Raw genomic sequence first — 111,936 nt, 5'->3', positions numbered from 1 at the left:
GCGGGCACCCGGCTGCTGCTCCAGCGCGGCGCCGAGGAGTTCCTGGACCGGCTGGTGGAGAAGATCGCGGGTCTGCGCGTCGGTCCGGGTCTCACGGATCCGGACATCGGCCCCCTGGTCGCCGCCCGGCAGCGCGACCGGGTCCTCGGATACCTGGAACTGGCCCGGCAGGAAGGCGCCGTGGTGCGAGCCGGGGGAGGCGTACCGTCCGACCCGGCCCTGGCCGACGGGTACTACATCGAGCCGACCGTCCTCACCGGCCTGACCAACCAGGCCCGTTGCGCCCGCGAGGAGATCTTCGGCCCCGTCGTCACCGTCATCGACTTCGACGACTCCGACGACGCCCTCGAGATCGCCAACGACAGCCCGTACGGCCTGTCCTCCTACGTCTGGACCCGCGACATCGACAAGGCCATGCGCCTGGCCGAAGGCATCCGGGCCGGCCAGGTCTACGTCAACGCCACCGGGGTCGGCGCCGGCGTCGAGCTGCCTTTCGGCGGCTACAAGCACAGCGGCTGGGGCCGCGAGAAGGGCCTCGAAGCGCTGGCTAGCTACACGCAGACCAAGAACGTCTGCATCGGATTCGGGAGCCGGTCATGAGCGCCATGAGAGGAGCCCGGTCATGAGGTATCGCACGCTGGGCGAACGCGGCCCCGCCGTCTCCGTCGTGGGCGTCGGCGGCAACAACTTCGGCTCCCGCCTCGACGAGGAGGGCACCAAGGCGGTGGTCCACGCGGCCCTCGACGCGGGGATCACCCTGTTCGACACCGCCGACATGTACGGCGGCTTCGGCGAACAGGGCGGCACGCGCGGCGACGGCGAACGCCTCCTCGGCGCCGCCCTCAAGGGCCGCCGTGACGACGTCGTCCTCGCCACCAAGTTCGGCATGGAGATGGGCCCCGAGGCCGACCGGTACGGCCGGCGCGGCGCCCGCCCCTACATCCGGTACGCCGTCGAGTCCTCTCTGCGCCGGCTCGGCACCGACCGGATCGACCTGTACCAGTACCACGAGCCGGACGGTGTCACCCCGCTGGAGGAAACGGTCGCCGCCCTGCGGGAACTCGTGGACGAGGGCAAGATCGCGTACATCGGCTGCTCCAACCTCCCGGCCGAGCAGCTCACCGACGCCTTCGTCAGCACCCAGGCCCGCTACCACCTGCTCGACCGCAGCGTGGAGAACGACCTGATCCCGGCCTGCCTGCGCCACGGCCTGGGCCTCCTGCCGTACTACCCGCTGGCCAACGGCCTGCTCAGCGGCAAGTACCGGCGCGGTCAGGAGCCCCCGCCCGGCAGCCGGCTGTCCTGGCGTGAGGGCTGGCTCACCGACGCGGCCCTCGACCGCGTCGAGGCACTCACCGCGTACGCCGCCGAGCGTGGCCTGACCCTCCTGCAGGTCGCCGTGGGCGGACTGGCCGCACTGCCCGCGGTCGGCTCGGTCATCTGCGGCGCCATGACCCCCGCACAGGTCACCGCCAACGCGGCGGCGGCCGACTGGATCCCCGACGCGGCCGACCTGGCCGCCCTCGACGCGATCGTCACGCCCGGCGAACGCGTCGTCTGAAGCCACCGCATCCCCTTCGAAATCCGTGAATTGAGGCTAGCCACCATGCGAGAGATCGTCACCTTCGACGCCTACGGCACCCTGGTCGACTTCCAGCTCGGCCCGACCACCCTGAAGGTCCTGTCCGACCGGCTGGACTTGGACAACCTGGACGTCGACGAGTTCCTCGACGACTTCCGCGTCATGCGCTTCCAGGCCGTCCTGGAGGCCTACCGCCCCTACCACGAGATCCTGCACTCCAGCCTGCGCAACGCCATGCGCCTGCACGGCCTGGAGTTCCGGGAGTCCGACGGCGACGCCCTGGTCGACGCCGTCCCCACCTTCGGCCCGTTCCCGGAGGTTCCGGACGCCCTGCGCGCCCTGAAGAGCAGGTACGAGATCGCCATCATCTCCAACACCGACGACGACCTGATCGCGCGCAACATCGAGAACATCGGCGTGGAGTTCGACCACGTCATCACCGCCCAGCAGGCCGGCGCCTACAAGCCGGACCGGCAGACCTTCGAGCACGCCTTCAAGGCCATGGGCGTCGAGCCGTCCCAGGTCATCCACACCGCCCAGGGCTGGGAGTACGACCACATCCCGACCCGCGACCTCGGCCTCAAGCGCCGGGTGTGGATCAACCGCTACGGCCGCCCGGGCAGCGCCGACTACCAGCCGTACGACGAACTGCCCGACCTGTCGGGCCTGCCGAAGCTCCTCGGCTGCTGACCGACGGCCCGACGGCGACCCAGGACCGACAAGACACGAGGACGCACGCCATGAAGCAGATCCCCTACTGGCTCGACACCGCCCCCGCCCTGCCCGACCGTTCCGGAAAGGACCTGCCCGACGAGGCGGACGTGGTGGTGATCGGCGGCGGCCTCACCGGCCTGTCCACCGCCTACCACGCCGCCCGCAAGGGCGCCCGGGTCGTCCTCGTCGAGAAGGACAAGGTCGGCTCGGGCGCCTCCGGGCGCAACGGCAGTATGTGCACCCAGGGCCTCACCATCAGCCCCGCCGAGGCCCGCAAACGCTACGGGCAGGAGCGGGCGCGCGAGTTGTACGACGCGTTCCGCGAAGCGGTCGACGTGGTCGAGGAGATCACGCGCACGGAGCGGATCGACTGCGACTTCCACCGCGCCGGCCGGCTCGGAGTCGCCTTCAAGCCCCAGCACTTCGAGTCGATGCGGGCCACCCAGCGCGACCTGGCCGACAACTTCGGCCACGAGACCCGGCTCCTGACCCGCGGTGAACTCAAGTCCGAACTGAACTCGGACTACTACCACGGTGCCCTGCTCGACCCGCTGAGCGCCGCCCTGCACGTCGGCAAGTACGTGCACGGTCTGGCCGAGGCCGCGGAGCGGGCGGGCGCGGAGATCCACGAGCGCAACGCCGCGACCGGCCTCACCCGCCTGCCGGGCGGTGGCTTCGTGGTCGAGACGCTGGGCGGCACGATCCGCGCCAAGCAGGTGATGGCGGCGACCGACGCCTACACCGACAAAGCACTGCCGTGGTTCCGTAAGCGGCTCATCAACGTCGGCAGCTTCATCATCGTCACCGAGCCGCTCGGCGAGACGCGCGCCAAGGCGCTGATCCCGAACGGGCGCCTGGTGGTCGACTCCAAGAACATCGGCCACTACATCCGCCTCACGCCCGACCACCGCCTCGCCTTCGGCGGCCGGGCCCGCTTCGCCCCTTCCAACCCGGCCTCCGATGTCAAGAGCGGCGACGTCCTGAAGGGGGAGATGACCGAGATCTTCCCGCAGCTCGCCGGGGTGCGGATCGACTACGTGTGGGGCGGCATGGTCGGCTTCTCCTGGGACCGGCTGCCGCACGCGGGGGAGGCGAACGGCCTGTACTACTCGATGGGTTACTGCGGCCACGGTGTCCAGATGGCCACCTACATGGGCCGCGCGGTCGCCGAGATGATGGACGGCCGCCCGGAGGCCAACCCGCTGCGCGGCCTCGGCTTCCCGAAGGTCCCCGTCCCGTTCTACAACGGCACCCCCTGGTTCCTGCCGTTCGGCGGCGCGTATTACAAGGTCAAGGACCGTCTGCGCTGAGCGGGCTCCAGCCCCGGTGAACCGATGACCCGTCAGTAGGTCATCGGTCACGGGCTCTTGACTCGTGACGCGGCAGTGGTCATCCTCGTCGCACCCTTGGATGAGGTCATGACAACCCGGCGTCGGCCCCGGGCCTTCGGGGCCCCGAGCCGGCCGGTACGTCGACCCCGCCACCCCCCGACCGAGGACGTGGGCCGTGACCAGTGCAGGACGCCCGTACCGCCGACGCAAGAACGTCACCGTCGTGTCGCTCCTACTGTTCGTCCTGGCCGTCGCGCTGGGCCCGACGCCCAGTTCGGCGGCCGGATCCGACTGGTGGAACCCGGCCGCACGGCCCGCGCCGGACTCCCGGATCAACGTCACGGGCGAGCCCTTCACCGGCACCGACGCCAAGGGCGACGTGCGCGGCTTCGTCGACGCGCACGACCACATTTTCGCCAACGAGGGCTTCGGTGGCCGTCTGATCTGCGGAAAGCCGTTCTCCGAGCAGGGTGTCGCCGACGCGCTCAAGGACTGCCCCGAGCACTACCCGGACGGCTCGCTCGCGATCTTCGACTTCATCACCAACGGGGGCGACGGCAAACACGACCCGGTGGGCTGGCCCACCTTCAAGGACTGGCCGGCCCACGACTCGCTGACCCACCAGCAGAACTACTACGCCTGGGTGGAGCGGGCCTGGCGCGGCGGTCAGCGGGTGCTGGTGAACGACCTCGTCACCAACGGCGTCATCTGCTCGGTGTACTTCTTCAAGGACCGCGGCTGCGACGAGATGACGTCCATCCGGCTCCAGGCCAAACTGACGTACGACATGCAGTCCTTCGTGGACAAGATGTACGGCGGGCCCGGCAAGGGCTGGTTCCGGATCGTCACCGACAGCGCGCAGGCCCGTGAGGTGATCGAGCAGGGCAAGCTGGCGGTCGTCCTCGGCGTCGAGACCTCCGAGCCCTTCGGCTGCAAGCAGGTCCTCGACATCCCGCAGTGCAGCAGGGCCGACATCGACAAGGGCCTGGACGAGTTGTACGCGCTGGGCGTGCGCAGCATGTTCCTGTGCCACAAGTTCGACAACGCGCTGTGCGGTGTCCGTTTCGACTCGGGCACGCTCGGAACGGCCATCAACGTCGGGCAGTTCCTGTCGACGGGCACCTTCTGGAAGACGGAGACGTGCAAGGGCCCGCAGCACGACAACCCCATCGGCGACGCGACGGCGGCCGCGGCCGAGAAGAAGCTCCCGGCGGGCGTGCGGGTGCCCTCGTACAAGGCGGACGCCCAGTGCAACGTCCGGGGACTCACCGGACTCGGCGAGTACGCCGTCCGCGGCATGATGAAACGCGGGATGATGCTGGAGATCGACCACATGAGCGTCAAGGCCACCGGCCGGGTGCTCGACATCTTCGAGGCCGAGTCCTACCCGGGCGTGCTCTCCTCGCACAGCTGGATGGACCTGAACTGGACCGAACGGGTTTACCGCCTCGGCGGGTTCATCGCCCAGTACATGCACGGCTCCGAGGGATTCATCGCGGAGGCCAAGCGCACGGAGGCCCTGCGCGACAAGTACGGCGTGGGCTACGGCTACGGCACCGACATGAACGGCGTCGGCGGCTGGCCGGCCCCACGGGGTGCGGACGCCCCGAACAAGGTCACCTACCCCTTCAAGAGTGTCGACGGCGGCTCCGTCATCGACCGGCAGACCACCGGCGAGCGCACCTGGGACCTGAACACCGACGGGGCCGCCCACTACGGCCTCGTCCCGGACTGGATCGAGGACATCCGCCGGGTCGGCGGCCAGGACGTGGTGGACGACCTGTTCCGCGGCGCCGAGTCCTACCTCGACACGTGGGGGGCCACCGAGAAGCACTAGTCCCGGAGCGATCCGCAACGGCTGAGTCCGGTCACCGATGAAGACATGAATCAGTCTTCATGTGTTCCTGTATGGTGGGGAGGCATGCCCCCGCCCGAAGGACTCTTCTGATGACCTCCACCCTCACGCCGCAGCCGGTCGACCGGGCGGAGCCCGCGCGCACCGGGACCGTGCCCCGGCGGCGTACCCGTGTCCTCGCGCTCCCCGAGGCGCGCTGGGCCGCGGCGGCCACCGTCCTCTTCCTGCTCGCGCTGCCCTTGCAGCTGACCGGCGCACCCTCCTGGACCTGGGGCCCGCTCTACGCCCTGTCGTACGTCACGGGCGGCTGGGAGCCGGGCTGGGAGGGGCTCAAGGCGCTCAAGGAGCGCACGCTCGACGTCGACCTGCTGATGGTCGTCGCCGCACTGGGCGCGGCGGCGATCGGGCAGGTCATGGACGGTGCCCTGCTCATCGTCATTTTCGCCACCTCGGGCGCGCTGGAGGCGCTGGCCACCGCCCGCACCGCCGACTCCGTCCGCGGCCTGCTCGATCTCGCCCCCGCCACGGCCACCCGGCTGACCCCGGACGGCGGCGAACAGGCCGTACCCGTCGAGGAGCTGGCGGTCGGTGACACCGTCCTCGTCCGCCCCGGTGAGCGCGTCGGCGCCGACGGCCGTGTGCTGGACGGGGCGAGCGACGTGGACCAGGCGACCATCACCGGCGAGCCGCTCCCCGTGGCGAAGGAGCCGGGCGACGAGGTCTTCGCGGGCACCCTCAACGGCACCGGCGCCCTGCGGGTCAGGGTCGAGCGCGACGCGTCCGACTCGGTGATCGCCCGGATCGTCCGGATGGTGGAAGAGGCGTCCGAGACGAAGGCGCCCACCCAGCTGTTCATCGAGAAGGTCGAACAGCGTTACTCGCTCGGCATGGTGGCCGCGACGCTGGCCGTCTTCCTGGTGCCCCTCGCCTTCGGCGAGCAGCTCACCGACGCGCTGCTGCGCGCCATGACGTTCATGATCGTGGCCTCGCCGTGCGCGGTCGTGCTGGCCACCATGCCGCCCCTGCTGTCGGCCATCGCCAACGCCGGACGGCACGGCGTGCTGGTGAAGTCGGCCGTGGTGATGGAGCGGCTCGGCCAGGTCGACGCGGTCGCGCTGGACAAGACCGGCACGCTGACCGAGGGCAGCCCGCGCGTCACCGACGTCCGGCCGCTGCCCGGATCGTGCCTGGACGAAGGGGAGTTGCTGACGCTGGCGGCAGCCGCCGAGCGGCCCAGCGAGCATCCGCTGGCCCGGGCGGTCGTGGACGCGGCCCGCGAGCGCGGTCTCGGCCTGCCCGAAGCGCAGGACTTCACCTCCGCGCCCGGCGTGGGAGTGACCGCCGTCGTGAGCGGCCGTGCGGTCGCCGTCGGCGCCCCGTCCCGTCTCCTGGACGGCACCGGCAGCACGGTCGCCGCCGTCGCCGGGGAACTGGAGGAGTCCGGCCGTACCGCCGTCCTGGTCCTCGTCGACGGCGCCCCCGCCGGGCTGCTCGGCATCGCCGACCGGCTGCGCCCGGACGCCGCCGCCACCGTCGCCGCGCTCACCACGCTCACCGGCACCGCCCCGACGCTCCTCACCGGCGACAACCCCCGGGCCGCCGCACACCTCGCCGCCGAAGCCGGCATCGACGACGTGCACGCCGGGCTGCTGCCGCAGGACAAGCTGACGGCCGTACAGGAGATGGAGCGCGCGGGCCGCAAGGTGCTGGTCGTCGGGGACGGCGTCAACGACGCACCCGCCCTGGCCGCCGCCCACACCGGCATCGCCATGGGCCGGGCGGGCTCCGACCTCGCCCTGGAGACCGCCGACGCCGTGATCGTGCGCGACGAACTCGCGGCGGTCCCCGCCACCGTCGCCCTCTCGCGCCGTGCGCGCAGGCTGGTCGTGCAGAACCTCGTCGTCGCCGGGGTGTTCATCGCCGGTCTCGTCGTCTGGGACCTGGCCGGAAACCTGCCGCTGCCACTGGGCGTCGCGGGCCACGAGGGTTCCACGGTCCTGGTCGGCCTGAACGGCCTGCGTCTGCTGCGGGAGACGGCCTGGCAGCGGGCCTGCGCGGACGGAAGCGACTGACGAACGCCGTCAGCCCACCGGCGGCGGCGGGCCGGTGCTGGCCCGCACCACGAGATCCACGGGGACGAGCGTGTCGACGCGAGGCTGCCCCCCGGGGCCGTCGATGCGGTCCAGGAGAAGCCGCAGGGAACGGGTGCCGATCTCGGCGAAGTCGGTGCGGACGGTGGTCAGCGGCGGCAGGAGATGCCCGGCCTCGGGGATGTCGTCGTAGCCGACGACGCTGACGTCCCCGGGGACGGAGCGCCCGGACTCGTGCAGGGCGTGCAGCAGGCCCAGCGCCATCTGGTCGTTCGAGACGAACACCGCCGTCACCTCCGGGCGCCTGGCCAGCCGGCGGCCCAGGTCGTAACCGGAGTCGGCGCTCCAGTCCCCGGCGAGCGGGGCCGGGACGTCCGCACCGGCCGCCTGGAGCGTCGCCTGCCAGCTCGCCAGACGGTGGTCGGCGGAGGTCCAGCCGGCGGGGCCCGCGATGTGCCAGACCGTGGCGTGCCCGAGGCGGAGGAGGTGCTCGGTGGCCTTGCGGGCCCCGGTGCGGGAGTCGCCGGTGACCAGGGGCGTGCTGTCGTCGAGGGCGCTCTCCAGCACCACCAGGGGAGTCCCGAGGTCGGTCTCCGCCAGGGCCCGGCCCACCCACTGCTGCGGGGCGATCGCGATCACGCCGTCCGCGCCCTCGGCCGACAGCCGGTTCACGGCCTCCACGACGGTGTCGTGGTCGGCCGTGTCGAGCGCGATGGAGCTCACCAGGTAACCGGCCTCCTGCGCCGCGGTGTTGATGGCGGTCAGGATGGACGCGGGCCCGTACCGGGCGGCGTCGAAGGAGATGACCCCGAGCATCCGGGTCCGGCCGCTGGCCAGCGACCGCGCGCTGCGGCTGGGCCGGTAGCCGAGGGTGCGCATGGCGTCCAGGACCGCCTCGCGCGTCTCGGGGCGGACGGCCGGATGGTCGTTGAGCACCCGGGAGACGGTCTGCTTGGAGACGCCGGCCAGCCGGGCCACATCGGCCATCACCGGCCGTGCCCCCGCGAAGTTGCGCCTGCTGCGGCCCTTGGGGACAGGGCTGTCGGTGGCGCTCGGTGTCATGGCGGGTGATTCCTCGACGTCGGTTGCGGCGGTCCTGACCCCGCCCGGCAGGAGCACAGCATAGGCCGGGCGGGGCCCGTGGGGTTTCTCAGCCGGCCCGCACCGTCCACGCGCGCGTGACCACCCACTCGGCGTGCCGCACACCCGCCACTCGCCACGCTTCGCCCACCTGTCCGGGCACATGAACCCGGGCGTCCGCTGCCAACGGCAGCACCTTCAGCCGCAGGCCATCCGTTCCCAGCGCCTCGACCGGCAGCCGGTCCAGGCCGATGTCCCAGACCCGGCCCGAGTAGAACTGGTCGGCGACCAGGACGTCCCCCACGTAGGCCCGGGCCAGATCACCCGTCCAGCGCAGCCGCAGCAGGACACCGGCGGGCGCCCGCAGCAGGTCCTCCGGTACGTCGACGCGGTACTCGGCGGCCACCGTCTCCACGTACTTGTCCGCCGGCACGCTAGCCCGCCCCTGCACGCCGGTCACCGGCTCGGGCGCCGGACCGGCGGGCCTGACCAGAGTGACGGGCGCCGCGGTGTCCGGAAGGGGCGCGGCCTCGATCGTGTAGCGGGTGAACACGCCGTCCGCCGCCTCCCGCACCCGTGTCCCCGCCACCACCGGGGCGGAATCCGGCGCGGGCAGCACCGCGCACGACGGCTCGGCGGCCGGGCTGTGCAGCCGTACCTCGTCACCGTCGAAGACGACACCGTCCCCGCACAGCACCAGCCTCTCGGCTCCCCAGGCGTCCCCCCGGTAGACGGTACGGGCCGTCGCCGCGTCCAGGACCAGCAGCCCGACGCGTGAACCGTCGGCGGCGTCCACCTCGACCAGGGCGTCGGTGCCGGGCCGCACCCCAGTGACCAGGATCCGGCCGCCGACCGGCGTGACCTCTCCGGTCGGTGTCGCGACGGACGCCACCGTGTCCGCGTCCAGGGCCAGTTCGGGCGCGATGCCGTCGGTCGCGGCCAGCACCAGGACCGTACGGCCGTCCACCTCGACGGTGCACACCGGCTGCGCGGTCGCCCACTCCAGCCGCAGCCCGGCCACGTCCAGCCGCAGGGGCCAGCAGAAGCAGGCGCCCGAGGGCACGGTAACGGGAGTGCTCGGCAGGGTCAGTGCGGGCGCGTCCGGGAAGTCGACCGTGAAGGCCGTGTCCGGGTGGTCGGGCAGCGGCTCGTGCGGCTGGTGGTTGGTCACGAACAGGAAGCCCGACGTGCCGTCGGTACGGACGGCCCAGCGCAGCGTCTCCCGGTCGTGCTGCCCCGTCGGCAGCCGCTCGGGCAGCACGGACTCCATGGGAGCGATCCGGTGCCCGAAGTCGGCCAGCAGCAGGTGCTGGAGCCGTAGTTCGTGGTACGAGGAACGCACCTGGCCGTACTCCCCGAGCGGGGCCTGGAAGTCATAGGTCAGGACCGGCAGGTCGTTGGGGTACCCGGTGGCGTGTGATTCCTGGAGGGTCGTCAGCTCTCCGGGCGGGTTCGTGCCGCCGTGGAACATGTAGTAGCCCTGCCACACCGAACCGCAGCCGATCGTGGTGAGCCCCAGCGCGGCCACGTCGGCGGCCTCCACCCTGGGACGCCGGTGGTAGGCCACCGCCATGCCGCCGCCCAACTCGCAGGTGACCCAGGGGAATCGGTCCGCCGGTGCCGGGTCGGCGCCGCGTGCGGTCATGGGCCGCAGGTCGGCGCCGATGCCCTCGTCGTCGCGCTCGTGGGTGAAGAAGAAGTGCTTGCGGCAGGTGTCGGGCCAGCCGCCGTCCGCCTCCGTCCAGAACGCCTCCGGATAGCCGCCGTACAGTGGGAGCAGCTCCTCGCCCGGGAGCCGGACCCCGCCCCAGGCGGTCGACGTCCACAGCGGCGCGCTCAGCCCGGCTTCCTGGGCCAGGCGCTTCAGGGTGCGCAGATGGCCGGGCTGGTCGTAGAGCTCGTTCTCGATCTGGATCGCGAGGATCGGGCCGCCGTGCGCCCGGTCCAGACCGCGCAGTTGCTCCGCGACCGCCGCGAACCAGGCGCGTACGGGCTCCAGATAGGCCGGATCGTCGGTGCGCGGCGCCCGGACGCGGGCGAGCAGCCAGTCGGGCAGCCCGCCGTTGCGTACCTCCGCGTGGCACCACGGGCCGATCCGCGGGATGAAGTCCAGGCCGTGACGGGCACACAGCTCGGCGAAGCGGCGCAGATCGCGGTCGCCGTCGAAGCGGATCCGCCCCTCGGTCTCCTCGTGGTGGATCCAGATGACGTACGAGGCGACGGCGGTCACGCCGCCCGCCTTCATCTTCAGCAGTTCCTCCTCCCACTCCCGGGCCGGGTAGCGGGAGTAGTGGAACTCGCCGGAGACCGGGAACCAGGGTCGGCCGCCGCGGGTGAGCCAGCGGCTGGTGACCCCGATCGGGTCGGGTACGCCCGGCGCGTCCGCGAAGGGCAGGTGGCCGGTCGGCGGGGGAACGGAGGGCGCGGGCACGCGCAGCCGGTGCGGGGTCACCACGTGTTCTCCGGGCCGAGGTCGGGCGTGTCGGTCAACTGCGCGCGGGTGGTGGCAGTGCCGTGCAGTTCCAGCAGGACCAGCTCGTTGCCGCCCGGCCGCAGCACCGGCGCCGGGACGTACAGCGTGTGCTGCGGGCCGCGGTTCCAGTAGCGGCCCAGATGGAAGCCGTTGACCCAGGCCTGCCCCTTCGTCCAGCCGGGCAGGGCGAGGAACGCGTCGGCGGGTGTGTCCACCTCGAACGTGCCCCGGTGGAAGGCCGGCACGGTGACCGCCGCCCCGTCGCCCAGGGTGAACGGCACCGCCTCCCGGTCGTCCAGCGGCAGCGCGTGGCAGTCCCAGCCGCGCAGGGCCGTGCCGTTGAAGGAGACGGGCCCGAGCAGACCCTTCGGGGCTCCGATGCGAGGCCCGTAGTTGACGCCGCCCATGTTCTCGACGAGCACCTCCAGCCTGGCTCCCGGGTGCGGGACACGCACCGGCAGCGCCTCGTCGTGACGTTCGCGCTCCAGCACACCGGCGGGTGCGCCGTCGACGAAGACCTGGGCACGGTCGCCGACCCCGCCGGCGAAGTGCAGCAGGCCGTCACCGGAGGCGGGCAGGACGGTGCGGTAGAGCGCGTAGCCGGTGTGCTGCCCGAGCTCGCCCATGGTCACCGGGTCGTCGGTACGGACGGGAACGGCTAGCGTGCCGACGAGAGGTAGCAGGGGTGCCCGGCCGTCCAACTCGACACCGGTCGGCCACAGTTTGGGGCCGGGCGCCAGGACGGGCTCGTCGGGGACACCGACATGGCGGGCGATGACCTCCCGGAAGGCGTGGTACTTCGGGCCCGGGTCACCGCACTCGGTGAGCGCGGCGTCGTAGTCGTACGACGTCACGGTGGGCTCGTAGGCGTGCTTGTGGTTGGCGCCGTTGGAGAAGCCGAAGTTGGTGCCGCCGTGGAACATGTAGAGGTTGACGGACGCCCCGGCGGACAGCAGCCGGTCCAGATCGGCGGCGGCGTCGGCCGCGTCCCGTACGTGGTGCGGCCCGCCCCAGTGGTCGAACCAGCCGATCCAGAACTCCGCGCAGAACAGCGGGCCTTCGGGGCGGTGCTCGCGCAGCCGCCCGAGATTCTGCTCGACCCGGCTGCCGAAGGTGCAGGCGGTCAGCACGCCCGGCAGGCTCCCGGCGGCCAGGTGCTCGGGGTCGCCCTGGTCGCAGGTGAACAGCAGCTCCTCGACGCCCCGGGAGCGGAACGCGTCGGCCAGGTGCTTCAGATACGCGCTGTCGTCGCCGTAGGCCCCGTACTCGTTCTCCACCTGCACGGCGATGACGGGACCGCCCGCCGCGGCCAGGTGCGGCCGGAGCGCGGGCAGCAGCAGGTCCAGGTAGCGGTCGACGGCCCCGGTGAAACGCGGATCGCTGGACCGCAGCCGGATGTCCGGGTCCGAGGTCAGCCAGTCGGGCAGGCCGCCGCCGTCCCACTCGGCACAGATGAACGGGCCGGGACGCAGCAGCACGTGCAGCCCCTCGTCCCGGGCGAGTTGGAGGAACCGGGGCAGGTCGAGGAGGCCGTCGAACACGACAGGGCCCTCGGGGTCGGGCTGGTGGTGGTTCCACGGGATGTACGTCTCCACCGTGTTGAGGCCCATCAGCCGCGCCTTGCGCAGCCGGTCGGACCACAGACCGGGGTGGACACGGAAGTAGTGCAGCGCACCGGAGATGATCCGGAACGGCTCGCCGTGCAGCAGGAATCCGTCGGACGTCGTCGTCAGAGCGGGCATGAGCAGGCTTCCCTTCGGGATGCGGGCGGAAGTCAATGGACGGCGGTGGACGTCGATGGACGGCGGTGGACGTTTCAGTGGGAGCGGGTGGAGCGGGTGACGCGGATCAGCCAGAGCGTCGCGGCCAGGCACAGCGCCGAGACTCCGCACAGCAGCAGGGGCACCGCGCGAACGTCCGACCATTCGATGGCCTTGCCCAGCGCCGGACCCGCCACGACACCGCCGACCATGGACGCGGCGATGACGAGGGCACCGGCTCTGCGGGCCCGCGGGGCGGCCCGGTTCAGCCAGGGCAGCCCGGTGGGGAAGATCGGCGCGATGAACAGACCCACACCGGCGTACGCGTACGGCGCCAGCGCCGGCACGGCCGCGGCCAGCAGACACACCGTCATGCCCGCGCAGGACACGGTGATGATCGCCTGAGCGGAGAAGCGCAGCGCGAGCGGCGCGACCAGAAAGCGGCCGACCGTCATCATCAGCCAGTACACGGAGGTGGCGGTGGCGGCCACGCCCGCGCCGTAGTCGACGCTCTCCAGGTGGGTGGGTTCCCAGCCGCCGACACCGGCCTCGATGCCCACGTGCAGGACGTAGAGCGCGACGAAGACGCCGAGCACCGAGGCGAGGCTCCGCCGGAGGACCCCGCCACGGCTCGCCTCCTCAGCGGCCGGGACGGGCGCCTCGTTCCGTACGCCCCTCAGACACAGCAGCAACGGCAGGTTGGCGAGGGCGAAACCGAGGAAGACGGCCGGGTAGTGCTCGGAGCCGACCATGCCGATCAGGGCAGGGCTGAGGATGGCGCCGATGCCGAAGTGGGCGTGGAGGATGTTCAACATCGCGGTCGATTTGTGGCCGAAGCCCACGGCGAACAGCTGGTTGAGCCCGTAGTCGATGCCGCCGAAACCGAGCCCGGCGAGCAGGGCCGCCGCCAGGGCGATGGGCCAGCCGGGCGCCAGCGCGAAACCTGCCGCGCCGACCGCCATCAGCAGGTAGGAGCTGCCGAGGAGGTGCCGGTTGCCGACCCGCCCGTAGAGCCGGTCGAACAGCAGCACACCGGCCACGCCACCGACGAAGTGGGCACTGAGCCCCAGCCCGGCGGCGGACGGCGAGAGCCCGAACTCCGCGCGGAAGCCGGGGATCGCGGGCCCGTACAGGGCCTGCAACGCACCCATGAGCACGAAGCCCGCACAGGAGGCGACCGTGGCGGACCGGCTGAAGACCGGGGCCGGCGGGTCGGGGGAGAGGCTGACCGCGCGCTGCGCGGTGGGCTGGTCGGTCACGCGGACTCCGGGGGACGGCCGGCCGCGTGCGGCGGGCAGCCGGCAGCGGGCGGCGGACAGGGCGCGTACGGCTCGAAGCGAGGGCGGGCGAGGGTGATGTTACCGGTAACATCACCCTCGCCGACACCCCTTGACGGCACGAATGAGAAGCCGACGCAGCCTCCGGGCTGCCTCGCCCCCACCTGTAATCGCGTGGTCAAGCCGGTAGGGCGGCTGATCTAATGCGCGCGTGGGCCACCTGCGCCCTCGGACCGGCACAAACGGACGGAAGGAAACCCTCGGCATGGCCGTCATCCACCGCACCACGGTCGAACCGACCAAGCTGGAACTGCTCACCTCCTGGCTGCCGTCCCGTCCGTGGTACCGCGGTGGTGCCGCCGGACCGCAGCTGGCCAAGGCCGGCGGGTTCCGGCTGGACGACCCGGAGGGCGAGGTCGGGATCGAGTTCATGGTCGTCACCGACACCTCGGGCCCTCTGCCCGTCACCTACCAGGTGCCGCTCACCTATCGCGGTGCCGCGCTCGACGGGGCGGAGCACGCCCTCGTGGGCACCATGGAGCATGGTGTGCTCGGGCGGCGCTGGGCCTACGACGGTTGCCACGATCCCGTGCTGGTCGCCCAGTTGGCCGCCTTGATCGAGGGCCGGGCGCAGGCCCAGGCCCAGAGCGTCAGCCACGAGCCCGACCGGGAGGTCGCCGCCTCCCACACCGGCGAAGGCCCCCTCCCCACGGACTTCGTCGCCACCGACGACCAGGACGGCACCCGGCTGACCGCCCCGCACGGCACGACCCTCCACCTGCACCGGATCCTGAGCCCCGCCCCCGACGGCCCGCTTCCCCCTTCCCCGGGAGCGACCGGCCAGGTCAGCGGCGCCTGGGAGCTCCCGGACGGCACCCGGGCCCGCGGGGTCTTCGCCGTTCTGCACACCGGCCCGCGCTTCTAGTGCTCAAGGGAGAGAGGCCAGGCGACGATGGAGACGTCTGAGGCCCGGCGGGCGGTGGCAGCGGCCCTGTCGACCGCCTCTTCACTCGGCCTGAGAGCCGACGACGCGCGCGTCCTCCATGACTCGAACAAGCTCACTCTGCGTCTCCTGCCGTGCGATGTCCTGGCCCGGGTGGCACCTGCGGCGCATCGGGTCGCACAGTTCGAAGTCGACCTCGCCCAGCGGCTCGCCGAAGCCGGATGCCCCGTGGCTGCTCTCGAACCTCGAGTGGAGCCACGCGTCCATGAGCGTGACGGCTACGAGATCACGCTCTGGACCTACTACGAAACCGCGACGCCCCGAGAGATCTCACCGGCCGACTACGCCACCGCGCTCCAGCTGCTGCATACCGGCATGCGCGAACTCGCTTTCGCCGCCCCGCACTTCACGGACCGAGTCGAGCAGGCCCAACAACTCGTGGCGAACCGCGACCGCACGCCGGTGCTCGCCGACGCGGACCGGGAGCTGCTCGGGGACACGTTGCGGAGCCTCAGGCGAGCGATCGGCGAGCGCGGCGCTCCGGAGCAGTTGCTGCACGGTGAGCCCCACCCGGGCAACCTCCTCACCACGAGGAACGGGCTGCTGTTCATCGACCTCGAGACGTGCTGCCGCGGGCCCGTCGAATTCGACCTCGCCCATGCGCCCGAAGAAGTCGGCGAGCTGTATCCGGGCGTCGACCAGGGATTGCTGCGCGAGTGCCGGATCCTCGTACTGGCGATGATCACAACATGGCGCTGGGACCGAGACGACCAGCTCCCCGACGGGCGCCGGCTGGCGGGGGAGTGGCTGGGCCAGATCCGGGCGGCACTCGAACGCAATGGCCAGGGTTCCCACGGCTGATCGCGGAACTCAGAGGCACACGCAGGCTCACACGCACCGTCCAGGAAGGCACAGCCATGGCCGTCGAACCCCCGCAGCGCATCGCCCTCCTCGGCGGCGGCTTCTCCACCGACGACGACGGCCTCCTCGACGACTGGGTGCCGGCCCGGGCACGTGTGTCCCGCGCCAAGGTGTGCTTCGTACCCACGGCCAGCGGAGACGCACCGGCCTATATCGAACAGTTCCGTGCGGCGTTCGGGAGCCGCCCCGCCTGTGAACCCTCCGTCCTGCAGTTGTTCCGCCGTGAGCTGGACGACGACGCACTGCGCTCCTTCCTGCTCGCCCAGGACGTCATCTACGTGGGCGGCGGCAACACGGCCAACCTCCTCGCGGTGTGGCGAACCCATGGCGTGGACCGGCTGCTGCGAGAGGCCTACGGCCGTGGCGCGCTGCTGTGCGGCATCAGCGCCGGTGCCAACTGCTGGGCCGAGGGCTCGCACACCGACTCCTTCGGGCCGTTGACACACCTCCCCGACGGCCTGGAGCTGCTGCCCGGCTCCGTCTGCCCGCACTACGACAGTGAACCGGGCCGTCGCCCCTCCTACCGCGCGGCCGTGGCAGCGGGGCGGTTGCCGGCGGGCTGGGCGGTGGAGGACGGGGCCGCGGCGCTGTTCACGGACGGTGTGCTGACGGAGGCCGTCAGCCGGACGAGGGGAGCCGGGGTGTACCGGGTGGAGCCGGCCGGGGGTGATGGCGTGGGTGAGCGTGCACTGCCGTGTCGGTTGCTCGGGGCTTGACCGGATCACGCAGGATTGCCCCGGCCACGATCGGGTACGCGAGCAGCACCGCGTCCGGGGCGGATCATGCCCCGGGCGGGCCGCACGACCGCCGCTACCAGGGAATCTGCCATGGAGACACCCGCAAACGACCCCACGCCCACGCCCGCCCAGCGGGCTCTGGACGTCCTCACCGAGAACACCGAGGACGCGGCGGCTCTGGACGCGCTCGCCAACAGCGACGTGCTCATCCCCGTGCCCGACGACGCGAACGACGCCGACGCCGCCAACCCCTCGGCGGTGGCACTGCCGGTGCTGGAGCAGCCCGGCGGCGAGCCGGTGGTGCCCGTGTTCACCTCCGAGGTGGAGATGGCCGGGCTGCTGCCGTTCGTCTCCCGCTACCGCCTGGTGCCGCTCGGCGCCCTGGCCGCCCAGTGGCCGGCCGACGACCTGTCGCTCACCATAGACGGCAGCTCGGAGCACCGCCTGACCCTCACCTCGGAGGGAGTACGCACCCTGCTGGCACGCCCGTAGGACCGAGTACGCCGGCCCGGGCCGGGCGGGCTACGCGCCCAGTGTCCGGGCCAGCGCGGCCCGCTGCAGCGGCAGTACCTCCGCGTGCAGGTCACGGCCCTTGGAGGTCAGGGCCACCCACACGCCGCGCCGGTCCTCCACGCACACCGAACGCGTCACCAGCCCGTCCTTCTCCAGCCGGGCGATGAGCCGGGACAGCGCGCTCTGGCTGAGATGCACCCGCCCGACCAGGTTCTGCACCCGGCACTGCTCGCCCTCCTCGGGCGCCGCCGTGGCGAGGATGTCCAGGACCTCGAAGTCGGACGCGCCGAGGCCGTGCGGATGCAGCACCCGGTCGATCTCGCACATCGTGCGCGCGTGCGCCGACAGGATGTCCCGCCACCGCTCCTCGAGCCGCCCACCAGCCGTTTTCGACGCCATATGTGAACGGTAACACCGGCGCGGCATTCAATGTCGGTGCATGCAGTGCATGCCTCTGCCCGGGCACCGGATCCTAGGTCGACTCCCGTTTGACCAGCTCCGTCGGCAGGATCACCGCCGCCGGATCCTCGCCCCCGATCTGCGCGAGCAGCACCCGCACCATCTCGGCGCTGATCCGGTCCCACGGCTGCCGGATCGTCGTGAGCTCGGGGCTGGAGGCCACGGCGGCCGGGGAGTCGTCGAAGCCGCCCACCGCGACGTCCTGCGGCACGCGCCGCCCCGCCCGCTGGAGGGCGGCCAGCACGCCCTGCGCCATGAGGTCCGAGGCGACGAACACCGCGTCCAGGTCCGGGGCCCGCGCCAGCAGCCGCTCGGCGCCCGCCTCGCCGCTGGCCCGGCCCCAGTCGCCGGTGACGATGAGCCGCTCGTCGATCTCGAGGCCCGCTTCCGTGAGCACCTCCTTGTAGCCGGCGAGGCGATCGACACCGCCCGGGGTGTCCACCGGGCCGTTCACCATGCCGATACGGCGGCGGCCCAGTGACAGCAGGTGGCGCATCATGTCGCGGGCGCCGTCCCGGTCGTCCGCCGCCACGTAGCTCACCTTGGTGCCGCGCCCCATGGGCTTGCCGCACTGTACGAGGGGCACCCCCGCCCCGTGCAGTTGCTCGGCGACCGGGTCGGCGGAGTGGCTGGAGACGAGCAGCACGCCGTCGACGTGGCCCGCGGTGATGTACCGCGTGATCCGCCGCCGCTCGTCCTGCGTGCCGGCCAGCATCAGCAGCAGGGGGATGTCGTGCGCGGCCAGCGCCTGGGTGCAGCAGCGCAGCAGGACGTTGAAGTTGGGGTCCTCGAACAACTTCTCCTGCGGTTCGGTCAACAGGAAGCCGATCGAGTCGGACCGCCCGGTGATCAGGGAGCGGGCGTGCCGGTTGACGACGTAACCCGTCCTGCGGATGGCCGCGTTGACCGCTTCCTGGGCGGCCGGGCTGACGTAGTGGCCGCCGTTGAGTACACGCGAGACCGTGCCGCGCGAGACCCCCGCCTCGCGCGCCACGTCGTGGATCGTGGGCGGCCTGCGCCTGCCTCCCGCAGCGTTCATGGTCATGACTTTACGGCTCCGGAGAGCAGATCCAGACTCCAGAACCGCTGGATGACCAGGAAGAGAGCGACCAGCGGCAGCACCGCCAGGAACGCGCCGGTGATCACCAGGGTGTACAGCGCCGGGGTGTTGGCGCCCTGCTCCAGCAACGTGAACAGGCCGAGGGTGATCGGGAACTTCTCGTCGTCGCTGATCATGATGTACGGCAGCAGGAAGTTGTTCCAGATCGCCACGAACTGGAACAGGAACACCGTCACCATGCCCGGGATCATCATCGGCAGCGCGATCCGCGTGAAGATCCGCCACTCGCTCGCCCCGTCCATACGGCCGGCCTCGACCACGTCGGCCGGCACTGCGGCGGCGGCGTAGATCCGGGCGAGGTAGACGCCGTACGGCGACAGGATCTGCGGCAGCAGCACGGACAGGTAGGAGTCCGTGAGGTCGGCCTTCGCCAGCAGCAGGTACTGCGGGATGGCCAGGATCACCGGCGGCATCAGAACACCCGCGAGCAGCACGTTGAAGATCGTCTCGCGGCCCCGGAAGCGGTAGGTCGCCAGCGCGAAGCCGCTGAACGCCGAAACGCAGGTAGACAGCAGGGCCCCGAGCCCGGCGTACAGGGCGGAGTTGCCCATCCACGACCAGTAGACGCCGTCGCGGTAGGCGCTCAGATCCCGGAAGTTGTCGGCGAAGCCCGTGCCCGGCAGGAACGTGAACGTGGAGAACAGCTCACTGCCGGACTTCGTGGCCGCGATGACCACCCAGGCCACCGGCAGCAGGCAGTAGACCGCCCCCAGGAACAGCGTGACCGTCGGGATCAGGGCGATCCGGCGGCGCAGCGGCGGGCGGCCCTGAGCGGTACCGGGCGCGGTGCCCGCCACCGGCTCGGCCTGGGAAACGGCAAGGGAGCTCATCGGGCTGCCTCCTGCTTCTGACGACGGTTCGCGGCCCGCAGGAAGCCGAAGGACAGCAGGAGCGTGACGAACGCGATGATCACGGCCTGCGCCGCGGCGCCGTAGATGTCACCCTCGCCGAACGCGTCCCGGTGCACCTTCATCAGCGGACTCCACGTCGTGGACACCGAGTTGGTGAGCGGCTTGAGTGTGGTCGGTTCGCTGAACACCTGGAGCGTCGCGATGATCGAGAAGAAGAAGGTCAGCACCAGCGAGGGCGCCACCATCGGGATCTTGATCCGCAGCGCGATCTGCGCCGGGGTGGCGCCGTCCAGCTTCGCCGCCTCGTACACCTCCGCCGGGATCGACTGGAGCGAGGTGTAGATGACGATCATGTTGAAGCCGGTGCCGCCCCAGACCGCGATGTTCGACAAGGCCAGGTACAGCGGCCCGCCGTCCAGCAGGTCCGGCTGCGGCAGGCCCAGCTTGTCGAGCACGAAGTAGAAGGGGCTGACGTCCGGCAGGTACAGGAAGCCCCACAGCAGCGCTGCCACCACCCCGGGGATGGCGTACGGCAGGAAGATCGCGAGCCGGGTGAAGGGGGCCAGCCGCACCTTCTCGGAGTCCAGCATCAGCGCGAACAGCAGGGCGAGGCCGAGCATGACGGGGACGACGATGCAGCCGTAACCCAGCACGCGCAGCGCCCCGTTCACCAGCTCGCTGTCGGTGAGGGCGTCGGTGTAGTTCTCCAGCCCGGCCCAGACCTCCCTGCGGGCGCCGGAGCCCAGGCCGAGGCCGGAGACCTTCACCTTGCGGAGGCTGAGCCAGACCGCGTAGCCGATCGGCAGCGCGAAGAAGAGCGCGAAAAGGATCGTCGCGGGGATGAGGAAGAAATAGGGGGCGCTTCGCGCTCGTTTGAGGGTGGTGATGGGAGACGGGTGGGCGTACGGGGCCCCCTTGACCCCGTACGACTGCCGGTGTGCCGTGCTTTTCACTCCGCGACCTCGAAGCCCTGCTTCTTCATGTCGGCGACGGTGTCGTCCTGCATCTCCTTCAGCGCGGCGCCGAAGTCCGACTTGTTCTTCGCGGCGGCGCCGAAGGCGTCCTTGAAGGTGGTGTAGGCGACGTTCACGTTGGGGCCCCAGGCGGCCGGCGCCGTGGTCTCCGCGATGTCGGCGGCCTTGCTGTAGAAGTCGGCCTGGTTGGAGAAGTAGGCCGGCGGCTTGAGGAAGGCGCCGCTGGTCTGGGCGTTCTTGGCGGCCGGGTAGATGCCGCTCTCCTTCGCCAGGGCGTTGAGGGCGTCGCCGTCGGTGTTCAGCCAGGTGGCGAACTCGGCGGCGGCCTCCTGGTGCTTGGAGTCCGTGGTGACGGCGGTGGAGGACCCGCCCCAGCTGCCCGTGCGGTTCTCGCTCGCGGACCACTGGGGGAGGGGGGCCATGGCCCACTTGCCCTTGGTGGCGGGGGCGGCCGTGGTGAGCGTGCCCGGTGCCCACACGGCGCTGACCCAGGCGATCTGCTTGCCGGTGTTGAGCGCCTTGTTCCAGGACGGGGTGTACATCGGCTGGTTGTCGATGGCGCCCTCCTTGACCAGGCCGCCCCAGAACTTCGCGACCTTCTGCGTCGCCGCGTCGTCGATGGCGACCTTCCACTGGTCACCGGAGGTCGTCCACCACTTGGCGCCCGCCTGCTGGGCGAGGCCCGCGAAGAGGCCGGAGTCGTTGGCGGAGAAGGTGGTGAGGTCCTTGTCGGGGGCGGCCTGCTTCAGCTTGCGCGCGGTCTTAGCGAACTCGTCCCAGGTCGTCGGCACCGTCAGGCCGTACTCCTTGAACAGGTCCTCGCGGTAGTAGAACATCATCGGCCCGATGTCCTGCGGGACCGCGTAGACGGCGTCGGTGCCCAGCGTCGTCTGCTGCCAGACACCGTCGGCGAACCTGTCCTTCGCGTCGCCCACGTTCTTCGATATGTCCGCCAGGGCGTCGTTGCTGACCAGCGTGGGCAGCGCCTGGTACTCCGCCTGCACGAGGTCGGGCGCCTTGCCCGCCTTGTGCGCGGTGAGGATCTTGGTGATGAGCGTGTCGCCGGAGGCCTGCTTCTTCACCGTGACGGTGATCTGGTCCTTCTTGCCCGGCCCCTTGTTCCACAGGTCCACGACCTTGTCCATGCCGGGCGTCCAGGTCCAGTACGTCAGCGAGACCGGCCCCGACTCGGTCTCGCTGTCCCCGGATTCCGAGCCGCAGGCGGCGAGGGCGGTGGCGCCGAGCGCGAGGGCGACGGCGGATGTCACGAGGCGGCGGCGCTTCGTGTACGGCATGGATCTCTCCCCTGACCTGGGGTCCTCGCCTGCTGCGAGAACCTGCCATGCTTCTGTGAGCGTTCACAGTAGAGAAACATCCCGGACACTTGTCAATGGTTGTTGCTGTGCGGTTATGTTGGGCTCCGCACGCGTCGCTGTGTGTGCACGTTCCCATTTGATCGACCGACCGGGAGACCATCCATGCCGGAGACCACCCCCAGGGGCCTCACCAGGCTCGCCTTCGGTGGGGACTACAACCCCGAGCAGTGGCCGGAGAGCGTCTGGCAGGAGGACGTCCGGCTGATGCGCGAGGCCGGCGTCACCATGGTGAGCGTCGGGATCTTCTCCTGGGCGCTGCTGGAGCCCTCACCCGGCCGCCACGACTTCGGCTGGCTCGACCGGCTCCTGGACCTGCTGCACGAGCACGGCGTCCGCGTCGACCTCGGAACCCCCACCGTCGTACCGCCCGCCTGGTTCTACCGGGCCCACCCCGACGCCCTGCCCGTGACCGCCGAGGGCGTGCGCTACGAGTTCGGCTCCCGCGCCGCGATCTGCCACAGCAACGCGGACTACCGCGCGGCCGCCGCCGCCATCACCACGAAGCTCGCCGAACGCTACGGCGACCACCCCGCCCTGGCGATGTGGCACGTGCACAACGAGTACGGCGTCCCCGTCTCGGCCTGCTACTGCGACTCGTGCGCCGCGCACTTCCGCCGCTGGCTGGCGACCACGTACGGCACGGTCGACGCGGTCAACGAGGCCTGGGGCACGGCCTTCTGGGGCCAGCGCTACACGGACCTCGACCAGATCAACCCGCCCCGGCTCACCCCCGCGGCCGTCAACCCGGGCCAGGCGCTGGACTACAAGCGGTTCGCCGACGCCACCATGCGCGAGAACTTCGTGACGGAGCGCGACATCCTGCACCGCCTGTCCCCGGGCGTCCCGGTCACCACCAACTTCATGACGGCGCTGAGCCAGTGCGACTCCGTCGACTACTGGGCCTGGGGCCGCGAGGTCGACATCGTCACCAACGACCACTACCTGATCACCGACGGCCGCCGCACCCACGTCAACCTGGCCATGGCCGCCGACCTCACCCGCTCCGTCGCGGGCGGCGCCCCCTGGCTGCTGCTGGAGCACTCCACCTCGGGCGTCAACTGGCAGCCCCGCAACCCGGCCAAGGCCCCCGGCCAGATGGCCCGCAACTCCCTCACGCACGTGGCGCGCGGCTCCGACGGCGCCATGTTCTTCCAGTGGCGCCAGTCCCGGCGCGGCGCCGAGAAGTTCCACTCGGCGATGGTCCCGCACGGCGGCACCGACACCCGCGTGTGGCGCGAGGTCGTCGAACTCGGCGCCGCCGTCGGCGCGTTGAGCGAGATCCGCGGCACCCGCACCGAGGCCGACGTGGCCGTGCTGTGGGACTGGCAATCCTGGTGGGCGCAGAACCTCGACTGGCGCCCCAGCGTCGACCACGACGCCCGCGAACGCGCCGACTCCTTCTACGAGGCCCTCTACGACCGCCACCTCACCGTCGACTTCGCCCACCCGGAAGCCGACTTGTCGAGGTATCCCCTTGTCGTCGTTCCGGCCCTGTACCTGATGACGGAGGCGGCTGGGAACAACCTCACGGCCTATGTCGAGAACGGCGGCGCCCTGGTCGTCTCGTACTTCTCCGGCATCGTCGACGAGCACGACGCCGTCCACGAGGGCGCCTACCCGGGCCCCCTGCGGGACGTCCTCGGCCTCACCGTCGAGGAGTTCTCACCGCTGCTGCCCGGCGAGCGGGTGAGCGTCACCGGCCCCGACGGATCCGAGCTGGGCGCGGACGTGTGGACTGAGTTCGTGGTGCCGCGCGGCGCCGAGACCGTCCTGACGTATGCCGACGGCCTCACCGCCGGGCGGCCCGCCGTCACCCGGCACCGCCGCGGCGAGGGCACCGCCTGGTACGTCTCCACCCGGCTCGGTGCCGACGGCCTGGACGCGCTGCTCGGCTGGGCGGTCGAGGACGCCCGGCTCGCCCCGCGCGCCGACCTGCCCCGGGACGTCGAAGTGGTGCGCCGCACCGGCGAGTCGGGCACCTACGTGTTCGCCGTCAACCACACCGCCTCGGACGCCAAGGTGCCGCTGGAGGCCTCCGGCACCGAACTGCTGACCGGTGAACGCGCCGCGGGCCGGCTGGCGGTCCCGGCCGGAGCCGTCCGGGTCGTCCGGCTCGACGGCTGAAACCGACTCCCTCCGCCCGCGTGAGCCGCACGAGCCGCGGGCGGAGGGGTTCCCTCACCCGCCCACCGGTGAGGGGCACCCCCAACCCCCACGTCGAAGGGACGACGGACGACGATGTTCCATCCCAGACGCACACTCAGAACCCTGCTTCTCCCGCTCGCGGCGGGGCTCGCCCTCACCGCCCTGCCCGCCACCTCCGCCCACGCCGCGAGCACGCTGACCAACGGCGGCTTCGAGGCCGACGGCGCGGGCGCGGCCACACCGGGCGGCTGGTCCGAGTACGGCGACACCGGCGCCTCGTTCACCGAGTCCGGCGGCCACGGCGGAAGCTACCGCCTGAGCCACTGGGCCTCCACCGCCTACAAGGTGGAGACGTACCAGTACCTGTCCGGACTCACCAACGGCGCCTACAAGCTCACCGCCTGGGTGCGCTCCGGCGGCGGGCAGAAGTCCGCGTACATAGCGCTGAAGAACTGCGGCGGCGCCGAGCAGCGCACCGACCTGCCGGTCTCGGCCAGTGGGTGGATCCGGATCGTCGTGCCGGTCAATGTGACCGGCAACCAGTGCACGATCAGCGTCAACAGTGACGCCAACGCGGGCAATTGGATCAATGTTGACGACCTGACCTTCACCTCGGGCACGTCCAGTACGTCGATCAAGGGTGCCGACATCTCGTCCCTGGCCAAGAGCGACGCCAAGGGCGGCGTCTACCGGAACAGCTCCGGCACGTCCGGTGACGCCCTGGCCATCCTCAAGTCGTCCGGCATGAACTACGCGCGCCTCAAGGTCTGGGTGAACCCGGCCGACGGCTACAACAACAAGGCGCACGTCCTCGCCACGGCCAAGCGCGTCAAGGCGCAGGGCATGAAGCTGCTGGTCGACTTCCACTACTCGGACTTCTGGGCCGACCCCGGCCGCCAGGACAAACCCGCCGCCTGGGCCGGACACTCGTACAGTCAACTGAAGACCGACGTGTACAACCACACGTACGACGTGTTGAACGCCTTGAAGGCGCAGGGCACCACCGCAGACATGGTCCAGGTCGGCAACGAGATCAACGGCGGCATGCTGTGGAACGAGGGATCGACCTCCAACTGGCCTCAGCTGGCCGGTCTGCTCAACTCCGGCTACGACGCGGTCAAGGCGGTCAACTCGGGCACCACCGTCGCCCTGCACCTCGCCAAGGGCGGTGACCTGGCCGGCACCCGCTGGTGGTTCGACAGCGCGCGCTCCAACGGCGTGAAGTTCGACGCGATCGGTCTGTCGTACTACGGCTACTGGCACGGCACGCTGGCCGACTTCCAGACCACCCTCGATGACGCGGCCTCCCGCTACGGCAAGCCGGTCTTCGTCGCCGAGACCGCCTACCCGTTCCGCCTGGACAGCGAGGACGCGCACGAGAACATCATCGACACCAGCGCCGAGCTGGTCTCCGGCTACCCGGCGAGCGTGGCCGGCCAGACCCGGTGGATGAACGACGTGGCGAGCATCGTGGAGGCCGTCCCGAACGGCCGTGGCCTCGGCATCTTCTACTGGGAGGCGACCTGGACCGCGGTGAACGGCAACGGCTGGGATCCGACCGACGCGTCCTCCGGCAACGCCTGGGAGAACCAGGCGCTGTTCGGCTACGACGACCGGGCGCTGTCGTCGATGTCCTGGTTCCGCCACCGCTGACCCACGGAGAAGGGGGACCCGGCCGCACGCACGCGGCCGGGCCCTCACGCGTTTCCGAACTCACTTGTCCCGTACGGCAGTTCGGTATCGGTCAAGGATGCGGAGTCCCGAGCGCGGCGGCTTCGACTGCGAGACAGTGGGAAGACGCGGTAAGAGGACAGAGCCGCGAGGCAGGGGCAGGACATGCTGAGGACTCCCACCGACGATACCCGCCTGCGCATCCTGGCCTGGCTGAAGGAACCCGGCCCAGCCGCGCACGGCGTCACCGCGGACGCCGTCGCCGAGAGGTTCTCGATGCCCCGCCCGGTCGCCGTCACCCACCTCCGGCTGCTCCACGCCACCGGCATGCTGCGCACCAGCCGGTCAGCGGGCCGCGTGCACTACCACCGCGACGAGATGCGCATCGCCGAGGTCGCCCGGATGTTTGAAAAGGGCTGGTAGGCGACCCGGTACGACCCCCTACCCCGGAAGCTCCCCCGACGGTGAAGGACACACGCGCGATGGAACGTCCCACGGCACTCGTCCCACGCCACTACGTCACGGTGGGCCACGGCCCCGAGGACGTGGTCGCCGACCCGCGCGGCCGCGTGCTGACCGGGCTGGCGGACGGCCGCATCCTGCGCCTGGACGGCCTGGGGGACCCGGTGACGGCCCGTTCCGAGGTGATCGCCGAGACCGGCGGCAGGCCGCTCGGGCTCGAACTCCTCCCGGACGGCGACCTGCTGGTGTGCGACGCCGAACGCGGACTGCTGCGCGTCGGCACCGGCGACGGCACGGTCCGCGTCCTCGCCGACACGGTGGCGGGGGAGCGGATCCGGTTCGCCAGCAACGTCGTGTCCCTCTCCGACGGCAGCGTGTACTTCACCGTCTCCAGCCGCCGCCACTCCCTGGACCACTGGATCGGCGACATCGTCGAACACACCGGGACAGGTCGCCTGCTGCGTCTGGCCCCCGGCGCGGACACCCCCGAGGTGGTGCTGGACGGCCTCCAGTTCGCCAACGGGCTCGCCGCCGGGGCCGACGAGTCGTTCCTCGTCATCGCCGAGACCGGCGCCCGCCGCCTCACCCGCTACCGGCTCACCGGACCCGGCGCGGGCCGGAGCGAGCCCTTCGCCGAGAACCTCCCGGGCATGCCCGACAACCTCTGGCGCGGCGCCCCGGACGGACCGGTCTGGGTCGCACTGGCCGGACCCCGCGTCCCCGCCCTCGACCTGTTCCACCGCAGTGCGCCCGCGGTGCGCCGGGCCGCCGCCCGCGTGGCCGTACGCGCTCCCTTCCGTCCCACCGGAACGATCGCCGTGCTGGCCTTCGACGACGAGGGTCGCGTCCTTCACCACCTCGCCCGCCGCCACTCCGGATACCGGATGGTCACCAGCGTGTGCGAAGCGGGCGGACACCTCGTGCTGGGCAGCCTCTGGGAGCCGGGCGTGGCGGTCTGCGAGCCACCCGGCCCGAAGTGACGCCGGTTCGCCACCGGAGTTAACCTGAACCCCGGCCGCGACACCTCTCGCGGCGCGGCGGTGGGGCCCGCCGTACCCGAACCGCGGCACGGACGCCGCCAACGGTCCCTACTTGCGACGGCACGCGCCCGCACGATCCCGGGCCCCGGCGAGTAGGAGACGTACGACCATGACGGCCCCCGAGACGGAAAGCCTCCGCATCCGCCCCGCTGCCCCGCACCCGCCCGCCTGGCGCGCCCAGGCGCCCGTCGTCGCGGCGGTGGCGCTCGGCGGGGGAGCGGGGGCCGCCGCCCGCTACGCGGCGTCCCTGTGGTGGCCCGCGCACACCGGCGGCTTCCCCTGGACGATCTTCTGGGTCAATGTCGCCGGCTGTGCCGTGATCGGCGTGTTCATGGTCGTCATCACCGAGTTCCGGGCCACACACCGCCTGGTCCGCCCGTTCTTCGGCACCGGCGTGCTCGGGGGTTTCACGACCTTCTCGACGTACGCCGTCGACATCCAGAAGCTGGCCGACGGCGGCCACCTCCGCACCGGCCTGACCTACCTCGCCGCGACCCCGGTCGCGGCGCTCACGGCGGTGTGGCTCGCGGCCTGGTCGACCCGCCGTGTCCTGAAGTGGAGGCAGCCATGACACGGCTGACCGGCAGGGCCCTGCGCCTGACCGTCTTCGTCGGCGAGAACGACACCTGGCACCACAAGCCCCTCTACTCGGAGATCGTCCACCGGGCCCACGCGGCGGGCCTCGCGGGCGCCAGCGTCTTCCGGGGCGTCGAGGGTTTCGGCGCCTCCTCACTGATCCACACCTCGCGGCTGCTGTCCCTGAGCGACGACCTGCCGGTCGCCGTCGTGATCGTCGACACCGAGCCACGCGTGCGGGCCTTCCTGCCCCAGCTCGACGAACTCGTCACCGAGGGCCTGGTGACCCTCGACGACTGCGAGGTCATCCTCCCCCAGTCTCGGCTTCGCTCGACCGGGGGCACCCCCACCACCGGCCGGGAGGACACCCCGGGCGAAACGGACACGAAGGGTAAGAGGTCGTTGTGAACTGGCTGCTGGTCGTCGGGGGCGCGATGGTTGGCGCCCCGCTGCGCTACCTCACCGACCGCACGGTGCAGTCCCGGCACGACTCCGTCTTCCCCTGGGGCACCTTCGCGGTGAACGTCACCGGCTGCTTGATCCTGGGCCTGCTCACCGGCGTCGCCGGACACGTCCAGCTGCTGCTCGGCACGGGTCTGTGCGGCGCCCTGACGACGTACTCGACGTTCTCCTACGAGACGCTGCGGCTGATGGAGACGGGGGCCCGCGGCTACGCCGTCCTCAATGTGGCGGCCGGCCTGACGGCCGGTCTCGGGGCGGCGTTCGCGGGGGTGGCGCTCGCGCGTCTGTGAGATCCGTTCTCGCCCGCGTGTAGTAGGACGGTGCTCTCCACGCCCGTCTCTCCTCGCACAGAACTGGATCCCATGAGCGTCATCAGCGTCGGTCAGGCCATCGTCCTCGGAGCCGTCGAGGGGGTGACCGAGTTCCTGCCCGTCTCCTCCACCGGGCATCTGAAGATCGTCGAAGGGCTCATGGGCATCCCCGTCGACGATCACGCCGTGGTCGGGTTCTCGGCCGTCATCCAGGTCGGCGCGATCGCCGCGGTGCTCGTGTACTTCTTCAAGGACATCGTGCGGATCGTCTCCGCATGGGGGAGGGGTCTGCGCGACCGCGAGGAGCGCTACCACCACGACTACAAGTTCGCCTGGTGGGTCATCTGCGCCACGATCCCGATCGTCGCCGTCGGACTCGCCGCCAAGCCGCTCATCGAGGGCCCGCTGGCCTCGCTGTGGGTGGTGGCCGGCTCGCTGATCGCCGGCAGCGGAGTGATGTGGGCGGCGGACCAGATGGGCCGGCACAAGCGCGGAGAGGACGACACCTCCTTCAAGGACGCCATGCTCGTCGGCAGCTCCCAGATCCTCGCCCTGCTCTTCCCCGGCTTCTCCCGCTCCGGCGCCACCATGTCCACGGCGCTGATCCTCGACCTGGACCGGGTCGCCGCCACCCGGCTCTCCTTCTTCCTCGGCATCCCCGCCCTGACCGGCGCCGGCCTCTACGAACTCAAGGACGCCCTGGGCACCGGCGTGGGCGCGGCCCCGCTCGCCGTCGGCACGCTCGTGTCCTTCGTGGTGGCCTACGGCTCCATCGCCTGGCTGCTGAAGTTCGTCGCCAAGCACTCCTTCAACGCCTTCGTGATCTACCGGATCGTCGTGGGCGTGCTGCTGTTCGGCCTGCTCGGGGCGGGTGTGCTCACCGGCTGACCGGTCGCGACGGCGAGGGGGCCGGGCTGTCGCCACGGCGAGGGGGCCGGGCGCGTGAACGCGGTCTTGCGGCCCTCTGGACGTTTCGTTGCGACCTCTTGACAGGCGCCTCCCTCGACCCGCAGGATCGCCACCGTGAACCTGTCAGACAGCCGGACAGCCGGACAGCCCGTGCGGCGCGTCAGCGCCATGGAAGCGGTGCTGGCGTATCTGCGCGACGCCATCGAGCGCGGCGACTACGCGATCGGCGACAAGCTCCCCTCCGAGGCGGAACTCTGCCGCACCCTCGAGGTCTCACGGCCCGTGCTGCGCGAGGCGCTGCGCGCCCTGCAGACCATGGGCCTGACCGTCTCCAGGACCGGCAAGGGCACCTTCGTCGTCGCCAGCACCGTCGAGGACCCCACCTTCGGCGACTACTCGGCCAGCGACCTGCTGGAGGTGCGCCGCCACGTCGAGATCCCGGTCGCCGGGTACGCGGCACGGCGCCGCACCCCGGAGAACCTCGACCACCTGGCCCACCTGCTGGACCGGATGGAACGGGAGACGGACACCACAGCCTGGGTCGCGATGGACACGCTGTTCCACCTCGCCGTGGCCGAGGCCGCGCAGAACCCGGTCTTCCGCCGGGTCATCGAGGAGATCCGGGACGCGCTGGCCCGCCAGTCCGCCTTCCTCAACGAGCTGGGCGGCCGCCGCGAGCAGTCCAACCGCGAGCACCGGGCGATCGTCGAGGCGCTGATGGACGGTTCCGAGAACGACGCGGTGGAGGCCATGGCCCACCACCTCGACCGGGTCGAGACGACCCTCACCGACATCGTGCGCCCCGCGCGCACGGACACCCCCATGGAAGGCGGACCCGAGGCGTGAGCGAGCAGTCCCTGCACGAAGGAGTGCAGAAACGTTCCGGCCATGTCGACGCCGGAGACGCCGGCTACAGCAAGTCCCTGAAGTCCCGGCACGTCAACATGATCGCCATCGGCGGCGCCATCGGCACCGGGCTCTTCCTCGGAGCCGGCGGCCGCCTCGCCGACGCCGGCCCCTCCCTCTTCATCGCCTACGCGGTCTGCGGCCTCTTCGCCTTCCTGGTCGTGCGCGCCCTCGGCGAACTCGTCCTCTACCGGCCCTCCTCCGGCGCCTTCGTGTCGTACGCCCGCGAGTTCATGGGCGAGAAGGGCGCCTACACCGCGGGCTGGATGTACTTCCTCAACTGGGCGACCACCGGCATCGCCGACATCACCGCCGTCGCGACCTACACCCACTACTGGGGCATGTTCTCCGACATCCCGCAGTGGGTGATCGCGCTCATCGCGCTGGCGGTCGTGCTCACCGTGAACCTGATCTCGGTGAAAATCTTCGGCGAGCTGGAGTTCTGGTTCGCGATCATCAAGGTCGGCGCGCTCGTCGTCTTCATGTGCATAGGCATCTTCCTGCTGGTCACCCAGCACCCCGTCGACGGCCACAGCCCCGGCCCGTCCCTCATCAGCGACAGCGGCGGCCTCTTCCCGCACGGCCTGCTGCCCATGCTGCTGATCATCCAGGGCGTCGTCTTCGCCTACGCCTCCGTCGAGCTCGTCGGCGTCGCGGCCGGTGAGACCCAGAACCCCGAGAAGATCATGCCCAAGGCGATCAACTCGATCATGTGGCGCGTGGGCGTGTTCTACGTCGGCTCCGTCGTCCTGCTGTCGATGCTGCTGCCCTGGAACAAGTACACGGCGGGGGAGAGCCCCTTCGTCACGGTGCTGTCCAACATCGGCGTCCCGGCGGCCGGCGACGTGATGAACCTCGTGGTCCTCACCGCCGCGATGTCCTCCCTCAACTCCGGCCTGTACTCCACCGGCCGCATCCTGCGCTCCATGGCCATGGCCGGATCCGCGCCGAAGTTCACGTCCGTGATGAGCCGCAGCCAGGTCCCCTACGGCGGCATCCTGCTCACCAGCGGCATCTGCGTGCTGGGCGTCGGCCTCAACTTCGTCGTGCCCGCCGAGGCGTTCGAGATCGTGCTGAACTTCGCCGCGATCGGTATCCTCGCCACCTGGGGCATGATCATGATCTGTCACCTCCTCTTCTGGCAGAAGACCCAGAAGGGCGAGCTGACCCGCCCGGGCTACCGGCTGCCGGGCTCCCCCTGGACCGAGCTCGTGACGCTGGCGTTCCTCGCCTCCGTCCTGGTCCTCATGTACGCCGACGGCGGCGCGGGACGCACCACCGTGCTGTGCCTGCCGCTGATCGTCGGGGCACTGGTCGCCGGATGGTTCGCCGTCCGCGGCCGTGTCGCGCGCACGTCCACCACCGGAGCCGACGCGTGAGGAACGCGCCGCTCCATGAGAAGCAGGCAGTGATGTACAGCAGTTCCCTCGCGGACGCACCCCTTGTCCGTGAACCCGTCCACACCCCCGTCGCCCACCTCGTACGCGGCGGAATCGTCGAAGGCATCCACTACGGCTCCGTCGTCGTCCTCGGCGCCGACGGAGAGGTCCAGCTCCAGATCGGAGACATCGAGGCCGCCTTCTACCCCCGCTCCGCGATCAAGCCCGTCCAGGCCGTGGCCATGGCCCGGGCCGGGCTGCCGCTCGACGGCGAGCTGCTGTCGCTGACCGCGGCCAGCCACTCCGGCGAGGAACGCCACCTCGCCGGTACCCGGCGCATCCTCGAACTCGCCGGGCTCACCGAGGACCACCTGCGCAACGTCCCGGACCTGCCGTTCGACCCGGTCGTCCGGGACGCCTGGGTGCGCGAGGGCCGGCTGCCCTCGCGGCTCGCGCAGAACTGCTCCGGCAAGCACGCGGCCATGCTCTACACCTGCGCCCTCAACGACTGGCCGCTGGAGAACTACCTGGACCCCGGCCACCCGCTCCAGCAGGCCATCGCCGAGATCGTCGAGGACCTCACCGGGCAGCGCATCGCCCGGGTCACCGTCGACGGCTGCGGCGCGCCCCTGTTCTCCATCTCCCTGCACGGCCTCGCCCGGGCCACGGCCCGGATCGTCACCGCCGCGCCGGGCACGCCCGAGGCCCGCGTCGCAGACGCGATGCGCGAGCACGCCGAGATGGCCTCCGGCTCCGGCCGGGACGTCGCCGCGATGATGCGGGCGGTGCCGGGGCTCTTGACCAAGGACGGCTTCGAGGGCGTGCAGGTCGCTGCGCTGGCCGATGGGCGGGCCGTTTCGGTGAAGATCGCCGACGGTGCGAATCGGGCGCGGGTGCCGGTGGCTGCCGCCGCGTTGGCCCGGGCGGGCGTCGACCCGGAGCTGCTCACCGAGTTCCAGGGCGAGCCGCTGCTGGGCGGTGGCCGGGAGGTCGGGCGTGTGCGGCCCGTTCGCTCGCTGGAACCGCTTGCCGGTGCTGCCCGCGCCTGACGATGTGCCGGGTTCTCCCGTCCGGCGGCTGCGGGTCCCCTGTGGCTGATCGCGCAGTTCCCCGCGCCCCTGAAGGGGTGCACACCCACCCTCGCTTCCCTCAGAAAGAGGACCCTCGCTCATGACCGCCGCCACCCGTTCCGAACACGATCTGCTCGGGGACCGGGATGTTCCCGCCGAGGCCTACTGGGGTGTGCACACCCTGCGGGCCACGGAGAACTTCCCCATCACCGGCATGACCATCTCCGCCTATCCGCACCTGATCGACGCGCTGGCCGCCGTCAAGGAGGCCGCCGCCCTCGCCAACGAGGAACTCGGGCTGCTGGACCCGAAGAAGGCCGCCGCGATCGTCGCCGCCTGCCGGGAGATCCGCGACGGCAAGCTGCATGACCAGTTCGTCGTCGACGTCGTCCAGGGCGGCGCCGGCACCTCCACCAACATGAACGCCAACGAGGTCGTCGCGAACCGGGCGCTGGAACTGCTGGGCCACGCCAAAGGCGAGTACCGGTACCTGCACCCCAACGAGGATGTCAACCTCGGCCAGTCCACCAACGACGTCTACCCGACCGCCGTCAAGATCGCGACGGTGTTCGCGGTGCGCGGGCTGCTCGACGCGATGGCTGTCCTCCAGGAGGCCTTCGCCCGCAAGGCCGTCGAGTTCCGCGACGTGCTCAAGATGGGCCGTACACAGTTGCAGGACGCGGTACCCATGACGCTGGGTCAAGAGTTCTCCGCCTACTCCGTCATGATGGACGAGGACCGGTCCCGTCTTGCCGAGGCCGTCCAGTTGATCCATGAGATCAACCTCGGCGCCACGGCGATCGGTACCGGCCTCAACGCCCCCGCCGGATACGCCGAGTCGGCCCGCCGCCACCTCGCGGCCATCACGGGCCTGCCCCTGGTGACAGCGGCCAACCTGGTCGAGGCCACCCAGGACTGCGGCGCCTTCGTCCAGATGTCCGGTGTGCTCAAGCGCATCGCGGTCAAGCTCTCCAAGAGCTGCAACGACCTCAGGCTGCTGTCCTCCGGGCCGCGTGCCGGGCTCGGCGAGATCAATCTGCCGCCGGTGCAGGCCGGTTCGTCGATCATGCCGGGCAAGGTCAACCCGGTGATCCCCGAGGTCGTCAACCAGGTCGCCTTCGAGGTGATCGGCAACGACGTCACCATAACGATGGCCGCCGAGGCCGGACAGCTCCAGCTCAATGCCTTCGAGCCGATCATCCTGCACTCCCTGTCGGAGTCCATCACGCACCTGCGTGCCGCCTGCCTCACCCTCGCGGAGCGCTGCGTGGCCGGCATCACCGCCAACACCGAGGCGCTGCGCGCGAGTGTCGAGAACTCCATCGGCCTCGTCACCGCCCTCAACCCGCACATCGGCTACACGGCCGCCACCGACATCGCCAAGGAAGCCCTCGCCACCGGCCGGGGCGTGGCCGAACTCGTCCTGGAGAAGGGCCTGCTGCCCGCCGAGACCCTCGCCGGGCTGCTGCGCCCGGAGGTCCTGGCGGGCAGCGGCCCGGCTCCGGTGGCCTGACGCACGCGAGCGCACCGGGACCGGCACGGAGGGACAATCGGATCATGACGTCGTCGACGACCTTCCAGCCGGTCCTGGAGCGCATCGCCGAGGAGATCGAGCGGACACCCGGCCGGGGCCGGCCCGCCGACTACATCCCGGCGCTCGCCGCCCGCGACCCACGCAGCTTCGGCATGGCCGTCGCCGAGCCGGACGGCACGGTGTACGGGGTGGGGGACTGGCGGCGGCCCTTCTCCGCGCAGTCCATCACCAAGGTCTTCACCCTCGCCCTCGTCCTGGCCCGCGAGGGCGACGCCCTGTGGGAACACGTCGGCCGCGAGCCGTCCGGCAACCCCTTCAACTCCCTGGTCCAGCTGGAGTACGAGAACGGCATCCCGCGCAACCCGTTCATCAACGCGGGCGCCCTCGTCGTCACCGACCGGCTGCACACCCGTAGCGGCGACGCGTCGGGCGAACTGCTGGCGTTCCTGCGGGCGGAGAGCGGCAACGCGGACCTGACCTTCGATCAGGAGGTCGCCGCGTCCGAGTCGGCGCACGGCGACCGCAACGCCGCGCTCGGCCACTTCATGGCGTCCTACGGCAACATCGACAACCCAGTGCCGGTCCTGCTCGACGAGTACTTCCGGCAGTGCTCGATCGCGGCGTCCTGCGCCGACCTCGCCCTGGCCACGGCCTTCCTCGCCCGGCACGGCATACGCGCCGACGGCACCCGCCTACTCACCCTCAGCCAGGCCAAGCAGATCAACGCGATCATGCTGACCTGCGGCACGTACGACGCGGCGGGCGACTTCGCCTACCGCGTGGGCCTGCCCGGCAAGAGCGGCGTGGGTGGCGGCATCATCGCGGTCGTCCCGGGCCGCTGCACGCTCTGCGTGTGGAGCCCCGGCCTGGACGAACGGGGCAACTCGGTGGCCGGTGTGGCGGCCCTGGACCGATTCACGACGCTGACGGGCCTGTCGGTGTTCTGACGGAACATCTCAGCGGACGTCGGGGTCATGCCTTCGCATCTCGGCGGGCGTCGGGGTCATGCCTTCAGGGGCGCGGGGAACTGCGCGACAAGCCACGACGAGCCCGCACTCCGCACACCACCGCTCCCGGCAGATGCTCGCCGGCCCCCACCGCCCCGCACCTGATCACCGGCCGGTCACACTCCCGCTCCCGTCCAGAGGGCTCCACGTCGCCGTGAGGCCACCCCACGTTGACACGCTGCCCGAGTGTTGGCCATGGCTTTCCCCGTCGATCTCCGCCGCTGCCAGATACTCGGTCTGGCCGGCACCGCCTTCCTCGCGGCAGGAGGTGAGACGGCCGGAGCCCTGCCCGTACGCGACCTCTTGCCCCGACTACCGGGTCCCCGGCACGGTGTACGGCTTCACCTACCCGCCGTTCGCAGCCGTCGTCATGCTGCCGATGGCCCTGTTGGACCTGCGCACCGCGATCGCCGCCGCGCTGCTGCTCAACGTGGCGGCCCTGGCCCTGATCCTGCGGCTGCTCGCCGGCCCCGCCTGGCGGCGCCCCGGCTGGTACGGCTGGGCCGTGACTGCCTGCTTCCTCGCACTGTTCGAGCCGCTGCGTGACACCTTCAGCTTCGGCCAGGTGAACCTTCTGCTGCTGGCGCTCGTGCTCACCGACGCGGCGCTGCTCGCCGGCGGACGCACACGCTGGGCGGGCATCGGCATCGGGCTGGCGGCCGCGATCAAGCTCACGCCGGCGTTGTTCATCGCTCTGCTGCTGGTGGCCCGGAGGTGGCGCGCGGCGGCGGTCGCCACGGCCGTCGCCCTCGGTGCCACGGCCCTCGCGGCGTCGGTGGACCCCGACGCCTCGCGCTTCTACTGGACCGAGGCGCTGTGGGACACCAACCGGGTGGGCCGCCTCGGTTACGTCTCGAACCAGTCGGTGCAGGGCATCCTGGCCCGGCTGGGCGAGACGGACCGGGCCGTGTGGGCCGCGGCGGCCCTGCTGGTCCTCGGCGTGTGGGCACTGCGGGCCCGCCGGGCGGTCGCCGCGGGGGACTGGGCGGCGGCGTTCGCCCTGACCGGCCTCGCCGCCTGTCTCGTCAGCCCGGTCACCTGGGTGCACCACCTCGTGTGGCTGCTGCCGTCCTTCGCCGTGTTGGTCCGTACCGGGCACACCAGGATCGCAGGGGTCCTGTACGCGGTGCTGTGTACGAGCGTGGTGTGGCTGTGGTTCGACGACGCGTCCGGCGTCGACGGCTTCCTGGGCAGCAACGCCTACGCCTGGATCACCCTGGGCTTGCTCCTGTGGCTGCCGGCCGGTCAGCAGTCTCCGGAACGGCGGACCGGCAGTCGCAGCACCAGCACCACGACCACCGCGCCCAGCCCGGCGGCACCCGCGATCAGCCCCGCTTCCGTCCAGCCGGAACCGGCCTCTTTCGGGACGGCGGTCGCGACAGCGGGCGGAGTCGCCGCGGCCGGTCGCTCCGCGGGCTTCGACGTGTCGAGCGAACCCACCGGTTCGACCCGGCTGCCCGCCTCGAAGCCCCAGTCGAGCAGTGAGCGGGCCTCCTCGTACACCGCGGAGCCGCCGCCCTCCTGAGGGTTCATCACCGTCACGACGAGAGTGCGCCCGTCGCGGCGTGCCGCCGCGACGAGGGTGTTGCCCGCCTTGCTGGTGTAGCCGTTCTTGATGCCGATCAGCCCCCGGTACGGCTGCACGCCACGGGCGCCGCTGAGCAGCCGGTTGGTGTTGCGGATCGGGTACGACCAGTCTCCGCCGCCCGGGAATCTGGCCTCGACGGTGGCGCAGTACCGCGCGAAGTCGGGGTTGCGCAGCCCGACGCGGCCGAAGACCGCCAGATCGAACGCCGACGACACCTGGCCCGGCGCGTCGTAGCCGTCCGGGGAGACCACATGCGTGTCGCGGGCGCCGAGGGACCGGGCCTTGGCCTGCATCCGCTGCGCCGTAACCCGCCAGCCGCCGTTGAGTTCGGCCAGGACGTGCACGGCGTCGTTGCCGGAGTTGAGGAAGACGCCCCGCCACAGGTCGGCGACCCGGTAGGTACGGCCCTCGGTGACCCCGACCATGCTGCTGCCGGCCCCGATGCCCCGGAGCTCCCGCGCGCGGACCGTGTGCCGGATGCCGGCCGGCAGTGTGGGCAGCACCGTGAGGGCGAACAGGGTCTTCAGGGTGCTGGCCGGGGGCAGCCTGCGGTGCGCGTTGTGGGCGGCGAGCACCTCGCCGGTGCGGGCGTCGGCCACCAGCCAGGACAGCGCGGAGGTCTCCGGGAGGCGGGGCGCCCCGGCGCGCGGGCGGACCTGGGTGCCGGGGCGGTACAGCAGCGAGGGGTGCGGGGCCGCCGCCCTCGGCCCGGCCGGCGGACTGGGTTCCGCCCCGCTGGAACGGGCCGCCGCGGCGGGCATCACGGCCAGCAGCCCCGCCGTACAGAGCGCACAGGTCGACGCGGCCACCCGGGAAGAGAATCCGTTGATCATATGAGCAACGTAGAAACGGATGCCCTCCGCACCGCGACGACCGGGCCGGACATCGCGCGCGAGCACCCGGATGCCGCACGTACGGCGCCGAACCCCGCCGGGCACGGGGAGGGAGTTCCCGAATTCCCTCACGCGGGACGATCTTGGTTGATATACGCTGCGTCAGACTTGTTCGAACAGTTCGGCGAATCCGTGCCAACCGATTCGTCCTGCCCGGGGGGGCATTCCCATGACTTCGCAGTCCCGCGCGGTGCTCGGCATCGCGCTCACTCCCGTCTTCGCTCTGGCTGCCGCCGACCCGGCCGCCGCCGACACCACCGCCACGGCGAACACCACCGCCACGGCCACCACCGCCGGCACCGCCACGGCCGCCGTCGAGACGCGTGCGCCGGGCCCGTGGGGCACCCGCGCCCTCCACGCCCCGGCCCCCGACCCAGGTGCAGCCTCGGGCGGGCTGAGTGCCCTGGTGTCGGCCGGGGACGGCGCCCTCGTCTCCCTCACCCACGACGGGCGTGCCACCCGGATCCGGCCCGCAGGCAGCACCCGCTGGCTCACCCCGCAGGCCTGGCCGGACGCCGGCCTGTACAGCACCGAGTTGGTTGCGCTCGGCGACGGCTCGGTGCGCCTGGCCTGGCGGGCCAAGCGCGCCGACGACCACGGCAACCACTGGCTGAAGGTCGCCACCCTCACCCCCGGCGCGACCGCCTTCTCCGAGCCCGAGTACGTCGCCGCGGTCCCCGAGAAGGGCTACCACCACCTGGCGGCATCCCCCGACGGCCGGCTGGTCGCCGTGTGGGTGGTCTCCGGTGTCGTGAGGGCCGCCGAGAAGGCCGGTCCGCAGGCCGCGTGGACCGCTCCGGCCGACCTCAACGAGCAGCCGCCGTCCGGCCGCCGCGACATCGCCAACATGGACCTGGCGGTCGCCGAGGACGGCACCGCCCTGCTGGTGTGGCAGTGGCAGGCGAGCAGGGCCGTCGTCGCCCTGGAGAAGGCCTCCGGCGCGTCCGCCTGGACCGCGGTCCAGGGCTTCCCGGTCCCGGACAAGGACTTCGTGCGCCCGAAGGTGTTCGCCGTTCCGCAGGGCGGCTTCGACGTCTTCTACGACGATCTGGCGCACCTCATGCACTCCCGTCGGCCCGCCGGCGCAACGCAGTGGAGCACGCCGCAGTCCGCCGACAGCCGTGGCAGCACGTACAGGATGACGGCGCCCGTCCACCTGCCCAACGGCGACCTCTTCGTGGCCGGCGGGCCCACCACCCCCTGGTACGCGGTGCGTTCGGCGGCCACCGGCCTCTGGCGGTCGTACGCGCAGCGCTTCTCCACCCACAAGAAGGTGCGCGATGTCGCCGCGGTCGCCACCTCCGGCGGCACGGTCACGGTGACGTGGCGGGAGGGCTACTCGTACGAGGAGTACACGATGGCCGCCGTCTTCAAGGGCGGCACCTGGTCCACCCCCCGGCGGCTGAGCGCGAAGAGCGCCCAGTTCGCCGGGCCGCCGCAGATGGCCGCCGACGCGCTCGGCCGGCCCGTCGTGCTGTGGGACGAGTACCTGCGGGGCGAGACGAACAACACCGTCCTGGACGGCGTGTACCAGGCCACCACCACCGCCCGCGCGCTGCCCAAGTGGCGTGACTACACGGACGACGGCAAGCCCGACCTGTTCGGCCGGGACAGCGCCGGGCTCAAGGTGTACGCGGGTGACGCGACGAAGCTGACCGCGGGACAGCGCGCGACCGGCTGGCCGACGGGCACGCTCGTCCTGCCCTTCGGTGACCTCGACGGCGACCGCTGCAACGACGTGTTCGTCCGCTCCCCGAAGGGCGAGGCCCGCGTCCACCCGACGATCTGCGGCGGCGGGCTGCCCGACCAGCAGTCGTTCTCCGTGAAGGTCTCCTCGGACTGGAGCGCGTACAACGCGGTCGTCTCGCCCGGCGACGTGACCGGTGACGGCAGGGCGGACCTGCTGACCCGGTCCGCCTCGACCGGGAAGCTGTACGTGTACGCGAACAACGGCGCGGGCGGCTTCAAGGCCCGAGCGCTCGCCGGGTCCGGCTTCGGCGGCTACAAGAGGCTCATCGCCGCGGGAGACCTGGGCGGTGACGGCAAGAACGACCTGCTGGCCATCGACGCGTCGAACGAGCTGTGGCGGTTCGACGGGACCGGCGCCGGCACCTTCAAGCCGCGGTCGCTGGTCTTCAAGGACTGGGGCACTTCCTACAAGGACGTGGTCGGCGGACTCGACCTGTCCGGCGACGGCCGGTCCGACCTGGTCTCACTCGACAAGGACGGCCGGGCCTGGCTGAACCGGGGCAACGGCAAGGGCGGTTTCGACGACCGGTCCCAGGTCGGCAAGACCACGAACTGGTCGGACATCCGCATCTCCTGACGGCACGGATCCGGGCGGAGACGCTTCCCTAGGGCAGCCGTAGGGCAACCCTAGGGCAGCGTCGGCTGGATGCGCCGCAGGAACGTCGCGTTGTCCGGGGTCTCGCGCATGCGTTCCAGGAGGGTCTCCAGGGCGCCCTGCCCGTCCCGGTTCTGCAGTACGCGCCGCAGGCCGTGGACCGCCGCCAACTCGGCCGGAGGCAGGAGGAGTTCCTCGCGGCGGGTGCCGGAGGGGATGATGTCGACGGCCGGGAACACGCGGCGGGACGCCGGTTCGCGGCTCAGGCGGAGTTCCATGTTGCCCGTGCTCTTCAGCTCCTCGAAGTAGAAGTCGTCGGCCCGGGAACCGGTCTCCACCAGCGCCGTCGCGAGGATCGTGAGGGAACCGCCCTCCTCGGCCGACCGGGCGGCGCCGAAGAACCGCTTCGGGCCGGTCAGCGCGGACGCGTCGACGCCCCCGGTGAGGATGCGGCCCCCGGAGGCGGCGGCGTTGTTGTGCGCCCGGCACAGCCGGGTGAGGGAGTCGAGGAGGATCACGACGTCCTCGCCGGCCTCGACGAGCCGCTTGGCTCGCTCGATCACGAGCTCGGCGAGCGCGATGTGCTGCCGGGCGCTCCGGTCGAAGGGCGAGGCGTACACCTCGCCCCGCACGCTGCGCCGCATGTCGGTGACCTCCTCGGGCCGCTCGTCGAGCAGCAGCATCATCAGCCGGCACTCGGGATGGTTGCCGGTGACGGCGGCCGCGAGCTGCTGCAGGATGACGGTCTTGCCGGTCTTGGGCGGGGCCACGAGAAGCCCGCGCTGGCCCTTGCCGACCGGTGCGATCAGGCCGACGACCCGGCCGGCCAGTCCGGCGGCCGAGTGTTCGAGACGCAGGCGCTCATGCGGATGCAGGGGCGTCAGGTCCCGGAAGTGCCGTCGGCCGCGCAGTTCCGCGGGCGTACGGCCGTCGGCCCGTGCGACGTCGGTGAGAGCGCTTCGGTCGCCCAGGGTGCCCTCGACGAGGTCGCCCTTGCGCAGGCCGTGGCGGCGGATCAGGGCGGGGGAGACGGCGGGGTCGGTGGGCGCGGGCAGGCAGTTCTCGCCGCGCAGATACCCCTTCCCGCTCGCGTCGATGTCGAGGACGCCGAGGGCGGTCCGGGGCTCGGACTGCCGCTGGGCGGGAGGGGTGTCGAGTGTGGTGGTCATGGTGAGGTGTCCTTTCACGGACGGCAGGCAGGGGACATGCGAAGGGAAGGGAGAGAGCCGCGAACGGAGGGGCCTGGGGCACGCCTCCGGCGGCGGGGGAACAGCACCTCGGGTACGACAGAGTTCGTCGAGATGCCGGAAATGATGGAGAGGAGAGGAAGAACCGCACCGGCGCCCACACAGAGAGGGGCGTGCACGAGTGCTGTTCGCAGACTACCACCCGACGGGGCGACGGGGGAGAGAGATGTGCGTCAGCGGGTGGCCAACAGCCCGTACAGCAGGGGGATCCGCGGCTCGGTCAGCCGCCACCAGCCGGACTCCGTACGGGCCATCCGCGGCCAGCGCGGCCAGGGCAGTTCGTCGCTTTCCCGCAGCCGCCGGACGGTCAGTCCCGCTTCCGTCAACGCGTTGACGACCTCGCCCATTCCGTGCATCCACTCGTAACTGTCCGTGGCGCCCTCGACGGCCGGGCCGTCCGTGTACGTGTGGGTCGCGTCCCGGTGCACGGGACCGCCGCCGCCCAGGTAGTCGTGGCGCAGGAGCAGCTCGGGGCCCTCGCCCGGAGCGGGTTTCGGGCCGAGCGAGTTGAGCAGGGGGTGGAACTCGACGACGTACAAGCGGCCGCCCGGACGCAGGAGCCGGCCGACGACCTGCGCCCACCGGTCCAGGTCCGGCAGGTAACACAGGGCGCCCTTGCCGGTGTAGACGACGTCGAACCGCCGCCCGTCCAGGGCCTCTTCGGCGTCGTACACGTTCGCCCGGACGTACGTCACGTCCGCGTCCGCCTTCGCGGCGATGCCGGTCGCCGCCGCCACGGATGCCTCGGAGAAGTCGAGGCCGACGGCCCGGGCGCCGCGCCGTGCGAAGGCGATCGTCTCGGTGCCCAGGTGACACTGCAGGTGCAGCACGTCACGGCCGGCCAGCTCGCCGAGGTCCTCCCACTCCCAGGGCGCGAACCAGCGCTCGGGGTTGGAGTCCTGGTCGAGACCGTAGAACCGGCTGGCGAGATGGACGGGCGTGCGGGCGTCCCAGTTCGCCTGGTTGGCCCGCATCAGCCGGTCGTGATCGACGGACGTCATGAGGACATCCAACCGCCGGCGGGCCGCGACCGGCGGCAGAACGCGGGAAACAGACCCGGCCGTGTCGCTCACATCGAGCGCGCCCGTGCCTCCTCGGCGATCCGCTCGAACTGCGCGCCCATGGCCGCCGCCAGCGCCTGAGCCGCCGACAACGGGCGAACCATCACCGTCAGTTCGTCGATGAGCCCGTCGTCGTCGACGTGGATGAAGTCGCAGCCGCTGAGCTCCCGGTCGCCCACGCGGGCGGTGAAGACCAGGGCGTGGTCACGGCCGTTCACGTCGTTGATCTCGCGCACGTAGCGGAAGTCCTCGAAGACACCGGAGACGGCGCGCAGGATCGCTGCAGTGATCGGCTTGCCGGTGTACGGCTTGAACATGACCGGGCTGGTGAAGACGACGTCCGGCGCCAGCAGCGCCTCGGCGGCGTCGAGGTCGAGTGCCTCGACCGCCTCACGGAATGCACGCATCGAACCGCCTTGGTCAATTAATTGAGTAGGTGCGGAGTAGATTAAACAACTGTTGATACGGTGTCCATATGTCTCTCAAGTACGCCGTGCTGGCCGCTCTCCTGGAGGGCGAGGCCTCGGGCTACGAGCTGTCCAAGGTGTTCGACGTGTCGCTCGCGAACTTCTGGGCCGCGACCCCGCAGCAGCTCTACCGGGAGCTGGAGCGGCTCGCGCAGGACGGGCTGATCGAGGCGAGGGTCGTACGCCAGGAACGGCGGCCCGACAAGCGGATGTTCACGCTCACCGAGGCGGGCCGCCAGGACCTGCGAGCCTTCGCCGCCACACCGCCCCGCCGTCCCACCGCCATCCGCGACGAACTCCTCATCAAGATCCAGGCCATGGACGGCGTGGACCCCGACGCCACCCGCGCGCTGGTCGAGGAGCGCGAGGCCTGGTCGCGCGGCAAGCTCGCCCGCTACGAGCGAGTCCGCGAACGCCTCCTGGCCGGCCGCACCGAGGAGGAGTACCTGCGGGAGGCCGACCGCATCGGCCCGTACCTCACGCTGATGGCGGGCATCGCCTACGAGGGGGAGAACCTCCGCTGGTGCGCGCGTGTCCTCACGATCCTCAAGCAGCGAGCTCCCCTGGCCTGAGCCGATTAGTCTGAGCCGATGTTCAGCCCCGAAGGCCCCAGTCTGCGCGAGCTTGCCGTTCAGGCGCTGTCGTCCGTCGAACGCGGCTACGACCTCCTCGCGCCGAAGTTCGACCACACCCCCTTCCGGACGCCCGACGCGGTCCTCGGCGCGGTCGAGTCGGCCTTGCGGCGGACGGGGTCCTTCGACACCGGGCTCGACCTGTGCTGCGGCACCGGCGCGGGCGTCGGCGTGCTTGCGGGAGTGTGCCGGGAGCGGGTCGTCGGGGTCGACTTCAGTGCGGGCATGCTCGACGTGGCCCGGGAGCGGGTCCGGCCGACCGGGCCGCCGGTCTCCTTCGTCCGCGCGGACGCCCGTGCCCTGCCCTTCGGGCCCGTCTTCGACCTGGTGGTGAGCTTCGGGGCCTTCGGGCACTTCCTGCCCCGCGAGCTGCCCGGACTGTTCACGCAGGTCCGCTCGGTCCTGCGGCCGGGCGGCCGCTTCGCGTTTCCGCTGGTCGCGCCACCCCGCCCGGGCTCGCTCGGCTACTGGACGCTGCTCGGCTTCGACACGGTGATGCGGGTGCGCAACGCGCTGTGGCGGCCGCCGTTCGTCATGTACTACCGCGCGTTCCGCTTCGGGGACGTACGGCGTGAGCTCGCCAGGGCCGGCTTCCGGGTGGACCTCCACGCGCTGCCGGAGTTCGGGCGGCGACGGGACGGCAGCCCGCGCGTGCGGCTCGTCGTCGCCCGGACGCCGGACTAGTCAGCCGCGCAGGAAGTTCAGCAGATCGTTGTTGAATGCCTGCTCGAAGTCGCCCACCAGACCGTGCGGGGCGCCCGGGTACACCTTCAGCGTCGCGTCCTTGACGAGCTGGGCGGTCCGCTGCGCCGAGGCGCCGATCGGCACGATCTGGTCGTCGTCGCCGTGCGCGACCAGCGTCGGCACGTCGATCCGCCCGAGGTCCTCGGTGAAGTCGGTCTCCGAGAACTGCGCGACGCAGTCGTAGGCGCCCTTCAGCCCCACCTGCATGCTCCACATCCAGAACGCCCGCCGCATGCCTTCCGACACGGCGGCCCCGGGCCGGTTGAAGCCGTAGAAGCTCTCGCTCAGATCCCAGTAGAACTGCGAGCGGTCCGCCGCCACGGCCGCGCGGATCCCGTCGAAGACATCTTTCAAAGTGCCCTCCGGATTGGCCTCCGTCCGCACCATCAGCGGCGGCACCGCGCCAAGCAGCACGGCCTTGGCGACCCGCGCGGTCCCGTGCCGCCCGATGTACCGGGCCACCTCGCCGCCGCCGGTCGAATGGCCCACCAGGACCGCGTCGGCGAGGTTCAGCGCCTCGATCAGCTCGGCCAGGTCGTCGGCGTACCGGTCCATGTGGTTGCCCTGCCACGGCTGACCCGAGCGGCCGTGCCCGCGGCGGTCGTGCGCGATCGCCCGGAACCCGTGCTCGGCGACCAGCCGCGCCTGTCCGTCCCAGGCGTCCGCGTTGAGGGGCCAGCCGTGGCTGAACACCACGGGCTGCCCCTCGCCCCAGTCCTTGTAGTAGATCTCTGTTCCGTCGGACGTGGTGAACGTGCTCATGGGGAATCCTCTCGCTGGGGTGGGACGCGATCAGACGAAGCGCCGTACGAACGTCAGGGCGGTGTCCGCCACGTCCCGCCAGCCGTGGTCGATCGTCAGGGCGTGCCCCCTGTCCTTCATCTCGATGATCTCCGTGATCCCCGGATTGCGCCGCTGGCGCCGGTACGCGGCGTTCGACAGCGCCCACGGCACGGTGTGGTCCTTCTCGCCCGAGATGATCAGCAGCGGCCCGCGCTCCGGATGGGCGGTGTCGACCTTCGCCTCGGTCCATCGGTTGAGGTTCGCCGTGCGCCTGGAAAAGCGGAGCACCCGGCGCCGGCACGGCGAACGTCTCGTACAGCTGCCGGGCCTCCTCCTCGCTCACCGCGTTGGCGAAGCCGTACCGGAACTGGGCGAAGGTGAGCGGCACGGCGCGGCTGCGGTTGGCCGGGTTGGTGAGCACCGGCGCCGCCGAGCGCAGTGACGACACCGGCAGCGGCAGCACGCCCCGGAACGGCGCCGGGTCGATCGCGACCGAGGCGGCGGACAGACCCCGCCCGGCGAGAATCTGCGTGAGCAGTCCGCCGAACGAGTGACCGATGACGGCCGGCTTGCGCTTCAGCCCGCCGATCAGTTCCGCGAGATGGCCGGCGACCTGCCCGCCGTCTTGCCGGCGAAGACCTCGGGATGCCGGTTGGCCTCCTCCACGGTGCCGGGATCGTCGGGCCAGGACAGCGAGAACCGGGGCGTACCCGGCCTGCTCGAAGTGCTCCGCCCAGTGGTCCCAGCTGCTCGGCAGCAGCCACAGGCCGTGGACGAAGACGACGGGCGTACGGTCGGCGGCGTTGGCGCGCTCGATCAGTTCCTCGTCATGTGTGCTCATCCGGTCGTTCCCCCCTGGATTCTCGGTCTCGGTCACCCTGTACACACGCACAGGACGTTCACCTCTGGCCGATACTTGCAGCGGACGCGGTGGACGCACCGGCTCACGGTGCCCAGTTCTCGACTCACCGTGCCGGGGCGGAGGAGACTGGGGATGATCCTTCTGGACCCGGCGGAACTGCCTGGGGAAGAGCGGGTGGAGGCCTGGCGATCCCGTACGAGTTCGCGTGGTCGGGCAGGGGCGGCGCACGGGCACTCCAGGTGCCGTACGACCTCCTCGCCGTGCCGCCGCACATCGTCCGCCGGGGCGCCGAGCGGCTGCGGGCCAGTCCGCTGTACGACATGGTCCGCGGGCACATCGCCCGCCTCCACGCCGATGCCGACACCCTCGCGGGCGACCCGGGTGCGGCTGCCCTCGGCACGGCCACGGTGGAACTCGTGCGCGCGCTGCTCACCTCGGCCGCCGGTGTGGACGCCCACGCCCGGCCCGCCCTGGCCGAGACCCTCCTCCAGCGCGTCCTCGCCTACGCCCGCACTCATCTGACGGAACCGGACCTCACGGCCGCCCGCGTCGCACACGCCCACAACATCTCGGTGCGCGCTCTGTACCGCCTGTGCGCGCAGGCCGGACTGAGCCTGGAGCAGTGGATCATCGAGCAGCGCCTCGAGGGTGCCCGCGCCGCCCTGGTCTCCCCGGTGGGGCGCACCCGGACGATCGCCTCGGTTGCCCGCGCCTGGGGTTTCACCGATCCCAGCCACTTCACGCGCCGCTTCAAGGCCGCGTACGGTGTGACGCCCCGGCGGTGGCGGGCGTCGGCGTCCGGCCCGGGAGCGTGAACTCGTAGACAAGGGCGTCCCGTTGGGCGTCCACCACGAGGTCGGTGATCTCCAGCGGGCGCGCGTACTGGTCGTGCACGCGCCGGGTGACCCGTACCGACGGCGTGCTCGCGAGGGGGGTGATGGCGTCGCGGTGGTGCAGGGTCAGACCGGCCCGGCGCATCCAGTCGTAGGCCCGCCGCAGATGGGCGGTGGCGGTGCCGTCGGCGCGGTCGCGGTAGCGGGCCAGCTCCTCCACCTCCGCTAGGGCCACGGCGGAGAAGGACGTCACGGCGGTACGCAGCCCGCGTCCGTCGGCCGTAGCGTACCGGTAGCGGTGGATCAGGGTCGGCCGGCCCGGAGCCAGCCCGAGGGCCTCCGCGTGGTCCGGCGGGGGCGGTTCCCAGGCCACGGTGGCGCGGGCGACCGTGCCCGGGGTCGCGGCCCGGGCGCCGACCGGGAAGGTGAGCGAGGCCGGGGTCTCGACCGGCAGGCCGGGCAGGGTGGCGTGGCTGCCGCGCCGGTCGGTGGCGACGAGGCCGTCGCGGCGCAGCAGCTCCAGCGCCTGCCGTACGGTCTCCCGGCTGACCCCGAAGTGCCCGGCCAGCCGCCGCTCGCCCGGCAGCCGTTCACCGGGCGGCACGGTGCCGTCGCGCAGTTCGCCGAGCAGCTCCGTGGCGATCCGCCGGTACAGGGGCTCTCCTTCGGCCGGCGGGTGGTCGTGCGGGGTGGTGCGGGCCATGCCGCGCCTCCTGTTGATGACGTTCGGTAGCCGTGCGGGCTCGGTGCGCCACCAGGTCTAGCATTGGTCTAAACCAGCCGGGAAGGGCGGCCGGGCGGTTCGGCCGAAACCGGCCCGCCCGCCCCGGCCGTCACAGAGCGCTGTACAGGGCGTCGACCAGCGCCATCTTGCGCGGGTCGTTCGCGATATGAGGCCCCATGCGGTTCATCACGTACCCCATCGACACATGTGCCTCCGGGTCGGCGAGTCCGCAGGAGCCGCCGAAGCCGTCATGACCGAAAGCGCGCGGGTTGGGTCCGTAGGAGCCGTTGGATCCGCTGAGCCACAGACCGAGCCCCGCCTCGGTCTCGCCCTCGAACCCGGCGCCGAGCACCAGATCCCGGCAGCTGCCCTGGCCCTCCCGCACCCGCTCGGCGGCCTCGGGCGACAGGACGCGCTTGCCCCCGTACGAGCCGCGCCCTGCGAAGACGCCGTAGAGCTCGGCGACCGCGCGCGCGGTGCCGTGCCCGTTCACCGCGGGAATCTCGGCGGCCCGCCACCCGGGCGTGACGGCCTCGGCGGCGGACACCGCGGGGTTGGTCAGCGCGGCGATCGCCGCGGGCGCCAACTGGGCGAAGACGGCGGCCTGTTCACTGCCGGCCGCGACCGGAGGCTGGACCAGCTCGGCCACCCGCCCTGAGTCTTCCTCCGGCAGGCCGATGCGGAAGTCGATGCCGAGCGGCCCGGTCACTTCCTGCTCCAGGAAGGCTCCGGGCAGCAGCCCCGACACCCGCCGGACGACCTCGCCGACCAGATGGCCGTAGGTCAGCGCGTGATAGCCGGACGTGGTCCCCGGCTCCCACCAGGGCTGCGTCGCCGCGAGCCGCTGGGTGGTCAGCTCCCAGTCGCGGAGCTGCTCCAGCGAGTGCGGTTCACGCAGCCCGGCCAGGCCGGCGCGGTGGGACAGCAAGTGCCGGACGAGCACCTTCTCCTTGCCCGCGGCGGCGAACTCCGGCCAGTACGCGGCCACCGGCGCGTCGAGATCCAGCAGTCCCCGGTCGGCCAGGATGTGCGCGCACAGCGCCACCGGCCCCTTGGTCGTCGACCACACGTTGACCAGCGTGTCCTCACCCCACGGGCGGGTGCGTGCCGCGTCGGCCCAGCCGCCCCACAGGTCCACCACGGTCCTGCCGCCGACGGTGACGGCCACCGCGGCACCCAGCTCGCCCCGCTCCCGGAAGTTCTCCTCGAACGCCGTGCGCACCGCTGTGAAACGCGCGTCGCAGTGACCGCGCACCTGTGCCTCGTGCTCTGGCATGAGCCCCTCCACCCCTCACCGGGCCGGGCCGCAGAGGTGCGGCCCGGGCGCGAAGAACGTACCGACTGGTCGGACTCGGTGGAAGACTGCCGCCGCCGAAACGGCCGGGATCAGTCGCCGGCCGGCGGCGGGGTCAGACGTAGGAGCGCATCCAGCGCAGCTTGGCCTCCTGCTGGAAGGGACCGCCGCCCTCGTGGTCGTTGAAGTCGTAGACCTCGATCGTCTTGTCCTCGTGGCTCCAGGCGTTGAAGGCCGCGAAGACGGTCGAGGGCGGGCAGGTCTGGTCTTCCAGGGCGGCCGAGAAGAGCGCGGGGGCCCGGCCGCGGGAGGCGAAGTGGACGCCGTCGAAGTAGGAGAGGGTGCGCAGCGCCTGCTCGGTACGGCCACGGTGCGTCTTGAGGTACAGGCCGATCTCCCGGTACGGGTGGCGGTCCGTGAGGGTCGCCGCGCGCGGGTAGTCGCACAGGAACGGCACGTCCGGCGCTATGCCCGCCAGGTCCGGGACCAGGCCGCCCACCGCGATCGTGATGCCGCCGCCCTGGCTGCCGCCGACGGCGACCGTGCGCGCCGGGTCGGCGAGCGGGTGCGAGCGGGCCGCCTCCACGGCACGCACGGCGTCCGTGAACACCCGGCGGTAGTAGTAGTTCTCCGGCGAGTCGATACCGCGCGTCATGAAACCGGGGTACGCGGGCGCGCCGCCCACCGGGTCCGCCGTGCCCCCGCCCCCTCCCCAGGCGCTGCCCTGCCCGCGGGTGTCCATCACGAAGTGCGCCCGGCCCGTGGACGCCCACAGCAGATGCTCGTGGGGCAGCCCGCGTCCTCCGCCGTACCCGATGAACTCCACGACCAGCGGCAGCGGGCCGTCCGCCACCGCCGGCACTGTCAGCCAGCCCTTGACCGGATGCCCGCCGAACCCGGCGAACGTCACGTCGAACACCTGCACAGTCGTCAGCCCGGTGTCGACCGGCTCGAAACGGGCGTCCAGGTCGTGCTCGCGCGCCTCCTGGAGCGTCTTGGACCAGAACGCGTCGAAGTCCTCGGGTTCGGTGGACGCGCTGCGGTACTCGCGGAGTTCGTCGAGAGGAAGGTCGAACAGGGCCATGTAGGACCGCCTTGGGTGAGGAACGGCTGCGGAGACAGTGCGGATGATCACACTACGTGTGGGCCCGGAGGACTCGCCAGGCCTTTTGCCGCAGCCCGTTCACCTGCCGTGCGTCGGCCCCGTCAGGCGCCGCGATGCGTCCACTCCGGCTCCGTACGGGCCCACTCCCGCTCCCACTCGGCCAGTCGGCGGCGCAGCGCGACCCGGCGTACGACGGAGTGGCCGAGGAGCACCACGAGCACCACACCGCCCGCGGCGCACGTGCCCATGGTGAGGGTGTGCTGCCAGACCGCCGTGCCGTCCACCGGAGGGGCCACACTCCGCCCCCGCGAGTCGAACCACACGTCCACGGTCTCACCCGGCCGGGTGCCCCCGGGGACCCGTGCCGTCGCGGTGCGCGTGCCCTCGCCCGGCTCGGTCCAGCGCACGGTGGCCCGGTACGCGTGCCGCCCGTCGGCCTGCACCGACGGCACCGAGTCGCCCTTCCTGCCGATGACCTCGGCACGGACGCGGTGACGCTCGGCCCGTTGCTCCGCCGAGAGCGACCGCGCCTCGCCATGGGCCCACCAGGCGGCGGTCGCTCCCGCCAGAGGCGCGCCCACCAGGATCAGGACGGCGACCACCAGCACGGTCCACGCCTCGACGACATCCGACCGGCGCCGCAGCGGACTGCGCCGCCAACGCCAGCCGCGCACCCGGGTTCGCATGTCGACCTCCTCGCCGTCACCGCGGCCGGAGGGCCGGACCGGCCGTGCGGTGGCGGCGCCGCCGCTCCCTCCACGTCACGTCACGCGTGCGAGTGTCCACACGGGGCAGGTACCCCCTCCGACCCACATCGATCGCCCGGCACGGCCCGGGTCGCCGCGTGCCGGAGCCCTGCGGCCGGAGTGCCCGGGGCCGCCGCGGTGAAACACCGGGGCGCGTCCCTGTGGCGTGCCGCACGCCACCTGGGACACCGCCGGGGGAGAGGCAGCTGACGCCACGAGGGGATGAGCCGCCGTGCAGGTCAGCCGAACCGCTCGATCCGGATGCGGTCCACCGGCTGACCCGCCGTCACGAGCACTCGGGAGGCGTGCTCGGCGAAGGAGTTGGAGCCGCACACATAGGCCTCCCACCCACCGGAAGGCTGCTCGGCCAGGAGCGGCGCCACATGTGCGGCCGCCATACGTCCCACCGCCACACCCACCGGCGCGCTCCGGGTGAACACGGGCGTCGTCTCAGGGCCGAACTCCCGGGCGTAGACGAGGTCCTCCGGGCTGCGCGCGGACACCACCAGGCGCAGCGGCACGGTCAGGTTCCGCGCCCGGTGGTGCCGGACCATCGACATCAGCGGCACGACGCCGGAGCCGGCACCGATCAGCAGCGCGGGCCGGTCACCCGGCCAGGCGAAGAACCCGCTGACCGGGCCGCGCATTTCGACCTGGTCGCCGGGCCGGGCGACGGTGTGGAACCAGCCCGAGACCTCGCCGCCCTCGACGTGATCCAGGGTCAGTTCGACGTGCCCGGAGTCGTCCGGCGCGGACGCGATCGAGTAGTGGCGCTGGGCCGCGTAGCCGTCCTCGGCGGTCAGCCGCACCATCAGGTGCTGGCCGGGCAGGTGCCCCGGCCAGCCGGGCACGGCGAACCGGAAGGTGGCGGCACGCGCGGTCTCGCGCCGGATCTCGGTGAGCGTCGCGGTCTGCCACACGGAGGCGGCCTGCTCGCTCACCGCGATGCGCCCGGGCACGGCGAACCGCGTGGGAGGCACGAACGTCTCAGTCACCGGAGTACCTCTGCTCCTCCCAGGGGTTGCCCCGCTCGTGATAGCCGTTCCGCTCCCAGAAACCCGGCTCGTCGTGGTCGAGGATCCGCAGGCCCGCTATCCACTTGGCGCTCTTCCAGAAGTACAGGTGCGGCACCAGCAGCCGCGCCGGGCCGCCGTGCTCCGGGGCGAGCGGCCTGCCGTCGTACTCCCACACGATCCAGGCGCGCCCGCCGGTCAGGTCGGCGAGCGGGAGGTTCGTCGTGTAGCCGGTGTGCGCGTAGGCGACGGCATGGGTCGCCGACCCATGGGGCCGGACCACATCGAAGAACGCGTCCAGGGACACCCCCGCGAACCGCACCCCGAACTTCGACCAGCCCGTCACACAGTGGATGGCGCCCTCGTACACCGACGGCGGCAGCCGGTGCGCCTCGTCCCAGTCCCAGGTGCGGGGCTCGTCCACCAGTCCGTCGATACGGAACGTCCAGTCGGCGGATCCGAGGTCTGGAGTGACCTCGGCGGACAGGACGGGCCAGTCGTCGCCCGCGTCGTACTGACCGGGCGGCAGACCGGGGTCGTCCACGCGTGGGCGCCCGGTGAAGCCTCGGGTGATGTGCATGCGGTGTGCCTCCGGGCCGGGCCGACGGTGCCCCGCCGGGCCGGCGTACTCAGTGATTGCGTGCTCAACGGTACGTGGGCTGTGCGCCTAGTCGTGCGTACGGGCGGTGCCCTCCTGGTCGGGCCGGCCGGGACCGGGGCCCGTGTTGTAGCGCGTGAGGTAGTCGGCGAATCGCGCCAGGTCCTCGGCCGGCCAGTCCGCCAGCCGCTCCCGGAAGACCGCCCGGCGGCTCTCGGTGACCCGGGCCAGCACGCGCCGGCCGGCTTCCGTCAGATGCAGCACCAGGACACGCTGGTCCTGCGCGTCGGGGCGGCGTTCGATCAGACCGGCGCGTTCCAGCGCGGCCACCTGGCGGCTGACGGTGGACTTGTCCAGGGCGTAGTGGGCGGCCAGGTCGGTGGCACGGCACCCGCCGCTCTCCTCCAGGTGCCCGAGCAGCGTGTACGACACCAGCGACAGCTCCGGGTGCATCCGCCCGGCCGCGGCACGGGCACGGCGCGCGAAGACCGTCATCTCCCGCTGGATCGTCTCCACGGCATCGGCAGGCTTCATCGGACCTCCCTCACCACGTCGTCCTCCGGCCCTCCATCGTTGCATGGCCCAACCACCCGTCGGCGGGGCGGCCGACCAGGTGCCGTACCGGCCTGCCGGGCCGTCGGGTAGTGTTGCCGTCCGGCTGTGGACGGACCCCGGCCGACGCAGACCGAGGAGGTGAGACCCATTACCGCTGTGTCAGCCCGGGTGCTCTCTCCTCGATGTCGCGCGGATCGCCGGTCGTAGGCGACCGCAGGAGCGCCCTTCGCATCCCGAAAGGCTCCTGGCTTCCATGCCCTCCGTGTCTCCCGTTCCGCCGTCCTCCCGTGACTCCGTGGTCCTCGCCCTGCGCGCCGCGGGCTGCGTCTTCGCCGAGGACGAGGCCGAGTTGATCCTCACCACCGCCCGCACCCCGGCCGAAGCCGCCGCCATGGTCGAACGCCGCGTCGCCGGCCTGCCCCTCGAACTCGTCGTCGGCTGGGCCGAGTTCCGGGGCCTGCGCATCACCGTCGGCCCGGGCGTCTTCGTGCCGCGCCGCCGCACCGAGTTCCTGGTCGAACAGGCCCTGGCCCGGGCGCCCGGCGCCGGCGTCGTCGTGGACCTGTGCTGCGGCTCGGGCGCCGTCGGTGCGGCGCTGGCCGCCGGACTCGGCCCGGTCGAACTGCACGCCGCAGACATCGACCCGGCCGCCGTGGCCTGCGCCCGCGGCAACGTCGCCGCCGCCGGCGGTCACGTCCACCAAGGCGACCTGTTCGAGGCGCTGCCCGGCGGCCTGCGGGGCCGCGTCGGCATCCTCGCGGCCAACGTGCCGTACGTACCGAGCGACGAGATCGGGCTGCTGCCGCCGGAGGCCCGCGCCCACGAGCCGCTGGTCGCCCTCGACGGCGGCGCGGACGGCCTCGACGTCCTGCGCCGGGTCGCGGCCGAGGCGCCCCGCTGGCTCGCGCCCGGCGGCTGCGTCCTGGTGGAGACGAGCCGCCACCAGGCACCGAAGGCTCTCGACGCCTTCGAACGCAGCGGCCTGACGCCACACTTGGCCGTCTCGGAAGAGCCGTACGCCCATGTGGTGATCGGCGTCGCACCCTGACGCCGAAGGCAGCCGAACGCCGACGGCGGCACCTCAGTCCGGTGTCGTCGCCCGCGCGATGAGCAGTGCCACGTCGTCGAAGTTGTCCGGCTCGTGCAGGGTGCGCAGCAGCAGGTCGCAGACCTCCTCCAGCGGGCGGTCGGGCCCGTCGAGCAGGGACAGCAGCGTGTCGAGACGGTCGTCGAGGGAGTCGCGGCGGGTCTCGACGAGGCCGTCGGTGTAGAACACCAGCCGGTCGCCCGGCTCGAGGTCGACGGTCGTCGTGGCGAAGGCGACACCGCCGACCCCGAGCGGCACCCCGGTCGGCAGGTCGAGCAGTTCGGGACGCCGCCCCGGCCGGACGCGCACCGGCGGCAGATGCCCGGCGTTGGCGATCCGGCACTGTCGCAGATGCGGGTCGTGGACGGCGTAGACGCAGGTGGCGATGGCCTGTTCCAGCCCCGCGGTGATCTTGTCGAGGTGTTCCAGGAGCCGGGCCGGATCGAGGTCGAGGGAGGCCAGCGTGTTGGTCGCCGTACGCAGCCGCCCCATGGCCGCCGCCGCGGGGATGCCGCTGCCCATCACATCGCCCACGACGAGCGCGGTCTTGCCGCCCTCCAGGTCGATCACGTCGAACCAGTCGCCGCCCACCTCGCTCGTGGCCCCGGCCGGCTGGTAGCGGGAGGCGACCTCCAGTCCGCCCGTCACGGGCGGATGGCTGGGCAGCAGACTGCGCTGGAGGGTGAGCGCGGTGTCGCGGGCGCTCTGGTACCAGCGGGCGTTGTCGATCTGCACCGCGGCCCGCGCCGCCAGCTCGCGGGCCAGCAGCAGGTCGTCCTCGGTGAACGGCAGCGGATTGCGGGTGCGTTTGAGGTCCAGGGCGCCCAGCACCTCGCCGCGCGCGATCAGCGGCACCGCCAGATACGAGTGCACCCCGGCCCGGCCCAGCAGCGCGGCCGCCTCCGGGGACCGGGCGATCCGCGGCAGGTCCTCGTCCTCCACCTCCGGAAGCATCACCGGACTGGCGGTGCGCACGCACTGGGTGACGAGCCGGTCGGACGCGTACCGGGCCACCTGCCCGGGCAGGTCGGCCGCCTCCAGCGCCTCGGCGGAGTCGTAGCCCTGGACCGCCAGCGCGCGGATCACGGCCGCCTCGGCCGGACCGAGGCTGGTCCGCCGGCCCTGCACCACCGCATCCAGCAGATCCACGGCCGCGATGTCGGCCAGTTCCGGCACGGCCACGTCGGCGAGCTCGCGGGCCGTATGCTCCAGGTCCAGCGTGGTGCCGATGCGGCCGGAGGCGTCGGCGATCACGGCCAGGCGGCGCCGCGCGGCCTCCGCCTCGATGCCCGCCCGGTACTGCTCGGTGACGTCCACGATCGAGAGCGCCACGCCCAGCACGGTCCCGAAGGCGTTCTCCAGCCGGTACAGCGAGATCGACCAGGCGTGGTCCTGGTCCGGGTCGGCCGGGGTGCGGCCGATCGTGGACTGGTCGACGACCGGCTCCCCCGTGTCGAGCACCCGGCGCGCCGCGGCCTCCAGGGCGTCGACGTCCATCCGCGGCACCACCTCGCGGACCGTCCGGCCCAGGTGTTCGTCGGCCGGCACGCCGTTGAGCTCCTCCAGCGCCGGGTTGACCGAGACGTACCGCAGGTCGGTGTCCAGCACGGCCAGCCCGATCGGGGACTGGGCGATCATCCGCGTCGACAGCGCCACCTCGCGCTCCAGCCGGTGCACGGTCGACTGGTCGGCGCACAGACCGAGGGCGTAGACGTCCCCCTGGTCGTCCAGCAGCCGCATGTTGCGGAACTCCACGAGCCGCGTGGTGCCGTCCTTGCGGCGGACGGGGAAGGCCCCGGCCCAGCTCTGCCCGGTGCCCATGACGTCCGCGAACAGCTTGACCACGAGATCGAGGTGCTGCTCGTGGACCATGATCCGGGCGGCGTACTCCCCGAGCGCCTCCCGCGCCTCGTACCCGAACAGCTCCTCGGCCTGGGGGCTCCACAGCACGATGCGGCCCTCGGCGTCCAGGACCACCGAGGCCACGCGCAGGACGTCGAGCAGCCCGCTCGGCCGCACCGGCGCGCGCGCCGGCTCGTCGCCCTCGGCCAGGGGAGACCCGGCTGCACTCATCCCACGCCCCGCCTTCGCCGATCACGCGGCACGCCTTCACGGTGCCGACACCCCATGTTCTACCGCTGTTCTACCGCGCGGAGCCGTCGATCCGAGGCCCCATGCGTCACCTTCCACCATCTCCCAACGCGGAGCCACCCGCTCCGCAAACCGTCAGCACGGCGGGGGCGCCGCCGGTAGTGCTCGGCAGAAGGTGGTGCTTTGCTGGGGTAGGGGCGGATACGTCACGAGAGGAGCGATCACGATGGACCGTGAGCAGCCGCATCCCCACTCCGTCTCGGTGGAGATCAGCGGGTGCAGCAAGCAGGACGCCCGGATCGTGTTCGACGCGCTGTGCGCCTGCTTCGAGTCCGACCGGTGCGCCGACGACGTACCCGAGGAACTGCACGCGACCCGCCCGACCGTGTGGCTCGGCACGTTCGACGTCGCCGACACGCACGAGGGAGCCCGACCGGCCCGGCTGTCGTCCTCCGTCGAGGCCGACCTGCACGGCGGCTACTGGGCGATCGAGCAGTTCCGCAGGAGGCTGGACTCGCTGTTCGCCGTGCGGGACATGAGCACGGTCTCCGGCGACCAGGAGAAGGAACTGCACGTCCGTCTCGAAAGCCGGTGACCGCCGCTGCCCCTCGATCTTCCTGGTCATCGGCCCACTGTGCCCTCCATCACCTTGTGCAACTAGTTGCATAAACCGTCCGCGGTCCTCTACAACTACAGGCACGACACCGCGCACGGAGGGCCCGATGAGCCGTTACCCGCACCTGCTGACCCCCCTCGACCTGGGCTTCACGACCCTGCCCAACCGGGTCCTCATGGGCTCCATGCACGTAGGTCTGGAGGAGGCCGAGGGCGGTTTCGCCCGCATGGCCGCCTTCTACGCCGCCCGCGCCCGCGGCGGAGTGGGCCTGATCGTCACCGGCGGCATCGCACCCAACGACGAGGGACGCCCGTACGAGGGCGGCGCGAAGCTCACCACCGAGGCGGAGGCCGAGCAGCACCGGGTCATCACCGACGCCGTGCACCGCGAGGGCGGGCGGATCGCCATGCAGATCCTGCACTTCGGCCGGTACGCCTACCACAAGGACCTGGTCGCGCCCAGCCCGCTCCAGGCGCCGATCAGCCCCTTCCCGCCCCGCGAGCTCACCGTCGCCGACATCGAGCGGACGATCGACGACTACGCCCGCGCCGCCCGCCTCGCCCGGCAGGCCGGCTACGACGGCGTCGAGATCATGGGCTCCGAGGGCTACCTCATCAACGAGTTCATCGCGCGGCAGACCAACGAGCGCACCGACCGCTGGGGCGGCTCGTACGAGAACCGCACGCGCTTCCCCCTGGAGATCCTGCGCCGGGTGCGCGAGGCGGTCGGCGAGGACTTCATCGTCGTCTACCGGCTGTCCATGCTCGACCTCGTCCCGGGCGGCTCCACGCTCGACGAGGTGATCACCCTCGCCAAGGCCGTCGAGGCCGCCGGCGCGACCATCATCAACACGGGCATCGGCTGGCACGAGGCCCGCATCCCCACCATCGCGACCTCCGTGCCGCGCGGCGCCTACACCTGGGTGACCAAGCGGCTGATGGGCGAGGTGTCGGTCCCGCTCGTCACCACCAACCGCATCAACACCCCCGAACTCGCCGAGGAGTTGCTCGCCGAGGGCGTGGCCGACATGGTGTCGATGGCCCGCCCGATGCTCGCCGACCCGGACTTCGTCATCAAGGCCGCGGCCGGCCGGCCCGAGGCGATCAACACCTGCATCGGCTGCAACCAGGCCTGTCTCGACCACACCTTCAGCGGCCTCATCACCTCCTGCCTGGTCAACCCGCGCGCCTGCCACGAGACCGAACTCGTGCTCTCCCCGACCCGGCTGCGCAAGCGCGTCGCGGTCGTCGGCGCCGGGCCGGCGGGACTGGCGTGCGCGGTCTCCGCCGCCGAACGCGGGCACGACGTGACGCTGTTCGATGCGGCGAGCGAGATCGGCGGGCAGCTCAACGTCGCCCGCAAGGTCCCCGGCAAGCAGGAGTTCGACGAGACGCTCCGCCACTTCCGCACCCAGCTCGACTGGCACGGCGTCGACATACGGCTGAACACTTCCGTCGGGGCCGGCGACCTCGACGACTTCGACGAGGTCGTCGTCGCCACCGGCGTCACGCCGCGCACCCCCGACATCCCCGGCGTCGACCACCCGAGCGTCCTCGGCTACCTCGACGTCCTGCGCGACGGCGCACCCGTCGGTGACCGGGTCGCGATCCTCGGCGCGGGCGGCATCGGCTTCGACGTCGCCGAGTACCTCACGGACAGCGGCGACAAGGCGCACGAGAACCCGCAGACGTACTTCCGCCAGTGGGGCGTCGACCTGGACTACCGCGCCCCCGGCGGTCTCGCGGCGCCCGAGCGGCCCGCCCCGCCGCGCACCGTCCACCTGCTCCAGCGCAAGACCTCCAAGGTCGGCGCCGGCCTCGGCAAGACCACCGGCTGGATCCACCGCACCGAACTCAAGCACCGCGGCGTCACCATGGTCCCGGGCGTGAGCTACGACCGGATCGACGACGCCGGCCTGCACGTCACGATCGACGGTGCGAGCACCGTGCTGGAGGTCGACACGATCGTGCTGTGCACGGGCCAGGAGCCGCGCCGCGGCCTGTACGAGGAACTGATGGCCGCCGGGCGCAGCGCCCACCTCATCGGCGGCGCCGACGTGGCCGCGGAACTGGACGCCAAGCGCGCCATCAAGCAGGGCACCGAGCTGGCGGCCGCCCTGTAGTGCCGATACGCGTCCCTAGGATGAGGCCATGTCACTCCCGCACGCGATCCTCACCGCCCTGCTCGAGAAGCCGTCGTCCGGGCTGGAGCTGACCCGCCGCTTCGACCGGTCGATCGGCTACTTCTGGTCCGCGACGCACCAGCAGATCTATCGCGAGCTGGGAAAGCTGGAGGCCGACGGGCTGATCCGGGCTCTGGCCGCCGAGCAGCCGACGCGCGGGCAGAAGAAGAGCTACGAGGTCCTGCCGGCGGGCCGCGCCGAACTGGCCCGCTGGACGGCCACCTCCCAGGACCCCAAGCCGCACCGCGACGCGCTGCTGCTGCGGCTGAGGGCGGCGGCCGTGGTCGGCACCGCGGGCCTGGAGGCCGATCTGCGGCGCCATCTGGAGCTGCACGAGCGGCAGCTGGCGGAGTACCAGGAGATCGAGAAGCGCGACTTCCCGCCCGACCGGGACGGCACCGAGGACCGGCTGCGGCATCTGGTGCTCCAGGCCGGCATCGACCTGGAGACGTTCTGGACGCAGTGGCTCAGGCGCGCCCTGGCGGACTTCGAGGAACTCCCGACCGACGAGCCGGCCCGCCCGGCTTGACCGGCCTGACTGGTCTGACGGGCGTGGGACGGGGGCCGGCCGGGGGCTGACGGGCGTGGGACGGGGGCGTCCCGGGCCTGACGGGCGTGGGATGGTGGCTCGCCGGGGCTCTGATAGGCGTGCGGCGGCTGGCCACCCGGCCTGAGGGGATGTGGACGCGCCCGGCCGGACCAGCGTGGCACCGGGGCCCGCCCAGCCTGACCGGCGGGGGACGGCGGCCGGCCCGGCCTGGTGGGGATGTGACGGCGACCCGCCCGGCCTGACCAGCGCGCGGCGGCTGGCCGCCCAGCCTGGCGGGGATGTGACACCGGAGGCGCCCGCCTGACCGGCGTGCGATGGTGGCCCGCCCCGGCTCTGGGCGTGGGACGACGGCCCGCCCGCGCCTGGCGGGGATGTGACACCGGACGCGCCCGGCCGGACCGGCGTAGGACTGGGGGCCCGCCCAGCCTGAACGGCGTGCGACGGCTGGCCACCCGGCCTGACGGGGATGTGATGGCGGAGCGCCCGAGTTGACATGCATATGACGGCGGCCCGACCGGCCGGAGCGCTTCGGGAGGGTGGGCCGCCGTTCGTACCGGATCAGAGCCGGTACGGCCTGTTGCGCCGGCGCAGGTACCAGGCCGTCGCGAGGAGGCCGGTCCCGACCAGCGCGCCGCCCGCCACGAGCGTGACGGTGCCGTAGTCCGTGGCACTCCCGCCGACCCCGCCCATGACACCGCGGGACGGCGACGCCGAGGGGGACGGCGACCTCGTGGGGGAGGCGGTGGGGGAGACGACGACCGACTGCGTGCCCGCGGTGGTGCCGTCCGAGCAGATGACGATGACGGTGTACGTCCCCGAGGAGACGTTCGACCAGGCGGCGGACTGACTGGTCGACGTCCCCGACAGGGTCACCTGGCGCCCTTGGGCGAAGCTGCCCTGACTGCTGGTGAGAAGCGAGGCGGTGCCCCAGCTGCCGTTGATCTGGGTGCACGCACTGGTGGTGACCGACACCGTGGAACCCGTGGTGCTCACGGAGATGCCCGGGCCGGCGGCGGCGGGCACCGCGGCCAGGGCGAGTGGCAGCGCGGCGGCGGCTGCCACGGTCAGGCCGGAGCGGAGAAGTGGCGATGAGTTGCGCATGTGGACTGCCCTCCGGCGGCACGGTTGGCGGTACATCCCTTGCGCCGCCGAGGGTCGGGGAACGCCCGTGCTGCCTGCAGGGTCAGCCAAGGCGCCCCCGGCCCCGGCCGCACCCCGGGTGCCGCCGGGCAGGTGACGGGTTCCCACGGCCGGACCATGCCGGAGAGCGCGTCAGCGCCCCGGACCCGTCGTCACCGTCCGCTCCGCCGAGAACCCTCCCCAGGTGCCGTCCGGCAGCATCGCCCGCACCCGGACCCGGTGGCCGATACCCGCGTCCCGTCCCACGTAGAAGCTGTACGTGGCCAGGTCACGCGGCGCGTCCCCGCCGTACACCAGGGAGGTGGCGGGCCGGCCGTCCAGCTGGATCTGGTACTCGGTGACCTCGCCGTCCACGCGCGGCGGCACCCAGCTCAGGTCGACGTAGTACGCCCCGTCCGCGCGGTGGCTCGTCGCCCGGAAGCCGGTGGGGGCCGTCGCACGGCCGTCGTCCGTGCCCGGCGTGGTGAGACGGACGGCGGGAGCGGCGGGGGAGACGTTCCCGGCCGCGTCCCTGGCCCGGACGGTGAACGAGTAGGCCGTGCCGGGCCGCAGCCCCGTGACCACCGCGGCCGTCTGGGACCCGCCCACGCTGTGGATCTTCGTCTCCCCCTGATGGATGTCGTACGACGCCACGCCCCGGTCGTCCGTCGAGGCGGACCAGGACAGCTGGACCGCCCGGCTGCCGGCAGCCCGGCCGCGCGGCGCCGACGGGCGGGTGGGGGCGGAGTGGTCGGCCGCGACGGCCGCGGGTGTCTTGGCCCGGACCGCCCGGCTGCGCGGTCCCAGCCGTCCTTCGGCGTCCCGCGCCCGCACGGTGAAGACATACAGGGTGGAGGGCCGGAGCCTGGTGACGTCCACCATGTGCCTGGAGCCCGGCACTTCCATGACCTTCGTGGTGCCGCGATACACCTCGTAGACCTTGGCCCGGGCGGTCGTGTTCCACATGACGTGCACGCTCGTCGCCGTGCCCGCCGCCGCGCTGACGCCGGTCGGCGCGCCGGGCGGAGAGCCGCCGTTCCCTTCGTCCGTGCCGGTCCAGCCGCAGGAGGCGACCGGGACGAGAGCCGCGCAGAGCGCGATGCGAAGGAGGTGGGAGGGGAGAAGGGAAAGACCTCGCACGACACTGCCTCCCGGAGCGGCACTCGGGAATGGTCCGGACCAATATGGCGCGGCTGGCGGGAACACATCAAGAGGGCGTGTGCGGTAAGCCCTCTGTGGGGGCGTCACCTTCCGCCGTTCGTGACCACCCGGGAGAGTTACGTATGCTGAAGGTCCTCACGGCCGAACTCCTGGCGAACCCCAGGGAGTTCGGGCCTGTCGCGCGGACCGCTGTCGTCGCAGATCCCGCGCCGGCGCGGGTGGCCGGGCCGGCCTGAGTCCTCACACGGACTCAGGCCCCCGGCCCCTGTCGGAGATTGGGGCCGTGCACCGTCCGGCCCCCCAGCGGTGGCCGGGTGATCGGCCCGGGGCCAGATTGGCTGAGTGCCCGTCAGGTTTCCCAGGAGAGGCTTCACTATCGTGCGTGTCCAGTCGCTCACGCTGGCCGCGGCCAGCGCCGCCCTGCTCGCCCCGACGACACCCAATGCCTTCCCACCCCAGCCGGCGGCGTGGCGCGAGCCCCCCGTCCGCGCCGCCGACCTGCTGGCCAAGGTGCGGGACTGTGCTCCGGTCTCCGGCGGCCGCTACCGCAGCGACAGTGGCGCACCCGCGGGCATCCCGGTCTGCGACACGCGAGGCGCCGTGTTCTGGAAGGCCGACATGGACATCGACTGCGACGGCCGCCCCGGGCCCCGCTGCAACCGCCACACGGACCCCTACTTCTCCGACAGCACCGCCTATGTACAGTCCGACGGCCGCCCCCTCAGCGCCGAACGCCTCCCCTTCATCGTCGTGCCCGCCCCGAGCCGCATCTGGGACTACCGGAAGTACGGTGTGGGTGGCGGTTCCGTCGTGGCCGTCGTCCACCGCGACCGTGTGCAGTACGCGGTCGTCGGCGACACGGGCCCGCAGGACGTGATCGGAGAGGCGTCCTACTCGACCGCCAAGGCCCTCGGTATCCGCGCAGACCCGCACGGCGGCGGCACACCGTCCGGCGTCACCTACATCGTCTTCAAGAACGCCCGCGTGTCACCCATCGAGGACCAGGCGGCGGCCGTGACGACGGGGGAGCGGCTGGCGAGGCGGTTCGTCGGCAGCCGCTGACTGATTGACGGAGCGTCAGGGACGACGTCACGTACACCTCTGCCGCCCGGCGGTCGACGGTCATGGTCGCCGGGCACGCCGTTCTCCGGCGCGCCCGGCCCGGTCTCACACCTTCCGGTACGTGTACGCCTCCGCGGCGGCCGACTCCACCGCCGCGAGATCGGCCCCGGTGGCCGCCGTGACGACCGCGGCGACGGCTCCCTCCACGAACGGAGCGTCCACCAGCCGTGTGTGCTCCGGGAGTTCGTCACCCTCCGCGAGCAGCGCCTTCACGGTGAGCACCGCACTGCCCAGGTCGGTCAGGACGGCGACGCCGGCACCCCGGTCGACGGACGCGGCCGCCGCAGCGATCAGTTCGGCGCTGGTGCCGAGCCCGCCGCCCTCGGTACCGCCCGCCGGGGCGACGGGCACCACCGGGCCACCGCCCGCGAGCCCCTTCGCCAGCTCGGCGACCGACGCGGCCACCTCCGCGCTGTGCGACACCAGCACGATCCCCACGAGCCGCTCGTCACTCACCGGCGGCCTCCGCGAGTCCGGCGACGAGCAGCGCCGCCGAGGTGGCACCCGGATCCTGGTGCCCGATGCTGCGCGCGCCCAGATAGCTCGCCCGGCCCTTGCGCGCCTGCAAGGGCGTCGTCGCCACGGCGCCCTCCTCCGCGGCGGTCCGGGCCGCCGTGAAGGAATCGCCCAGCGCGTCCACCGCGGGCACCAGCGCGTCGATCATGGTCTTGTCGCCCGGCGCGGCACCGCCCAGCGTCCTGACCGCGTCCACCCCGGCCCGCAGTGCCTCGGCCAGCTGCTCCGCGCTGACCTCGGCGGCGTCCCCGAGCGCCTTGCCGGTACGGCGCAGCAGCGTCCCGTACAGCGGCCCCGAGGCGCCGCCGACCGTCGAGATCAGCTGGCGTCCGGCCAGCGTCAGGACACCGCCGGGTGTACCGGGAGCCTCTTTCTCGAGGGCCGCCCGCACGGCCGTGAAGCCGCGCTGCAGGTTGCTGCCGTGGTCGGCGTCCCCGATGGGCGAGTCGAGGGCGGTGAGCCGTTCCGCCTCACGGTCGACGGACGCGGCGGTCGCCGTCATCCAACGGCGGAAGAAATCGGCGTCGAGCACTGGGTCTCCTTGCCTGGTAGGTACGTGGTGATCCTCTACCTTCCGCGTCACATGCCCCAGCGCAGACCGGGCGTCTTCACCGGCGCGTCCCACAGCCGCAGCATGTCCTCGTCGACCTGGCACAGGGTGAGGGAGGCGCCCGCCATGTCCAGGGAGGTGACGTAGTTGCCGACGAGCACGCGGGCCACGGCGACACCGCGGGCCGCGAGCACGCGGTGCACCTCGGCGTTGAAGCCGTACAGCTCGAGCAGGGGCGTCGCCCCCATGCCGTTGACGAGGACCAGCACGGGATTGCGCGGCCTCAGGTCCTCCACCACCGCCTCGACGGCGGCCTCGGCGATCTCGCCGGAGGTCATCATCGCCCGCCGCTCCCGGCCGGGCTCGCCGTGGATGCCGATGCCCAACTCCAGCTCACCGGGCGGCAGATCGAAGGTGGGGCTGCCCTTGGCCGGCGTGCTGCACGCGCTCAGCGCGACACCGAAGGTGCGGGAGTTCTCGTTGACCTGCCGGGCGATGGCCTCCACCCGCTCCAGCGGCATGCCCTCCTCGGCGGCGGCGCCCGCGATCTTCTCCACGAACAGGGTCGCGCCGGTACCGCGCCGCCCGGCCGTGTACAGGCTGTCGGTCACCGCCACATCGTCGTTGACCAGTACTTTCGCGACCTGAATGCCCTCGTCCTCGGCCAGCTCCGCGGCCATGTCGAAGTTGAGCACGTCACCGGTGTAGTTCTTCACGATGAACAGGACCCCGGCCCCGCTGTCCACGGCGGCGGCCGCGCGCAGCATCTGGTCGGGCACCGGCGACGTGAACACCTCGCCCGGACAGGCGGCCGACAGCATGCCGGGACCTACGAAACCCCCGTGCAACGGCTCGTGCCCCGAGCCACCGCCCGAGACCAGCCCCACCTTTCCGGCCGCGGGAGCGTCCCGCCGCACGATCACCCGGTTCTCCACGTCCACGGTCAGCTCCGGGTGGGCGGCCGCCAGACCACGCAGCGCGTCCGCGACCACGGTCTCCGGGACGTTGATCAGCATCTTCACGGGAACCTCCTGATGAGACTTACATGTGGGCCTCTGACCTTCATCCTCGCAGGTCAGATTGGGGTTGACCAGTTTTCGACCTTCGCGCTTCGTAACCCTCCGTAGCGGGTTGTAGCGGTACTGATGCTGACTCAATGCCGACTTCCATGGCGGGTCGTCAGGTGCGGATCATCGTCCCTTGTGAGCCGGCTGGTGGTCCTCTGGTTGGCAGTATCGACCTAGGTGGATCATCCCGGATATACCGACGAGCAGTGGGCCTTGGTGGAGGCGTTGCTGCCGGTCTCACGACGGCCCCGGCCACGGCGTTCGCCGCCTCGCAGGGCCCCGGGCGGCGCGAGCCTCTGGCCGCCGGTCCCGGTAAGAAGTGGGACCTCGTCGGCAACGCGCAGCGCTTCCGCGGCAACACGTTCGTCTGCCCCGTGCCCCAGGACTCGGCGTTCTTCCGCGCCGAGACCGAGGCAATGGAGATCATGAAGCGGTCCTCCATCGCCGATCACTACGTCTGCCTGCCGCATCAGAGCATGCACATGACGGTGTTCGACGCCACGACACAGGACAGCGTCATCGACAAGCAACTCCCGGCGTGGCTCGCTGACTGCACGGATGTCTCCGAAGTGTCCCAGCGGATCCTCGCGCCTCCAGGAGTCGACGCTGACCCCGGTGGGCCCGATCACGATGAAGGTCAAGGGATTCGGCCCCTTCGACGCCAGTTTCACGATGAACCTCACCCCGGCCGACGACGCCACCTCCAACACCCTCTGGACGATCCGACGGGAGCTGAGCGCCCTGCTGGAGCTCCGGGCGTCGAACTTCGAGACCTACCAGTTCCACTCGACCCTCGGCTACCGCCTGGTCAAGCCGCTGGCATCCGACGTGCCGCCCATGGAGCGACTGGCCGCGAAGCGCTCGGCACCCTTCACGGGCGACGCCGCCACCGTGACCCTGGAGCACCCGGCGTTCAACCTCTTCGACGACATGCTCGCGTTCCCGCAGTTGTGGCGGCTGCCGAAGGCGTGATCCGCTCCCATCGCCGATGAGCCGGCAGAGAAGCTCCGTCCGCACGGCCGGCGACTCTCCTGGCGAGTCCCACTGACGCGGACGCGCTCTCAACTCTGGGGGCCGTGCCAGTCCAGGCACAGGACGGTGGCGTCGTCTTCCGGGTGCCCGTTGCAGGCGTCGGTGACTGTCGTGGCCAGATGGCGCGCGACCTCGCGCGGGTGCTCGCCGGCGGTGTCACGGATGAGGCCGGGGAGGTCGACTTTTTGCGCTTGGCGTTCCTGCATGCCGTCGGTGTAGAGCACGAGGCGGTCACCGGGGCGCAGGTCGAGGTTCTGCACCTTGTAGGGACCCTGGTGCGCGGCGACGCCGAAAGGCAGGTTCACTGCGAGGCGCAGTTCGGCCACCGTGCCGTCCCGCAGCCGTAGAGGCCAGGGGTGGCCCGCGTTGACGAGCTGGGCGCCGGTGCCGTCCAGGGCGATGCGCAGCAACTGGCCGGTGGCGAAGGTCCGTCTGCCGTGGTCGAGGAGGGCCTGGTGGGTCTGGCGGGCCTGTTCGGCGAGGTCCTTTCCGGCGCGGCGGGCGCCGCGGGAGGCATTGACCAGGAGGGTGGCCATGAGGGCGGCGTCGACGTCGTGGCCCATGGCGTCGGTGATGGACAGGTGCAGGGTGTCGGGGTCGACGGCGTAGTCGTAGGTGTCACCGGCGATGTCGGCGGCCGGGACCAGGGCGCCGGCGAGGGCGAACTCGGCGGCCTCGCACGAAGGGGCCGAGGGCAGCAACTGGCGCTGGATCTCCGCAGCCAGGCTGACCGAGGTGGTGCGGTTGCCCCAGTGGTAGAGGTCGGTGAACCGCCGGTCGGTGACGATGATGTACGCCAGTGCCTGCGCGGCCTCTTCCACTTGCTCCAGCACATCCTGTGTGACCCGGGGAAGGAGCAGCTCCAGCACACCGACGGCGTCGCCGCGGTTGGTGACGGGGGCGAGTACCCGCTGCCCGCGCTCGCCCTCCGGAGCGTGCACCAGTTCCTGGGCGCGCAGGACCTCGTCGTAGATGCTGTCGTCGAAGGGAACCTGTTCGGCGCGGCGCTCCTGTCGCGTAGCCGCCTCCTCGCTGACCCGCAGCAGGCGCTGGCCGACGACGTCGACGCACAGGAACGACACGTGCCGCGCGCCGAACCTGTCGCGCAGGTTGCGTGCCACGACATCGAGGGAGGCCACCGGTGCGGCGTCCTCCGCCGTGGCCAGTACCTCAGCCAGTCCGATCCGATCGCGTGCCACGTCAGCCTCCTTTTGGGTTGCCAACTCGTTTTCCCGCTGACGCGGCAGATACAGCATGGCTGTGACACATGCCTCGGCCTGTAGACGCCGGAACAGGAAGGACGCCAGAGACGTCACCCCCCGACTGCCCCCGCACGCCTGATGTGAAGGTTCGGGGGTAAACGGATCGCAGCACGTTTGGGCACAGGGGGGTGGGTCGGCATGGAGCAGACGGCGGGCGGTGAGGGCGAGCAGTCTCTGGTGGAAAACCCCATATCGGTATCGGGGGCGTTCGAGAGCAGCGAGGACATCGCCGTCGCCCGCGATCTGGCCCGCAGCTTCCTCGCCGACGTCCAGGCCGTGCACGGGCTGCCGGTGTCCGGGCGCGCGATGGGCATGGTGCAGCTCGTGGTCAGCGAGCTGGTGACCAACGCCCGCAAGTACGCACCCGGCCCTTGCCTGCTGACGCTGGAAGTCAACGGCGGCGCGGTGGAGGTGACCGTGTGGGACAGCAACCCGACGCCGCCGGCGATCCTCGCGCCCGACCCGATGCGGATCGGCCAGCACGGGCTGGAGATCGTCATGGCGGTCGGCCAGAGCTTAACGGTCCACCGCGAACCCGTGGGAAAACGGATCACCACGGCCATCGCGCTGGCCGACGATCCGGGCGGGGACGTCACCGGCCGCCGGCTGTGACGGCTTGCGCCCTACCTGGCCGCTGTCCCGCGCCACCTCCCTCTCGAAGACGTACTCGGTCCGGGAGTGTGTTGGCGGACGAGCTGAGCAGGCGCCCCATACGCGGCCTCCACCGCAGAATGTCTCCTGGCGTGCCCGCGGAGCGCCCGCCCTGTGGACGGGGCGGGCCGGCTCGGGGCGGTGCCGACGCCTTTGCGCGCGTGGGCACCGGAGGGTTCGTCGCCGTCTGCCTGCTCCTCAGGACTCTTACGAGAGTCTGACGCGACCGCCGTTTCGCATCGGCGCACCCGTCCCTCTGGTCACTCTGTTCCCGTCCGCAGTCGCGGACTCCGCCGCACGGACGGCGCGGAGAGATCGAGGAACGGACGTGAACATGCACAGCAGCCGCAGGGGTCATCGGGCCAGGCCCAGGACACGGCGCATCCTGTTCGGCGGCGGGGCCCTCGCCATCGCCGGAGCGGCCACGGTGGCTGTATCCCTGGCCTCGGCCGGTCAGTACTCCGGTACCGCTGCCGAGGCCGATCACGCTGTCTTCGTCCAGGGCAACGAGTTGGACGGCAACACCATCCACGCCTTCGCACGGGGTGACGACGGCAGCCTGAAACCCGTGGGGACCTACGGGACCGGCGGCAAGGGCGGTGACCAGGTCGACGCCCCCACCGATTCGCTGGCCTCGCAGGGCTCGCTCGTCCACGACGACGCCTCGGGGAGACTGCTGGCGGTCAACGCGGGCAGCAACACGGTGACATCGTTCCGTGTCGAGGGACAGCGGCTCGAGGACCGGCAAGTCGTGGCATCCGGTGGGGAGTTTCCCTCCAGTATCGCGGTGCACGGCAAGGTCGCGTACGTCATGAACGCGGGTGGCGAGGGCAGCGTCCAGGGCTTCAGGCTCACCGGCGAGGGGCTCAAGCCGCTGAAGGGGTCCCACCGTTCCCTGGGCCTGGACAACGAGGAGATACCGCGCTTCGACACCTCGCCCGGCGAGGTCGAGTTCACCCCGGACGGGCGCAGTCTGGTGGTCACGACGAAGGGCAGCAACACCGTCGAGGTCTTCCCGATGAAGCGAAACGGTCTGCCGGCCGTCGCGCAGCCCGTCGTCAACGACTCCGCGGGCGGTGTTCCCTTCGCGATCAGCTTCGACCGGAGCGGTAAGCGGATGCTGGTCGCCGAGGCCGAGAAGTCCACGGTCACCACGTACCGGGTGAAGCGTGACGGAAAGCTGAAGGTCCTCCAGGAGCCGCTCGCCAACGGCCAGGAAACCCTGTGCTGGCTGGAGCGCGCGGGCAACTACTTCTACGGCGGCAACACCGGCAACTCCACCGTCACCGGCTACCGCATGGACAAGCACGGCACGCTGAGCCTGACCAACCGGGTGGGCATCGCCACTCCGCCCTCCGCCAAGTCACAGGGCGTGATCGACCTCGCCGTGACGGAGGACGAGAAGTTCGTCTACGTGCAGAACGCCGTCTCGGGCACCGTCGACGGCTTCCGCGTCGAGGCCGACGGCGCGCTCACCAAGGTCACCACGGCCGAGGGCCTGCCCGCCTTCGACGAGTCCGGCATGGAGGGCATCGCCGCGGTGTGACGGGCCTCGGGGGAGTCACGACATGCTGCTCTCCGCGCCGATCAGATCGGTGACGGCTCGGATACCGCCCTCGGCGAGAGCGGCGCGCTGTCGGTCCGCCCCGGTCCCGTTCTGGAGGAGCCGGTGGACCAGGGCCGTCACCTGCCGGGTCGCACCGGACGCGTCGAGGGCCGGAGCGACGTGCCGCAGGAGCTGGTACAGCACGTCCCCGGCGCGGCGCGGCCGGCCGCCCGGGCAGATCAGGGTGTCGCTCAGACCGTGACGGGCGGCATGCCACAGGGCGATGTGGAGGAGCTCCGGTTCGCAGTCGGGCACCGGCGCCCCGGCGGCCGTCTCCCTGATGGCCGTGTCCACGAGAGCATGGGTCATACCCGCGAGCATCACCGCGTCGTCCGCACGCAGTTGAACGTCCAGGCACCGCACCTCGACGGTGGGATACCGGGCCGACAGACGGGCCTGCCAGTACAACTGCCCGCTGTCCGAGATCACACCCGTCTCCAGCAACTGCGCCACCCGCCGGTCGTAGTCGGCCACATCACGGAAGAACGGCGGCACGCCGCTCACCGGCCAGCGGCCGAAGATCACCGTGCGCCAGCTGGCGAAGCCGGTGTCGTGGCCGTCCCACAGCGGGGAGTTCGCCGACATGGCCGTCAGGGTCGGCAGCCAGACCCGGATCCGGTTCAGGACCTGCACGCCCGTCTCTCGGTTGGGCACGGCCACGTGCACGTGCATGCCGTTGACCAGCTGCTCCGCCACCAGCTGGGGCGCCTGGGTGAGCATGGCCCGATAGCGGGCCTGGTCGGTGACGGCCACCGGGTGACGATGGCGCAGCGGGGGCGTTCCGCAGGCCGCGATCCGGCAGCCGTGCGCTTCGGCCGCCGCCCCGATGGCGTGCCGCAGCCTCAGCAGATGTCCCCCCGCCTCCTCCAGGCTGCCGCACACCGGCGTGGCCACCTCGACCTGCGCCTGCAGCAACTCGCACTGCACCTCCTGGTCGGCCACGAGGTGCGCCAGTCCCGCCGCCGCACGCACCTTGTCGGCCAGGGGTACCGGCAGCCCGGTAACCGGGTCGAGGAGCAGGTACTCCTCTTCCACACCGATCGTCGTCATCGGTCACCCTCTGTTCTGCCCCGTCACCGGGGCCGGCTCGCGCGGCGCCGGCCGGACGCTGCCGGCTGGACGCTCGCGCGTGCCCCGAGTGCCGCGGCCACGGGATGACAAACCATGGCAAACCATGATGCCGGGGTGACTCGGTCGTGCCGGGTACTCGTCCGCCGCGGAGCGGGCAGAAAGCGCCCGGTCCGGCAGACGTGAGGAGGTATGCGATGGGCCTGCGCAATCACGTGGTGGTGGTGACCGGAGCGTCCAGCGGGATCGGACGGGCCACGGCCGAGGCGTTCGCGCGCAAGGGGTGTGCCGTGGTGCTGGCCGCGCGGCGCGAGGAGGCGCTGGAGGCGGCGGCCCACGCCTGCGCGAAGCACCGCGGGGCACGGACACTGGTCGTGCCGACCGACACGACGGACGCCAAGGCGGTCGAGGACCTGGCACGCCGGGCCGTGGAGGAGTTCGGCCGCATCGACGTCTGGGTCAACAACGCCGCCGTCAACGCCTTCGGCCGCTTCGAGGACGTACCCCTGGAGGACTTCCGCAAGGTCCTGGACGTCAACGTCATGGGCTACGTGCACGGGGCCCGGGCGGCTCTGCGGGTGATGCGGGAGCAGGGCAGCGGCACGTTGATCAACATCGCGTCCATCGTGGGTGCCGTGGCGCAGCCGTACAGCCACCCGTACGGCATGTCCAAGCACGCCGTCCGCGGGCTCGGCTCCAGCCTTCGGCAGCAGCTCCGGGTGGAGGGCGTGAAGGGCATCGACGTGTGCACGGTGCTGCCCGCGACCATCGACACGCCGCATTTCCAACAGGCGGCCAACTACACCGGGCGCAAGGTCGTGGCCATGCCGCCCGTGTACAGCCCCGAGCGCGTCGCCCGGGCAGTCGTGCGACTCGTCAACCGGCCGCGTCGCGAAGTGGTGGTCGGTCCCGCGGGCCGCGCACTCGTACGCCAGGCCCGGATGGCACCCGGCCTCGCGGAGCGGGCCATGGCACGGCAGACGGACAAGACCCACCTGTCCCGCGACGAGGAGGCCCCGGCCACGCACGGAACGCTGCACGTACCGGCCGAGGGCGAGGGGTCGGTGCACGGCGGCTGGGGCGGCCGACGACGCACCGCGCTGCGCAGGACGGCCGTCGCCGCGGCGCTCGCGGGAGCGGCCGTGGCCGCCGGGCGCCGGGCGACCCACGGCGCGGCGGGCGCCTGAGGGGCAGCGCGCGGGCACCGTATACCGCGCGGGGTGCGCCGGGTTGCGCACCCACCCCCCGCGGGCGCCCGGCGTGGCCGCGCGGGCAACTCGGGCCGCCCGGCCTCTACGGCGTCACGGCCGCGGGTTCGTGCGCTGCCACCGGGGGCGTGCGTCGTGGCCGCGGCGTCCGGCGACCGAGGCGCAGCGGGGGCACTGGCGCCGTACCCGGTCCGCCGCACCACCGGACTCCGGGAAGGTGTCCAGCCAGGTGACGTGCGGGAAGCGGACCAACCTGGAGCGGCTGAGGGACAGTCCGCAGACCGTCTGGTTCAGCCCCGGCTCCCAGGCGTGCACCTCGCCGGACGGCAGGCGGCGCCGGCCTTCCTCCTCGTCGGTCCACTGTCCGGACGCCGCGACGGCGTACTGCTTGACGCGTGCCATGGCGTGCGGTCCCGGATCAGCCGGCGGCCTGGTCGACGCGCAGCCTCACCTGCTCCTCCAGGCGCCGCAAGCTGGTGTCCAGGGCGTCGCGGACGGTCGTCTCGCCGGGGTCGTGGCTGTCGTCGAAGAACGACAGGTGCACCGTCACCTCACTGGCTCCCCCGCCGATCCCGGCGACCTGGAGCCAGCCCGTGTAGCTGCCCTGGTCGCGGGTGCCCCATTCGAGCCGCATCTGGTCGCGCTGGGCACGCAGCAGGGCGGAGGTGTCCTCGTCGGTGCGGTCCTCGTGCACGGTGACCGCGGGCAGCTCCCCGGCCTCGACATGCAGGGCCTCCGGCAGCCAGGTGTCCAACTGGCCGATGTTCGCGGCCTGGTCGAAGACGTGCTCGGGCTGTGCGGGCATCGTGCGTGAACGTTCGTACTGGGTCATCGCGGCACCGGCCTCGCCTCGGGGTCGTTCAGCGCACCGCGTTCCCGGCCTGGCCCGCCCCAACCCTGTTGTGAATTCTTCAGCGGCGCCCGTAGAGGCGTCTCCGTCCGCCATGTCCAACCGGCAGATACTCCAGGCCATGTCGGGACTGATGGCGGGCATGTTCGTCGCCATCCTGGCCGGCACCGTGGTGTCCAACGCGCTGCCCCGGATCATCGCCGACCTCGGGGCCAGCCAGTCCTCCTACACCTGGGTCGTCACCGCCGAACTGCTGGCCATGACGGCGACCGTGCCGCTGTGGGGCAAGCTGTCCGACCTGTACAACAAGAAACTGCTGCTCCAGCTCTCCCTGGGCCTGTTCGTCGTCGGGTCGCTGTTGGCGGGCTTCTCCCAGGACGTGGGGCTGCTCATCCTCAGCCGTGTGGCGCAGGGCATCGGTGCCGGCGGTCTCACCGCGCTGGCGCAGGTCGTGATGGCGGCGATCATCCCGCCGCGCAGGCTGGGCAAGTACGCGGGGATCTTCGGCGCCGTGTTCGCCGTGGGCACCGTGGCCGGTCCGCTGATCGGCGGCGTCCTGGTGGACACCTCGTGGCTCGGCTGGCGCTGGTGCTTCTTCATCGGCGTGCCCTTCGCCCTGCTCGCCATCGCCCTGCTCCAGCGCACGCTGCACCTGCCCACCGTCCGCCGCGAGGCGAAGGTCGACTACCTGGGTGCCTTCCTGATCGTCGCGGGTGTCTGCGCGCTGCTGATCTGGGTCACGCTCGCCGGGAACGAGTTCGACTGGGCGTCGTGGCAGACCGCCGTCCTGACCGGCGGGGGAGTGGCGCTGCTGGCCCTCGCGGTCGCCGTCGAGGCGAAGGTCGCCGAGCCGGTCATCCCGCTCGGCATCTTCCGCATCCGGACGGTGGCGCTGACCACCCTCGCCAGCCTCTTCGTCGGTGTGGCCATGTTCGGCGGCACCGTCTTCCTGTCACAGTACTTCCAGGTGTCGCTCGGCAAGTCCCCGACGATGGCGGGTCTGATGAGCCTGCCCATGATCCTGGGCCTGCTGGTGTCCTCCACCGTCGCGGGGCAGATCATCAGCGCGACCGGACGGTGGAAGGTGTACCTCGTCGGGGGCGGCGTCACCATGACCGCCGGTCTCGGACTGCTCTCCACCATCGGGCCGGACACCCACTTCGGTCTCCTCAGCGTCTACATGGCGGTCATGGGCATCGGCGTCGGCATGCTGATGCAGAACCTGGTGCTGGCCGCGCAGAACGACGTCCCGGCGGCCGAACTGGGCGCGGCGACCTCGGTGTTGTCCTTCTTCCGCAGCATGGGCGGCACCATCGGGACCAGCGTGCTCGGTGCGATCCTGGCCAACCGCGTCGCCTCCGAGATGAACCAGAGCCTGAAGGACGCGGGGGGTGCCGCCGAGGGCGGAGGCCAGGCCGGGCACGGGGGAGTGCCCGACATGACCGCCCTGCCGGCACCGATGCGGGAGATGGTGGAACACGCCTACGGCGTCGCCACCGCCGAACTCTTCCTCGTCGCCACTCCCTTCGCGGCGCTCGCGCTGATCGCCGTGCTGTTCATCAAGGAGAAGGCGCTGAAGAACACCAGCGGCATGGAGCGGCTCTCCGAGGAGTCGGCAAAGGCCGGCGAGCCCGCCGCGGGCGGCCCGCCTCCGCGCGTCGAAGCCGGCGCCTGAAGGGGCGCCAGGGCCGCCGGCAGGGGCACGTGTCCCTCCCGGCGGCTCAGGCCACGGCAGGGGTGTAGTGGGAGGCGTCGTCACCTTCGAGGACGTGGCTGAGGGTGCCGTCGACGCCGGCGGGAACGTCGCCCGCGACGGTCACCCGGTGCAGCAGGCGCGGCAGGTCGCCGTAGTCGTCGGGGGCGTAGTGCTGGGTGATGCGGTTGTCGAACAGGACGACGTCGCCCGGCGTCCAGGCCACCCGCACGATGTTCTCCGGGCGGGTGACGTACGACTGGAAGATGCGCAGCAGGTCACGGGATTCGGACGAGCCCAGACCGACGATGCTCTGGGCGAAACCGCCGATGAACAGGCCCCGCTCCCCGGTCTCCGCGTGGACCCGGACGACCGGGTGGACGGTGCGGTACGTCCGCGAGACGAACCGCTTGCGGTACTCGGCCGCCTTTTCGTTCTTCGGGGCAGCGTAGTCATAGGCGTTGGTGTGCACGGCCCACAGCCGGTCCGCCAGCTCGCGCAGGGGCTCGGGCAGATCCCGGTACGCGGCGGCCGAGTTGGCGATGAGGGTGTTGCCGCCGTAAGGCGGGACGACGATGCTGCGCAGCGTGGACGCCTTCGGAGGCGTGCGGACGAACGTGACGTCCGTGTGCCACACGTTGGAGCGGATGCCCTCATCGGCGTCGACGGGCAGTATCCGGGGCTGCCCTTCGACGGAGGGAACGGTGGGGTGGGCGGTGGTGAGTTCGCCGAAGAGGGAGGCGAAGCGGAGCTGGCCCGCGTCGTCGAGGTGCTGATCGCGGAAGAGGAGCGCCTTGTGCTCCAGGAGCGCGGAGTCGATCTCGGAGACGAGGGCGGGTTCGAGGTCGCCGGAGAGATCCACGCCGAGGATCTCGGCGCCGATACGCCCGCCGATCCTGCGGACGTCGAAGCCGGTGCTGGTGGTCATGTGCGGGGTCCTTTCCTGCGGGTCCGTCATGTGGAGTCCGTCATGAGGGATGCGTCGGACGCGGTCCGTCAGACGGGGAGCACGAACGGCGGGTGGGCGCCGTTGAGGAAGTAGTCCCCGACGTCGCGGAGCCGGTGGGCCACGGGTTCGTACAGGGTGTGGGTCCTGGCATTGCGCCAGAAGCGGTCGAAGCCCAGCCGTGAGGAAGCGGAACGGGCACCGATGACGTCGAGGGCCCGGGCGGTGGACTCCTGCGCGGCCCTGGACGCGGCGGCTTCGGCCATGGCGACCAGGACGGAGATCTCCGCGTACTCGTCGTAGCCGAGGTCCTCACCGCGGGCCAGCCCGTCGTGCACGGCGTCCCGCGCCTGGTCGGCGAGGGCGGACGCGGAGCGGGTGAGCACGGTGAGCTCCCCGTACACGGTCAGCACCTGCGGGTCCTGAGATGAGCCGACCGGCCAGTCCGGGTGCCAGAGGGACCGGCCGGCCCTGCTGTACTCGCGTGCCTCCGCGAGCACTCCCTCCGCCATGCCGAGACGCACCTGCACCGACAGGAGCCGCCCGACCGGCGACACCAGAGCGGTCAGGGGCGACAGGACGTCCTCGTCCGCGGCCAGCGAGCCCAGGACGTCGCCGGCGGCGATCGGCACGGCGTCGAACTCCACGCTTCCGCCGGCCGCGAGCCGTTGCCCGAAAGGGTCGGCGTCGCCGTCGACCACCACGCCGGGGAGGGCGGGATCGACCACGACGGCGAGTGGTTCGCCGGTGTCGGCCCGCACCGCCCGCACGGCGAGGCGGTCGGCGACCAGGACGCCGGCGGCGTAGCTCTGACGGCCGGTCAGCACATGGTCCCGCCCGTCCCCGACCAGCGTCAGAGCCGGCTCCTGACGCGCCAGACCGCCACCCCAGCACCACTCCTGAGCGGCGGACCGCTGCTCCAGCCGGGCGGCGAGGGCGGGCTCGGTGAAGAACCGGGCGCTCCACGACATGAAGTAGTGACAGCCGAGCAGTTGGCCTATCGCGCCGTCGGCCGCGGCGATCTCCCGGACCACCGCGTACGCCGTCGGCCAGTCCGCGCCGCCGCCCCCGAGCCCGGCCGGCACGAGGAGGGTCAGCAGCCCCGACTCGCGCAGCCGGGACACCTCGTCGAACGGGGGCTTGCCCGCCTGGTCCCTGGCCACCGCGTCCGTGGCCAGGTCCTCCGCGGTCTCGCGGGCCACGCGCAACCAGTGAGCCATCCCGGGCCCGGTCCGGTCCGATTCCGCGTCGGAGCCGGACGGCGCAGGGGCAACGCCCATGGCAGAGGTCTCCTCAAGTCGATGTCTGAGGCACGCACATCATCCTGTGCAGCGCCGCCGGCCCCCGTCAATGCTTCCCTAGTAATTCTATAGGAAAACTAGGGAATCCAGAGGTGCGTTGGGTCAGCCGGCGGATGCGGTCACTGCCTGACCGCATCGCGTGCCACCGTGATCGGGCAAGCCGCCCGGGCTTCTCGAACCACCGGTCGGCACAGGATTCGAAGGCCGAGGTGCTCCCTTGACGGTTCTCGACGCCCGGGCGCTCAACCGTGCCACCCTCGCGCGGCAGTTGCTCCTCGACCGCGCCGACCCGCCGGTCCTCGACGCCGTCGCGCACCTGTGCGGTCTCCAGGCGCAGGAACCTCAGGAACCGTTCATCGGCCTCTGGTCCCGGCTGCGGGCGTTCGACCCGGCGGTGCTGTCGGAACTGCTCACCGGGCGACGCGTGGTGCGGACCCATCTCATGCGCCGCACCGTCCACCTCGTCACCGCCGACGACCTCGTGGCCTGGCGGGCCCGCCACGACGCGATGCTGCGCCAGCGGGTGCTCGGTGTGTACCGGCGCGAGCTGGAGGGCGTGGACCTCGGCGAACTCGCGGCGGCGGGGCGGGAGGTCATGGCCGACGGCGAACCCCGCTCGATGGGCGACCTCGCACGAGCCGTCGCCGGCCGCTGGCCGGAGGCGGGGCCTCGGCCACTGGGCGAAATGCTGGTCGCCGGCCTGCTCCCGACGGTGCAGCTGCCCCCGCGCGGACTGTGGCGCACCACGGCGCGAGTGCGCTACGCGCTGGTCTCCTCCTGGCTGGGGCGCGAGATCGACCCACCGGCCCCGGACGACTCCGATCCCGTGGGACAGGCGCTGGTACGGCGCTACCTGGCCGCGTTCGGACCCGCCGCCTCGGCCGATCTGCGCGCCTGGTGCGGACTGGCGGGACTGCCGGCCGCGGTCTCCGCCCTGCGCGGGGAACTGGTCGCCTTCCGCGACGAGCGCGGCCGGGAACTGCTGGACCTCCCCGACGCGCCGCGCCCCGACCCCGGCATCCTCGCGCCCGTGCGGTTCCTGCCGGCGTTCGACAACGCGATCCTCGGCTACCACGACCGCGGCCGGATCATCGACGATGCCCACCGTGGCCTGTCGGTCGCAGGCGCCCGCGTCGTCCTCGTCGACGGCCGGGTCGCCGCGACCTGGACCGCCGAGGCGGACACCGTCCTGGTCACTCCGCTCCGCCGCTTCTCCCGGGCCGACCGCGAGTCCGTCGCCGAGGAAGGGCGCGCCATGGCGTCCTTCCTGTCCGGTGACGCGAGCGGCCGGGTTCGGATCGCCGCGTCTTCCGGCTGAGCCATACGCCGACAGAAGCACGGTTCAGGCGCACACTGGAAGGGTGCTGCCGGTGCTCATGAGGGGGTGTCGGCCGATGGGAACCACAGAGCGTGTGACCGTGCGGTGGTGGCGGTGGCGGCGCAACGCGCTCAAACGGCGAATCGACGTCGTCGAAGCCTGGGTCGTGCTCGCCGGCTGGGTGTTCGCCCTGCTCGGCGGCGTGTGCGCGGGACTGATGGCGGCGGGCGCGGTCGAGCAGGCCGTCGAACGGCAGCGGGCGGAGAGCCGTCAGGTCTCCGCGGTCGCCGTCGAGGACGCGCCGGGCCCGTCACCGGCCCGCGCGGCGAGCGACCACCGGGTGTGGGTCAAGGTGCGGTGGACCGCGCCGGACGGCTCGACGCACACGGAGCAGGCGCGGGTGCCGCCCAGGACTCCGGCCGGGAGCACGATCCCCCTGTGGGTGAACAGGAGCGGTGACATCACGACCCCGCCGGTGTCCGCGGGCGAGGCCTGGCTGCACACGACCGTGGGCGGCGGCCTGGCAGGAGCCCTCGCGGGCGGGATGGTGCTGGGCGTCGCCTGGCTGACCCGGCTGTCCCTGGACCGGCGGCGCATGGCCCAGTGGGACGCGGAATGGGAACGGATCGACACACGCCGCGGCTGGAAGACGGGCTGACCACACCCGACAGCGACACGGACGGGGCGCTTCCGCGTGGCGGACGGAGGAGACACGGCCGCGCGCCGCTGAGCGACGCGGGTTGCTGTGTGCCGGGCTTCCGCCGGGCGGACGGGGGAGGACGCGCCTGTGCGCCGCTGACCGACGGGGGTTGCTGTGTGCCGGGCTCCGCGTGGCGGGCGGGGGGAGACGGGCCTGTGCGCCGCTGACCGACGGAGGCCTGGGTGTGCCGGGCTTCCGCGTGGGGGACGGGGGAGGACGCGCCTGTGTGCTGCTGAGCGACGGGGGTTGCTGTGTGCCGGGCTCCGCGTGGCGGGCGGGGGGAGAGGGGCCTGTGTGCCGCTGACCGACGGAGGCCTCGGTGTGCCGGGCTTCCGCGTGCCGGGAAGGGGAGCGCGGCCGTACGCCGTCGTCCCGTGGGGGCTTGCGCGCGGCGCGCTTTGCTATGGCGGGCGGGGGAAGTGCGGCTGTGCGCCCCGCGGGCGCGTGGCGCCCTTGCACGGCGGCGCGGGAGCACAGTGGTAGTCGTCGCCGGACGCGCGGGGCTGCCGTGTGCCGGGCCTCACGGGACGACGGCATTCACCCGCACTCCGGTGCCCACCCCGGGCGAAGGCCCGACGCGCGGCCGCCCGCGGGTGGCTGCCGGGCGCCGCGCTCCGCAGGTACAGGCGCCCCGCCAGGCAGGCGCCGCCCCCACGTCAGTCGTGCGGTCCACGCGTGCGCGCCGCCGGCGTCGAGGCGGTAGAGGGCGTGGACTGCTGGAAGCGAAGCGCACCGGTCGCCCGTCCCCCGGGCCGGTCACGTGCGGCCCACGATGTCCTGGTCGTCGAGGGTCTCGTGGGCGCCCGGTGGGGCAGGGGCCGACGCTGTGCCGGACGTCGTCCGCTTGCGGCGCAGTCGGCCGGTCAGGGCGGTCGCCACGGGCTCGGTGTAGCGCGCGGTCAGGGGGCCGAGCAGGACCAGGATGAGGACGTACGCCGTGGCCAGCGGGCCGAGGGAGGGCTCGATGCCGGACGTGACCGCCAGCCCGGCGATGACGATGGAGAACTCGCCGCGGGCCACGAGCGTGCCGCCGGCGCGCCAGCGGCCCTTGGGCCCGATCCCGGCGCGGTGCGCGGCCCAGTAGCCGGTGGCGATCTTCGTCGCCGTGGTGACGGCCGCCAGGGCGAGAGCGGGCAGCAGTACGGGCGGGATGCTGGCGGGGTCGGTGTGCAGGCCGAAGAAGACGAAGAACACCGCGGCGAACAGGTCCCGCAGCGGCGCGAGCAGGCTCGTCGCGCCCTCGGCGACCTCGCCGGACAGCGCGATGCCCACCAGGAAGGCGCCCACGGCCGCGGACACCTGGAGCTGCTGCGCGAGCCCGGCGACCACCAGCGTCACGCCGAGCACCACCAGCAGCAGTTTCTCGGGGTCGTCGCTGGAGACGAAGCGGGAGACATGGCGGCCGTAGCGCACGGCGAGGACGAGCACGACCGTGGCCACGCCCAGGGCGATGGCCAGCGTCACGGCGCCCGCGGCCAGGCCCACCCCGGCCAGCAGGGCGGTGACGATCGGCAGGTAGACCGCCATGGAGAGGTCCTCGAGGACCAGGATGCTCAGGATGGCCGGGGTCTCACGGTTGCCGAGCCGCCCCAGCTCGCCCAGGACCCTGGCGATGACGCCGGAGGAGGAGACCCAGGTGACACCGGCCAGTACGACGGCCGCGACCGGTCCCCAGCCGAGCAGCAGGGCGAGCACCGCACCGGGCAGGGCGTTGAGGACGGCGTCCACGACCCCGGCCGGGTAGTGGGTCTTGAGGTTGGAGACGAGGTCGGTGGCCGTGTACTCCAGGCCCAGCATGAGCAGCAGCAGGATGACGCCGATCTCGGCGCCGATGGCGACGAAGTCCTCGCTGGCGACGAGCGGCAGCAGTCCGCCCTCGCCGAAGGCCAGCCCGGCCAGCAGGTAGAGGGGGATCGGCGAGAAGCTGAAGCGCCCGGCGAGGCGGCCGAGCAGCCCGAGCCCGAGGATGAGGCAGCCGAACTCGATCAGGAACACCGCGGAGGAGTGCATGGCGGGTCACTCCCGCCCGAGTATCGCGGCGGCAGCCTCCACGCCCTCGCGGGTCCCGATGACGATGAGCGTGTCACCGCCGGAGAGCCGGAAGTCCGGCGTGGGGGAGGGGATCGCCTCGGCCCGGCGCAGCACCGCCACGATGGACGCGCCGGTGTCGGTGCGGATCCGGGACTCGCCCAGCAGCCGGCCGTTCCAGTGCGAGGTGCCGGACAGTTCGATCCGCTCGGCGACGAGCCCCAGGTCGGTCGTGGACAGCAGGTTCGGCGTGTGGTGCGCGGGCATCAGCGCGTCGATGAGCGTCGCCGCCTCCTCCGCCGTCAGACGCACCGACAGGTCGCAGGCGTCCGGGTCGTCCTCGCGGTAGGCGCTGATCGTCCGGTGGCCGTCGCGGTGGGCGACCACGGACAGTCGGCGGCTGTCCCGGGTCGTCAGGTCGTAGCGGACACCTATGCCCGGCAACGGCGTACTGCTGAGGCGTGGCGCGCTCATGTCCGTCCCCCTTCCGTCGGCGTGCGCGTTTCCGGTGACTCCGCCTGTGGGGGGCCGCGCCCGGACGAGCGTCCGGATCCCGGCCTGTGAGCTCATCCTAGGCGGCTGTGCGGGACCGCACCCGTCCTGCGTGCGCTACCTGGAGGGCGCCGGGACAGGGGATCCGGACGGGAAGGGCGTGGCCGTGGGCTGCCTCGCGGTCGCCCCCTCCACCTGCCGCACGGTGCCCGTCCCGGGCCGGGTGCCCGCGCCCGCGCCGGCGGACAACTGGGACCAGGCTCCCAGCGCCAGAGCCACGGCGGCGGCGGTGGCGACGACCCGTCCCACCCGCCGGACCTTCGCACGGCGGTCCAGGTCGCCCCAGGCCACGCGGACCCACAGGTCCTCCGGCTGCCACAGGTCGCCGACGGCGTAGGGGGGTTGGAGCCGCCGTCCGGCCGCCCGCTCCCGCGCGGAGGGCTCCCTGGGGGCGGAGGCGCGTATGGCGTGCTCGCTGTCCGTGAGGAACCTCTGCCACACGTCGTCCGGGATCGGGGGAGTGCCGTCGGGCTCGTCGGGCGTTCCCTGTCCGCCGCCCGGTCCTTCGCTGGTCACGTCCCGTCATCTCCTCTCCGACCATCGGCCCGCAGCACTGCGCAACACAAGATCAGTATGCCGTCCGGTGCGGGAGAGCGCCCCTTCCCGGGGGCCGTGAACGGAGTCCGAGACCGACTCGGCACCGCCGAGCGTGGGGTGCAGCCGCCGTCGACCGGGAGCGGCGGAGTCGCCGTGGGAGCGCGACAAGGGGGCGGAGGCGCCTCGCGGCCTCCGCCCCACTCCGGTCAGACGACGGCGGGTGCCTCCGGCAGGACGTGGTCGCCGACCTTGTCGGTGCTCAGGCAGAGCGAGCAGACGACCGCGTCGTGCGTCATGCAGGCGGCCACGTCCGGCCGCTCGAACCGCTGCCGGCACACGTGGCATTCGTAGGTGACGGCGCTGGGGTTGCCGTCCTCGTCGAGCGACGGCTCGGCGATGCCGTCGTCGGTGCGGCGCAGGTAGTACCTGCCTTTGGTGACCACGGCCATCAGCGGGGTGACGACGAACGCGATGACGGCGGCGGCGACGGGGGAGTACGGCTGGAGCGTGTCACCCAGCCCGTGGAAGTACATGGCGATGGACAGAGCGGAGGCGGCGACGAAGGACACGACCCCGACCGGGTTGACGGCGTAGAGCATGCCGCGGCGGAACTCGGGGGCGTGCGGGGACAGCTTCAGCACGTACTTGTTGATGCCGATGTCGGTGGCCACGGTGACCACCCAGGCGATCGCGCAGTTCGAGTAGAAGCCGAGGATGCTGTTGAGGAAGCTGAACATGTCGGCCTCCATCAGGGCGAGCGCGAAGCCCAGGTTGACCAGGACGAAGACCAGCCGGCCCGGGTAGCGCCGAGTGACGCGGGTGAAGGAGTTGGTCCAGGCGAGGGAGCCGGAGTACGCGTTCGTTACGTTGATCTTGATCTGGCTGATCACGACCAGGGCCACGGCCAGCGGAAGGACGAGCCAGGACGGCATCATCGCGTCGAAGGCGTGCTTGAACTGCTGGATCGGCTCGGGCGCGGCGGTGGGGCCGACCTCGGCGATGATGTACACCGCGAGGAACACGCCGATCGCCTGCTTCAGCGCGCCCAGCACCACCCAGCCCGGGCCCGCCATCACCACGGCCGTCCACCAACTGCGCTTGTTCGCCTCGGTCTTGGGCGGCATGAAGCGCAGATAGTCGATCTGCTCGCCGATCTGCGCGATCAGCGACAGGCACACGCCCGCGCCCAGCAGCACGGAGGCGGTGTTGACGCCGCCGTCCCCGTCGGTGCCCGCGTAGGCGAGGAAGCGGTCGACGGTCCCCGGGTCGGTGGCGACCAGGTAGACCAGCGGGCCGACCATCAGCAGCAGCCAGATCGGGGTGGTCCACACCTGGAGCTTGCTCAGCGCCGTCATGCCGTAGACGACCAGCGGGATCACCATGAGCGTGGACACCAAGTAGCCCAGCCACAGCGGCAGTCCGAGGCCCAGCTTCAGGCCCTGGGCCATGATCGAGCCCTCGAGGGCGAAGAAGATGAAGGTGAAGCTGGCGAAGATGACGCTGGTGAGGACCGAGCCGAAGTAGCCGAAGCCCGAGCCGCGCGTGATCAGGTCCAGGTCGATGTTGTAGCGGGCCCCGTAGTAGGCCAGCGGGAAGCCGGTCACGAAGATGACGACGGCGGCGACGGCGATCGCGAGCAGCGCGTTGCCCGTCCCGTGGGCCAGACCGATGCCGGCGCCGATGGAGAAGTCGGCCATGTAGGCGATGCCGCCGAGCGCGGTCGTCGCCACCACCATCGGCGTCCAGCGCCGGTAACTGCGCGGCGCGAAGCGGAGCGTGTAGTCCTCGAGGGTCTCCTTGACGGCCTGGTCGGCGCCCGGTGCTGCCTTCTGCGCGGGCTCCGGCTCGGTGACCTCGGCCAGTCGTGGCTCGGTACTCATGCCACGCCTCCTTGCTGCGGGTTGGGGACTGACAAGGCAGGCACGGTAGGCAGCGGTCGTTACCCCTAAATACTTCCTGCGTGAAGGGAGTGTTTCGACAGGCGACGCGCGAGGGCCGAAGGCTGTCTTACGGCACCCCGAGCTCGAAGAGCACATACCCCGCGTACGATCCGGAGGCCAGCGCGGCCGTGCCGAGCACCGCGGCCAGGGACGGCCATCTGAGCCGGCGCAGGGCGAGGCCGAGCGGAATGAACAGCGGGAAGAGCGGGAGCAGATAGCGCGAGACGTTGCCGAAGTACTGCTGGGTGGCCATCACCATGAGGTACGAGAGGACCGTGTAGACGACGAGCACGGCGGGCGGTCTCAGACGCAGCAGCAGCACGGTCAGCACTGGCACCGTCAGCACCACGCAGACCCCGATGACGTCCAGGAAGGGCATCGCGTAGAGATAGTCGAAGTGCCCGACCGGGAGGGACGTCAGCACGTTGAACGAGTGGACTCCCCAGTCGAACTTGTGGGCCCAGGCGCCGTCCTGGAGCTTGGAATAGCCGTTGATGTCGCCCAGGCGGTAGTTGACCCACGCCAGGTAGCCGAAGAGACCCAGCGGCGCGATCGCCACCGCGCCCAGCGGACGCAGGACCCCGTCCGCACGCCGGCGCAGGGACAGCAGCGCGGCGACCGCGAGGGCCGCGACCAGCGCGGCGGCGGTGGGCCGGCACAGCCCGGCCGCACAGGTCAGCAGCCCGGCGGTGAGCCAGCGTCGGGACATGACGGCGTGACAGGCCAATGCGGCGAGGGCCGTGTAGAGGGACTCCGAGTAGCCCGACCACTCCGTGCCCGAACCGGGCCAGACCGCCCACAGCCCGGCCGCGGCCAGCCCGGCCCGGTGACCGCCCAGCCGTCGCGTCACGGCATAGATGCCGAGGGCGGCGACGAACGACGCGACGACCGAGACCGTCATGCCGGCGCCGTACAGGCCGAGTCCGGTGCACTCCGACACCAGCCGCATCAGCGTCGGGTACAGCGGGAAGAACGCCGCCGAGTTGCCCTCCAGGGTGATCAAGCCCGTCGCGCCCGGCACCGGTTTCAGGGCCGGGTCGTATCCGTGCTGGGCGATCTGCTGGTACCACCAGCCGTCCCAGCTGGCCAGGACGTCCCAGGGGTGTGCGCCGCCGCCGAAACGCGGGTTCTTCTTCCGGAAGTCGCCCGCGGAGTCCAGCAGGTACATGAAGACGGCGAAGCCGGCCAGCTTCAGCACGCCGTACGTCAGCAGCACGGGTCCGTAACGCACGGCGGCCCCGCGCAGCCGTCGGCTCAACTCGCGGGAGCCGCACGGGACTTCGCGGGTGTCGTCGAGGCCGGACGGCGGTCGACGCAGCTCGACGGTGCTCATGCGGATCCTGTCGTACGGCGAGTGGGGCGGGCGTCGTGGCCGGGGAACACCCAGGCCCGCAAGAGGAGGAAGCGCAGCAGCGTCGCGCCCAGGTTGGCGGCGACGAGGGTCATGAGTTCGACCCGGTGGCCGGCCCCGGGGGCGGCGTGGTGGAGAGCGGCCAGCGAACCGCTGGTGAGCGCCAGCCCGACCAGGAAGGCCGCGAGCCCCTTGAGGTGGTGGCGCAGCGCGCCGACGCGGCCCCGCACCCCGAAGGTGAGCCGCCGGTTGGCGGCGGTGTTGGCGACCGCACTGGCCAGCAGGGCCAGCGCGTTGGCGGCCTGCGCTCCCGCCGCCGGCCGGAAGGCGGTGTAGAGCAGCAGGTAGCACAGGGTGCTGGCGACTCCGACGGCGGCGAAGCGCACCACCTGCCGCGCCAGGCCCGCCGGCAGTTCGCCGTCGAGGTCGCCGCCGCTGCGGCGCAGCGCGGACAGCGGCAGCCGCCCGCAGGCCAGGGCCCGCCCGAGCCTGGCCATGCCGCGCAGGTCGGCCAGGGCCGTGGACAGGATGCGCACCCGGCTGTCCGGGTCGTCCACCCAGTCCACCGGCACCTCGTGGATCCGCAGCCCCGCGCGCTCGGCGATGACCAGCAACTCGGTGTCGAAGAACCACTCGCGGTCCTCCACCAGCGGAAGCAGCCGCTCGGCGACGTCCCGCCGCACCGCCTTGAACCCGCACTGCGCGTCGGAGAAGCCCACGGCGAGCGTGGAGCGCAGCAGACCGTTGTAGCAGCGGGAGATGATCTCCCGCTTCGGTCCGCGCACCACCCGCGAACCGCGCGCCAGCCGGGTGCCGATGGCGATGTCCGAGTGACCGGAGATCAGCGGCGCGACCAGCGGCAGCAGTGCCGCGAGGTCCGTGGACAGGTCTACGTCGAGATACGCCAGCACCGGGGCGCCCGAGCGTGACCAGGCGGTGTGCAGCGCACGGCCGCGCCCCTTCTCGGCCAGCCGGATCCAGTCCGTGCCGGGCAGCTCCGCGGCCAGCCGCGCCGCGATGCGCGGGGTGCGGTCGGTGCTGGCGTTGTCGGCGATCGTGATCCGGAAGGAGTAGGGGAAGGTCTCGGCGAGATGCGCGTGCAGGCGCCGGACGCAGGGCTCCAGGTCGTTCTCCTCGTTGAACACGGGGACGACGACGTCGAGGACGGGGTCCGGGTGACGCGCGGACAGGGGTGCCCGGCGCGGCAGCGCGGACAGCTCGGTTGTCGGGCAGTCGAGCAGGGCCGGCCGCCGTACGGTTCTCATGGCTGCTTCACGGTCTCTTTCTGGCGCCGGACGTTCGCAAGCGCCGGTTCCGGGCATGCCGAAGGCGCCCGTGGCGGTGGTGCGGTGACGGTGTTCGAGCGGTGACGGGCCCGGGGCGCTGACGCCGCCGACGGGAAGGGCCGCTCAGGCGGCTACTCGGTGGCCGATGCGGAAGGCTCCTGTGTCTCCTCCAGGGCGGACGGCGGAGCCGTCGTGGGCGTCGGGGAAGGGGGCGGCGTGGGTGGCGCCGAGGTGCTCCGGCTCTCGGAGACGGTGGCCGTCGGGGTGGGGCTGGTCGTCGGGCTCGTGCTTCCGGGTGGCGTGCTGCCGCCGGTCGTGGTCGCCGGCGCGGACGACTCCGGCTCGGTCGGAGTCGTACTGGGGTCCGGGACGTCGGACGTGGGCCCGCTGTCCAGCGAGGGGGACCGGCTCGTCGCGGGCTGTGGCCGGTGATCGGCGGGCTGGGCCCTGGTGAGCATGCTCGGCAGCAGGGCGAGCCCCACGCTGAGCCCGGCCACCGCCACGGCGGAGCCGCCCGCCTTCCACAGCAGCCGCGCCCGGCGGCGGGAGCGGATGCCGGCGTGCAGCCGCCGCCGGTGTTCGGGCTCGTAGGGGGTGTGCTGCCGGGTGTCGCGCAGCAGCCGCGACAGGTCCCGCTCGAAGTCGTCCATCGCTTCTCCCTTCACCCCACAGGCCTGACGGCGTCGGACAGGATCTGGCGGAGCCGGGCGACTCCGCGTGAGGCGTGGGACCGTGCGGTGCCCACCGGGCAGCCCAGCGCCTGGGCGACCTGGGCCTCGGGCAGGTCCTCGTAGTAGCGCAGCACCACCGCGGCCCGCTGTTTGGGAGACAGCAGGGCCAACGCGGCCTCCAGTCGCGAGCGTTCGGCCACGGTGGACGACACATCACCCGGCTCGGCCAGCTCCGGCAGCCGCTCCACCGGGCGCTCGCCCCACCAGCGCCGTTTCGCCGAGCGCGCCGCCATCCGGACCAGCACCGTGCGGACGTACGCCTCCGGAGCCTGCTCGGCGACCTTCGGCCAGGCGAACCAGAGCTTCACCAGCGATTCCTGCACCAGGTCCTCGGCCCGCTGCCGGTCGCCGCCCGTCAGCAGCCGCGCGACATGGAGCAGCGCCGACCAACGGGCGGCCACGAACTCGTCGAAGCCGTCCGCCCGAACCTGCTCCATCCCCACCGTCCCGCGTCTCAGTGACCCCCTGCACCACTGGAAAGACGCTGGACCGCATGTCACGCTGCACTTGTCTGCTGTGATCCACCTCACCCCTGAGCGGTGGGCGCGCAGAAGGGCCCGTGCACAGGCACGGGCCCTTCTGATCTGCTCTGTCCGGCGCTGACGCCTACGTGCGGTCACCCTTCGGCTTGCCCCGCTGGTCGGGCGTGCCGTGCGGCGGCGGGCTGAACGGCTGCGGGGACGTGGCCGGCGACACCGGGGAGCCCCCGTGTCCCTCGCCCGTCTCGGGACGCAGCGCGCCCGGATCACCGGCCGTCGGCTCCGCGCCCTCGCGCAGCTGCTCCAGGCGGGACCCCAGCAGCTCGGTCACCGGCAGCCGGTCGGCGTGCGACCGCTCGTACGCCAGCAGTTCCTCCACCTCGTCCGCGGACAGCGACCGCACACGGCTCTCCAGGCCGCCGATCGGCAGGTGGTCGTAGTCCGGCAGCGGCAGCGTGTTGCGGGCGGGATCAGCCATGGTTCTCACTTCCCTGTGTACGACGTGCACGACGTGGGGTGCGGAGCGGAGTGCGGGGAGCGGGGATCAGCGGCCGCCCGGGCCGCCGCTGCCGAACGAGCCGCTGCTGCCCTCGTTCCAGCGGGGACGCTCCTGGGTCGCGCTCCTGCGGTCGCTCTGGTTGCCGTGCGTCTTCAGCTCGTGCGGAGTCAGACGGTCCTGGCCGCGGGGCACCTCGTCGGGCTCCCTGCGCTCCATCGTCTCCCGGACGGGGCCACCGTCGGGCAGCCTGGGCTGCTCGTCGGGCCGCGGCGGGCGCCGGCGCTTGTACCGGAGGCCCAGGATGAAGGCGCCCAGCAGCAGGGCCACGACCACAAGACCCGTCACGACGAACCCGAAGCCGGGGGCGTCCCCGCCCGCGGCCATCTCCATCCATGCGGTATTCATGGTTCGCGAGTACCCCTGGTCCTCACCATGAACCTGCTCACCCCGACCGTGCGGCCCGGGTCTTCGACCGGTTCTCCTTGCGGACGGCGTCCAGCAGCTCCGCCTTCGACATGCGCGACCGTCCCTCGACACCGAGCCGCTTCGCGAGGTCGTACAGGTGCTCCTTCGAGGCACGCTCGTCGACGCCCTCGCCGCTGCGGCCGCCCTGCTGCCGGGGCCGGGCCGAGCGCGGGTCCGACGGGGCCTTGCGGCCGCCCTCCTTGCGCTCCCAGTGGTCGCCGACCTTCTCGTGGGTGTGCTTCAGCGCCCCGAAGGCCACACGGTGCGCGCGCTCGCCCTCGCCGTACTGCTCCACGGCCGAGTCGTGCGCCTTGATCCAGGTGCGCTGCGCTTCCTTGGAGGACCGCTCCAGGGTCGACGGAAGCTCCTCTCGCCCGGGCATGTGACTCACCTCCGTGCGTCGTCGTTCCCGGGCCTGCCGGGTGCCCGGTCGCCGGGGCCGGAAAACCGTACGGAACCCTTGGCGGCACCGGGTTTGACCGGCATCGGCGGGGCTACCCGCGCGGTGTGACGACATCCCAGCAGGAGCTGTTCCGGTTCCTGGAGGACCGCTTCGCCTGTGCCCAGGCGTGCACCGAGTGCGCCCGGGCGTGCGCGTTGCGCGCGAGCCTCGTGGACCCCGACGGCACCGAGAACCAGGAACTCGTACGACGCAAGGGCATCATGTGCGCGGAGGTCTGCGACGCGACCTGCCGTGTGCTGTCCGAGCAAAACCAGGTGGACGAGAGCACCATTCGCGTCCAGGTGGAGTGGTGCCGGACCGTGTGCCTGGAAGCCGCGCACGTCTTCGACCGGCAGGCGGGGGCGGAGGACTCGGCGGCGGCGTGCCGTGCATGCGCGCGGGCGTGCACCGACTTCCTCGCCACGCTGAACTGAGGAGGGTTTTCGCGGGCTGGACCGGGGATGTTCCCGGTCCCTCGCCATTCCCAATTTCTGTAACACGTTCTACCGTGTGCGCCGACAGGACCGGCCTGGGGGACCTGGAGGCGCCGTGCACCTCGAATACACGCCCGAGCAGCAGCGGCTGCGCACCGAACTGCGCGCCTACTTCGCCGAACTGGTCCCGGACCACGCGTACGCCCGGCACGGCGACCCGGCCGCCCAGAAGCGGTTCTACCGCGAGACCATCCGGCGGCTCGGCGCGGACGGCTGGCTCGGCGTGGGCTGGCCCGAGGAGTACGGCGGGCGCGGCCTGACCGCGATGGAGCAGTTCATCTTCTTCGACGAGGCCGCCCAGGCCGGCGTGCCGCTGCCGCTCATGGCGCTGAACACCGTCGGTCCGACGATCATGCGGTACGGCACCGAGGAGCAGAAGGCCTCCTTCCTGCCGCGGATCCTCTCCGGCGAGATCGACTTCGCCATCGGCTACAGCGAGCCCGGGGCGGGCACCGACCTCGCGTCCCTGCGGACCCGCGCGGTACGGGAGGGCGACGACTACGTCGTCAACGGCCAGAAGATCTGGACGACCAACGGCGACACGGCGGACTGGGTGTGGCTGGCGGTCCGTACGGATCCCGCCGCCCCGCCGCACAAGGGCATCACCATGCTCCTGGTGCCGACCACCGACCCCGGCTACTCCTGCACCCTCATCAACACCCTCGCCTCGCACGACACCACGGCCAGCTACTACGAGAACGTCCGCGTTCCCGTCTCCCACCGGGTGGGCGCCGAGAACGAGGGCTGGCGGCTGATCACCAACCAGCTCAACCACGAACGCGTGACCCTGGCCGCCCACGGCACCATGGCGATCCGCGCCCTGCACGACGTGCAGCGCTGGGCGATGGAGACCAAGCTCGCCGACGGCCGCCGCGTCGCCGACCTGCCCTGGGTACGCCGCCTGCTGGCCCGGACCCACGCCCGGCTGGACGCGCTGAAGCTGCTCAACTGGCGGATGGTCGGTGCCGTCCAGGACGGCACCCTCACCCCGCAGGACGCCTCCGCCGTCAAGGTCTACGGCTCCGAGGCCCGCCGCGACGCCTACGCCTGGCTCATGGAGATCGTCGCCGCCCCCGGCGCGCTGAAGGAGGGCTCGGCGGGCGCGGTGCTGCACGGCGAGCTGGAACGCGGCTACCGCTCGGCGGTCATCTTCACCTTCGGCGGCGGCAACAACGAGATCCAGCGGGAGATCATCTCGTGGATCGGGCTGGGGATGCCGCGGGTGCGACGCTGACGGCCTGCGCCGACCGTTTCACGGGGTGTGGCCGGTGCGGCGGAGGACCGGGCGCAGTGTCTCGATGACGCCGGGGTCGTCCACCGTGGACGGGATGGGTTCGTCGCGGCCGTCGGCGATGCCGCGCATGGTCTTGCGGAGGATCTTGCCCGAGCGGGTCTTGGGCAGGGCGGGCACGACCGTGACGTCCTTCAGTGAGGCGACGGCCCCGATGCGCTCGCGTACGAGTCGGACGAGCTCGGCCTCGACCTCGCCCGGTTCGCGGTCGCTGCCTGCCTTGAGGACGACGAAGCCGCGCGGGACCTGTCCCTTGAGTTCGTCGGCGACGCCGATGACCGCGCATTCGGCGACGTCGGGGTGGGCGGCCAGGGCCTCTTCCATGCTGCCGGTGGACAGGCGGTGCCCGGCGACGTTGATGACGTCGTCGGTGCGGCCCATGACGAAGACGTAGCCGTCGTCGTCGATGTGTCCGCTGTCGCCGGTGAGGTAGTAGCCGTCGTAGGCGGAGAGGTAGGAGGCGAGGTAGCGGTCGTCGTCGTTCCAGAGCGTGGGGAGCGCGCCGGGCGGCAGGGGGAGCTTCACGACGATCGCGCCGTCGACGCCCGCGGGCACCGGCTCTCCCGAGGGGTCGAGGACGCGGACGTCCCAGCCCGGCAGCGGCCGGGTGGGGGAGCCGGGCTTGACGGGCGCGGCTTCGATGCCGACCGGGTTGGCGACGATCGGCCACCCGGTCTCGGTCTGCCACCAGTGGTCGATCACCGGGACGCCCAGCAGGGCGCTCGCCCAGTGGTAGGTCCCGGGGTCGAGGCGCTCGCCTGCGAGGAAGAGATAGCGCAGGTCGGACAGGTCGTAGCCGGCGGTGAGCGCCCCCTTCGGGTCCTCCTTCCTGATCGCCCGGAAGGCGGTGGGCGCCGTGAACATGGTCTTGACCCGGTACTCGGCGGCGACGCGCCAGAACTGGCCCGCGTCCGGGGTGCCGACCGGCTTGCCCTCGTACAGCACCGTCGTCGCGCCGGCCAGCAAGGGCGCGTAGACGATGTAGGAGTGCCCGACGACCCAGCCGACGTCGGAGCCGGTGAACATGGTCTCGCCCGGGCCCACGTCGTACACGGCGCCCATCGACCAGTGCAGGGCGACCGCGTAGCCGCCGCAGTCACGCACGACTCCCTTGGGCTTTCCGGTCGTTCCGGAGGTGTAGAGGATGTAGAGCGGATCGGTGGCGGCGACGGGAACGCAGTCGGCCGGCGGCGCGGCGGCGACCACGTCGGCCCAGTCGAGATCGTCCGGCCCCAGCACGGTCGGCTCCTGCGGGCGCTGCAGGATCACCGTCTTCTCCGGCTTGTGGCCGGCGAGTTCGATCGCCCGGTCGAGCAGGGGCTTGTACGCGATGACACGCTTGCCCTCGATGCCGCAGGAGGCGGAGACGACCACCTTGGGGGCCGCGTCATCGATGCGGAGGGCGAGTTCACGCGGGGCGAACCCGCCGAAGACGACCGAGTGGACCGCGCCGATGCGGGCGCAGGCCAGCATCGCGACCGCCGCCTCGGGGACCATCGGCATGTAGATCACCACGCGGTCGCCGTGCCCCACGCCCAGCTGTGCGAGCGCTCCGGCGAAGGCCGCCACCTCGTCCCTGAGCTCCGCGTAGGTGAAGGTGCGGCGGGTGTCGGTCACGGGGGAGTCGTAGACGAGCGCGGGCTGTTCGCCCCGCCCGGCTTCGACGTGCCGGTCGAGCGCGTTGAAGCAGACGTTGAGCCGCCCGTCGGGGAACCAGCGGTAGAACGGTGCGTCCGAGGAGTCCAGGGCTTGTCGCGGAGTGACGTCCCAGTCGATGGCCTTCGCCGCCTTCAGCCAGAAACTCTCCGGGTCCGCGGTGCTGGCGCGGAAGACATCCTCGTACGTTCCCATCGCGCACTCCTTTGTGGCATCGGGGGACGGTGGTGGTGGCTGCGTGTGGAACCGTGTCGGACACAACTACCGTATGCCGGACGGCATGGCCGGGCCCTTCCGGGGCGTCGGCGCGGCCCTGTGTCAGGATCTTGAGGTGCCCACCCCGCGCGGAAACGAGATGACGACCCATGACTGACACCGCTGCGGCCGAGATACTCGCCGACGTCCACCGGGGCGTCGGCCGCATCCTCCTGAACCGGCCCACGGCGCTCAACGCCCTGACGACCGGCATGGTCGCCGCCATCGACCGGGTGCTCGCCGAGTGGGAGCACATGCCGCTGTCCGCCGTGGTGCTCGCCAGTACCAGCACGAAGGCGTTCTGCGCCGGTGGAGACATCCGCACGATCCGGGAGCACAGCCTCGCCGGGGACGCCGAGGCCAGTGAGCGGTTCTTCGCCTCCGAGTACCGGCTCAACGCCCGGATCGCCGCATATCCCGTGCCGGTCGTGTCGCTCATCGACGGCGTGTGCATGGGCGGTGGTCTCGGTCTGTCCGTCCACGGCGGCTTCCGCGTCGTCACCGAGCGTGCGGTGCTGGCGATGCCCGAGACCGGGATCGGTTTCTTCCCGGACATCGGGGCCAGCTATTTCCTGCCGAGGTTGCCCGGCGCGATCGGCATGTACCTGGGACTGACGGGGCACCGGCTCGACACGGCCGACGCCCTGTACTCGGGGCTGGCCACGCACTTCGTCCCCGCAGGCGGGCTCGATGCCGTCCCGCATGCCCTGGCCGACCACCCCGACGACCCGGTGGACGTGGTCCTGAACCGCCTCGCCGGCCGCTCCCCGGTGGCGCAGAGCGGGCTGGCGGAGGTACGCGCAGACGTGGACTGGGCGTTCGGCGCGCCGTCCCTCGGTGAGATCGAGAAGCGCCTGCGCCAGCTCGACACCCCCTGGGCCGCATCCGCGTCGGCCGCCCTGGAGTCGGCCTCGCCGCAGAGTCTGGAGATCACTCACGCACTGCTGGCCCGGGGCAGGCAGCGCACGCTGCGCGAGTGCCTCGCCGCCGAACTGGCCCTCACACGCACGACCATCCGCACGCCGGACTTCCTGGAGGGCGTCCGCGCCGCCCTGGTCGACAAGGACCGCACTCCCCGCTGGCAGCGTGCGTCGTCCGGCGGACGGACGCTGCCGTCCTGAGCACGCATGCCCCTGGCCGGACGGAGCGTCTGCGGCCGGCCCGATCTCAGCCGTTGTCGGGCACCATCGAGACCACGACCTTGCCGGCCTTGGTGCGGCCCTGCTCGACATGCGCCATCGCCTCGAGCGTCCGGTCGAACGGGAAGGTGCTGTCGATGACCGGGCGGAGCCGCCCGCTGTCGTAGAGGGCGCCGAGTTCGCGCAGCTGGGAGCCGTTGGCCTGCATGAAGAAGAACTCGTAGCGCACGCCCAGCGACTTCGCCTTCTTGCGCACCTTGCGGCTGAGCGCGTTCATGACCAGGCCCATGAAGAAGGGGGCGCCGAGCTGCTTGGCGAAGCCGGCGTCCGGCGGGCCCACGACACTGATGGCCAGGCCGCCGGGCTTGAGGACGGTCAGCGATTTCTCGAGGTTCGCGCCGCCCACGGAGTCCAGCACCAGGTCGTAGCCGGACAGTACCTTCGAGAAGTCGTCCTTGGCGTAGTCGACGACGACATCGGCGCCGAGGTCCCTGACCAACTTCTCGGAATCAGTGTTCGCGGTCGTCGCCACCGTGGCGCCGAGGTGCTTGGCGAGCTGGATGACCGTCGAGCCGAGGCCACCGGCACCGCCGTGGACGAGCACCTTCTGGCCCGGCTGCACGTGGGCACGGTCGACGAGGATCTGCCGGGCGGCCAGGGCCACCAGCGGCACCGCGGCTGCCTCTTGCAGGGTGAGGGAGTCCGGCTTGGGCGCGACATCGTCCATGTCGATCGCGATGAACTCCGCGAAGCCTCCGATCCGCAGGTCGCGCGGACGGGCGTAGACCTCGTCCCCGACCTCGAAGCCGCGTACGGCGGAGCCGACCCGCGTCACGACACCGGCCACGTCGTGGCCGAGCACGAACGGGAGCTTGTACTTCAGGACCCGCGTGAACTCCCCGTCGCGGACCAGCCTGTCCAGCGGGTTGATGCCGGCGGCACTCACTCTGACCAGGACGTCCCGGTCTCCGACCGGGGGCTCGGGCAGCTCTGCGGCGCGGACGCCGTCCTTGCCGTACTTCTCGACGACGAATGCCTTCATGCCGACCGACGCTACCCCCTGAGTATGGAAAAGTAAACTCAGCAGGAGGTCGTCAAGACCTGTCTGGTGCAGTCATGGCTGCGCGGGCCGATTCCAATATTCGCTCCGACGGCTCTGTGCCCGCCGTGGCCCGGGCCGGCAGGAGCGCGCCGACCGGAGTGGCCACCATCGGAAGGCCGTCGTCGGCGTCGGTGGACAGCCATGAGGCGAATTCCTCGACGCCGGCCGCGTACGTCTCGCGCACCTCCCCAGCCGTGGTCTCGCGAGCGACGTCCCCTGCGAATCCATCGGATCGGCGACGCTGATGCCGTTCACGCCGCGCTCCCGGAAGAGCTGAGAGGCGGGGCTTCGCTCGTGCTCGAACCGGGAGACCGTTGACGGGACGGCTTTATATGCCTATCGTAATATAAAGCGGGGCCGGCACTTCGGCCCCACTCATCCGCCAGCCCCGACGCACTCGGCGACCTCCCCTCCTCCACCAGCAGTCGGGCGGCACCGCCTTGGCGGCGGCCAGGTGCGCGGTCAATCACCGCCTATGCACTCCCCGCGGGGCAGGCCGCCGTCGTCCCGCCTCTTTCTCTCATCCCTTACTTGAGGACACCTTCATGCTCAACGCTCTGTGGAACCCGGTCGTCGCCGGGGAGATCTCCCTGCCTCACCGGCTGGCGATGGCCCCCATGACGCGGGACCGGTCCACCCCGGAAGGCGCACCCACCGAACTGAACGCCGAGTACTACGCCCAGCGCGCCTCGCACGCCCTCGTCATCACCGAGGGCACTCAGCCCAACGCCGACGGCCAGGGCTACCTGCTCACCCCCGGCATCTACTCCGAGGAGCACATCGCCGGGTGGCGCAAGGTCACCGATGCCGTGCACGGCGCCGACGGACGCATCGTCATCCAGCTCATGCACGTCGGACGGATGTCCCACCCCGACAACACCCCTCACCACCGGCAGCCGGTCGCCCCCTCCCCGGTCCAGCCGGCGGGCGATATGTTCACCTCGTCCGGCCTTCAGCAGATACCGGTACCGCGCGAACTGGCCACCGAGGAGGTCGCCGCGACGGTCGACGACTACCGGCGCGCCGCGGCGGCCGCCATCGCGGCCGGCGCCGACGGGGTCGAGATCCACGGCGCCAACGGCTACCTCGTGCATCAGTTCCTCGCCACCAACACCAACCAGCGCTCCGACCGCTACGGCGGTTCCCTCGCGGGCCGCATCCGCTTCGCCGTCGAGGTCGCCACCGCCGTGACCGAGGAGATCGGCGCCGGCCGCACCGGCTTCCGGATCTCTCCCGGCAACCCGTTCAACGACATCGCGGAGAGCGACACCCACGAGCTGTACCCGGCACTCGTGCGGGCCCTCGCCCCGCTCGACCTCGCCTACCTGCACATCGGCCACGGCGGTGACGACGAACTCCTGCGCGTCCTGCGCCAGTTGTGGCCGAACACCTTGGTCCTCAACCGGGCCGGCACCGACATCGCCACTCGCGCCAAGGACATCGAAGACGGCCTGGCCGACATCGTCACCGTCGGCGTGATGGCACTCGCCAACCCGGACCTGGCCGAGCGCGTACGCACCGGCGCGCCGCTGAACACCCCCGACCCCGCCACCTTCTACGGCGGCGCCGAGGCCGGCTACACCGACTACCCCACTCTCACTGCCTGACAGATCCCGGCGATACCGGTCCGGCGGGCCGGTATGCCAGATGGCCCCATGGAGGTGCCACATGACTGATCACACTGCTGTCGAACTGAGCCCGGAAGCGATCGAGTTCGCGGAATTCATGGCCGGACTGACGATTCCCGAGTCCGAGTTGGATGCGATGCGCATCGTGTCGGAGAGCGTCCATCTCAAGGCCCGGGAGCCGGAAGGCGTCACCTACCGGGAGGTGGACGCGGGTGGCGTGCCGGCAATCTGGTGCGAACCGGTCGACGCCAACACCGACTACGTCCTCCTGCACGGTCACGCCGGGGGCTCCGTCCTGTCGTCGGCGTTCGTCGACCGAAAGCTAGCGGGCCATATCGCCAAGGCCGCAGGGGCGCCCGTGCTGGTCCTGGACTTCCGGCGGGCACCGGAACACAAGTACCCGGCGCAGGTGGACGACGCGGAGGCGGCCTTCAACTGGCTGCTGTCCGAAGGGTACGAGCCGGGCAACATCATCACGATCGGCCACTCGATCGGCGGGTTCATCGCCGTCGCCCTGGCGCTTCGCCTGCGCGACAAGAAGCAGCCCCTGCCCGGCGCCATCGTGTCAATCTCCCCCTGGTGCGACCTCGAGATCGCCAACGAGACCATGGTGACCAAGGCCGGAACGGACAAGATCCTCAGCAAGGAACTGCTGGAATTCTTCCGGGACGCCTGGATCGGCGGTACGGGCATCGAGTTCACGGACACCCGGATCAATCTGAACCGGGTGGACCTGAGCGGTCTGCCCCCGACGCTCGTCTCCTGGGGAACGTACGAGGTCCTGGCCGGTGAGGACGAGGAGTTCGCCGCCCGCGTCAAGGACGCCGGAATCGACACGGCGACCCTGGTGGTCCCGGGGGGCCAGCACTCCTACGTCTACGGTGCCGGCCGGGTTCCGGAGGTCGACGCCGCCATCGCGCGGATCGGCGCGTGGGTCCGGGAGAAGACCAAGATCTGACCGAGCGGCTCGGGCGCGGCAGTCGCGAGATCCGCGCGCCTGCCGGATCGGGACGGTGGACGGACGCCGACATGGCCCGCGGCAGCGCGCAGGTCCGCGACGCACGCGAGTTCGTCCGGGTCCGGTAGGCGACGGCCGGTTCCTCACACGTGAACCGCGGGGTCGACGGTTCACAACCGGAGGCGGGCGCCTGTGCCCAGCCGGGCGGTGACTTCTCGGGGAGTGAGGGTCGAGTGCTCCGCGGAGCACTCGACGACGACGCGGACCGGGGCGTCGCACTTGGTGTGGCGGACGTCCAGGACAGGACCCTCGGATCCGAGAGCGTACGCCTCGCCCCACTGGCTCAGCGCCATCAGGACGGGCCACAGGTCCCAGCCCTTGCGGGTCAGACGGTATTCGTTGCGGGAGCGGCTGCCGGGCTCCCGGTAGGGGACGGTCTTCAGGATGCCGGCCGAGGTCAGCTTGCGGAGGCGGTCGCTGAGGACGGCTTCCGACAGGCCGATGTGGCGGTGGAAGTCGTCGAAGCGGCGGACGCCGTTGACGGCGTCGCGCAGGATCAGCAGCGTCCATTTCTCGCCGATCACGTCGAGCGTGCGCTGGACGGGGCAGTTCTCCGTGCTCGCCTCAAGCCACTCCATCCCGCCATCGTAAAGGGCTGGCTTCAGCATTGACAGTCAGCTGCGCAGAAGCCTAGCTTCACTGGGAAAAGTCAGCTGCCAGGCAGAGCGAAGGGCGCCGGACCGTGGGGCGAACGCGTACATATCACTGGGACGATCCCGCGATCTCGGCGGAGGCCGCCGGACGCATGGCGGGCCTCGACTTCCTGCGTGAGGTGCAGGCGGGGCGGCTGCCGAGGGCGCCGATCAGCTCCACCGTCGACTTCACCCTGGACGAGGTGGAGCCCGGCAGGGCGGTCTTCTCCCTGACGCCGGGGGAGGAGCACTACAACCCGATCGGCAGTGTTCATGGCGGCGTCTTCGCCACCCTGCTCGACTCGGCGGCCGGCTGCGCCGTCCAGTCCACCCTCCCGCAGGGCATGGCGTACACCTCGCTCGACCTGACCGTGAAGTTCCTGCGGCCGATCACCGTGGACACGGGCCCCGTGCGTGCTGTCGGCACGGTCGTCAGCAAGGGCCGCCAAACCGCTCTCGCGCAGGCCCAGTTGCTCGACGCGAAGGACCGTATCCTCGCTCACGCCACCAGCAGCTGCATGCTCTTCCCGGTGCCGGCCCCTCGGGTGTGACTCCGACTCTTAGGATTACGCTCGAAATACCATAGACTGGTGAAGTCGGTGAAGGGCAACCGGTCCTTCCGGCCGGCGAAGGAGCGTGTGCTGTGGTGCGGTACGGGAAAGAGCACAAGGCGGAGACGAGGCGGCGGATCATCGAGACGGCGGGCCGCCGGTTCAAGCAGGACGGTATCGACGGCTCCGGCGTCTCGACGCTCATGAAGGACGCGGGGCTGACCAACGGGGCCTTCTACGCGCACTTCGCCTCCAAGGACGACCTTGTCACCACGGCACTCGCCGACCAGTTGAAGGTGCAGGCCGAGAATGTCGTCGCGCAGGCTGCGCCCGGCCGTGCCGGAGTCGAGCAGATCGTGCGGGGGTACCTTTCGCCCGAGCATCGCGACAGCCTTGGCGACGGCTGCCCCAACGCCGCTCTGCTCGACGAGATCGGGCGCTGCACCGACGCGACCAGGCGGGCGTACACCGACGGCGTGCTGATCCTCATCGAGGGCATCGCCTCCCGCATGGCGCCCGAGGACCCGTCCTCCGCGCGCGTGAAGGCGCTCAGCCTCCTCGGCCTGCTGGCCGGGACGCTGCAGCTCTCCCGTGCCCTGACGGACCGTCAACTCGCCGAGGAACTCCTCGAACAGGGGATCAACAACGCCCTCAGTCTGCTGGACGCCGCCGACCAGCGCGTCTGACGCACCGGTTCCCTCATCGCCGAGCGGGGCATCCGCTTCGAGGTCCTTCTCGTCGAGACCGGCGCCCTGCGCGCCCTCCCGGGGCGTCCTGGCCCCGGCGGCCCCGGGGTGGGCCGTCGACGACAACGCGATGTTCCGACGGCCGGTCTCTTGCGGCATGATTGAATTACGACCTTACTTTAAAGGTCGGTGTGATGCTGAGGGACTCGATCGAACAGGGTTCCAACTTCTACGGGCCTTCTGCCGTCGACCGGACGGACTGCAGACGCAGTCCAGCAACCCCCACGCAGAAGGGCACGGCCGTGAACGACGCGCAAGGAGTACGAGGCGACGCGGTGACGTCGTACAAGAAGGCGCCCACCCGCACCCACACCGCCGGGGGAGTGACCTTCGCCTACCGTGACCTCGGCCCGAAGGCCGGCGTCCCGGTGGTCTTCATCACCCACCTTGCCGCGGTCCTCGACAACTGGGACCCCCGGGTCGTCGACGGCGTCGCCGCCGGACGTCGCGTCATCACCTTCGACAACAGGGGAGTCGGCGCTCCAGCGGCTCGACACCGAAGACCATCGAGGAGATGGCGAAGGATGCCGTCACCTTCATCCGGGGACTCGGGCTCCAGCATGTCGACATCCACGGGTTCTCGATGGGTGGCATGATCGCCCAGGTGATCGCGCAGGACGAACCGCAGCTCGTCCGCAAGCTGATCCTCACGGGCACCGGCCCCGCGGGCGGCGAGGGCATCGAGAACGCGACCCGGCTGTCCCAGCTCGACACCGCCCGGGCCCTGTTCACCCTCCAGGACCCGAAGCAGTTCCTCTTCTTCACTCGCACCGCGGGTGGGCGCCGAGCCGGAAAGCAGTTCCTGGCCCGTCTCAAGGAGCGCACTCACGACCGGGACAAGGCGATCTCCCTCACGTCGTACTTCGCCCAGCTCAAGGCCATCCACCGCTGGGGGCTCGCGCGGCCCCAGGACCTCTCGGTCATCCACCAGCCCGTGCTCGTCGCCAACGGCGAGAGCGACAGGATGGTGCCGACGAAGAACTCCTTCGAACTGGCCCGGCGACTGCCGAACGCCGACCTGGTCGTCCACCCCGACGCCGGTCACGGAGGCATCTTCCAGTTCCACGAGCGGTTCATGGCGGAAGCCCTCGACTTCCTTGAGCGGTAGTGGATGCCGGGGACTTCGCCGGCCGGACAGCTGAGTATACGAAAGTAAACTGAACGGGGTTAGAATCGCTCCCATGGATGCGTGGACCGAAGTGCTTCAGGACACCGGCATGGACCCCCGACTCGACCGGGACACGTCCAACTGCTCGATCGCGCGGACTCTCGAGATCGTGGGCGAGAAGTGGACGATCCTGATCCTGCGGGAGGTCTGGTACGGCTCGTCCCGCTTCAGCGACTTCGAACGCGTCCTCGGCTGTCCTCGCAACCTCCTCGCGACGCGGCTCCGGATGCTGGTGAAGGAAGGGATCCTGGCGACCGAGACCTACAAGGAGCCCGGTTCGCGAAGTCGGCCGAAGTATGTGATCACCTCCAAGGGCATGGATCTGGTGCCGGCCGTGATGGGGCTGCTGCAGTGGGGTGACCGCTACCGCGCCGACCCGGAGGGGCCGGCGGTACTGGCGCGGCACCGTGAGTGCGGCGCGCAGGTCGACGTCCGGATTCGCTGCGAACGAGGCCACCCGGTGGAAGCGAAGGACATCGAGAGCATCCCCGGACCGGCTTTTCGTATGAGGTCGCCCGAGTGAGATGAGCATCAGGGGTGGCCCTCGGCCGGGTCGGGCGCCGCCCCTCGTGCCGGGCTCAGGTCGCGGCCGTGGCGCCGGCCGGAGTGCCTCCCGCGGTGACGAGGCCGGCAGTCGGGCTGTCACCCTTGCGCTGCCCGGTCATCAGCAAGGCCAGGGCCACAGCCACGGGGACCGCACGGGCCCCGACGCAGAGCCCCGGGGACCAGCCCGGCCACGAACAGTGAGGCCGACCCGTAGCCGCCCCGGGCGGAGAAGACCGCCGCCGGCGACGCGACGCCGCGGCCCCGCCGACCTCGCGGATCGCGTTGTCGGCGCCGGAGGCGATGCCCTGCTCCTCCGGGTGCACCGCTGCTCATGACGAGGTTCGCGCAGGGCGCGAAGAACATCCCCATGCCGATTCCGCAGGCGATCAGCGCCGGCAGCCGAGAGGTGTACGCCACCCATGCCCACCGTGACGACAGGAGCGCGGCCGTCGCGGTCGGACAGAGCCCCGGCCGGCGGCCCGGCGATCACATCAGTCAGGCTGGCATGCGGTTGTTCTTGCGGATCTGCTTGTCGAACGTGCTCGCGGACCTCGTGGTCAAGCGACTCGGAGTAGCCCTCGACGGCGTGCTTGGACGCCACGTAGAGGGCCATGAAGGGCTGGGGGGCGACGCCGAGGACGGACGAGATGTTGATGACGCGTCCGCCGCCCCGGGCGCGCATGTGCGGCAGGACGGCCTTCGTCATGCGGATGACACCGAGGACATTGATGTTCAGGATGCTCTGGGCCTGAGTGAGGGAGTTCTCCTCGACGGCGCCCGCCGAGCCGACGCCTGCGTTGTTGACCAGGACGTCGATGCGTCCGAACCGGTCGATCACCTCTGCGACGGCGGCGGTGGCCGAGTCGTCGCCGGCCACGTCGAGATCCAGGTACGTCACACCGGCGGGCGGGGTGAGTCCGGAGGTCTTGCGGCCGGTTCCGATCACCTCGAAACCCGCAGCGGCCAGGGCGCGGGCCGTTTCCTTGCCGATTCCCGATGTGGCACCTGTCACGAGCGCCACCGGCTGAGTTGTCGCCATCACGAGCTCTCCTACCTTTAAATTACGACCGTATGTCTTACGTTCGTACGACAATATGGGTGTCGTCGGCCCTTGGCAAGGGGGCGCGGCCGGCGATCCCGGAAAGATCCGGGAGACGTCGGTGGCCTATGAGGAAGAGGGGAGCGCCGGGGACATCGTCACGCGCCGGGCGCCGCCCCCCGGGCGTCCAGCACCAGCACCGCGACGTGCAGGGACGTGCACTGCAGGCCCGACTCCAGATCGCAGCCGAGGAGCCGTTCGATGGTGTGGAGGCGCTGGTAGTACGCCTGCCGGGACATGCCGGCCTGTTTCGCCGCGACCGACTTGTTCCCGGCCGCCGTCAGATACGCGCGCAGTGCCGGGAGCAGGTCGCCGCCGTTGCGGTCGTCGTGCTCGATGAGACGCGTGAGCTGGCGTTCCGCGTACCGCTGGAGGCGGACGTCCTCCCGCAGCACGCCCAGGAGCTCCGGCAGCCGGACGTCGGCGGGGACGTAGAACCAGCGGTCGGGTGAGTCGGGCGTGATGGCCTCGGCCGTCTGCTCGGCCTCCTGCCACGACCGGGCGATCCCGGAGAGGTCGGTCACGCCCGGTCCGACGGCGACGACGGCTTCGGGGCCGAGCTCCTCGCGACACAGACGGCCCATCCGCTCGGCGACCGGCTGCCAGGCACTGGCCTGCGCCAGGGCGAGGAGGACGCCGATCCGGCCCGGGGCCGTCTCGCCGACGAGGGCGCGAATACCGGTCTGCGCCATCGCCTTCGCGATCCGCTCGTCGAGGTGCTCCCCGGTACCGGTGTGCGTATGGCGGATGACCACGGCGAAGAGGCGGTGTCCGAGGGTCGGCAGCCCCAGTGCCTCGGCGCGTGCGCGGGCGTCCGCGGGGGAGCGGAAACGCCGTTCGTACAGGTCCCGCAGCACCGAGCGGTGGGCCCGGCGCTCCCACCAGGCCGGCCCGGCCAGACGCGCCATGCTCAGGGCGACCGCCGCGCGCTCCAGGACCAGGACGTGTTCCGGGTCGGGCTCCGGGTTCAGCCGGCCCTCCAGCAGGACCAGCCGCCCCCAAGGCCCCTGGTGGTCCTGCACGGGCGCGATCAGCCACCCCTCCGGCCCGCTCGGCGTGATCTTCTCCGGGGTCGGGGTGGCCCGGGACCGCCGGGACCAGGCCGACACCACCGGCTCGTACGGCCGGCCGAGCAGTTCGCACATCAGGACCCGGTGGGTGAGGTCCTCCAGCACCACGGGGGCCCCCGTGAGCTCGGCGGTGGTGTGCACCAGTTCCTCGGGGCTCGCGCCCCGCAGCGTCAGGGCGGTGAAGATGTCCTGGATGTCCCGGCCGCGGCGCAGCAGCGCCCCCTGGGCGTCGAGGATGAGCGCGTGCACCGCCTGCGTGACGTCGATGAACCGGACGCCGCGGGCCAGCTCGACCAGCGGCACCTCACGTGCACGGCAGGCCGCCACCAGCTCGTCGGGTACCTTCCCGTAGCGGTAACCGAGCTCCACGATCAGGCCGGCCGCGCCGACGTCGGCGAGCTGGTCGACGTAGCCGCGCAGCTCGGAGGCGTCCTCGGGGTAGGGCATGCCGGTCGTCAGGACCAGCTCGCCGCCCTCGAGGAAATCGGCGGGGTTGAGCAGTTCGGTGACGTGCACCCAGCGCACCGCACGGTTCAGCTGCGACTCACCGGCCAGCACGCGCGGCATCCCCTCGGCCAGCACGGGGAGGCTCAGAACCTCCGTGATGGTCGGCAAGTGCCCGGTTGCGGGACGTTTGGGCGGCATAGGGAGTGCTTTCGTCCGAGGTATCGGGGGTCACCTTCGCACCGGCACATCACCGTGGCAAGAGGGGCAAGGCACTTTCCGTGGCGGGCGAGCTCGCCGTGACACATCGTCTCGATAAGGTCCCGAGGCGGAACAGAGTGTGGCTTGACCTGCGGGTTCGCCGGGGTCGAGAGTGAACGCCATCCCCAAGGGACCCGAATCGAAGGGGTCCGCACGGTGTCCCCACCGTGCCGGGGCATCACAGACACCCAGGCCGCACCCGGCGAAAGGAGCGACTCATGCGCATCCCGAAGCGCGTCGCCGTGATCGGTGCCGGCAGCATGGGCAGCCAGGTCATGTGGCGACTGGCCGCCCGCGGAGCCGAGGTCATCGGCTACGACCGGTACGCGCCGGGTCACGACCGCGGCGCGGCCGGGGGCGAGAGCCGCATCTTCCGCGCCGTACACCTCGGTGACCCCGGGTACATTCCGCTGCTGGGGCTCGCCGACCGGATGTGGGACCGGCTCCAGCGGGAAACCGGCCTCTCGCTGCGACGCCGCAGCGGATGCCTGGTGATGGGCGAGACCGCCTCGCCGTCGATGCGTCTCCTCCTCTCCGCCAGCTCCGCCCACCGGCTGGCTCACGAGGTACTGGACGGGGAGGAACTCGCCCGCCGCTACCCGCAGCACCGCCTCCCGGACGGGCACACCGCCGTCCTCGACCGCGAGGGCGCCATCATCAGGCCCGAGGCGTCGGTCCAGGCGGCGGCCGCCCGCGCCGAACAGCTGGGTGCCCGGCTGCACCGCTACACCCCGGTGCGGGAGATCGTCCCCGCGGCGGGCGGCGGGGTGCAGATCATCACCGACCAGGGCACGGACCACGTCGACACCGCCGTGGTGACCGTGGGCCCCTGGATCAACACCCTGCTCCCGGACCTCCCACGGTCCGTGGACGTCCGCCGGCTGATCAGCTCCTGGCACATCCCCACCCGCCACGACTGGTTCGCGGGCGGCGCCCCCGCCTTCGTGCGCAGCGCACCGCACGACTGCTACGGGCTCCCCTCGCCGGACGGCATCTCCGTCAAGCTCGGTCTCTCCCTCGCCCGTTATCTGCCGGTACCCGACCCCGAACGGGTCGACCGCACGGTCCGTCCGGAGGAACTCGCCACCTTCCGTGAGCTCATCGCCGAGCTGATGCCCGACCTGAACCCCGACCCCATCAGGCTGTCGGTCTACATGGAGGGCTACACGGAGTCCGGGAACCCGCTCGTGGGTCGTCTCCCCGGCGAGGACGACATCATCGTCCTGGCCGGATTCTCCGGCAGCGGCTTCAAACTCTCGCCGGCCATGGGCGAGATCGCCGCCGACCTGGCACTCGACGGCAGCACGCAACACCCCATCGACTTCCTCGCACCGGCAGGAGTCGCCGCCGCCTGACACCCGGCAATGCCTGCGGCATCTCGCCGCTCACTCCGACATCTCTGTCATGGGCATGCCCGAAAAGGCACGCACCGGCCATCACCAGTTCCCCGAAGCAAAGACAGGAGCATCCTCATGCCCATTCCCTCGCTTCAGTTCCGTCCGAAGTACGTCTCGTTCGACTGTTACGGCACGTTGATCGAGTGGCCGATGACCCCCATCACGCGAGAGCTCGTCGGCGACCAGATCCCCGCCGAGCACTGGGACCAGTTCGTCCGGGAGTTCCGCGGTTACCGCTACGACCAGGTGCGCGGCGAGTACTACCCCTACGAGCAGGTGCTGCAGGACTCCTTCGAGCGCGTCTGCCGCAAGTGGGGCGTGAAGGCCGCCCCGGACGCGGGCAAGCGGTTCGCCGACGCCGTGCGCAGCTGGGGCCCGCACGCCGACGTGCCGGAACCGCTGAAGAAGATGGGCGAGAACTACAAGCTGGTGATCCTGTCCAACGCCGACGACTCCTTCCTGAAGGAGAGCGTGCCCCGGCTCGGCGCGGACTTCCACGCGGTCTTCACCGCGGAGCAGGCCGGCTACTACAAGCCCCGCTACGCCGCGTTCGAGTACATGCTCGACCAACTCGACGCGTCCCCCGAGGACTTCGTGCACGTCGCCTCGCACACCCGCTACGACCACATGCCGATGCACGACATGGGCTTCCGCAACCTGATCCTGCTCGACCGCGGCTACGACCCCGTCACCCACGGCTACGACTACGTGACGGTCAAGTCCCTGGACGAGCTCAACACCATGCTCGGCATCTGACGCGCGACGTACACCGTCCCGCACGAACAACCCCGAAGGTCCCACCCCACCCCACCCCACCCCCCACTCCCCAGCGTTTTCCGTTCCCCGAATCCACACCCATCACCAGGAGGCGCCCGATGGAAGCAAACCGGATAGGACGCAGAACCGTACTCCGCACCGCAGGCGCGCTGGCCGCCGCCACCGCGGTGACCGGCTGCGGCACCCTCATGGGCAACAGCGAGAGCCGCGGCTCGGGCGGCGGCAAGAAGCGGCTCGTCGTCAGCAACAGCGGCGGCACCTACAACGACGCTCTCACCAAGGCGATCTACGAGCCGTTCACCAAGGAGACCGGCATCACGGTCACCACGGTCAACTACCAGTCGGCGCAGATCATCGCCCAGGTCAAGCAGGGCCGCCCGCAGGTGGACCTGATGGACAACTCACTGCTGATCTTCCAGAAGATGGTGGGGCAGGAGTGTCTGGAGCCCATCGACCATGACCGGCTGAAGAGCATCAAGGGCGCCGGGATCGCGGAGCACAACCTGCCGGAGCACGCGGTCGGCAAGAACGTCTGGGCGAGCCTGATGGCCTACCGCACGGACAGCCTCAAGCGTGTCCCGAAGAGCTGGGCCGACTTCTGGAACACGGACGCCTTCAGCGGTCCGCGCTCGCTGCAGAGCGCGGAGGTGGACCTGCCGGAGCTGGAGTTCGCGCTGCTGGCCGACGGGGTGCCGCTGGACAAGCTGTACCCGCTGGATGTGGACCGGGCCTTCAAGGCGATGTCGCGGATCCGCGGTGACGTGAAGAAGTTCTGGAACACCGGTGCCCTGCCCGCCGTCCTGCTGGGCCGCAAGGAGGTCGTCGCGACCAGCCTGTGGGGCGGCCGCGCGGACGAGCTGATCAAGCAGGGGCAGCCGGTCGCCTACCAGTGGAACGGCGCCCGCAGGATGACCAACGGCTGGGGCATCCCGAAGGGCGCCGACAACACGGACGCGGCCTACAAGCTGATCGACTTCTCGCTGCGGCCCGAGGTGCAGGCGGGCTTCGCCAAGCTCTTCCCGCACGGCCCGGTCGTCCCGGCGGCGACGAAGCTGCTCTCGGAGGACGTCCTGGCCACGCTGCCGACCTCGCCGCAGAACCTCAAGACCGGGTTCGACGCCGATGTCGCCTGGTGGGAGAAGAACCGTGACGCCGTCACCAAGCGCTGGCAGGAGTGGGCCGATGCCTGAGCGGACCCAGAGCCTGACCGCCGGAAAACTGTCCGCCGACGACCTCGCCGCTGCCCTGGCCCCGCGCTCCTCCTCACCGACGGGCAAGTCGCTGTCGGTGACGGGGCTGCGCAAGTCCTACGGCGGGACGACGGTGGTCGACGGTGTGGACATGGAGATCGCGGCCGGCGAGTTCGTCACCTTCCTCGGCTCCTCCGGCTCCGGCAAGACCACCACCCTGATGATGCTGGCCGGGTTCACCGAACCCGACTCCGGCGGCATCACCGTCGACGGCCGGGACATCACCAAACTCAACCCCGGCAAGCGCGACTTCGGTTTCGTCTTCCAGCAGTACCTGCTCTTCCCGCACATGACGGTCGAGGAGAACGTCGCCTTCCCCCTGCAGCTGCGCGGGGTGTCCAAGGCGGAGATCCGCCGCCGGGTCGGGGAGACCCTGGAGGCGGCGGGGCTGTCGAAGTTCGCCGGCCGCAAGCCGCGTGAGCTGTCCGGTGGTCAGCAGCAGCGGGTCGCCCTGTGCCGGGTGCTGGTCTACCGCCCGCCGATCGTGCTGATGGACGAACCGCTCGGCGCGCTGGACAAGAAGCTGCGCGACCAGATGCAGACCGAGATCAAGACCATTCAGCGCGAACTCGGCCTGACCGTCGTCTACGTGACGCATGATCAGGAGGAAGCCCTCGTCCTGTCCGACCGGATCGCCATCATGAAGGACGGCCGCATCGAGCAGTTCGACACGCCTCGCGGCCTGTTCGAATACCCCCGCACCCCGTTCGTCGCCGACTTCCTCGGGGCCGCCAACTTCCTCAACGGCAAGGTGGAGGAGCCGACCGCGGACGGCTGCACGCGGGTACGGCTGGACACCGGCGGCGTGCTCACGGCCCGGGAGCACGCCTGTGTTCCGGGACAGCGGGTTCGGGCAGCTGTCCGGCCGGGCAAGCTGCGGCTGGTCAGTGCCGAGGAAGGCTGTTGTACCGGCACTGTCGAGACGGCCGTCTACGTCGGCTCGCTGACCCGGATCTCGGTCCGTCTGGACGGTGCCGCTCCGGGGACGCCGCCGCTGCGGATCGAGACCGCCCTGGCTCCGCCGCGCACGGGCGAGCGGGTTTGCGTGACCGCTGACCGTGACGACGTCAGTGTCTTCGACGCGACGGACGGGGGGTGAGCCGTGGCCGGCACCGCCGTCGCACCTGCCAAGGTGCGTGTGAAGACGTCCGAGAAGCGCGGGCACCGCTCCCGCATCGCGCTGGTCAACGCCGTCCCCGTCACGGTGTTCCTGCTGGTGCTGTTCGTCTACCCGATCATCGGGGTGCTCTCCCTCAGCCTCAAAGGCGACGGTGGCGGCTTCACCCTGCACTGGTACGCCGACGCCCTCAGCGGCGTGAACCTGTCCGTGCTGATCTCCACCCTGCGGATCTCCGCGGAGACCGCCGTGCTCAGTCTGCTGGTGGGCTTCGTGCTGGCGCACGCCATCGCCCGGATGCGGCCCGTCTTCGCCGCACTCGCCATGCTGATCGTGGTCGTACCGCACTTCATCAGCGCCCTGGTGCGCACCTACGGGTGGATCATCATGCTCGGTGAACACGGCCTCGTCAACACACTGTTGACGTCGGTGGACGCCCCCGGCGCGCCGTACTCGCTGCTCTACAACGAGACCGGTGTCGTCATCGGCACCACCTCCGTGATGCTCCCCTACACGGTGTTGATCCTGCAGGGAGTGATGCGGGGCGTCGACCGCCGGCTGCTCGCCGCGGCCGCCGGGTTCGGCGCCTCACGCCTGACCATCTTCCGCAGGGTCTACCTGCCCCTGGTGGCACCGGGTGTGGGGACGGCGGGCCTGCTCAGCTTCATCCTCTGCCTGGGCTACTACATCACTCCCGCCCTGATGGGCGGCGACAAGCAGACCGTCGTCGCGGCGCTGATCGACCAGCAGGTGATGAAGCAGGACCAGTGGAACTCCGCCGCCGCCTTCGGCGTGATCCTGCTGCTGCTCACCTTCGCCGGCCTGGGCGTGCTCGGCCTGGCCAAGCTCCGCCGCAAGAAGGCACACGCACGAAGGAGCAGCTCATGATGGAACTGCCCGCCACCCGAGCCGGACACATCGGCCGCGGCCTGAGCGCCACCGCCATCCTGCTCTTCCTGGCGATGCCCATCGTCATCATCCTGGTCACCTCCTTCGGCGCGGACGGCATCGGCACCTTCCCGCCCAAGGAGTACAGCACCCGCTGGTACGAGCAGATGGCCGCACCCGGCAGCGACTGGGCCACCTCCATCGCCCTGTCCAGCCTGGTCGCCGCCCTGACCACGGTGTTCTCCCTGATCCTGGGCGTCACCGCCGCCACCGCCCTGGCCCGCGACCGGCTGCCCCTGCACGCGGCCGTCTACGGACTGGTCCTGGCCCCGATGCTCATCCCCCAAGTCGTCATCGCCCTCGGGTTGTTCCTGTTCTTCGAACCCGTCGGCATGCTCGGCAGCCCCCTGGCCATCGCCCTCGGCCACACGGTGCTGGCCGCACCGATCGCGGTCCTCATCATGATCTCCACCCTGAAGGGCATCGACGAACGGCTCGAAGACGCCGCGGCCAGCATGGGCGCCAGCCGCATGACCATCGCCCGGCGCATCACCTTCCCCCTGGCCACCCCCGGCCTGATCGCGGCAGCGGTGTTCTCCTTCATCACCAGCTTCGACGAGTTCTTCATCGCCCAGTTCATGTCGACACCCGACACCCGCACCCTGCCGGTGCTCGTGTTCAACGCCCTGCAGTTCGACGTCGACCCCACCGTCACCGCGGTCAGCGCCGTCCTGATCGCCCTGGCCATCCTGGCCCTCGCCCTGGTCGCCCTCGTCCGCAAACTCGGCGGCCACCGCAACAGCCAAGGCGGCGTCCTGCCCGTCGAACCCCTCACCTGAGCCGTGCGCCGGCACGGGCCGTGCCACCCGCTGACAGCGTCGTCGGCCGGGCCCCCGAGCGGGTGCCCGGCCGGTATCCCCCCGAAAACTTCCTCGCAGGAGACCCGCAATGAAGACGATTCCGTACTGGATCGAAACCGCCGGGGCGTTCCCGGACCGGTCCGGCAAGCCTGTGACCGAGGACACCGACGTGGTGGTCGTCGGCGCCGGCCTGACGGGTCTGTCCACCGCCCTGCACTCCGCCCGCAAGGGCGCCCGTGTCACCCTCGTCGAGAAGGGCCAGATCGGCTCCGGCGCCTCGGCACGCAACGGCGGCATGGCGAACCTGGGCTTCACGATCGGCGTGAACCAGGCCATCCGCCGGTACGGACTCGAGCGGGCCCGCGAGATCTACAACTCCTACGGCGAGGCCGTGGACACCGTCGAGCGGCTCGTGAACGAGGAGTCCATCGACTGCCAGTTCCGTCGCGTCGGACGCCTGGGAGTGGCCTCCCGCCCCGCGCACTTCGAGAGCAAGAAGGCCCAACAGCGCGACCTGGCCAAGTACTTCGGCCACGAGACCACCCTGGTCAGCAAGTCCGAGCTGCGTTCCGAGATCGGATCCGACGCCTACCACGGCGGCCTGCTCGACCCGTTCAGCGCCGCGCTGCACGTCGGCCGCTTCGTGCGCGGCATGGCCGAGGCCTGTGAGCGTACCGGTGTCGAGATCCACGAGCGCAACGCGGCCATCGGCGTCCGGCGCACCGCCGCCGGCCGTTACGAGGTCAGCACCGAGCGCGGTGTGATCCGCGCCGGGCAGGTCATGATGGCCACCGACGCCTACACCGACAAGAACTTCCCGTGGCTGCGCCGCCAGCAGGTCTGCCTGGGCAGCTTCATCATCGTCACCGAGCCGCTCGGCGAGCAGCTCGCCCGGGACATCATCCCCAAGGCCCGCCTCATCGTCGACTCCAACCAGGTCTGCCACTACTTCCGGCTCACCCCGGACAACCGGCTGCTGTTCGGCGGGCGCGCCCGCTTCGCACCGTCCGACCCCACCTCGGACAAGAAGAGCGGGGCCGTGCTGTTCCGTGAGATGTGCGAGATCTTCCCCCAGCTCGCCCGGACGAAGGTCGAGTACGTGTGGGGCGGCTCCGTCGGCTTCGCCATGGACCGCATCGTGCACGCCGGGCAGACCGAGGACGGCGTCTACTACTCCATGGGATACGCGGGCCACGGCGTGCAGATGGCCACGCACATGGGGCAGGTCATGGCCGAGGTGATGGACGGCCACCCCGAGGTCAGCCCGGTGCGCGACATCGCCCCGCCCCGCATCCCCCTCTACAACGGCACCGCCTGGTTCCTGCCCTTCGCGGGCGCCTACTACAAGACGCTGGACCGCATCCGCTGACCGTGCGGCGGCGCACCTCTACGCATACAAGGAGACCTCGAGATGACTGTTGTCCGTGACGTTCCCAAGCAGCTGTTCATCGGCGGTGGTTGGCAGGACGCGGAGTCCGGCCGGACACTGTCCGTCGACAACCCGGCCACCGGTGAGGAGCTGTG

General features: G+C 71.4%; 104 protein-coding genes and 4 pseudogenes (1 of these 108 only partly in view). 57 read left to right on the top strand and 51 right to left on the bottom strand.

Annotated features, from left to right (window positions below):
* From ACIBL4_RS00540 to ACIBL4_RS00515, 6 genes are all read left to right on the top strand, one after another.
* Positions 1-600 carry the final stretch of an aldehyde dehydrogenase family protein gene (locus ACIBL4_RS00540; protein ID WP_399404993.1) on the top strand. Its footprint begins 894 nt before the window's first position, so the window shows 600 of its 1,494 coding nt (coding positions 895-1,494); the start codon falls outside the window, past its left edge; the stop codon is at positions 598-600.
* A 22-nt stretch (positions 601-622) separates the two neighbouring features.
* Positions 623-1,561: an aldo/keto reductase gene (locus ACIBL4_RS00535; protein ID WP_399404990.1), complete on the top strand. Its 939-nt coding sequence runs from the start codon at positions 623-625 to the stop codon at positions 1,559-1,561.
* 45 nt (positions 1,562-1,606) lie between these two features.
* The gene (locus ACIBL4_RS00530; protein ID WP_399404988.1) at positions 1,607-2,272 is read left to right on the top strand and encodes a haloacid dehalogenase type II; all 666 of its coding nucleotides are present in this window, start codon (positions 1,607-1,609) and stop codon (positions 2,270-2,272) included.
* A 50-nt stretch (positions 2,273-2,322) separates the two neighbouring features.
* A complete protein-coding gene (locus ACIBL4_RS00525; protein ID WP_399404986.1) occupies positions 2,323-3,606 on the top strand; it encodes an NAD(P)/FAD-dependent oxidoreductase in 1,284 nt (427 codons plus the stop codon).
* A 196-nt stretch (positions 3,607-3,802) separates the two neighbouring features.
* The gene (locus tag ACIBL4_RS00520; protein WP_399404984.1) at positions 3,803-5,464 is read left to right on the top strand and encodes a hypothetical protein; all 1,662 of its coding nucleotides are present in this window, start codon (positions 3,803-3,805) and stop codon (positions 5,462-5,464) included.
* A gap of 110 nt (positions 5,465-5,574) precedes the next feature.
* Entirely contained in the window at positions 5,575-7,554 is a 1,980-nt protein-coding gene (locus ACIBL4_RS00515) for a heavy metal translocating P-type ATPase (protein ID WP_399404982.1), read from the top strand.
* Positions 7,555-7,563: 9 nt separating this feature from the next.
* Here the strand turns inward: ACIBL4_RS00515 and ACIBL4_RS00510 are convergent, their stop codons facing one another.
* The 4 genes from ACIBL4_RS00510 to ACIBL4_RS00495 form a co-directional block, all read right to left on the bottom strand.
* Positions 7,564-8,634 carry a LacI family DNA-binding transcriptional regulator gene (locus ACIBL4_RS00510; protein ID WP_399404980.1) on the bottom strand — a complete coding sequence of 357 codons (1,071 nt, stop codon included), beginning with the start codon at positions 8,632-8,634 and terminating at the stop codon, positions 7,564-7,566.
* Between the two features lie 88 nt (positions 8,635-8,722).
* Positions 8,723-11,107, bottom strand: coding sequence for a beta-galactosidase (locus tag ACIBL4_RS00505; protein ID WP_399404978.1), 2,385 nt, complete (start codon positions 11,105-11,107; stop codon positions 8,723-8,725).
* Positions 11,101-12,867: a beta-galactosidase gene (locus ACIBL4_RS00500; protein WP_399404976.1), complete on the bottom strand. Its 1,767-nt coding sequence runs from the start codon at positions 12,865-12,867 to the stop codon at positions 11,101-11,103. Before ACIBL4_RS00500 ends, ACIBL4_RS00505 begins: the two co-directional genes overlap by 7 nt.
* Positions 12,868-12,941: 74 nt before the next feature.
* Positions 12,942-14,144: an MFS transporter gene (locus ACIBL4_RS00495; RefSeq protein ID WP_399404974.1), complete on the bottom strand. Its 1,203-nt coding sequence runs from the start codon at positions 14,142-14,144 to the stop codon at positions 12,942-12,944.
* 283 nt (positions 14,145-14,427) lie between these two features.
* On the opposite strand from ACIBL4_RS00495, the gene ACIBL4_RS00490 reads away from it, so the two are divergent.
* The 4 genes from ACIBL4_RS00490 to ACIBL4_RS00475 all read left to right on the top strand — a co-directional run bounded on the left by ACIBL4_RS00490 (position 14,428) and on the right by ACIBL4_RS00475 (position 17,255).
* The gene (locus ACIBL4_RS00490) at positions 14,428-15,087 is read left to right on the top strand and encodes a 1,4-alpha-glucan branching protein (protein WP_399404972.1); all 660 of its coding nucleotides are present in this window, start codon (positions 14,428-14,430) and stop codon (positions 15,085-15,087) included.
* Between the two features lie 27 nt (positions 15,088-15,114).
* Positions 15,115-15,966 carry a phosphotransferase gene (locus ACIBL4_RS00485; RefSeq protein WP_399404970.1) on the top strand — a complete coding sequence of 284 codons (852 nt, stop codon included), beginning with the start codon at positions 15,115-15,117 and terminating at the stop codon, positions 15,964-15,966.
* Between the two features lie 56 nt (positions 15,967-16,022).
* Positions 16,023-16,742 (top strand): Type 1 glutamine amidotransferase-like domain-containing protein, encoded by a 720-nt coding sequence (locus ACIBL4_RS00480; RefSeq protein ID WP_399404968.1) that lies wholly within the window; start codon positions 16,023-16,025, stop codon positions 16,740-16,742.
* 111 nt (positions 16,743-16,853) lie between these two features.
* The gene (locus tag ACIBL4_RS00475) at positions 16,854-17,255 is read left to right on the top strand and encodes an SseB family protein (RefSeq protein WP_010043978.1); all 402 of its coding nucleotides are present in this window, start codon (positions 16,854-16,856) and stop codon (positions 17,253-17,255) included.
* Between the two features lie 30 nt (positions 17,256-17,285).
* Here the strand turns inward: ACIBL4_RS00475 and ACIBL4_RS00470 are convergent, their stop codons facing one another.
* From ACIBL4_RS00470 to ACIBL4_RS00450, 5 genes are all read right to left on the bottom strand, one after another.
* On the bottom strand, positions 17,286-17,675 hold the full coding sequence (locus ACIBL4_RS00470; RefSeq protein ID WP_399404966.1) for a MarR family winged helix-turn-helix transcriptional regulator: 390 nt from the start codon (positions 17,673-17,675) through the stop codon (positions 17,286-17,288).
* Positions 17,676-17,748: 73 nt separating this feature from the next.
* Entirely contained in the window at positions 17,749-18,780 is a 1,032-nt protein-coding gene (locus ACIBL4_RS00465) for a LacI family DNA-binding transcriptional regulator (protein ID WP_399404964.1), read from the bottom strand.
* Positions 18,777-19,685 carry a carbohydrate ABC transporter permease gene (locus ACIBL4_RS00460; protein ID WP_399404962.1) on the bottom strand — a complete coding sequence of 303 codons (909 nt, stop codon included), beginning with the start codon at positions 19,683-19,685 and terminating at the stop codon, positions 18,777-18,779. Before ACIBL4_RS00460 ends, ACIBL4_RS00465 begins: the two co-directional genes overlap by 4 nt.
* Complete coding sequence (locus ACIBL4_RS00455) at positions 19,682-20,659, bottom strand: carbohydrate ABC transporter permease (RefSeq protein WP_399404960.1); 978 nt, start codon at positions 20,657-20,659, stop codon at positions 19,682-19,684. Before ACIBL4_RS00455 ends, ACIBL4_RS00460 begins: the two co-directional genes overlap by 4 nt.
* On the bottom strand, positions 20,656-21,975 hold the full coding sequence (locus ACIBL4_RS00450; protein WP_399404958.1) for an extracellular solute-binding protein: 1,320 nt from the start codon (positions 21,973-21,975) through the stop codon (positions 20,656-20,658). The genes ACIBL4_RS00455 and ACIBL4_RS00450 overlap by 4 nt, the downstream gene beginning before the upstream one ends.
* 183 nt (positions 21,976-22,158) lie before the next feature.
* Here ACIBL4_RS00450 and ACIBL4_RS00445 point away from each other — a divergent pair, with 183 nt between their 5' ends.
* The 14 genes from ACIBL4_RS00445 to ACIBL4_RS00380 all read left to right on the top strand — a co-directional run bounded on the left by ACIBL4_RS00445 (position 22,159) and on the right by ACIBL4_RS00380 (position 37,053).
* Complete coding sequence (locus tag ACIBL4_RS00445; protein WP_399404956.1) at positions 22,159-24,180, top strand: beta-galactosidase; 2,022 nt, start codon at positions 22,159-22,161, stop codon at positions 24,178-24,180.
* Between the two features lie 114 nt (positions 24,181-24,294).
* Entirely contained in the window at positions 24,295-25,854 is a 1,560-nt protein-coding gene (locus tag ACIBL4_RS00440; protein ID WP_399404954.1) for an arabinogalactan endo-beta-1,4-galactanase, read from the top strand.
* 183 nt (positions 25,855-26,037) lie between these two features.
* Complete coding sequence (locus ACIBL4_RS00435; protein ID WP_356926805.1) at positions 26,038-26,295, top strand: ArsR family transcriptional regulator; 258 nt, start codon at positions 26,038-26,040, stop codon at positions 26,293-26,295.
* A 59-nt stretch (positions 26,296-26,354) separates the two neighbouring features.
* Positions 26,355-27,314 (top strand): SMP-30/gluconolactonase/LRE family protein, encoded by a 960-nt coding sequence (locus ACIBL4_RS00430; RefSeq protein ID WP_399404952.1) that lies wholly within the window; start codon positions 26,355-26,357, stop codon positions 27,312-27,314.
* A gap of 169 nt (positions 27,315-27,483) precedes the next feature.
* Positions 27,484-27,945 (top strand): fluoride efflux transporter CrcB, encoded by a 462-nt coding sequence (gene crcB, locus ACIBL4_RS00425; RefSeq protein ID WP_399404950.1) that lies wholly within the window; start codon positions 27,484-27,486, stop codon positions 27,943-27,945.
* Positions 27,942-28,358: a DUF190 domain-containing protein gene (locus ACIBL4_RS00420; RefSeq protein WP_399404948.1), complete on the top strand. Its 417-nt coding sequence runs from the start codon at positions 27,942-27,944 to the stop codon at positions 28,356-28,358. Before crcB ends, ACIBL4_RS00420 begins: the two co-directional genes overlap by 4 nt.
* On the top strand, positions 28,355-28,702 hold the full coding sequence (locus ACIBL4_RS00415) for a fluoride efflux transporter FluC (RefSeq protein WP_399404946.1): 348 nt from the start codon (positions 28,355-28,357) through the stop codon (positions 28,700-28,702). The genes ACIBL4_RS00420 and ACIBL4_RS00415 overlap by 4 nt, the downstream gene beginning before the upstream one ends.
* A 72-nt stretch (positions 28,703-28,774) precedes the next feature.
* Complete coding sequence (locus ACIBL4_RS00410) at positions 28,775-29,611, top strand: undecaprenyl-diphosphate phosphatase (protein ID WP_399404944.1); 837 nt, start codon at positions 28,775-28,777, stop codon at positions 29,609-29,611.
* Positions 29,612-29,800: 189 nt separating this feature from the next.
* Positions 29,801-30,478 carry a FadR/GntR family transcriptional regulator gene (locus ACIBL4_RS00405; protein ID WP_399406517.1) on the top strand — a complete coding sequence of 226 codons (678 nt, stop codon included), beginning with the start codon at positions 29,801-29,803 and terminating at the stop codon, positions 30,476-30,478.
* Positions 30,475-31,917, top strand: a complete 1,443-nt coding sequence (locus ACIBL4_RS00400) for an amino acid permease (RefSeq protein WP_356926811.1) — start codon at positions 30,475-30,477, stop codon at positions 31,915-31,917. Before ACIBL4_RS00405 ends, ACIBL4_RS00400 begins: the two co-directional genes overlap by 4 nt.
* 32 nt (positions 31,918-31,949) lie before the next feature.
* Positions 31,950-32,966 (top strand): asparaginase, encoded by a 1,017-nt coding sequence (locus tag ACIBL4_RS00395; protein WP_399404942.1) that lies wholly within the window; start codon positions 31,950-31,952, stop codon positions 32,964-32,966.
* 121 nt (positions 32,967-33,087) lie between these two features.
* Positions 33,088-34,500: an aspartate ammonia-lyase gene (gene aspA, locus ACIBL4_RS00390; RefSeq protein ID WP_399404940.1), complete on the top strand. Its 1,413-nt coding sequence runs from the start codon at positions 33,088-33,090 to the stop codon at positions 34,498-34,500.
* 44 nt (positions 34,501-34,544) lie between these two features.
* On the top strand, positions 34,545-35,468 hold the full coding sequence (locus ACIBL4_RS00385; RefSeq protein ID WP_399404938.1) for a glutaminase: 924 nt from the start codon (positions 34,545-34,547) through the stop codon (positions 35,466-35,468).
* A 328-nt stretch (positions 35,469-35,796) separates the two neighbouring features.
* Positions 35,797-37,053 (top strand): glycosyltransferase family 87 protein, encoded by a 1,257-nt coding sequence (locus tag ACIBL4_RS00380; protein ID WP_399404936.1) that lies wholly within the window; start codon positions 35,797-35,799, stop codon positions 37,051-37,053.
* A gap of 59 nt (positions 37,054-37,112) precedes the next feature.
* On the opposite strand, the pseudogene ACIBL4_RS00375 reads toward ACIBL4_RS00380, so the two are convergent.
* Positions 37,113-37,877: pseudogene (locus ACIBL4_RS00375) on the bottom strand (D-alanyl-D-alanine carboxypeptidase family protein); the annotation flags it as partial.
* A gap of 301 nt (positions 37,878-38,178) precedes the next feature.
* Between ACIBL4_RS00375 and ACIBL4_RS00370 the strand changes: the two are divergent.
* Positions 38,179-40,335, top strand: a complete 2,157-nt coding sequence (locus ACIBL4_RS00370; protein WP_399404934.1) for an FG-GAP repeat domain-containing protein — start codon at positions 38,179-38,181, stop codon at positions 40,333-40,335.
* 50 nt (positions 40,336-40,385) lie between these two features.
* Here ACIBL4_RS00370 and rho read toward each other — a convergent pair whose 3' ends face one another.
* From rho to ACIBL4_RS00355, 3 genes are all read right to left on the bottom strand, one after another.
* Positions 40,386-41,522: a transcription termination factor Rho gene (gene rho, locus ACIBL4_RS00365; RefSeq protein WP_399404932.1), complete on the bottom strand. Its 1,137-nt coding sequence runs from the start codon at positions 41,520-41,522 to the stop codon at positions 40,386-40,388.
* 251 nt (positions 41,523-41,773) lie between these two features.
* A complete protein-coding gene (locus tag ACIBL4_RS00360; RefSeq protein WP_399404930.1) occupies positions 41,774-42,601 on the bottom strand; it encodes a methyltransferase in 828 nt (275 codons plus the stop codon).
* Positions 42,602-42,669: 68 nt separating this feature from the next.
* On the bottom strand, positions 42,670-43,068 hold the full coding sequence (locus ACIBL4_RS00355) for a nuclear transport factor 2 family protein (RefSeq protein WP_399404928.1): 399 nt from the start codon (positions 43,066-43,068) through the stop codon (positions 42,670-42,672).
* Between the two features lie 68 nt (positions 43,069-43,136).
* On the opposite strand from ACIBL4_RS00355, the gene ACIBL4_RS00350 reads away from it, so the two are divergent.
* Positions 43,137-43,700 (top strand): PadR family transcriptional regulator, encoded by a 564-nt coding sequence (locus tag ACIBL4_RS00350; RefSeq protein WP_399404926.1) that lies wholly within the window; start codon positions 43,137-43,139, stop codon positions 43,698-43,700.
* Between the two features lie 18 nt (positions 43,701-43,718).
* A complete protein-coding gene (locus ACIBL4_RS00345) occupies positions 43,719-44,444 on the top strand; it encodes a class I SAM-dependent methyltransferase (protein WP_399404924.1) in 726 nt (241 codons plus the stop codon).
* Here ACIBL4_RS00345 and ACIBL4_RS00340 read toward each other — a convergent pair whose 3' ends face one another.
* The 3 genes and pseudogenes from ACIBL4_RS00340 to ACIBL4_RS00330 all read right to left on the bottom strand — a co-directional run.
* Positions 44,445-45,266, bottom strand: a complete 822-nt coding sequence (locus ACIBL4_RS00340) for an alpha/beta fold hydrolase (protein WP_399404922.1) — start codon at positions 45,264-45,266, stop codon at positions 44,445-44,447.
* A gap of 30 nt (positions 45,267-45,296) precedes the next feature.
* On the bottom strand, positions 45,297-45,575 hold the full coding sequence (locus ACIBL4_RS00335) for a hypothetical protein (RefSeq protein ID WP_399404920.1): 279 nt from the start codon (positions 45,573-45,575) through the stop codon (positions 45,297-45,299).
* Positions 45,576-45,636: 61 nt separating this feature from the next.
* Positions 45,637-46,128: pseudogene (locus ACIBL4_RS00330) on the bottom strand (alpha/beta hydrolase); the annotation flags it as partial.
* Between the two features lie 260 nt (positions 46,129-46,388).
* On the opposite strand from ACIBL4_RS00330, the gene ACIBL4_RS00325 reads away from it, so the two are divergent.
* On the top strand, positions 46,389-46,964 hold the full coding sequence (locus ACIBL4_RS00325) for a helix-turn-helix domain-containing protein (protein ID WP_399404918.1): 576 nt from the start codon (positions 46,389-46,391) through the stop codon (positions 46,962-46,964).
* Here ACIBL4_RS00325 and ACIBL4_RS00320 read toward each other — a convergent pair.
* From ACIBL4_RS00320 to ACIBL4_RS00290, 7 genes are all read right to left on the bottom strand, one after another.
* A complete protein-coding gene (locus ACIBL4_RS00320) occupies positions 46,900-47,685 on the bottom strand; it encodes a GntR family transcriptional regulator (RefSeq protein ID WP_399404916.1) in 786 nt (261 codons plus the stop codon). The two genes, ACIBL4_RS00325 and ACIBL4_RS00320, sit on opposite strands and share 65 nt — an antisense overlap.
* Before the next feature lie 130 nt (positions 47,686-47,815).
* On the bottom strand, positions 47,816-48,982 hold the full coding sequence (locus tag ACIBL4_RS00315; protein WP_399404914.1) for a serine hydrolase domain-containing protein: 1,167 nt from the start codon (positions 48,980-48,982) through the stop codon (positions 47,816-47,818).
* A gap of 133 nt (positions 48,983-49,115) precedes the next feature.
* Positions 49,116-50,084, bottom strand: coding sequence for an acetylxylan esterase (locus ACIBL4_RS00310; RefSeq protein ID WP_399404912.1), 969 nt, complete (start codon positions 50,082-50,084; stop codon positions 49,116-49,118).
* Positions 50,085-50,206: 122 nt separating this feature from the next.
* A complete protein-coding gene (locus ACIBL4_RS00305) occupies positions 50,207-50,791 on the bottom strand; it encodes a hypothetical protein (RefSeq protein WP_399404910.1) in 585 nt (194 codons plus the stop codon).
* A gap of 299 nt (positions 50,792-51,090) precedes the next feature.
* Positions 51,091-51,846 carry a ferredoxin reductase gene (locus tag ACIBL4_RS00300; protein WP_399404908.1) on the bottom strand — a complete coding sequence of 252 codons (756 nt, stop codon included), beginning with the start codon at positions 51,844-51,846 and terminating at the stop codon, positions 51,091-51,093.
* Positions 51,839-52,444 carry a sulfite oxidase-like oxidoreductase gene (locus ACIBL4_RS00295; protein WP_399404906.1) on the bottom strand — a complete coding sequence of 202 codons (606 nt, stop codon included), beginning with the start codon at positions 52,442-52,444 and terminating at the stop codon, positions 51,839-51,841. The genes ACIBL4_RS00300 and ACIBL4_RS00295 overlap by 8 nt, the downstream gene beginning before the upstream one ends.
* Positions 52,445-52,531: 87 nt before the next feature.
* Positions 52,532-52,996: a MarR family winged helix-turn-helix transcriptional regulator gene (locus ACIBL4_RS00290; protein ID WP_399404904.1), complete on the bottom strand. Its 465-nt coding sequence runs from the start codon at positions 52,994-52,996 to the stop codon at positions 52,532-52,534.
* 274 nt (positions 52,997-53,270) lie between these two features.
* Here ACIBL4_RS00290 and ACIBL4_RS00285 point away from each other — a divergent pair, with 274 nt between their 5' ends.
* Positions 53,271-54,065: a putative protein N(5)-glutamine methyltransferase gene (locus ACIBL4_RS00285; RefSeq protein ID WP_399404902.1), complete on the top strand. Its 795-nt coding sequence runs from the start codon at positions 53,271-53,273 to the stop codon at positions 54,063-54,065.
* A 33-nt stretch (positions 54,066-54,098) separates the two neighbouring features.
* Here the strand turns inward: ACIBL4_RS00285 and ACIBL4_RS00280 are convergent, their stop codons facing one another.
* A complete protein-coding gene (locus ACIBL4_RS00280) occupies positions 54,099-56,177 on the bottom strand; it encodes a SpoIIE family protein phosphatase (protein WP_399404900.1) in 2,079 nt (692 codons plus the stop codon).
* A gap of 244 nt (positions 56,178-56,421) precedes the next feature.
* Between ACIBL4_RS00280 and ACIBL4_RS00275 the strand changes: the two genes are divergently transcribed.
* The 3 genes from ACIBL4_RS00275 (at position 56,422) to ACIBL4_RS00265 (ending at position 59,522) form a co-directional block, all read left to right on the top strand.
* Positions 56,422-56,790, top strand: a complete 369-nt coding sequence (locus tag ACIBL4_RS00275; protein ID WP_399404898.1) for a hypothetical protein — start codon at positions 56,422-56,424, stop codon at positions 56,788-56,790.
* 127 nt (positions 56,791-56,917) lie between these two features.
* Positions 56,918-58,933 (top strand): FAD-dependent oxidoreductase, encoded by a 2,016-nt coding sequence (locus ACIBL4_RS00270; RefSeq protein WP_399404896.1) that lies wholly within the window; start codon positions 56,918-56,920, stop codon positions 58,931-58,933.
* Between the two features lie 28 nt (positions 58,934-58,961).
* Complete coding sequence (locus ACIBL4_RS00265) at positions 58,962-59,522, top strand: PadR family transcriptional regulator (RefSeq protein WP_399404894.1); 561 nt, start codon at positions 58,962-58,964, stop codon at positions 59,520-59,522.
* Positions 59,523-60,101: 579 nt separating this feature from the next.
* Here the strand turns inward: ACIBL4_RS00265 and ACIBL4_RS00260 are convergent.
* Both ACIBL4_RS00260 and ACIBL4_RS00255 read right to left on the bottom strand, forming a co-directional pair.
* Positions 60,102-60,644 (bottom strand): hypothetical protein, encoded by a 543-nt coding sequence (locus ACIBL4_RS00260; RefSeq protein ID WP_356926838.1) that lies wholly within the window; start codon positions 60,642-60,644, stop codon positions 60,102-60,104.
* Between the two features lie 171 nt (positions 60,645-60,815).
* Complete coding sequence (locus tag ACIBL4_RS00255) at positions 60,816-61,802, bottom strand: fibronectin type III domain-containing protein (protein ID WP_399404891.1); 987 nt, start codon at positions 61,800-61,802, stop codon at positions 60,816-60,818.
* 399 nt (positions 61,803-62,201) lie between these two features.
* On the opposite strand from ACIBL4_RS00255, the gene ACIBL4_RS00250 reads away from it, so the two are divergent.
* Positions 62,202-62,885, top strand: a complete 684-nt coding sequence (locus tag ACIBL4_RS00250; RefSeq protein WP_399404889.1) for a glycoside hydrolase family 75 protein — start codon at positions 62,202-62,204, stop codon at positions 62,883-62,885.
* A gap of 105 nt (positions 62,886-62,990) precedes the next feature.
* On the opposite strand, the gene ACIBL4_RS00245 is transcribed toward ACIBL4_RS00250, so the two are convergent.
* From ACIBL4_RS00245 to dhaK, 3 genes are read right to left on the bottom strand one after another with little or no spacing between them, the layout of a single operon-like run.
* Positions 62,991-63,401, bottom strand: a complete 411-nt coding sequence (locus ACIBL4_RS00245) for a PTS-dependent dihydroxyacetone kinase phosphotransferase subunit DhaM (protein ID WP_399404887.1) — start codon at positions 63,399-63,401, stop codon at positions 62,991-62,993.
* Positions 63,394-63,993 (bottom strand): dihydroxyacetone kinase subunit DhaL, encoded by a 600-nt coding sequence (gene dhaL, locus ACIBL4_RS00240; RefSeq protein WP_399404885.1) that lies wholly within the window; start codon positions 63,991-63,993, stop codon positions 63,394-63,396. Before dhaL ends, ACIBL4_RS00245 begins: the two co-directional genes overlap by 8 nt.
* A gap of 47 nt (positions 63,994-64,040) precedes the next feature.
* Complete coding sequence (gene dhaK / locus ACIBL4_RS00235; RefSeq protein WP_399404883.1) at positions 64,041-65,033, bottom strand: dihydroxyacetone kinase subunit DhaK; 993 nt, start codon at positions 65,031-65,033, stop codon at positions 64,041-64,043.
* A gap of 134 nt (positions 65,034-65,167) precedes the next feature.
* Here dhaK and ACIBL4_RS00230 point away from each other — a divergent pair.
* Both ACIBL4_RS00230 and ACIBL4_RS00225 read left to right on the top strand, forming a co-directional pair.
* Positions 65,168-65,566, top strand: a pseudogene (locus tag ACIBL4_RS00230) (DUF1868 domain-containing protein); the annotation flags it as partial.
* 70 nt (positions 65,567-65,636) lie between these two features.
* Positions 65,637-66,050: a hypothetical protein gene (locus ACIBL4_RS00225; RefSeq protein ID WP_399406597.1), complete on the top strand. Its 414-nt coding sequence runs from the start codon at positions 65,637-65,639 to the stop codon at positions 66,048-66,050.
* 89 nt (positions 66,051-66,139) lie between these two features.
* On the opposite strand, the gene ACIBL4_RS00220 is transcribed toward ACIBL4_RS00225, so the two are convergent.
* Positions 66,140-67,309 carry a PP2C family protein-serine/threonine phosphatase gene (locus tag ACIBL4_RS00220; protein ID WP_399404881.1) on the bottom strand — a complete coding sequence of 390 codons (1,170 nt, stop codon included), beginning with the start codon at positions 67,307-67,309 and terminating at the stop codon, positions 66,140-66,142.
* Positions 67,310-67,510: 201 nt separating this feature from the next.
* On the opposite strand from ACIBL4_RS00220, the gene ACIBL4_RS00215 reads away from it, so the two are divergent.
* Positions 67,511-67,984, top strand: coding sequence for an ATP-binding protein (locus ACIBL4_RS00215; RefSeq protein ID WP_399404879.1), 474 nt, complete (start codon positions 67,511-67,513; stop codon positions 67,982-67,984).
* Between the two features lie 373 nt (positions 67,985-68,357).
* A complete protein-coding gene (locus tag ACIBL4_RS00210) occupies positions 68,358-69,569 on the top strand; it encodes a lactonase family protein (RefSeq protein ID WP_399406515.1) in 1,212 nt (403 codons plus the stop codon).
* A 15-nt stretch (positions 69,570-69,584) separates the two neighbouring features.
* Here the strand turns inward: ACIBL4_RS00210 and ACIBL4_RS00205 are convergent, their stop codons facing one another.
* The gene (locus ACIBL4_RS00205; protein ID WP_399404877.1) at positions 69,585-70,679 is read right to left on the bottom strand and encodes a glutamate--cysteine ligase; all 1,095 of its coding nucleotides are present in this window, start codon (positions 70,677-70,679) and stop codon (positions 69,585-69,587) included.
* A 215-nt stretch (positions 70,680-70,894) separates the two neighbouring features.
* Here ACIBL4_RS00205 and ACIBL4_RS00200 point away from each other — a divergent pair, with 215 nt between their 5' ends.
* On the top strand, positions 70,895-71,884 hold the full coding sequence (locus ACIBL4_RS00200; RefSeq protein ID WP_399404875.1) for an SDR family oxidoreductase: 990 nt from the start codon (positions 70,895-70,897) through the stop codon (positions 71,882-71,884).
* A 114-nt stretch (positions 71,885-71,998) separates the two neighbouring features.
* Here the strand turns inward: ACIBL4_RS00200 and ACIBL4_RS00195 are convergent, their stop codons facing one another.
* Together ACIBL4_RS00195 and ACIBL4_RS00190 are read right to left on the bottom strand one after the other, a co-directional pair.
* Positions 71,999-72,307, bottom strand: a complete 309-nt coding sequence (locus ACIBL4_RS00195; RefSeq protein ID WP_399404873.1) for a hypothetical protein — start codon at positions 72,305-72,307, stop codon at positions 71,999-72,001.
* A 16-nt stretch (positions 72,308-72,323) separates the two neighbouring features.
* Positions 72,324-72,737, bottom strand: coding sequence for an SRPBCC family protein (locus ACIBL4_RS00190; protein ID WP_399404871.1), 414 nt, complete (start codon positions 72,735-72,737; stop codon positions 72,324-72,326).
* 112 nt (positions 72,738-72,849) lie between these two features.
* On the opposite strand from ACIBL4_RS00190, the gene ACIBL4_RS00185 reads away from it, so the two are divergent.
* Positions 72,850-74,430: an MDR family MFS transporter gene (locus ACIBL4_RS00185; protein WP_399404869.1), complete on the top strand. Its 1,581-nt coding sequence runs from the start codon at positions 72,850-72,852 to the stop codon at positions 74,428-74,430.
* 46 nt (positions 74,431-74,476) lie between these two features.
* Here ACIBL4_RS00185 and ACIBL4_RS00180 read toward each other — a convergent pair whose 3' ends face one another.
* Both ACIBL4_RS00180 and ACIBL4_RS00175 read right to left on the bottom strand, forming a co-directional pair.
* Positions 74,477-75,376, bottom strand: a complete 900-nt coding sequence (locus ACIBL4_RS00180; RefSeq protein WP_399404866.1) for a TauD/TfdA dioxygenase family protein — start codon at positions 75,374-75,376, stop codon at positions 74,477-74,479.
* Positions 75,377-75,444: 68 nt separating this feature from the next.
* Positions 75,445-76,674 (bottom strand): acyl-CoA dehydrogenase family protein, encoded by a 1,230-nt coding sequence (locus ACIBL4_RS00175; protein ID WP_399404864.1) that lies wholly within the window; start codon positions 76,672-76,674, stop codon positions 75,445-75,447.
* A gap of 238 nt (positions 76,675-76,912) precedes the next feature.
* Here ACIBL4_RS00175 and ACIBL4_RS00170 point away from each other — a divergent pair, with 238 nt between their 5' ends.
* Positions 76,913-78,013 carry a winged helix DNA-binding domain-containing protein gene (locus ACIBL4_RS00170; protein ID WP_399404862.1) on the top strand — a complete coding sequence of 367 codons (1,101 nt, stop codon included), beginning with the start codon at positions 76,913-76,915 and terminating at the stop codon, positions 78,011-78,013.
* Between the two features lie 76 nt (positions 78,014-78,089).
* Complete coding sequence (locus tag ACIBL4_RS00165) at positions 78,090-78,671, top strand: hypothetical protein (RefSeq protein ID WP_399404860.1); 582 nt, start codon at positions 78,090-78,092, stop codon at positions 78,669-78,671.
* A 798-nt stretch (positions 78,672-79,469) separates the two neighbouring features.
* Here the strand turns inward: ACIBL4_RS00165 and ACIBL4_RS00160 are convergent.
* The 11 genes from ACIBL4_RS00160 to ACIBL4_RS00110 form a co-directional block, all read right to left on the bottom strand.
* On the bottom strand, positions 79,470-80,723 hold the full coding sequence (locus tag ACIBL4_RS00160; RefSeq protein ID WP_399404858.1) for a cation:proton antiporter: 1,254 nt from the start codon (positions 80,721-80,723) through the stop codon (positions 79,470-79,472).
* A gap of 6 nt (positions 80,724-80,729) precedes the next feature.
* The gene (locus ACIBL4_RS00155) at positions 80,730-81,215 is read right to left on the bottom strand and encodes a cation:proton antiporter regulatory subunit (RefSeq protein WP_399404856.1); all 486 of its coding nucleotides are present in this window, start codon (positions 81,213-81,215) and stop codon (positions 80,730-80,732) included.
* A gap of 135 nt (positions 81,216-81,350) precedes the next feature.
* On the bottom strand, positions 81,351-81,809 hold the full coding sequence (locus tag ACIBL4_RS00150) for a hypothetical protein (RefSeq protein WP_399404854.1): 459 nt from the start codon (positions 81,807-81,809) through the stop codon (positions 81,351-81,353).
* A 227-nt stretch (positions 81,810-82,036) separates the two neighbouring features.
* Positions 82,037-83,710, bottom strand: a complete 1,674-nt coding sequence (locus ACIBL4_RS00145; RefSeq protein ID WP_399404853.1) for a purine-cytosine permease family protein — start codon at positions 83,708-83,710, stop codon at positions 82,037-82,039.
* 127 nt (positions 83,711-83,837) lie between these two features.
* Positions 83,838-85,103 (bottom strand): hypothetical protein, encoded by a 1,266-nt coding sequence (locus tag ACIBL4_RS00140; RefSeq protein ID WP_399404851.1) that lies wholly within the window; start codon positions 85,101-85,103, stop codon positions 83,838-83,840.
* The gene (locus tag ACIBL4_RS00135; protein WP_399404849.1) at positions 85,100-86,386 is read right to left on the bottom strand and encodes a glycosyltransferase; all 1,287 of its coding nucleotides are present in this window, start codon (positions 86,384-86,386) and stop codon (positions 85,100-85,102) included. Before ACIBL4_RS00135 ends, ACIBL4_RS00140 begins: the two co-directional genes overlap by 4 nt.
* 152 nt (positions 86,387-86,538) lie before the next feature.
* Positions 86,539-87,057 carry a cellulase gene (locus ACIBL4_RS00130; protein ID WP_399404847.1) on the bottom strand — a complete coding sequence of 173 codons (519 nt, stop codon included), beginning with the start codon at positions 87,055-87,057 and terminating at the stop codon, positions 86,539-86,541.
* A gap of 11 nt (positions 87,058-87,068) precedes the next feature.
* Positions 87,069-87,575: a SigE family RNA polymerase sigma factor gene (locus tag ACIBL4_RS00125; RefSeq protein ID WP_399404845.1), complete on the bottom strand. Its 507-nt coding sequence runs from the start codon at positions 87,573-87,575 to the stop codon at positions 87,069-87,071.
* 169 nt (positions 87,576-87,744) lie between these two features.
* The gene (locus ACIBL4_RS00120) at positions 87,745-88,095 is read right to left on the bottom strand and encodes a hypothetical protein (protein ID WP_356926861.1); all 351 of its coding nucleotides are present in this window, start codon (positions 88,093-88,095) and stop codon (positions 87,745-87,747) included.
* 66 nt (positions 88,096-88,161) lie between these two features.
* Complete coding sequence (locus ACIBL4_RS00115; RefSeq protein ID WP_356926862.1) at positions 88,162-88,521, bottom strand: DUF6479 family protein; 360 nt, start codon at positions 88,519-88,521, stop codon at positions 88,162-88,164.
* Between the two features lie 37 nt (positions 88,522-88,558).
* Positions 88,559-88,963, bottom strand: a complete 405-nt coding sequence (locus ACIBL4_RS00110) for a ChaB family protein (protein WP_399404842.1) — start codon at positions 88,961-88,963, stop codon at positions 88,559-88,561.
* A 125-nt stretch (positions 88,964-89,088) separates the two neighbouring features.
* On the opposite strand from ACIBL4_RS00110, the gene ACIBL4_RS00105 reads away from it, so the two are divergent.
* Together ACIBL4_RS00105 and ACIBL4_RS00100 are read left to right on the top strand one after the other, a co-directional pair.
* Entirely contained in the window at positions 89,089-89,457 is a 369-nt protein-coding gene (locus ACIBL4_RS00105; RefSeq protein WP_020273024.1) for a hypothetical protein, read from the top strand.
* Between the two features lie 115 nt (positions 89,458-89,572).
* Positions 89,573-90,751, top strand: coding sequence for an acyl-CoA dehydrogenase family protein (locus ACIBL4_RS00100; protein WP_399404840.1), 1,179 nt, complete (start codon positions 89,573-89,575; stop codon positions 90,749-90,751).
* An 18-nt stretch (positions 90,752-90,769) separates the two neighbouring features.
* Here ACIBL4_RS00100 and ACIBL4_RS00095 read toward each other — a convergent pair whose 3' ends face one another.
* Entirely contained in the window at positions 90,770-92,659 is a 1,890-nt protein-coding gene (locus tag ACIBL4_RS00095; RefSeq protein ID WP_399404838.1) for a propionyl-CoA synthetase, read from the bottom strand.
* Between the two features lie 170 nt (positions 92,660-92,829).
* On the opposite strand from ACIBL4_RS00095, the gene ACIBL4_RS00090 reads away from it, so the two are divergent.
* Positions 92,830-93,840, top strand: coding sequence for an enoyl-CoA hydratase/isomerase family protein (locus ACIBL4_RS00090; protein WP_399404836.1), 1,011 nt, complete (start codon positions 92,830-92,832; stop codon positions 93,838-93,840).
* Between the two features lie 46 nt (positions 93,841-93,886).
* On the opposite strand, the gene ACIBL4_RS00085 is transcribed toward ACIBL4_RS00090, so the two are convergent.
* Positions 93,887-94,900 (bottom strand): NADP-dependent oxidoreductase, encoded by a 1,014-nt coding sequence (locus tag ACIBL4_RS00085; RefSeq protein WP_399404834.1) that lies wholly within the window; start codon positions 94,898-94,900, stop codon positions 93,887-93,889.
* A gap of 605 nt (positions 94,901-95,505) precedes the next feature.
* Between ACIBL4_RS00085 and ACIBL4_RS00080 the strand changes: the two genes are divergently transcribed.
* Positions 95,506-96,567: an alkene reductase gene (locus ACIBL4_RS00080; RefSeq protein WP_399404832.1), complete on the top strand. Its 1,062-nt coding sequence runs from the start codon at positions 95,506-95,508 to the stop codon at positions 96,565-96,567.
* A gap of 61 nt (positions 96,568-96,628) precedes the next feature.
* Positions 96,629-97,546 carry an alpha/beta hydrolase gene (locus ACIBL4_RS00075; protein WP_399404830.1) on the top strand — a complete coding sequence of 306 codons (918 nt, stop codon included), beginning with the start codon at positions 96,629-96,631 and terminating at the stop codon, positions 97,544-97,546.
* 170 nt (positions 97,547-97,716) lie between these two features.
* Here ACIBL4_RS00075 and ACIBL4_RS00070 read toward each other — a convergent pair whose 3' ends face one another.
* The gene (locus ACIBL4_RS00070) at positions 97,717-98,184 is read right to left on the bottom strand and encodes a winged helix-turn-helix transcriptional regulator (RefSeq protein WP_399404828.1); all 468 of its coding nucleotides are present in this window, start codon (positions 98,182-98,184) and stop codon (positions 97,717-97,719) included.
* 104 nt (positions 98,185-98,288) lie between these two features.
* Between ACIBL4_RS00070 and ACIBL4_RS00065 the strand changes: the two genes are divergently transcribed.
* The 4 genes from ACIBL4_RS00065 to ACIBL4_RS00050 all read left to right on the top strand — a co-directional run bounded on the left by ACIBL4_RS00065 (position 98,289) and on the right by ACIBL4_RS00050 (position 101,226).
* A complete protein-coding gene (locus tag ACIBL4_RS00065; RefSeq protein ID WP_399404826.1) occupies positions 98,289-98,789 on the top strand; it encodes a PaaI family thioesterase in 501 nt (166 codons plus the stop codon).
* Positions 98,790-98,881: 92 nt separating this feature from the next.
* A complete protein-coding gene (locus tag ACIBL4_RS00060) occupies positions 98,882-99,475 on the top strand; it encodes a TetR/AcrR family transcriptional regulator (protein ID WP_399404824.1) in 594 nt (197 codons plus the stop codon).
* A 574-nt stretch (positions 99,476-100,049) separates the two neighbouring features.
* Positions 100,050-100,643, top strand: a complete 594-nt coding sequence (locus ACIBL4_RS00055; protein WP_399404822.1) for an alpha/beta fold hydrolase — start codon at positions 100,050-100,052, stop codon at positions 100,641-100,643.
* A gap of 109 nt (positions 100,644-100,752) precedes the next feature.
* A complete protein-coding gene (locus ACIBL4_RS00050; RefSeq protein ID WP_399406513.1) occupies positions 100,753-101,226 on the top strand; it encodes a winged helix-turn-helix transcriptional regulator in 474 nt (157 codons plus the stop codon).
* Between the two features lie 561 nt (positions 101,227-101,787).
* Here ACIBL4_RS00050 and ACIBL4_RS00045 read toward each other — a convergent pair.
* Both ACIBL4_RS00045 and ACIBL4_RS00040 read right to left on the bottom strand, forming a co-directional pair.
* Positions 101,788-102,288, bottom strand: a pseudogene (locus ACIBL4_RS00045) (SDR family NAD(P)-dependent oxidoreductase); the annotation flags it as partial.
* A gap of 158 nt (positions 102,289-102,446) precedes the next feature.
* Positions 102,447-104,063, bottom strand: coding sequence for a PucR family transcriptional regulator (locus tag ACIBL4_RS00040; RefSeq protein WP_399404820.1), 1,617 nt, complete (start codon positions 104,061-104,063; stop codon positions 102,447-102,449).
* A gap of 278 nt (positions 104,064-104,341) precedes the next feature.
* Here ACIBL4_RS00040 and solA point away from each other — a divergent pair, with 278 nt between their 5' ends.
* The 7 genes from solA (at position 104,342) to ACIBL4_RS00005 (ending at position 111,781) form a co-directional block, all read left to right on the top strand.
* Positions 104,342-105,478: an N-methyl-L-tryptophan oxidase gene (gene solA / locus ACIBL4_RS00035; protein WP_399404818.1), complete on the top strand. Its 1,137-nt coding sequence runs from the start codon at positions 104,342-104,344 to the stop codon at positions 105,476-105,478.
* A gap of 117 nt (positions 105,479-105,595) precedes the next feature.
* The gene (locus tag ACIBL4_RS00030) at positions 105,596-106,276 is read left to right on the top strand and encodes a haloacid dehalogenase type II (protein WP_399404816.1); all 681 of its coding nucleotides are present in this window, start codon (positions 105,596-105,598) and stop codon (positions 106,274-106,276) included.
* A gap of 119 nt (positions 106,277-106,395) precedes the next feature.
* The gene (locus ACIBL4_RS00025) at positions 106,396-107,487 is read left to right on the top strand and encodes an extracellular solute-binding protein (RefSeq protein ID WP_399404814.1); all 1,092 of its coding nucleotides are present in this window, start codon (positions 106,396-106,398) and stop codon (positions 107,485-107,487) included.
* Positions 107,480-108,646, top strand: coding sequence for an ABC transporter ATP-binding protein (locus tag ACIBL4_RS00020; protein ID WP_399404812.1), 1,167 nt, complete (start codon positions 107,480-107,482; stop codon positions 108,644-108,646). Before ACIBL4_RS00025 ends, ACIBL4_RS00020 begins: the two co-directional genes overlap by 8 nt.
* 39 nt (positions 108,647-108,685) lie before the next feature.
* Positions 108,686-109,552: an ABC transporter permease gene (locus ACIBL4_RS00015; protein WP_399404810.1), complete on the top strand. Its 867-nt coding sequence runs from the start codon at positions 108,686-108,688 to the stop codon at positions 109,550-109,552.
* Positions 109,549-110,391 (top strand): ABC transporter permease, encoded by an 843-nt coding sequence (locus tag ACIBL4_RS00010; protein ID WP_399404808.1) that lies wholly within the window; start codon positions 109,549-109,551, stop codon positions 110,389-110,391. Before ACIBL4_RS00015 ends, ACIBL4_RS00010 begins: the two co-directional genes overlap by 4 nt.
* Before the next feature lie 109 nt (positions 110,392-110,500).
* Entirely contained in the window at positions 110,501-111,781 is a 1,281-nt protein-coding gene (locus ACIBL4_RS00005) for an NAD(P)/FAD-dependent oxidoreductase (protein WP_399404806.1), read from the top strand.
* Positions 111,782-111,936 lie beyond the last annotated feature (155 nt).

Origin of the sequence: Streptomyces sp. NPDC050416, from assembly GCF_044458845.1 — a bacterium.
GTDB lineage: Bacteria > Actinomycetota > Actinomycetes > Streptomycetales > Streptomycetaceae > Streptomyces.
This window is presented reverse-complemented; position numbering and strand designations above follow the sequence as displayed.

Excerpts from the sequence above, each read along its gene's own strand:
- ACIBL4_RS00535 (WP_399404990.1), top strand. The coding sequence starts at position 623 with ATGAGGTATCGCACGCTGGGCGAACGCGGCCCCGCCGTCTCCGTCGTG.
- ACIBL4_RS00530 (WP_399404988.1), top strand. The coding sequence starts at position 1,607 with ATGCGAGAGATCGTCACCTTCGACGCCTACGGCACCCTGGTCGACTTC.
- ACIBL4_RS00525 (WP_399404986.1), top strand. The coding sequence starts at position 2,323 with ATGAAGCAGATCCCCTACTGGCTCGACACCGCCCCCGCCCTGCCCGAC.
- ACIBL4_RS00515 (WP_399404982.1), top strand. The coding sequence starts at position 5,575 with ATGACCTCCACCCTCACGCCGCAGCCGGTCGACCGGGCGGAGCCCGCG.
- ACIBL4_RS00510 (WP_399404980.1), bottom strand. The coding sequence starts at position 8,634 with ATGACACCGAGCGCCACCGACAGCCCTGTCCCCAAGGGCCGCAGCAGG.
- ACIBL4_RS00500 (WP_399404976.1), bottom strand. The coding sequence starts at position 12,867 with ATGCCCGCTCTGACGACGACGTCCGACGGATTCCTGCTGCACGGCGAG.
- ACIBL4_RS00490 (WP_399404972.1), top strand. The coding sequence starts at position 14,428 with ATGGCCGTCATCCACCGCACCACGGTCGAACCGACCAAGCTGGAACTG.
- ACIBL4_RS00485 (WP_399404970.1), top strand. The coding sequence starts at position 15,115 with ATGGAGACGTCTGAGGCCCGGCGGGCGGTGGCAGCGGCCCTGTCGACC.
- ACIBL4_RS00480 (WP_399404968.1), top strand. The coding sequence starts at position 16,023 with ATGGCCGTCGAACCCCCGCAGCGCATCGCCCTCCTCGGCGGCGGCTTC.
- ACIBL4_RS00475 (WP_010043978.1), top strand. The coding sequence starts at position 16,854 with ATGGAGACACCCGCAAACGACCCCACGCCCACGCCCGCCCAGCGGGCT.
- ACIBL4_RS00470 (WP_399404966.1), bottom strand. The coding sequence starts at position 17,675 with ATGGCGTCGAAAACGGCTGGTGGGCGGCTCGAGGAGCGGTGGCGGGAC.
- ACIBL4_RS00465 (WP_399404964.1), bottom strand. The coding sequence starts at position 18,780 with ATGACCATGAACGCTGCGGGAGGCAGGCGCAGGCCGCCCACGATCCAC.
- ACIBL4_RS00460 (WP_399404962.1), bottom strand. The coding sequence starts at position 19,685 with ATGAGCTCCCTTGCCGTTTCCCAGGCCGAGCCGGTGGCGGGCACCGCG.
- ACIBL4_RS00450 (WP_399404958.1), bottom strand. The coding sequence starts at position 21,975 with ATGCCGTACACGAAGCGCCGCCGCCTCGTGACATCCGCCGTCGCCCTC.
- ACIBL4_RS00445 (WP_399404956.1), top strand. The coding sequence starts at position 22,159 with ATGCCGGAGACCACCCCCAGGGGCCTCACCAGGCTCGCCTTCGGTGGG.
- ACIBL4_RS00440 (WP_399404954.1), top strand. The coding sequence starts at position 24,295 with ATGTTCCATCCCAGACGCACACTCAGAACCCTGCTTCTCCCGCTCGCG.
- ACIBL4_RS00435 (WP_356926805.1), top strand. The coding sequence starts at position 26,038 with ATGCTGAGGACTCCCACCGACGATACCCGCCTGCGCATCCTGGCCTGG.
- ACIBL4_RS00430 (WP_399404952.1), top strand. The coding sequence starts at position 26,355 with ATGGAACGTCCCACGGCACTCGTCCCACGCCACTACGTCACGGTGGGC.
- crcB (WP_399404950.1), top strand. The coding sequence starts at position 27,484 with ATGACGGCCCCCGAGACGGAAAGCCTCCGCATCCGCCCCGCTGCCCCG.
- ACIBL4_RS00420 (WP_399404948.1), top strand. The coding sequence starts at position 27,942 with ATGACACGGCTGACCGGCAGGGCCCTGCGCCTGACCGTCTTCGTCGGC.
- ACIBL4_RS00410 (WP_399404944.1), top strand. The coding sequence starts at position 28,775 with ATGAGCGTCATCAGCGTCGGTCAGGCCATCGTCCTCGGAGCCGTCGAG.
- ACIBL4_RS00405 (WP_399406517.1), top strand. The coding sequence starts at position 29,801 with ATGGAAGCGGTGCTGGCGTATCTGCGCGACGCCATCGAGCGCGGCGAC.
- ACIBL4_RS00395 (WP_399404942.1), top strand. The coding sequence starts at position 31,950 with ATGTACAGCAGTTCCCTCGCGGACGCACCCCTTGTCCGTGAACCCGTC.
- aspA (WP_399404940.1), top strand. The coding sequence starts at position 33,088 with ATGACCGCCGCCACCCGTTCCGAACACGATCTGCTCGGGGACCGGGAT.
- ACIBL4_RS00385 (WP_399404938.1), top strand. The coding sequence starts at position 34,545 with ATGACGTCGTCGACGACCTTCCAGCCGGTCCTGGAGCGCATCGCCGAG.
- ACIBL4_RS00370 (WP_399404934.1), top strand. The coding sequence starts at position 38,179 with ATGACTTCGCAGTCCCGCGCGGTGCTCGGCATCGCGCTCACTCCCGTC.
- rho (WP_399404932.1), bottom strand. The coding sequence starts at position 41,522 with ATGACCACCACACTCGACACCCCTCCCGCCCAGCGGCAGTCCGAGCCC.
- ACIBL4_RS00360 (WP_399404930.1), bottom strand. The coding sequence starts at position 42,601 with ATGACGTCCGTCGATCACGACCGGCTGATGCGGGCCAACCAGGCGAAC.
- ACIBL4_RS00355 (WP_399404928.1), bottom strand. The coding sequence starts at position 43,068 with ATGCGTGCATTCCGTGAGGCGGTCGAGGCACTCGACCTCGACGCCGCC.
- ACIBL4_RS00350 (WP_399404926.1), top strand. The coding sequence starts at position 43,137 with ATGTCTCTCAAGTACGCCGTGCTGGCCGCTCTCCTGGAGGGCGAGGCC.
- ACIBL4_RS00345 (WP_399404924.1), top strand. The coding sequence starts at position 43,719 with ATGTTCAGCCCCGAAGGCCCCAGTCTGCGCGAGCTTGCCGTTCAGGCG.
- ACIBL4_RS00340 (WP_399404922.1), bottom strand. The coding sequence starts at position 45,266 with ATGAGCACGTTCACCACGTCCGACGGAACAGAGATCTACTACAAGGAC.
- ACIBL4_RS00320 (WP_399404916.1), bottom strand. The coding sequence starts at position 47,685 with ATGGCCCGCACCACCCCGCACGACCACCCGCCGGCCGAAGGAGAGCCC.
- ACIBL4_RS00315 (WP_399404914.1), bottom strand. The coding sequence starts at position 48,982 with ATGCCAGAGCACGAGGCACAGGTGCGCGGTCACTGCGACGCGCGTTTC.
- ACIBL4_RS00310 (WP_399404912.1), bottom strand. The coding sequence starts at position 50,084 with ATGGCCCTGTTCGACCTTCCTCTCGACGAACTCCGCGAGTACCGCAGC.
- ACIBL4_RS00305 (WP_399404910.1), bottom strand. The coding sequence starts at position 50,791 with ATGCGAACCCGGGTGCGCGGCTGGCGTTGGCGGCGCAGTCCGCTGCGG.
- ACIBL4_RS00295 (WP_399404906.1), bottom strand. The coding sequence starts at position 52,444 with ATGCACATCACCCGAGGCTTCACCGGGCGCCCACGCGTGGACGACCCC.
- ACIBL4_RS00290 (WP_399404904.1), bottom strand. The coding sequence starts at position 52,996 with ATGAAGCCTGCCGATGCCGTGGAGACGATCCAGCGGGAGATGACGGTC.
- ACIBL4_RS00285 (WP_399404902.1), top strand. The coding sequence starts at position 53,271 with ATGCCCTCCGTGTCTCCCGTTCCGCCGTCCTCCCGTGACTCCGTGGTC.
- ACIBL4_RS00280 (WP_399404900.1), bottom strand. The coding sequence starts at position 56,177 with ATGAGTGCAGCCGGGTCTCCCCTGGCCGAGGGCGACGAGCCGGCGCGC.
- ACIBL4_RS00275 (WP_399404898.1), top strand. The coding sequence starts at position 56,422 with ATGGACCGTGAGCAGCCGCATCCCCACTCCGTCTCGGTGGAGATCAGC.
- ACIBL4_RS00270 (WP_399404896.1), top strand. The coding sequence starts at position 56,918 with ATGAGCCGTTACCCGCACCTGCTGACCCCCCTCGACCTGGGCTTCACG.
- ACIBL4_RS00265 (WP_399404894.1), top strand. The coding sequence starts at position 58,962 with ATGTCACTCCCGCACGCGATCCTCACCGCCCTGCTCGAGAAGCCGTCG.
- ACIBL4_RS00260 (WP_356926838.1), bottom strand. The coding sequence starts at position 60,644 with ATGCGCAACTCATCGCCACTTCTCCGCTCCGGCCTGACCGTGGCAGCC.
- ACIBL4_RS00225 (WP_399406597.1), top strand. The coding sequence starts at position 65,637 with ATGTCTCCGAAGTGTCCCAGCGGATCCTCGCGCCTCCAGGAGTCGACG.
- ACIBL4_RS00215 (WP_399404879.1), top strand. The coding sequence starts at position 67,511 with ATGGAGCAGACGGCGGGCGGTGAGGGCGAGCAGTCTCTGGTGGAAAAC.
- ACIBL4_RS00210 (WP_399406515.1), top strand. The coding sequence starts at position 68,358 with ATGCACAGCAGCCGCAGGGGTCATCGGGCCAGGCCCAGGACACGGCGC.
- ACIBL4_RS00205 (WP_399404877.1), bottom strand. The coding sequence starts at position 70,679 with ATGACGACGATCGGTGTGGAAGAGGAGTACCTGCTCCTCGACCCGGTT.
- ACIBL4_RS00200 (WP_399404875.1), top strand. The coding sequence starts at position 70,895 with ATGGGCCTGCGCAATCACGTGGTGGTGGTGACCGGAGCGTCCAGCGGG.
- ACIBL4_RS00195 (WP_399404873.1), bottom strand. The coding sequence starts at position 72,307 with ATGGCACGCGTCAAGCAGTACGCCGTCGCGGCGTCCGGACAGTGGACC.
- ACIBL4_RS00190 (WP_399404871.1), bottom strand. The coding sequence starts at position 72,737 with ATGACCCAGTACGAACGTTCACGCACGATGCCCGCACAGCCCGAGCAC.
- ACIBL4_RS00185 (WP_399404869.1), top strand. The coding sequence starts at position 72,850 with ATGTCCAACCGGCAGATACTCCAGGCCATGTCGGGACTGATGGCGGGC.
- ACIBL4_RS00180 (WP_399404866.1), bottom strand. The coding sequence starts at position 75,376 with ATGACCACCAGCACCGGCTTCGACGTCCGCAGGATCGGCGGGCGTATC.
- ACIBL4_RS00175 (WP_399404864.1), bottom strand. The coding sequence starts at position 76,674 with ATGGGCGTTGCCCCTGCGCCGTCCGGCTCCGACGCGGAATCGGACCGG.
- ACIBL4_RS00165 (WP_399404860.1), top strand. The coding sequence starts at position 78,090 with ATGGGAACCACAGAGCGTGTGACCGTGCGGTGGTGGCGGTGGCGGCGC.
- ACIBL4_RS00160 (WP_399404858.1), bottom strand. The coding sequence starts at position 80,723 with ATGCACTCCTCCGCGGTGTTCCTGATCGAGTTCGGCTGCCTCATCCTC.
- ACIBL4_RS00155 (WP_399404856.1), bottom strand. The coding sequence starts at position 81,215 with ATGAGCGCGCCACGCCTCAGCAGTACGCCGTTGCCGGGCATAGGTGTC.
- ACIBL4_RS00145 (WP_399404853.1), bottom strand. The coding sequence starts at position 83,710 with ATGAGTACCGAGCCACGACTGGCCGAGGTCACCGAGCCGGAGCCCGCG.
- ACIBL4_RS00140 (WP_399404851.1), bottom strand. The coding sequence starts at position 85,103 with ATGAGCACCGTCGAGCTGCGTCGACCGCCGTCCGGCCTCGACGACACC.
- ACIBL4_RS00135 (WP_399404849.1), bottom strand. The coding sequence starts at position 86,386 with ATGAGAACCGTACGGCGGCCGGCCCTGCTCGACTGCCCGACAACCGAG.
- ACIBL4_RS00130 (WP_399404847.1), bottom strand. The coding sequence starts at position 87,057 with ATGGACGACTTCGAGCGGGACCTGTCGCGGCTGCTGCGCGACACCCGG.
- ACIBL4_RS00125 (WP_399404845.1), bottom strand. The coding sequence starts at position 87,575 with ATGGAGCAGGTTCGGGCGGACGGCTTCGACGAGTTCGTGGCCGCCCGT.
- ACIBL4_RS00120 (WP_356926861.1), bottom strand. The coding sequence starts at position 88,095 with ATGGCTGATCCCGCCCGCAACACGCTGCCGCTGCCGGACTACGACCAC.
- ACIBL4_RS00115 (WP_356926862.1), bottom strand. The coding sequence starts at position 88,521 with ATGAATACCGCATGGATGGAGATGGCCGCGGGCGGGGACGCCCCCGGC.
- ACIBL4_RS00110 (WP_399404842.1), bottom strand. The coding sequence starts at position 88,963 with ATGCCCGGGCGAGAGGAGCTTCCGTCGACCCTGGAGCGGTCCTCCAAG.
- ACIBL4_RS00095 (WP_399404838.1), bottom strand. The coding sequence starts at position 92,659 with ATGGGAACGTACGAGGATGTCTTCCGCGCCAGCACCGCGGACCCGGAG.
- ACIBL4_RS00090 (WP_399404836.1), top strand. The coding sequence starts at position 92,830 with ATGACTGACACCGCTGCGGCCGAGATACTCGCCGACGTCCACCGGGGC.
- ACIBL4_RS00085 (WP_399404834.1), bottom strand. The coding sequence starts at position 94,900 with ATGAAGGCATTCGTCGTCGAGAAGTACGGCAAGGACGGCGTCCGCGCC.
- ACIBL4_RS00080 (WP_399404832.1), top strand. The coding sequence starts at position 95,506 with ATGCTCAACGCTCTGTGGAACCCGGTCGTCGCCGGGGAGATCTCCCTG.
- ACIBL4_RS00075 (WP_399404830.1), top strand. The coding sequence starts at position 96,629 with ATGACTGATCACACTGCTGTCGAACTGAGCCCGGAAGCGATCGAGTTC.
- ACIBL4_RS00070 (WP_399404828.1), bottom strand. The coding sequence starts at position 98,184 with ATGGAGTGGCTTGAGGCGAGCACGGAGAACTGCCCCGTCCAGCGCACG.
- ACIBL4_RS00055 (WP_399404822.1), top strand. The coding sequence starts at position 100,050 with ATGGCGAAGGATGCCGTCACCTTCATCCGGGGACTCGGGCTCCAGCAT.
- ACIBL4_RS00050 (WP_399406513.1), top strand. The coding sequence starts at position 100,753 with ATGGACCCCCGACTCGACCGGGACACGTCCAACTGCTCGATCGCGCGG.
- ACIBL4_RS00040 (WP_399404820.1), bottom strand. The coding sequence starts at position 104,063 with ATGCCGCCCAAACGTCCCGCAACCGGGCACTTGCCGACCATCACGGAG.
- solA (WP_399404818.1), top strand. The coding sequence starts at position 104,342 with ATGCGCATCCCGAAGCGCGTCGCCGTGATCGGTGCCGGCAGCATGGGC.
- ACIBL4_RS00030 (WP_399404816.1), top strand. The coding sequence starts at position 105,596 with ATGCCCATTCCCTCGCTTCAGTTCCGTCCGAAGTACGTCTCGTTCGAC.
- ACIBL4_RS00025 (WP_399404814.1), top strand. The coding sequence starts at position 106,396 with ATGGAAGCAAACCGGATAGGACGCAGAACCGTACTCCGCACCGCAGGC.
- ACIBL4_RS00020 (WP_399404812.1), top strand. The coding sequence starts at position 107,480 with ATGCCTGAGCGGACCCAGAGCCTGACCGCCGGAAAACTGTCCGCCGAC.
- ACIBL4_RS00010 (WP_399404808.1), top strand. The coding sequence starts at position 109,549 with ATGATGGAACTGCCCGCCACCCGAGCCGGACACATCGGCCGCGGCCTG.
- ACIBL4_RS00005 (WP_399404806.1), top strand. The coding sequence starts at position 110,501 with ATGAAGACGATTCCGTACTGGATCGAAACCGCCGGGGCGTTCCCGGAC.